The organism is Arthrobacter sp. FW306-07-I (genome assembly GCF_021800405.1).
GTDB lineage: Bacteria > Actinomycetota > Actinomycetes > Actinomycetales > Micrococcaceae > Arthrobacter.
This window is the reverse complement of sequence record NZ_CP084550.1, coordinates 1,189,846-1,302,634: the sequence shown is the minus strand read 5'-3', so window position 1 is coordinate 1,302,634 and position 112,789 is coordinate 1,189,846. Positions and strand designations below refer to the sequence as shown.

The window sequence follows — 112,789 nt, the reverse complement described above, 5'->3', positions numbered from 1 at the left end:
TGACCAAGGACACCAAGGTGCAGGCGGAGGACAAGCTGCGCGCGCTCATCGCCGAGCACGACATCGAGCTGACCGTCCTGGCCCGCTACATGCAGATCCTGTCCGATGAACTCTGCGCCGACCTCACGGGCAAGGCCATCAACATCCACCACTCGTTCCTACCGTCCTTCAAGGGCGCCAAGCCCTACCACCAGGCGCACGCGCGCGGCGTGAAACTGATCGGCGCCACGGCCCACTACGTCACCGCAGCCCTGGACGAGGGGCCCATCATCGAGCAGGAAGTCATCCGGGTGGACCATGCCCGCACCGCCGAGCAGTTCGTCCAGATGGGCCGCGACGTGGAGGGCCGCACGCTGGTCCAGGCCGTGCAATGGCACGCCGAGCACCGGGTGCTGCTGGACGGCAACCGCACGGTGGTCTTCAACTAGGCCACTCCCCCTCAGCTACCCAACTGGCTGGCATTAGTTGTCGTTTTCGACCCGCAAAACGACAACTAATGCGAGTCAGTTGGGTGGCGGGGGTGGCTTAGGGTGAAGCCATGGCTCCTCTTTACCCTTTCGCCGGCAACGCCCCGGCCATCCATGAAACAGCGTTCGTGGCCCCGTCGGCCTCCATCATCGGCAACGCCACCCTGGGCCCGGACTCCAGCGCCTTCTACGGCGTCTCCGTCCGTGCCGACACCGCCCCCATTTCGGTAGGCGCGGGGAGCAACCTGCAGGACAACGTGGTGCTGCACGCCGACCCTGGCTTCCCCTGCACGGTGGGCGAACGCGTCAGCGTGGGGCACGCCGCCGTCGTCCATGGCTGCACCGTGGAGGACGACTGCCTGATCGGGATGGGCGCCACGGTCCTCAACGGCGCAGTGATCGGCGCCGGCTCGCTGGTGGCGGCCGGCGCCGTGGTGCTCGAAGGAACGGTGGTTCCACCCCGCTCGCTGGTGGCGGGCGTGCCCGCCAAGGTGCGCCGCGAACTCACCGATGAGGAGTTCGACGGCGTCCGCGCCAATGCGACGCGTTACGTGGAGCTCGCGGCGCAACACCGCGAGCTCTCCCCACCCACTCCCTAACCTCGCAAGCTCGGCCAGGGAACCCGGCGGGCGTGGGCCCACGCTAGTCCAGGCTGATCGGTTAATCCAGGCTGATCGGACCGAACTCGTCCAGCAGGTCGCCCGGACCCGGGTTGCCCTGCGCGGATGACCCGCCCAGGTGCTTCACCACGCCCCACACGGCGTTCAATCCGGTGGTCACGGCACCTTCAGCCCAGCCGGCGGTGAAGGAGACGTCGTCGCCGGCAAGGAAGATGCCGCGCTGGGATTCGGGCAGCTTGTCCTGCTTGAAGTGCGTGAACAGCCGCTGCTGGTAGCGGTAGTGCCCGGGCAGGTTGGCCTTGAAGGCGCCCATGAAGTTGGGGTCCGCCTCCCAGGACACGGTGATCGGCTGGCCCACGATGTGCCCGGCGATGTCCACGCCCGGATAGATCTGCTCGAGGGAGTGCAGCATCAGCTCCACGCGTTCGTCCGCGTCCAGGGCCAGCCACTTCAGGGCGTCGTCGTTCCACGTGTAGGACAGCAGGATCACGGCCGGCTGGTCCGGACCGTTGTCCAGCAGGTACGTGGCGCGGTTCAGCCGGTCGGTCAGGGTCATGGACAGGACCTCATTGCCGGTTTCGGGGTCGGTGTCCTTCCAGAACGGCCGGTCCACCATCACAAACGTCTTCGAGGACTGCATGTAGTGCGATTTCTCCATGGCGGTCCACAGTTCGGCCGGGAACAGTGCCTCCTCGGTGTGGATCCGGGTGGACAGCAGCCATGACTGGCAGGTGGTGACCACAGCCGGGTAGCTGGCCTCGCGGCCCCACCGTTCGCGGACGCGCAGATTGCCGTCCGGGTCCCGGCTGATCTTCCCCACGGCGCCGCGGGGCGAACCGGAGTGCAGCGAGGCCAAGGAGGTGCCGGCGGGCCAGTGCACCAGGTCCGACGGCGCGTGCTGCCACAGTGCCTCGGGGAGCCGTTGCGCTCCCCCGCGGATGAGCCGGTGCTGGTCGTCCGCGTCCGTGTACACCACGCGGAGGATCTCGAGGATGGAGTTGGGGAAGTCGGTGTCCCAGCCGCCGGTGCCGAAACCCACCTGGCCGAAGGCTTCCCGGTGTGCGAACCCTGCCTTCTTAAAGGATTCACTGGCGGCGATGAAGCCGTAGAAGGTCTGCTCGTCCATGAGCGGGAGCAGTTCGTTCCACAGTTCCTTGATGCGGGCCATGTCGCGCGCCTTGATGGCCTCCTGCATCTCCACGAACTTGGCGCCGTCGTTGACCGCGGCCTTCCAGGCGTCGGCCACCTCGCGGAAGAAAGGTGGCAGGTCGCCGGACTTTTCCGCGTAGTACTTTTTGCCGGCCAGCTCGATCACGGTGCTGGAGGTGGCCTCGGCAAGGGGGTTGGGGAAGTCCTGGGTCTCCAGGCCCAGCAGGTCCACGTAGTGGTAGAAGGCCCTGCCAGAGACCGGGAACCGCATGCCGCCCAGGTCCGCCACCACTCCGGGCGCTGCCGGGAAAGCCGCTGTGCGGAGCCTTCCGCCGATCTGGTCCGCTTCATAGACCACGGGCCGCAGGCCGAGTTTCATGAGTTCATAGGCGGTCACCAGCCCGGAGAGGCCGGCGCCGATGACGGCCACCTCCGTGCCGTCCAGCTCCCGCGGAACCGAGCCCAGCCCGTCCGGGTGGGCCAGGTAGTGGTCGTAGCTGAACGGGAAATCGGGGTTCAGCATGGTGATGGGCGCTGCCTGTCCCGCAGCGCCGCGTCCGGCTGCATCCGCCGGCGGCGTGGATGTGCTGGAGGGGTCGAAGGCGGGCAGTTCGGTGGCGATGGTCATGAGTGTGCTGCTTTCACAGGTTCCTGGCTGGGGGCCTTGGCGGTCAGTTCACGGTAGTCGAGCTCGCTGAGAGCCGCTACCTTCGAGTTCCGGCGTCCATAGCCGAAGTAGATGGCAATGCCCACGAGCATCCAGGCACCGAAGACCAGCCAGGTCTCGGCACCGAGGTTGGCCATGAGGTAGGCGCACATCAGCGTGCCCAGCACGGGGGTCATGGGGTAGAGCGGCACCCGGAAGCTGCGCTTCAGGTCAGGGCGGTGGCGGCGCAGGTAGATGACGGCCACGTTGACCAGCGCGAATGCGAACAGGGTGCCGATGCTGGTGGCGTCCGCCAGGGCGCCGAGCGGCACCAGCCCTGCGGTGAGCGCAACGGCGGTGCCCACGATGAGGGTGCCGGCGGCCGGGGTGCCGGTGCGGGGAGAGACGCGTCCGAAGATCTTGGGCACCAGCCCGTCCCGCGACATGGACAACAGGATGCGGGTCTGCCCGTAGAGGACGGTGAGCACGATGCTGGCGATGGCCAGGACGGCACCGACGGAAAAGAGCAGGGCGATCCAGGGCTGGTTGGTGGTCTCCTCCAGGATCTGGACCAGGGCGGCCTCGGTGCCGTCGAACCAGCCCCAGGGCCGGGCACCGATGGCGGCGACGGCCACCAGGACGTAGATGCTGGTGACGATCACCATGGACAGCAGGATGGCGCGGGGAAGGTCGCGTTTGGGGTTCCTGGCTTCTTCACCGGCGGTGGAGGCCGCATCAAAGCCAATGTAGGAAAAGAACACCCGCGAAGCTGCGGCTGAGACGCCGGCGGCACCCATGGGCATCAGCGGCTCGAAGTTTCCGGCGTTGAACGCGGTGAAGGCAACGGCGCAGAAGAACAGCAGGATGCCCACCTTGATGATGACGATGGCGGTGTTGATCCAGGCGCTTTCCCGTGCACCGCGCACCAGCAGGACCATGGCCAGCACTACGATGGCCACCGCGGGAATGTTCACCACCCCGCCGTCACCCGGGGGCTGGGACATGGCATCGGGAAGGACCTGCCCGAAGGCGGCCAGCGCCTCGCTAACATACTGCCCGGCGCCCACAGCTACTGCTGCCACGGAGACGGCGTATTCAAGGACGAGGCACCAGCCACAGATCCACGCCATGCCCTCGCCCATGGTGGCGTAGGAGTAGGAGTAGCTTGAGCCGGCCACCGGAACCAGCCCGGCCATTTCAGCGTAGGAGACGGCGGAGAGCAGGGCGGCCAGGCCCGCGATGACGAAGGAGATCCAGATGGCCGGGCCGGCCAGCGGCACGGATTCCCCGAGGATCACCAGGATGCCGGTCCCCAGGGTGGCACCTACGCTGATCATGGTGAGCTGGAGGACGCCGAAGCTGCGCACCAGCCCGCCGCCGCCCCCGCCGCTTCCGGCTTCGCTGATCATCTGGCCGATCGGTTTACGGCGCAGCAGTTGGGCCCGGAGGCCGGGCCGTCCGACGCGCGGCGCAAAGGTTTTTTCGGTGGTTACAGGCACAGTCACCGTTGACGTCCCTTCAGAGTAGTTTTCGGTTTCCCCTCCCCAAGGTTGGCATGTGAGGCAACTCTCAACCCGGTGCAAAATGACTTATAGTGATCCACCATGAGACTTAATGCACACACCGAACAGTCCGCGCCGGCGGTGCTGTCCGGGCAGGTCAACGTCGACCTGTCCGCCATTTCAGACAATGTCCGGGTCTTGAGAGAACGCAGCGCGGCACCCTTTTTCATGGCTGTGGTCAAGGGGAACGGCTACGGCCACGGCCTGGTTGAAGTGGCCAAGGCCGCGGTCGCGGCCGGCGCAGACTGGCTGGGCACGGCACAGCTCGCTGAAGCCATCACACTCCGCAGGGCGGGCATCACCGCGCCGATCCTTTCCTGGCTCTATCTGGCATCCCAGACGAGTGAGGCCATCACCGAGGCCCTCGAAAACGACGTCGATCTGTCCCTTGGCAGCGTCTCCCAACTGGAGGTGCTGGCAGCCGCCGCACAGCGGCTGGGACGCCCCGGCGTCGTACATCTTGAACTCGACAGCGGACTTAGCCGGGGTGGCGCCCGCATGGAGGACTGGGCCGGGCTGGTTGCCCGGGCCCGCCGGGCCGAACTCGACGGTGCCCTGCGGGTGCGCGGCATCTGGACCCACCTGGCGTGGGCGGATGTCCCAGCCCATCCCGGGAACAGTGCCGCAGTAGCGGAATTCGAGGAAGCAGTCCGGCTGGCGAAAGTCGCCGGACTTGACCCTGAACTCCGGCACGTGTCCAGTTCGGCCAACATCCTTGACCGCCCCGGATTCCATTTCGACATGGTGCGCGCCGGGCTGGCCATCTACGGCCTGGCCCCTGCCGACTACCTGGCTCCCGCGGACTTCGGGTTGCGTCCCGCGCTCAGCGTGACCGCTCCGCTGGTGATGATCAAGAAGGTTCCGGCCGGCACCGGGATCAGTTACGAACACCAGGCCATCACGCATGAGGCGCGCTACCTGGGCCTGATTCCCCTGGGTTACGCGGACGGTATTCCAAAAGGCATCAGCGGCCGCCCGGTGGTGAGCGTCGGGGGCCGCCGGGTGCCCGTGATCGGCAAGGTGTGCATGGACCAGTTCATGGTGGACCTGGGGCCGGACCGCACCGGCTTTGAGGTGGGTGATACCGCTGTATTGTTTGGCGACCCCGCGTCCGGTGCCGCCAGCGCCGACGACTGGGGTGCCGCCATTGGCAGCCATGGGGACGAAATCATCAACCGGATCGCACCGCGCCTGCCGCGCTCCTATGCGGGGGCGGCCGCCCACGAGTGCCCCGACTACCAGGAGCCGGATCCCGCCGGCGTCGGCCATGCCGGCTGAGCCCGCCGCAACCGGGCGGCTGAGCTTCGTCACCCTCCAGCAGTTCCTTGACCAGCTGCCGCCGGTACTGAAGACGCTTCACGACGGCGGCAGTGGCGGGCAGCTGCTGCGGTGGGTGGAGCCCAGCGAGCTGGAGGACCCCACGCCCTACCTTCCCGAGGGCGAGTTCCTGCTCACCGCCGGCCTGCCCTTCCTCGGCGAGGGTGGCTCCCCCGCGAAGGTGGATGCCTACGTCCGGCGGCTGGTGGAGGCAAAGGTGGCCGCCCTCGGCTTCGGCATCAGGCCCTACTTCGACGCCGCCCCCGACGTGGTGGTGGACGCCTGCCGCAGGCACAACCTCACCTTGTTCGAGGTGCCGGAGTCGCTGCCGTTCGCTGCCATCGGCCTCGAATTCTCGCAGCTCCTGGAAACTGACAATGCCAGGGTTTTCCGGCAGCTGGCAGAGACCAACCGGCAGCTCATGCGGGCCGTCCTCTCCCCCAAGCCCGAACACGAACTGCTGGCCGCCTTGGTCCAGCGGGTGCCCGTGTGGGCGGTCATGGTGGGGGCGGACGGCAGGGTCCGGGCCCGCGGCACCGGCGCCGGCGGCAGCACCGCCGTCGACCTTTCCCTGTTGGAACCGATGCTGGAACGGCTGCTGTCCGGCCGCGGCCCGCGGGTGGAAATGGACGGATTCGACCAGCCGGGCTCTGCCCTGGTGGTGGGCCACCCCCTCCGCAGCACCAAGGACGCCAACCTGGGCGCACTGATCCTCGGCTCCGACGTTCCGCTGACGCCCGCGCAGAACAACGTGGTCCAGTCCGCCGTCGGACTGCTCGAGCTGCTGGTACGGCAGCGCACCAGCGGGTCGCTGGCTCCCAGCCAGCTGGCCACCGCCGTCCTGCTGCATCCCGAAAGCCTCACCACGGGCGGCACCAAGCACCTGAACGGACTCAAGGACCTGCTGGCCCAAAGCCTGTCCTCCACGCGCTCCGCACCGATGCGCGTGGTGCAGGGCATCAAGGTGGAAGCGCCCGAATGGCCGGCCGGCGACAGTCCCGTGCGGGAACTCCTGCAGTGGCGGCGGATGTTCGACACCAAGCTGGTGGAGATCACGGACTACGGATTTGCGGCCGTGACCCGGCTCAAGGTTGATGATGCATTGCTTGCGGATGTGGAGAAGCTCGGGTGGCGCCTGGTGATCGGCGAACCCACTGAGCTCACCGCCCTACCGGCGGCGTACCAGCGCGCCACCTCGCTGCGCAGCCAGGTCCAGAGAAGCGGGACCAGTGTACGCGCCGATGAAGTGTCCTGGTCCGTTACCGGGCTGCTGGGCCGTGACGCAGGGACCCTGCTGGCCGAAAGGCTGCTGCGGCCGGTCCTGGCGCTGGAACCGGACCGGCGGGACCCGCTGCTGGCCGTCTTGCAGGGGTGGCTCAGCGAAAACGGCAGCTGGGACGGGTCGGCCAAGCGGCTGGGGCTGCACCGGAACAGCGTGCGGCGCCAGATCGGCCTCCTTGGTGAGCTGCTGCAGATGGACCTGAACCAGGCACAGGTGCGGGCCGAGCTGTGGATTGCGCTGCAGTACGCGGACGCCTTGACCGCTGACGCTGTCTAACGGCTTAGGCACCGTCCGCGGTATCGGCACCCTCGGCCAGGCGCCCCTCCCACTCCCGGTACAGCTCAGGCCGGCGCTCCCTCATGTATGGCACCTCTTCCCGTGCTGCGTGTACGGTCTCGGTGCCCACCTGGGCAAACAGCAGTTCCGGGCCGCCGCCACCGGAGGCGAGGACCGCGCCGTCGGGGCCGGCCACGACGCTTCCGCCCCCGAACGAGTAGGCGTCCTCGATTCCGCAGTGGTTGGCATAGGCCACGTTCAGCTGGCTTTCCAAGGCGCGGGCACGGATCAGCACCTGCGGCACGGCGTCGAAGCCTATGGACAGGGCGGTGGGCACCAGGAGCAGTTCGGCGCCCCGGGCAGCTGCCGCCCTGGCGGCCTCCGGGAATTCAATGTCGTAGCAGATCAGCAGGGAGGTGCGCACGCCCTTGAAGGTGACGACGGCGGGGGGTTCAGCGGCTGCCACGAAGGCCTTGCGCTCCTCGCCGCCGAAGAGGTGCACCTTGGCGTAGGACAGGAGCTCGGTGCCGGTAGCGTCGACCAAGGTTGCGGAAATGTGCCAGTCGCGGCCTTGGGCGGAGGCGCCGGCTTCGCCGCCGGCGACGGAGGGCAGGCTGTAGACGAGCGCAATTCCGTTCCGGCGGGCGATGTCGGCCAGCTGCGCACGGATGGCGGGAAGGCTTGCCGGGTCCAGTTCGGATCGCAGCCTGAGCGGGGCGTAGCCCACCGGAAACAACTCCGGCGTGAGCAGCAGGTCCGCCCCAGCTGTGGCAGCCCGGCGTGCGGCATCATCCACCGTCCGGAGATTGGCCTCGACGTCCAGGACCGCGGCATTCGCCTGCAGGACGGACAGCAGCATCGTTACCACCTTCTGTATGCCTCTCCGCGGGGAATGGCTGTTCGTAAGTGTTCTGCCTTCCAGCCTAGACAGCCCTTCCGGGAGTCCGCCGGGTCGTTTGGACCCGCCAGCCTGGCGTCCGGGACAGAATGCACGGGGGCCCCGCTTGCCTTGGGCCGGGTGCTTGTCCACTACTGCACAGGCGGCCATGCGTTAACTTCTTGACTACAAGCGCAGCAATAGGGCAATGTTCTTAGCATGTCCGCACCCCCGCGCTCAACGAAGAGCAAGCCCAAGAATCCCGGGTCCCAGTCCGCGCTGCGGCAGCTGAACCAGCAGCGGATTATCGAGACTCTGATGGGCGGCCCCTCCACGCAGGCGGAGCTCGCCCGGCAAACTGGGCTGTCCACCGCCACCGTCTCGAACATTGTCAAAATCATGCTCGACTCCGGCCTGGCATCCACTGAACCCATCACCAGTTCGGGCCGGCGTGCTCTGAACGTGCGGCTGAACAGCAACGGCGCCGTCGCCGTCGGAATCGACTTCGGCCGGCGCCACCTAAGGGTGGTCCTGGCCTCGCTCAGCTACCACGTCATCGCCGAGGAATCGGTGATGCTCCCGCTGGGCCACCAAGCGGATGACGGCATCCAGGCGGCCGTGGCCCTGCTGGAGAAACTCCTGCGCGAAAGCGGCGTGGACCGGTCCTCTGTGGTGGGTGCCGGCGTCGGTATTCCCGGCCCTATCGACCGCCGGACCGGGACGGTGGCGCAGGGGGCCATCCTTCCCGAATGGGTGGGCATCAACATCCTTCAGCATCTTGAGGAAACCTTGAGAATCCCCGTCTTTGTTGACAATGACGCCAATCTGGGCGCGTGGTCCGAGGTGACCTGGGGGCAGCATTCCGGGGTCAGTAACCTGCTGTTCCTGAAGATCGGATCCGGCATCGGCGCGGGCCTGATCCTCAACGGGGCCCCCTATTACGGCAACGTGGGGATCACCGGCGAAATCGGCCATGCCACCATTCATGAGCAGGGCCTGGTGTGCCGCTGCGGCAACCGCGGCTGCCTGGAAACCATTGCATCCACCACCACCATGATCGAGCTCCTCAGCCGCGGCGACGACCCTCCCCTGACGCCCGCTGACATCGTCCGCAAGGCCCTGAACCGGGACTCCGCCACCCTCCGCGTGGTCGACGATGCGGGCCTGGCCGTGGGCCGCGCGCTGGGCAATGTGGCCAACCTAATCAACCCCGAGGTCATCGTGGTGGGCGGTCCCCTGGCCGGCCTCGGGGACCTCCTGTTGGACCCTATCCGGAGGGGCCTGATCCGGCATGCAGTGCCCGTGATCGGCGAAACCACCACCCTGACCATGTCCTCGCTCGGCGACCGCGCGGAGGCCCTCGGGGCAGCAGCGCTGGTCTTCCAGCATGCGGGGATCCGGAAGTCCTAGACCATTTCGTTATCCGGCAATTGCGTTAAAGACTTGACGACAATGGCTGTGATCCAGTTTACTTTTGGTTCAGACGGCCCTGCGCTTTGCCGGCCGGACAAAGAAGTCATTGCATTGGAGGGTTAGGGCTCATGACGTCCCAGACCACGCACACGGACCCGGTCATCCTCGAGATGCGGTCCATCACCAAGGAATTCCCCGGCGTTAAAGCCTTGTCGGACGTAAGCCTTCGGGTAAAGGCCGGCGAGGTCCACGCTATTTGCGGCGAAAACGGGGCCGGCAAGTCCACCCTCATGAAGGTCCTGTCCGGTGTGTACCCGTACGGAAGCTACGACGGCGACATCGTCTATCAGGGGCAGGTCCAGCAGTTCCGGGACATCCGGGCCAGCGAGCACGCCGGCATCGTGATCATCCACCAGGAACTGGCGCTGATCCCCGAGCTGTCCATCATGGAAAACATCTTCCTGGGCAATGAACCCACCAAGCGGGGCGTCATCAACTGGGCCGAGGCCCGCCTGCGGTCGCTGGACCTCCTGGCACGCGTCGGCCTGCGGGAAGACCCCGACACCCCCATCAAGGAAATCGGCGTCGGCAAGCAGCAGCTGGTGGAAATTGCCAAGGCGCTGAACAAGTCCGTGAAGATCCTCATCCTGGACGAGCCCACGGCCGCGCTGAACGAATCTGATTCGCAGCACCTGCTGGACCTCATCCTTGGGCTCAAGGCAAAGGGCATCACCTCGATCATCATTTCGCACAAGCTCAACGAGATCGAGCAAATTGCCGATTCCATCACGATCATCCGTGACGGCAAGTCGATCGAGACGCTGGATGTGAAGAAGGATGGCGTAGACGAGGACCGCATCATCAAGGGCATGGTCGGCCGCACCCTGGAATCCCGCTTCCCGGAACACACCCCCAAGATCGGGGAAGTGTTCTTCGAGGTCAAGAACTGGACCGTTGGCCACCCCGCAGTCCAGGACAGGTTGGTCTGCAAGAACTCCAGCTTCTACGTCCGCCGCGGGGAAATCGTGGGCTTCGCAGGGCTCATGGGCGCCGGCCGCACCGAGCTGGCCCGTTCCGTCTTCGGCCGCTCCTATGGACGCTTCATCGACGGCCACATCTACAAGGACGGCAAGGAGATCGTCCTTAAGAACGTCCGCCAGGCCATCGACGCCGGACTGGGATACGTCACCGAGGACCGCAAGTCGCTGGGTTTGAACCTCCTTGATGACATCAAGACCACCACCGTGTCAGCCGCCCTGAAGAAGATCAGCCACAACTCGGTAGTGGACCCCAACCAGGAGTTCACCGTGGCCGAGCAGTACCGCAAGTCGCTGCGTACCAAGACGCCGTCCGTGGAGGAAGGCGTGGCCAAGCTGTCCGGCGGCAACCAGCAGAAGGTTGTGCTGGCCAAGTGGATGTTCACCGACCCGGACCTGCTGATCCTCGACGAACCCACCCGCGGCATTGACGTCGGGGCCAAGTACGAGATCTACGGGATCATCCAGCAACTGGCAAACCAGGGCAAGGGAGTCATCGTCATCTCCTCCGAGCTGCCCGAACTCCTGGGCCTGTCCGACCGCATCTACACCATCTTCGAAGGCGCCATCACCGGTGTCCTGACCAAAGAAGAGGCCAGCCAGGAAAGCCTGATGAAGCTGATGACCTCCGCCACCCGAAAAGCCGCCTGACCCTCTGGCCCATCCAGAACCTTCCGGACACAAGGACTGACACCATGAACGCCCTCAAAAAGCTGTTTGGCGGAAACACCCGCCAATTCGGCATGATCTTCGCCCTCGTGGCCCTGATCATCTTCTTCCAGTTCGCCACCGAAGGCCGGACCCTGACTCCCGGCAACGTCATCAACCTCTTCAACGGCAACTCCTACATCCTGATCCTGGCCATCGGCATGGTGCTGGTGATCATCGCCGGCCATATCGACCTCTCCGTCGGCTCGGTCGCCGCATTCGTCGGCGTCACCGTCGCCCTGGCCCTCCGCGACTGGGGAATCCCCTGGTGGGCCGGGATCCTCCTGGGCCTGGTCCTCGGTGCCGTCATCGGCGCCTGGCAAGGCTGGTGGACAGCTTATGTTGGCATCCCGGCCTTCATCGTGACCCTGGCCGGCATGCTCCTCTTCCGCGGCTTCAACCAGTTCGTGGGCAAGTCCAACACCATCCCGGTACCCACCGACTTCCAGTACATCGGTTCCGGCTACCTTCCAGAGGTGGGACCCGACACCGGGTTCAACAACCTGACACTCCTGCTGGGCATCGCCGCCGTAGTCTTCGTGGTGTGGGGCGAACTGCGCTCCCGTGCCCGGGCCAAAGCGCTGGGCGCCGAAGTACCCGAGATGTGGGTGACCGTGCTGAAGCTGGTGCTCATCTGCGCCGCCATCCTCTACGCCACGTACCTGTTCGCCACCGGCCGTCCGGGCACATCCTTCCCCATCCCCGGCTTGATCCTGGCCGTCCTGGTGCTGATTTACGGCTTCATCTCGTCCCGCACCATCCTGGGCCGCCACGTTTACGCCGTCGGTGGCAACCGCCACGCAGCCGAACTCTCCGGTGTCCAGTCCAAGAAGGTCAACTTCCTGGTCATGATGAACATGTCCATCCTGGCCGGCCTGGCCGGCATGATCTTCGTGGGCCGCTCCACCGCCTCGGGCCCGTTCGACGGCGTCGGCTGGGAACTGGACGCCATCGCGGCAGTCTTCATCGGCGGCGCGGCCGTGACCGGCGGCGTGGGCACCGTGGTCGGCTCCATCATCGGTGGCCTGGTCATGGCAGTGCTCAACAACGGCCTGCAGCTCCTGGGCGTCGGTGCCGACCTCACCCAGATCATCAAGGGCCTGGTGCTCCTGATCGCCGTAGCCTTCGACGTCTACAACAAGACCCAGGGCAAGCGGTCCATCATCGGCATGCTGACCCGGAACATGAACCGCCCCACTTCCGGGCCCAGCAACCCCATCCAGCCCGACGAAACCACCTCCACCAAGGAAGCGATCGCCAGGGAAGCCTGAAGTTTGCAGCCTGAATACCGTTCCATCACACAAAGAAAGAGAACCAACAATGCAAATGTTTGGTAAAGCAGGAAAGGCCGCAGCGGTTGCTGCCATCGCAGCACTGGCGCTGACGGGCTGCGGCCGCTCGGAGCCCAGCGGCGGCTCCAGCGGCAGCGCCGCAGGATTCGACCAGAATTCCTCCATCGGTGTCGCCCTTCCGCAGAAGACCAGTGAAAACTGGGTCCTGGCCGAGAAGCTGTTCAACGACGGCCTCAGTGGCGCCGGGTTCAAGGCTGACGTCCAGTTCGCCAACGGCGGCGTTTCGGAGCAGCAGAACCAGATCAGCGCCATGGTCACCAAGGGTGCCAAGGTCATCATCGTGGGCGCCATCGACGGCTCCCAGCTGGGCACCCAGCTCAAGCAGGCCAAGGACTCCGGCGCCACCGTGATCGCCTACGACCGCCTCCTGCTGAACACCGACAACGTGGACTACTACGTGGCCTACGACAACTACAAGGTCGGTGTGCTCCAGGGCCAGGCACTGCTGGATGGAATGAAGGCAAAGAAGCCCACCGGTCCGTACAACATCGAACTGTTCGCCGGTTCGCCTGACGATGCCAACGCCAAGGTGTTCTTCAACGGCGCCATGAGCGTGCTGAAGCCCAAGATCGACGACGGCACCCTCAAGGTTGTCTCCGGACAGACCAGCTTCGAGCAGGCCGTTACCCAGGGCTGGAAGGCAGAGAACGCCCAGCGCCGCATGGACACCCTGCTCAGCGGCAGCTACACCACCGCTAACGTGGACGGCGTCCTGTCCCCCAACGACACCCTGGCCCGTGCGATCCTGACCTCCGTCAAGGCCGCCGGCAAGCCGATCCCGGTAGTCACCGGCCAGGACTCCGAGGTTGAGTCGGTCAAGTCCATCCTGGCAGGCGAGCAGTACTCCACCATCAACAAGGACACCCGCAAGCTCGTTGAGCACGCGATCACCATGGTCAAGGACCTGCAGGCAGGCAAGAAGCCTGAGGTCAACGACGACAAGTCCTACAACAACGGCAACAAGGTGGTTCCCGCCTACCTGCTGGAGCCGGTTATCGTGACCTCCGCCAACGTCAAGACGGCCTACAAGGACGATCCCGTACTCGGCCCGATCACCAAGTAACACAGCGTTGAAAACCGCCGGGTAAAGCCGGCAAACAGGAAGGCCCGGTCCCATTGAACTGCTCCCCGAAAGTTGGACTGAGAAATCAGTTCTGACTTTCGGGGAGCAGTTTTATGCATGGGAGAAGTTCGTTGTCCGTGGAGCAGCGCGAGGCCGCGGTAGCGTTGTTTGAAACGGGTTGGGGTGCTTGGGCGGTAGCGACCCGACTCGGGGTAGGTAGGGGTGCTATCAAACGTTTGTATGGTCGATGGCGGACGCGCGGAGGTACGACGCTGGTGGCGAAGCCGACACGACCGGTGTTCTCGTTTGAGTTCAAACTCGATGCTGTGCAGCGATACCGCGCGGGTGAGCCCAAAGTCGCCCTGGCGAAAGAGCTTGGGCTGTCCTCTCCACTGTTGCTCGAGAAGTGGGCGCGTCAGTACCGGACCGAAGGCGAGGACGGGCTGCGGCCCAAGCCGAAGGGCCGTCCGAAGACGAATCCTGGGACGGCAAGGAAACCTGAGTCTGAGGTAGAGCGGCTGCGCCGTGAGAACGAACGCCTGCGGGCAGAGGTTGCCTTTCTGGGAAAAGTAAACGCCTTGAGGGACGGGGAACAGCGCTAAAGGTCCGCGCTGTCATCGCTCTCAGGGCTGAACACCGCTTGGAAGTTCTCCTGGACGTAGCCGGGTTAGCCCGGTCCACGTTCTTCTACCACCAGTCCCGCCTCCAAGGCCCAGATCCACGGGCTTCTCTGAAGACCGCTGTCACGGAGATTTTCGAGAAGAACCATGGCCGGTACGGACACCGCCGGATCCATATTGAACTGCTCAAGCAAGGGTGGACGGTCGCTAAGAAGACCGTATTGAAGCTGATGCGTTCCCTGCGGCTGGTCTGCAAGGTCCGGAGCAGGAAGCGGTACAACTCGTACCAGGGCGAGCAGGGCGCTGTGGCCCCGAACCTGCTGAATCGCCAGTTCGAAGCGGATGCCCCAAACCAGAAGTGGGTGACCGATGTGACCGAGTTCAGCGTGGGTGACCGGAAGCTCTACCTCTCACCGATCATGGACCTATTTGACCGGCAGATCATCTCCTATGCCATCGGGAGGTCCCCCAATTTGGAGCTGACCAACGCCTCGCTGCGCAGCGCCTTGGCCACGCTAGCGGACGGGCGGAAACCCCTCGTTCACTCCGACCAGGGATTCCAGGGCGTATTCAACCGGTCGAAGCAACACCTGGTCACGGAGGTGTTGGATGTCGGTTCGCAATCGTCAGAAGCAGGTACGGGCGTATAGGGGGCAGATCCCTTCGCCGGGTCGGCCGTCGGTGGCTTGGCGCGAGGACAGGGTGCGGTTCTGGGTCGCGATCGCCTCTGGTGCGAAGACCCGGGACGCCGGCGTTGCGGCAGGCGTGTCAGAACCGGTGGCGCATCGCTGGTTCCTGCACGCTGGCGGTGTGAATCCTCAGCTGGCCCCGACACTGTCCGGGCGGTATCTGTCCTCGAACGACCGTGAGGACATCGCACTGTGGCGTGCGCAAGACTGCGGGGTGCGGGAGATCGCTCGCCGGCTGGGGCGAAGCCCCTCTACGATCTCGCGGGAGCTGCGTCGGAACGCGTCGACGAGAACGTACCGCTTGGACTACAAGGCCTCGACGGCGCAGTGGCATGCCGAACGACGAGCCCGCCGTCCAAAGACCGCGAAGCTGATCACGAACGAGGGCCTCCGCGATTACGTCAACGACAAGCTCAGCGGACACGTCAGAGCCGGCGGAGGAGAACGTTTGGGGCCGGTCGGCCCGGTCTGGGACGGGAAGAACAAACCGCATAGGGAGGACCGCGAATGGGTGAGGGGGTGGAGCCCTCAGCAGATCGCGAAACGTCTGCCGGTCGAGTTCCCGGATGATCCAACGATGCGGATCTCGCACGAAGCGATCTACCAAGCCCTTTACGTTCCGGGCCGGGGCGGACTGACCAGGCAGCAGGCGTGGCACCTGCGCCGGGGGCGCACGAAACGCACACCAAGAGCGCGAACACGTCAGCAAGCCTGGGCGCATGTCACCGACGCCACAACCTTGAAGAAGAGACCCGCCGAAGCCGACGAGCGGAAAGTCGCAGGCCACTGGGAAGGAGATCTCATCATCGGTCTCAACCGGTCAGCGATCGCGACTCTGATCGACCGCACGACGCGTTTCGCCATGCTCGTTCATCTGCCTCGGCAGAAGGGTTACGGCCTGGTCAAGCCGACAAAGAATGGGCCTGCATTGGCTGGCTACGGGGCGGTCACGATGAAGAACGCACTCGTCCGGACCTTCGAGGTGCTGCCGGCGGATCTGCGCCGCTCCCTGACGTGGGACCGTGGGAAGGAGATGTCCGCGCACGCCCTTCTGACGCAGGAAATCGGGTTGCCGGTCTATTTTGCCGATGCGAAGAGCCCGTGGCAGCGCGGGAGCAATGAACATCTCAACGGGCTACTTCGGCAGTACTTCCCGAAAGGCACCGACATCTCTCGCTGGAGCACTCCAGAGATCCAAGCTGTCGCCGACATCATCAACAACCGGCCGCGCGGCGTCTTAGGATGGCGCACTCCAGCGGAAGCCTTCGCGGACCAGCTAAGCTCAGTCCCAATAGCAACTGTTGCTTCGACCGGTTGAATACGCCCAGTATCAGCACAACTCTTGGCGCACGCTCTTGGCGGAGGCCGGTGCGGTGCAGTCGATGTCCCGCAAAGCCAACTGCTTCGACAACGCCGTGATGGAAAACTTCTTTGGGCACCTCAAGGAAGAACTCTTCCATCACGTCCGCTTCCTCAACACCGAGGCCCTAACAGCGGCCTTGCACGAGTACATCCACTGGTACAACACCGAAAGAATTTCCACCAAGCTCAAGGGTTTGAGCCCGCTACAGTATCGTGCTCAGACGCTTGCGGCATAGGTCCCTCATAGCGAACCTTCACCGGGACTTTGGGGGCTGAAACTCAATCCCATTTACAGGCACCCTCGCGTGGTTCATAGTCGGGGTATGAGAGGGGCTGGAATTCTCCCCGCAGACGCTCCCGACCCGCGGGCTGGATGGGCCGAGCGCCTGAAACTCATGCCCATTCCCGTGATGGGGCTCATCCCCCAACCGTCATTGGAGGACACCGACAGCGTTGGTGTGACCTATGGCCAAGATGATCGTGGGTACAACGAGATGACGGCGAGCATCACCTATACGCTCTGGCGAAACCCGGATGACCGCTCAGACCCGGTAAACCTCGCAGACCTCAACGAGAAGACACGCAGATCGATCGAGGAAGTTCCGCCATGGCCGCGGCCCCCTTGGCTGATCGAGTACGTGGAGCGCCTGCGTTACCCGCAAGTTGAGGAGGCCGTGCGAACCACCTGGCACCGCGATCCATCCGAGCGCTCTTCGGTTCGAAGCCTGTTGGCTGACCATGTCAACCACATCCTCATGAACCAATACCGGCAAGAGCTCTGGCCGGGCAGCAACCCGTGGGACCAGCACGCACCCTCAGTAACCGCCCGGATGGTCAACAGCCAGGCCAGGACCGTTATCAACGGAGTCGACATGCCCGGCGCAGAGATTGATACAGACCCGTTCGTCTACGGTATCGGAGCCCAGCTGTCCGGCGGCGGCGTGGTGACCGCTGTGCTTCCGCGCACGGAGCTCAAGCACGTCCAAGTCCAATTCACCACCCGGAGCTAATACATCTACACACAGCGACAACGCGAGGGGTCTACAAATGGCAGAAAATTTGGGTACTCGCCTCTGAAGCAGCCAGTCTGGAACTTCGGCCACCGAAGCATGGGACGGAAAAGGCTCCGACCAGGAAGGGACGGAGCCTTTAGCAAAGGGCCAACCGCTTACCGCTAGAGTTGGACTCGCACATTTGCGAGTCCAACTTTCGGGGACCGGTTCACATTGGGACCGGGCCTTCCTGCGTCCTGCCCAGGCGGCAACGACCCTCACAGCCCAAACACAGCTTCGGCCGGATGCCTGCACAGGATGCCCGGCGAGGGTTGATGCGAAGCCGGCCTTCCGCGCCGGCACCTGAGTCATAGGAGTAACGTGAGCGTCCTTGCCCGAAGCGTAGGCAATGCCTTCAGAAACAAGGTCCGCACCGCAGCCGTTGTTGCAGTGCTGGCCGTCGCCATTGGCCTGGCCCTGGCCATGCTGGTGGCCAACCAGGCGGTCGGAGCGAAAGTCCAGGAGCTCAATGCCTCCGTCGGCACCGTCCTGACCGTCAACCCTGCCGGCGGGCAGGGTTTCGAGGGCGGTGGCGAGCCGCTCACCGCCGCCCAGGCAACCACCGCGGCCGGCGTTACCAACGTCAGTGCCGTCGTCGGAGCCTCCTCACTGCGTTTGCGGAACGCGGCCGCTGCTGCTGCGCAGTCAGCCAGTCAGACGGGACAAACTGGCCAGGCCGGTCAAGGAGGACAGGCCGGCCAGGGCGGCCCCGGCGGGCAGTCAGCCGCCACCCTCACGACCAGCCTCACAGCCGCAGTCGATGCAGGCACCCTGGGCAGCCGGAACCAGCAGGCCAACGCAACCACGGGATCCACCGGGACCACCCAGCAGCCCAGGTCGCTGCCGATCACCGCCACCAGCATCGGCGCCGAGGTGGACACCACGGGCAAGGCACTGAACATCACCCAGGGCTCCGGTCTTGGTGACTATGCGGCATCATCCACGGGCGCGCTGCTCGGCACCTCGCTGGCAGAGAAGAACCATCTCACCGTCGGGTCCACCTTCACTATCAACGACCAGACCTACACGGTTTCCGGTTTGTTCGACGCCGGCACCGCCTTTGGCAATAACGCTGTGTACGTGACCCTACCCACCGCCCAGACCCTTGCGGGCACGCCCGGTGAACTCTCCAGCATGATCGTCACGGTCAACTCCATGGACAACGTCGCCTCCACCAAGACGGCGCTGCAGGCCGCCCTGGGCACCGACAAGGCTGACGTCACCCAGGGCCAGAACCTGCAGACCGCCGTCAGCTCCCTGGACAGCGTCAAGAACATCTCCTTCATCGCCTTCATCGCCGCCCTGGGCACCGCCGGCCTGATCATCCTGCTCATCATGGTGATGCTGGTCCGCGAGCGCCGCCGCGAAATCGGTGTGCTGAAGGCCATCGGGGCGCCGAACCGGACCATCGGGCTGCAATTCGTCCTCGAAGCCCTGGTCCTGGCGGCCCTGGGCAGCGCAGTGGGCGCAGCGATGGCCTCCTTCGCCAGTGGCGGCATCGCCTCCGCCCTGATCAGCAGCAACAGCACCACGGCTTCTGCCACCGCCGGCCGCGGCTTCCCGGGCGAGGCCGCCGGTGCAGGGGGCTTTCGCGGCGGACAGGGTGGGCCCTTCGGCGGCGCTTCCCAGCTGCTGAACTCCGTGACCGCCAGCGCGTCGCCCGGTGTCATCGCCGGCGGCATCGCGGCCGTGTTTGCCGTCGCCATCATCGGCGCCCTGGTGCCCGCGCTGCTCACGGCGCGAATCCGTCCCATCGAAGTCCTGCGAGGAGAATAGCCATGATTGAAGTAAAGAACCTGGTCCGCACCTTTAACTCCGGGGACCGCACCATCAAGCCGGTGAATGATGTCAGCTTCGTCCTGGAGCAAGGAACGCTCGCCTCGATCGTGGGCAAGAGCGGCAGCGGCAAAAGCACCCTGTTGTCCCTCCTGGGCGCGCTGGACAAGCCCACCAGCGGAGACGTCGTCGTCAACGGCGTCAGCCTGGCCAGCCTGCCGGACAGCAAGCTGACCGAGTACCGCCGCCGGGACATCGGATTCGTGTTCCAGCAGTTCAACCTGATCCCCAACCTCTCCGCCGTGGACAACGTTATGCTCCCCATGGAGTTTGCCGGGGTCCGGAAGGGTGCCAGGCTCCAGCGGGCGCAGGAACTGCTGGAGCAGGTGCAGCTGGATCCGTCCAAGCACGAACGGCGCATCAACCGGCTCTCAGGCGGCGAGCAGCAGCGCGTGGCCATCGCCCGTGCCCTGGCCAACGAGCCCCAGCTGATCCTCGCCGACGAGCCCACGGGCAACCTGGACGAGCAGACCGGCGATCACATCATCGAGCTCCTCAGTTCCCTGAGCCGCGACCACAACACCACCATCCTGGTAGTCACCCACGACAGGGCCCTGGCCAACAAGACCGACCGCCGCTTCCGCCTGCAGCAGGGCAAGCTGACGGAAGAGCCGGTGCGGGGCCGGGCGGTGGCCGCCACCGCCTGACGCGATCGAAGGGGCCAGAGGGGTGCACGCGCTGCATCTTTGGCCCCTTTTTCGTTTCCTTCTCCGGGCGGCCGGAACTTCCCCATTCCTTCCACGCCCCTGTGACAGGATGGCAGCTATGACTGCTCCCATCGCCACGCCGTGGCTGTCCAGCCAGCCCAACCAGGATCCGCGCTCCGCAACCGGGGCTCCGCTGCGCTGGGGAATCATTGCAACCGGCAGCATCGCCCGCGCGGTCTCACAGGATCTGGCACTGCTGGAAGATGCCGAGCTGTACGCGGTCAGTTCCAGGACCCAGGACACGGCCGACGCTTTCGCCGTGGCCTACGACTTCGCCAAGGCGTACGGGGACGACGGCGGTGTGCCCGGCTACCAGCGGCTGCTGGCTGATGACGCCGTGGATGTGGTGTACGTTGCCACGCCGCACGCACAGCACCATGAGATAGTCCTCGCCGCCCTCAACGCCGGCAAGCATGTGCTCTGCGAGAAGGCTTTCACCATCAATGCGCGCGAAGCAGCCGAGCTCATCGACGTTGCGCGCAGCAGGAAGCTGTTCCTGATGGAGGCGGTCTGGAGCCGGTTCCTGCCGTCGATGCAACGGGCTTTCCAGATCGCCGCCTCTGGAGAACTCGGCGAGATCCACTGGGTCACGGCAGACCTCGGCTTTCCGGCTCCGTACTCCCCCACTGCCAGGCTGTGGGCCCGCAAGGACGGCGGCGGGGCCCTGCTGGATCTGTCCGTGTACCCGCTCTTGTGGGCGCTCGGCACGCTCGGCTTCCCGCAAACCGTCAGCGCCACGGGTGTGGTCAATGACGACGGCGTGGACGCGCAGAACGTCATGACGCTCGGCTACGACCACGCCGCCCAGGTCCAGCTCACCTCCTCGCTCCTGGCCCACGGCCCGCGCACGGCTACCGTGGCGGGAAGCCTTGGCTTCCTGCAGAGCGTGGGCTCCATCAACAATCCGGGCGAGCTCCTCATCGCCAAGGGCTGGGAGGACCGCCGGACGGAAACCTTCGACGTTGTGGGAAAGGGGTACGCCTACGAGCTGCGCGAGGTGATGAGGTGCGTCCAGCAGGGATTGACCGAGAGCCCGGTAATGCCCCTTGAGGACACGCTGAACACCATGCGCCTTTTCGACGGTGTGCGCGCTCAGCTTGGAGTCACCTACCCCAATGACAGGCATTAGAGAGCTTCAGAAGAGGACGTACGACGTCGGTGTTGCAGCTTGCGGAGTCCGTGTCAGCTACGTGACCGGTTGTCTTGTCTCTTGACGCCTTTCGAGCGTGTGCCCTCCATTTGTAAAGTCCCTTTAGGCTTTCTCTGGACTTCCGCCAATAAGCAGTCTTAGTATTTAGGGGCATCGATTGCACCGGTCACTGGGGGGTGGTACGCATGGCTCATATGAGTTCGCCATGGCGTGCCCTGCGCCCGGCGCTTCTTGCCGGAGCCGCCGCAGTGACCTGGCTGACGCTTTCTTCCACGGCTGCTTCCGCTGACGCCGGCCCCGACTCTTCGTCCCTTATCGGCGGGGTCACCAGCTCGGTTTCATCCTTGACCCATGATCTGGCGGACGCCGCTTCACCGGCTCCTTTGAGTTCCCCGGCCGGCCCGGCGGCAACCCCCGGGCTGTTGCAGCCCATGGTGACCCAGGTTTCCGGACTTGCGGACAACCTCATCGCCTCCGTTCCGGCGGTGGACCAAGTGCTTCCTGCGGGAACCGTCTCCACTGTTTCGGCTCCCCTTGTTGACGTCGCCGACGGCGTGACGTCCGGCGTCGTGCAGGTTGTCGTAGAGCCTGCAGCCGAGGCTGTTCCTGCGCTCGAACCGGTACTCCAGCCCGTTTCCGATCTTCTGACCGGCGCCGCTCCGCTGCCCGTTCCGCTTCCCCAACAGGGGGTTGAGCTCCAGCAGCCACTTGAAGCGGTCCAGGCAGGGCCTCCGGCTACGGAAACTCCTGCTCCTGCTGCGGCGGAAGCATCAGCTGGCGCCCTGCAGGCAGCAACCGACGTTGATCAGGACGCTCTGGCGTTGGCCGATGCATCGTCAGCAGCCAGCGGCGCAATCCCGGAAGCCCGGGGGGCTGCTGGACTCGCTGGAACGTCCGTTCTGCAATCGGAAATAGCGGGACTTGGTGACTCCGTCGCGGATGAGCCTCTTCCCGTTGGCCCGGCACCGCTGACTGCAAACGTTCCTGCCGCCCCGGGATCCGGCACGGGCAGCGGTACGTCGTCAGGCGGCCCGTCCAGTGCCGCCGCATGGCTGAGCACCTTCGACGTCGATTTCATACTTCCCTGCGCGGTCCTTGCCGGGGATACCTCTGAGCACCTTCCTGCGCCGGTGTCCTTCGACCCCGGTTCTTCTCCTGACTAGTTGATGCCCCCTGCCCGTTCATGGGCAGCACGTGGCTATGCCGGCAGCTGACCAGCGCCGGACAACATCAACTTTCAGGAGTAAGCATCATGAACTGCACCCTTCGCAGGGGGCTGCTTAGCACCCTCTTTGCCGGCGGTCTTCTGGCCCTCGGCTGCGCTGCGGCAGAGGCCGCGGACACCACCACCAGCGGAACGGACTTGTCCGCTTCCGCCCTCATCTCGGCGGCGGCACCCGCTGACTCGTCGTCGTTGGGCCTGCTGGGTGACCCAACGCCGGCCGGTCCAACCGGTGTCGCCGCCGCAGTGGACGTCAACCTCGGCCTCGGCGGCATCACCGATCCCGGCACCAGTACAGGGGCGACGGACGGCACCACGGCGAATCTCGCCGTCGACGCAGCCGTGAACCTCGGCCTCGGCGGGCTCACCACGGACCCGGCAACCACCGATGTGGCAGCCGCAGCCGACATCAACCTCGGTCTGGGCGGCCTCACCAACGACGGCACCACCGCGGGCACCGCCGATGTGGCAGCCGCAGCCGACGTCAACCTTGGCCTCGGCGGCCTCACCGATCCCGCATCCACCGGCACCACTGACGTGGCAGCCGCAGCCGACATCAACCTCGGCCTCGGCGGCATCACCGATCCCGGCACCGGAACCACCGAAGGCACCACCGCCGACCTCGCCGTCGACGCAGCCGTGAACCTCGGCCTCGGCGGGCTCACCACGGACCCGGCAACCACCGACGTGGCAGCCGCAGCCGACATCAACCTCGGCCTCGGCGGCCTCACCAACGACGGCACCACCGCGGGCACCGCCGATGTGGCAGCCGCAGCCGACGTCAACCTTGGCCTCGGCGGCCTCACCGATCCCGCATCCACCGGCACCGCCGATGTGGCAGCCGCAGCCGACATCAACCTCGGCCTCGGCGGCCTCACCAACGACGGCACCACCGCGGGCACCGCCGATGTGGCAGCCGCAGCCGACATCAACCTCGGCCTCGGCGGCCTCACCAACGACGGCACCACCGCGGGCACCGCCGATGTGGCAGCCGCAGCCGACATCAACCTCGGCCTCGGCGGCCTCACTACCGGTGACACGGCAGCCGGAGTTGACGCGGTTGTAGACCTTGGCGCTGATTCGGGCACCGGAACCGTTGGCAACGGCGGGTTGGACGCTGTAATCGACCTCGGCATTGGCCTGGGACTCGGGGGCGACACCAGCACAGGCACTCCCGGCACCACCGACCCTGGTACCACCACCCCGGGTGACGGCACCACCGGTGACACCGGGACGCTTGATCCCGGAACCGCAGATCCCGGTGCCAGCACCCCGGGTTCGGACAACACCGCAGACAACGGTGGAACGGCCACGGGTGATGATTCCACCGGCATGAATGGCGGCACCGGTAACGGCGGCTTCTCGGCGGCACCGGCAGGCTCCACGGCAGTCAGCGGCACCATCGCCACTGTTACGGCTCCCCGCAGCACCCCGGCGAACGGCAATTCCGCCCTTGCCACCACGGGCATGGGCCACACCGGCCTCGCCAACACGGGCTGGGACGGAACTCTGGTTCCCCTGGCGCTGCTGCTCCTGGCCGGGGGATTCCTGATGCTCCGCAGGCGGAAGGTGTCGTAAAGCGCTTCAAAGACAGCACAGAAACGCCCGCACCCGTGCGCTTGAAGTGGCAGCACTCCGCGGGCTGACGGAAGGAGGACAACGACCCGGAAACGTAGGAACAGTACAAAACACGTCTTCAGCACACGTGTCCTTGTAGCCAATGGTCCGGTGGCGGAAGTGATTCAAACCGCCGCCGGACCGTCGGCGTGTCGCAACGTGAAAGCCTAGGTCAATCGCTGGTTCGACGGTCCCGCCAGTATAATTTGAGGTACATCAGTGCCGCAGCGCACCGGGAGGAACGGTCATGGTGGCGGAATCGCCTAGCTCCATCAAGAATGAAGTTGTCGGCGGTCGCTATCGTTTGGGTGACGTAATAGGCCGTGGGGGGATGTCCTCGGTTTACTCTGCCCGGGATGAAAACCTGGGCCGCGACGTCGCGCTGAAGCTATTCGCGCCGCAGGCTCCGGATGCGGACGAACTGAAGCGGCAGGAAGCGGAGATCCAACTCCTGGCCACCCTGAACCACCCCGGCCTGGTGACGCTCTTCGACGCCGGCATCGATGACCGCCTTCCGGATGAACCCCGTCCCTTCCTCACCATGGAACTCGTGGAGGGCCAGGACCTGCGCAGCCGTATTCGCCACAGCCGCGTGCCCTATGAAGAGCTGTCAGTGATCGGTGCAGGGATCGCCGACGCCCTGGCTTACGTCCATGGCCTCGGCATCATCCACCGCGACATCAAGCCGGGGAACATCCTCCTGGTGCAGATCCGGCCGGGCGAGCCGCTGCGGCCCAAACTCACGGACTTCGGCATCGCCAGGATCGTCGATTCCACCCGGCTCACGGCCACGGGCACCATGGTGGGCACGGCCGCCTACCTCAGCCCCGAGCAGGCCCTCGGCAAACCCCTCTCATCGGCCACGGACATCTATTCCCTTGGCCTGGTGCTGCTGGAGTGCATCAAGGGCACGGTGGAGTACCCGGGCAGTGCCGTGGAATCAGCTGTTGCCCGGCTTCACCGCGCTCCGGAGATCCCCGACGACGTCCCCGCCGAATGGGCGGACCTCATCCGTTCCATGACGGCCATCGAGCCGCTGGAGCGGCCGACGGCTGCGGACATTGAGACGGCGCTGCGCCAGGCCCTGGTTTCCCCGGCGTCAACGCCCGGAGAACTGGCCCCCGAAACCACCCGGGTGCTTCCCGCGATGCCCTTCCACCCGCCCACCATCACTGCCGAAGAATCAGTGGACGAAGTGCGGGATGCGGCAGGGGCCACCGGGGCTATTTCTCCCCTGTCATCCTCACAGCCGTTTGAGCGAACCCCCGCCCCGCAAGCCACGACACCGTCTGCTTCCGGTGCGGCGGCAACCAGCCCAGCCGCCGCCAAGACCTCCAGGAAGCCGCGCTTGTCCCGGACGCAGCGCATCTGGCTGGCCGTCGTACTCGGTATCCTGGTGATCGCCGCGGCCGCCGCAGCGGTGATGATGAGCATTTCCGCCCGACCGACCGACGTCGTGCCCTACCCCACGGTGACCGGCGTTCTGGGTGACCATCTCCAGGAACTTCAAAAGAGCGTGGAACCGTGACCCTGCTGCAGGCACCTCCGAACCGGCTGTTGCTGGCGTGCTCAGCGGCACTGATCGCGGCGGGCTTCCTTAGCGCGTGCGCGGCTCCCGGGAACGGTCTGCAGCGCGAAGCCGCCACCCAACTCCAGGCTCGGGTCCTGGAAGTGACCCAGGCGTCGTCGCAAAACGATCCGGAATCGGCGCTGCAGGCACTCGCCGGTCTTGAGGCGGACCTCTCGGCGGCCCAGGCAAAGGGCCAGGTTTCCGAGGAGCGGCGCCGCAGCATCACCACGGTGGCTACCGCTGTCCGCGCAGACCTCAACGACATCCTCGCGGCCCAGAAAGCGGCGGCTGCGAAGGCATCCGAAGATGCTCGCATCGCTGCTGAACAGGCAGCGCAAAGCGCCGCGCCCGCCCCAGTCCAGCCGGCTCCTGCGCCGGCACCAGCCCAAGGCAGTTCGGGCAGCAACGGCCCGGCCTCCGGCAAAAACAACAACGACAAAGGCAAAGGCAAGAACTGAGCCTGCGCTCAACGTACCGATATACAAAAAAGCGGGGCTCCGGAAGATTATCCGGAGCCCCGCTTCTTTCTCACCACAGCTGCTGCAGCAGCCCGCCGCTAGCTCAGGCTGGCGATGACCTTGTTAAGGGTGGCGGAAGGACGCATCACTGCGGAAGCCTTGGCGTCCTCCGGGTGGTAGTAGCCCCCGATGTCCACGGGTGAGCCCTGGACCTCGGCCAGCTCGCCCACGATGGTTTCTTCCTTGGAGGAAAGCTCATTGGCGACCGTGCTGAACGCGGCGGCCAGCTCGGCGTCGTCCGTCTGCTTGGCCAGCTCTTCAGCCCAGTAGCGGGCCAGGAAGTAGTGGCTGCCTCGGTTGTCCAGCTCCCCCGCGCGGCGGCTCGGGGACTTGTTCTCCAGCAGGAACGTGCCGGTGGCGCGGTCCAGGGTGTCGGCCAGGACCTGGGCGCGGGCGTTGCCCGTGGTGGTGGCCAGGTGCTCGAAGCTGACGGCCAGGGCCAGGAACTCGCCCAGGCTGTCCCAGCGGAGGTGGTTTTCCTTCAGCAGCTGCTGGACGTGCTTGGGGGCGGAGCCGCCTGCACCGGTCTCGAACAGCCCGCCGCCGTTCATCAGCGGAACAACGGAGAGCATCTTGGCGCTGGTGCCCAATTCCAGGATGGGGAACAGGTCCGTGAGGTAGTCGCGGAGCACGTTGCCCGTGACGGAGATGGTGTCCTCGCCCTTCCGGATACGCTCCAGGGTGAAGGCGATGGCCTTGACGGGGGCCATGATCTGGATGTCCAGGCCCTCGGTGTCGTGCTCCTTCAGGTACTCGTTGACCTTGGTGATGAGGTTGGCGTCGTGGGCGCGGTCCTCGTCCAGCCAGAACACGGCGGGGGTCTGGGAGGCGCGTGCCCGGGTGACGGCCAGCTTCACCCAGTCGCGGATGGGGAGGTCCTTGGTCTGGCAGGCGCGCCAGATGTCGCCCTCGGAAACTTCGTGTTCGATCAGGACGTTGCCGGAGCCGTCCACCACCTGCACCTTGCCGGCTTCCTGGATTTCGAAGGTCTTGTCGTGGCTGCCGTATTCCTCGGCTGCCTGCGCCATGAGGCCAACGTTGGGCACCGTGCCCATCGTGGTGGGATCGTAGGCGCCGTTGGCGCGGCAGTCGTCGATAACCACCTGGTAGATGCCGGCGTAGGAGCTGTCCGGCAGGACAGCCAGGGTGTCGGCTTCCTTGCCGTCCGGGCCCCACATGTGGCCGGAGCTGCGGATCATGGCAGGCATGGAGGCGTCCACGATGACGTCGCTGGGGACGTTCAGGGTGGTGATGCCCTTGTCCGAGTCCACCATGGCCAGGGCGGGGCCGTCTTCGAGGCCCTTCTTGATCAGGTTCTGGACGCCTTCGCGGACATCCGCGGGCAGGTCCTCGAGGCTGCTCAGGATGGCGGCAAGGCCGTTGTTGGGGCTGATGCCGGCGGCGGAGAGCTGCTTGCCGTAGGTCGCGAACAGTTCGGAGAAGTAGGCCTTCACCACGTGGCCGAAGATGATGGGGTCGGAGACCTTCATCATGGTGGCCTTCAGGTGGGCTGAGAACAGCACGCCTTCTTCCTTGGCGCGGGCCACCTGGGCCTTCAGGAACTCGTCCAGGGCGGCAGCGCGCATGACCGTGCCGTCGATGACCTCGCCGGCCAGGACCGGGAAGGCCTTCTTCAGGACCTTGACGGAGCCGTCCTCGCGGACCAGCTGGATGGAGATGGTGCCCTCATTCTCGATGACTACGGACTTCTCGTTGGAGCGGAAGTCGTCCTGGCCCATCGTGGCCACGTTGGTCTTGGAGTCCGGGGTCCAGGCACCCATGGAGTGCGGGTTCTGGCGGGCGTAGTTCTTGACGGACAGCGGTGCACGGCGGTCCGAGTTGCCTTCACGCAGGACCGGGTTCACGGCGGAGCCCTTGATCTTGTCGTAGCGCGAGCGGATGGCAGTTTCCTCATCCGAAGACGGGTTGTCCGGGTAGTCCGGCAGTGCGTAGCCCTGGCCCTGCAGCTCTGCAATGGCGGCCTTCAGCTGCGGGATGGAGGCGCTGATGTTGGGCAGCTTGATGATGTTGGCTTCCGGCGTCTTCGCCAGCTCACCGAGTTCAGCAAGGGCGTCACCGATCTGCTGCTCGGGGGTCAGGTAGTCACCGAAGACGGCGATGATGCGGCCGGCGAGCGAAATGTCGCGGGTCTCCACCTCCACACCTGCAGTCGAAGCGAATGCCTCGATGATGGGCAGGAACGAATAGGTAGCCAGCATCGGCGCTTCGTCGGTGTGGGTGTAGATAATCTTGGACATGCGCGGGCGTCTCCCTGTGGGTCGGCTTGGTTGTGAAAAATTCGGTCTATTTCACCATGTACAACTTACCCGAGGACGCCACTTCAAACCTTAACAGGGCCCCGCATTACCCCGGTGAGAGCAGGATTACAGCGATGGAGAACGCACGACGGCGGGCTGGGCACCCGGGTGCCCAGCCCGCCGTCGGCCCTTCCCACCATCAGGAGCCGCTGGAAGGGCCCTAAGTCGCTTTTCTGATATCTCACTACTGTGTACAAAATTGTCTGGTAACGATAAGTTCGCTGAGTCACTCCCGATCCCGGGCCCAACCCCGTTCAGACAGGACACCAATGACACGCACCCGGTCTCTGGCCTCCGGCCTCCTCACTCTCTCGGCGGCCGCCGTACTGGCTCTCGCTTCCGCCGGCGGGGCCACGGCCGCACCGGCCCCCTCCGACGGGAAGGCAAACCCGTCCGTCGCCAGCGTCACTGTCGACGCTGGGGGCTCTGCAGACTACTGGACTCCCGAGCGCATGCGGAGTGCCGTCACCGGCGACACGCTGGCCGGCAAGGCACTTGAACGAGGCAACCGCTCCAGCGCGCTCCTCGTGGAAAAGGGCAAGCCCGCCACCACCAAGGGAACCAAGGGCAAGCCCACGATCGCCAAGAGCGAGGACCCCGTCTCGCACATCGGCAAGGTGTTCTTCACCCTGGGGGGCGCCAACTACGTGTGCTCCGGCAACGCCGTTACGTCAGCGAACAGAAGTACAGTGGCCACCGCCGGGCACTGCGTCAACGAAGGCCCTGGGGCTTACGCCACCAACTTCATCTTCGTCCCCGAATACGAGAACGGCAACGCGCCGTATGGCAAGTGGGCCGCCAAGGCCCTGTACGCCCCCACCCAGTGGGTCAACAACGGCGACATGACCTATGACACGGGCTTCGCCGTCGTAGCCCCGGACAGCAACGGCGACCTGCTGACCGACGTCGTCGGCGGCTCGGGCACCGCCTTCAACCAGGCCCGCGGCCTCACCTACACGTCCTACGGCTACCCCGCCGCCGCACCCTTCAACGGCGAAACGCTGTGGAGCTGCACCGGCAAGGCCACGGCTGACCCCAACAACCCGCAGTTCGCCACCCAGGGGATCCCCTGCGACATGACCGGCGGTTCTTCGGGCGGCCCGTGGTTCATCGGCGTCGACTCCGATGGCGTCCAGAACTCCATCAACAGCTACGGCTACAACGGCTCCCCCGTGATGTACGGCCCCTACTGGGGCTCGGTTATCCAGGACACCTTCAAACGTGCAGCAAAATCCTAGGACGCCGGACGCGGACAAGGATCCCGTCAGCCACGTCGACCTGACCCAGTCGCCTGAGGAAGTCCTCGAGTACTGGACCAAGGAGCGGATGGCGGAAGCCAAGCCCCGGGAGATCCGCCTTCCCAAGCCCGCCCCACGCCCGGCTGACCAGGACTAAGCAGCAACAACCAAGACGACGGCGCCCGTCCCCTTCTGAAGGGGGCGGGCGCCGTCGTCTGTTTAACCACCATCCACTGCTCCGTAGTTGTCGTTTTCACGACGGAAAACGACAACTACTCAGCAACCGATGGGTGGGTGGGTGGGCCCACGCCGCCCGGGTTCCCTGGCCGAGCGCCAGCGAGGCTAGGGCGGCGGTGGGGATTAGTGGAAGAAGTGGCGCGCCCCGGTGAAGTACATGGTGATGCCGGCCGCGTTCGCTGCCGCGATCACCTCTTCGTCGCGGACTGATCCGCCGGGCTGGACCACGGCCCGGACGCCGGCGTCGATCAGGATCTGCAGGCCGTCAGCGAACGGGAAGAACGCGTCGGAGGCCGCCACGGCACCGCGTGCCCGCTCCGGTGCGCCGCTACCGCTTGCGTTGGAGGCACCGCCCGCACCTTCGACGTCGGACTCCACGGTGACGCCCAGGGTGTTGGCCCGCTCCACGGCCAGGCGGCAGGAGTCCAGGCGGTTGACCTGGCCCATACCGATGCCCACCGCGGCCCCGTCCTCGGCAAGGAGGATGGCGTTGGACTTCGCGGCCCGGCAGGCGGTCCAGGCGAAGGCGAGGTCCGCGAGCGTCTTCTCGTCCGCGGCTTCACCCGCGGCGAGGGTCCAGTTGGCGGGGTTGTCGCCGTCGGCGTCCACCTTGTCGGTGACCTGGACCAGCATGCCGCCGGAGACCTGGCGGAACTCCGTGGGGTAGCGGCCGTAGCCCTCGGGCAGGGCGAGCAGGCGGATGTTCTTCTTCTTGGAGAGGATCTCCACGGCCTCGGGCTCGAAGCCGGGGGCGATGACCACCTCGGTGAAGATGTCCTTGACGGTGTTGGCCATGCCCGCGGTCACGGTGCGGTTGGCTGCGATGACGCCACCGAATGCGGAGACGGGATCGCAGGCGTGGGCCTTGGCGTGCGCGTCGGCGATGGGGTCCGCAGCATCGGCGGAACCGACGGCCACGCCGCAGGGGTTGGCGTGCTTGATGATGGCGACGGCGGGCTCGGCAAAGTCGTAGGCGGCGCGCAGGGCGGCGTCGGCGTCAACGAAGTTGTTGTAGCTCATGGCCTTGCCGTGCAGCTGGTCCGCCTGGGCGATGCCCATCGGCGCAGCCTTGTCCACGTACAGTGCGGCCTGCTGGTGCGGGTTCTCGCCGTAGCGCAGCACCTCTGAGCGTTCCAGCGACAGCCCGGCGTAGGCGGGCCAGTCGATGACGCCGTCGCCGTCCTCGTCCAGGAACTGGCTGGCGGTCCAGGTGGCCACCGCGTTGTCGTATGCGGCGGTGTGCGCGAATGCCTTGGCGGCGAGGCGGCGGCGGGTCTTCAGGTCGAAGCCGCCGGCGGCGGCGGCCTCCACGACCTGGCCGTAGAAGGAGGGGTCGACCACAATGGCGACGGCGGCATGGTTCTTGGCTGCCGAGCGCACCATGGCGGGGCCTCCGATGTCGATCTGCTCCACCACGTCGTCCTGGGCGGCGCCGGACTTGACCGTCTCGACGAACGGGTAGAGGTTCACCACCACCAGGTCGAAGGCCTCGATGTCCATGCTGGCGAGGGTTTCCATGTGGGCCGGGACGCGGCGGTCTGCCAGGATACCGCCGTGGACGCGCGGGTGCAGCGTCTTGACGCGGCCGTCCAGCATTTCGGGTGAACCGGTGACCTCCTCCACCTCCTGCACGGGGATGCCCGCGGCGGCGATCTTCTTGGCCGTGGAGCCGGTGGAGACGAGCTTTACACCGGCAGCGTGCAGGCCCTTGGCGAGCTCCTCCAGACCGGTTTTGTCGTAGACCGAGATCAGGGCCCGGCGGATGGGTACACGGTCAATGGATACGCGTTCATGCTGCGTGAAGCTCACAAATGTCTCCGTCTTATCTCGCGGAACAAGGCCGCGGTTGGTGGGGATAGGGCCAGTTTATCGCGATGGGCGCGCTTGCCCCGCGTGTCAGCCGGAGTGTGAACGCGCTGGGGCCGGGCTAAAGTTTTCAGCAGGAGGCGGCGATGAATACTTACACCACTGTGCCCAGCGGCGAACAGGTGGTCCAGGAACTGCCCTGGCGATGGAAAGTCCAGGGCAGAATCTTCCTTGTGGGCGGCCTCGGCTTCATGTTCGATGCCTGGGATGTGACCCTGAACGGCATCCTGATTCCGTTGCTTTCGAAGCACTGGTCCCTCTCCGCCGGCGAGGCCGCATGGGTGGGCACGTCCAACCTGATCGGCATGGCCCTGGGCGCGTTCATCTGGGGAACCATCGCGGACACGGTGGGGCGGAAGAAGGCCTTCACGGCCACGCTGCTGCTGTTCTCGGTGTTTACGGTGCTGGGCGCGTTCGCCCCCGACTTCATCTGGTTCTGCGTCTTCCGGTTCATGGCAGGCTTTGGCCTGGGCGGTTGCATTCCAGTGGATTACGCCCTGGTGGGTGAGTTCACCCCGCGGAAGCAGCGCGGGAAGGTGCTGACCGCAATGGATGGCTGGTGGCCGGTAGGTGCTGCCCTGGCCGGCTTCGTCTCGGCAGGGCTGGTGGCCCTCTCCGGCGACTGGCGCCTGACCATGCTGGTGATGGTCCTGCCTGCACTCCTGGTGTTCTGGGTCCGGAGGAGTGTGCCGGAGTCCCCGCTGTTCCTCATCCGGAAAGGCCGCCGGGAGGAAGCGGCCCGGATCATCGACGGGCTGGTGGAAGCCACCGGCGCCGAACCCCGGGCGTACAGCCTCCCCGATGCCAAAGACGTGCCACGGCTCTCCGCCGGCAGCGCCTGGACCCAACTGCGCTCCGTGTGGCAGTTCAACTGGAAGATCACCACGGCCGCCTGGGCCCTGTTCTTCAGCATCCTGCTGGTCTACTACCTGTCCCTGACGTGGATGCCCCGGATTCTGATCGGCGCCGGCTTCGCCGAGTACAAGGCCTTCGTCACCACTGCCTCCATCGCCGCCGTCGGATTCCTGGGCGTGGTGGTGGCCGCCCTCCTGGTGGAGCGGGTGGGCCGCAAATGGATTCTTGCCATCACGGGTCCCCTGTCGGCGCTGACCCTGGTGATCGTGGCGTTCGTGGTGGACATCCCCACCGCCGCGGTGTTCTGGCTGCTGGTGTTCGGGTTCGTGGTGCAGGTGGCCATCCCGGTCCTGTACGCGTACGTCTCTGAGCTCTACCCCACCGAACTGCGGGGCACCGGCTTCGGCTGGGCCTCCACGTTCTCCCGGCTGGGCGCAGGCTTTGGGCCGCTGATTTTCGCCAACTACTTTTGGCCCGAACTCGGGTTGGCCACGTCCTTTGCGCTGGCAGGGGCCCTGGTCCTGGCAGCAGTGCTGTGGATGGCGTTCTTCTCCCCCGAAACCCGCCAGCGCCGCCTGCAGTAGCGGCTTCCCTTCCCAACTGACTCGCACTTGTTGTCGTTTAGGACCCCGAAAACGACAACAAATGCGAGCTACTTGGTCAACTGTCCTGGAGCTAGTCGGGCGACCAGCCTCTGCTGAGAAGCGCGCGGCGTACTTTCGAGACGGCCGCCCTGCCCGCGTCTCCCATATGCCGTTTGGAGATCCTGACTAGGAGCCAGCCCGCCCGCAGGAAGTCCTCCTCACGGGCGATGTCACGGACGACCTGTTCCGGGGAAGAATGCACTTCGCCGTCATACTCCACAGCAACGCGGTGACGCGGGTAGCCCAGGTCAGGCTGGCGCACGACGCCGCCGCCCAGCTCTGTGAGCACGTTCAGTTGCGGTTCGGGAAGGCCTGCGAATTCCAACGCCAGCCTTAAGCGCGTCTCAGGTGCAGAGTCGGCGCCAACCCGCGCCTGCTCACCCCCGCTACGCACACGATCTCGTCGTCGAAGAACTGTCCCATGTGCCCCACGCCCCCCCCCTGCGCCGGGGAATAGCCATCGTGTCCGGACGGGAAATGTGGACGAGCGGGTCCCTTTGACCGGGTAGAAAACCCGGAAAATCCCAGAAGCTGAAGGCTGTGGCATGGGAAGCAGCCGAGAACGCAGTAATCGTCGTAAACGGCCTCAAAGCCTCAGGCCCGAGTGTTTCCATTGGCCCGGGCGAGGAGCCGCAATGCGGCACCCTGATTCCGCGGCTGGGTGAGTCCAGCGCTGCGTGACGGAGGCGCCTAAGGGTTACTCCGGCGCCGACCGCTTCCTGAAACGTAAAGGGTGTCCGGGCAATCTCGGCGGGAAGGGGACGAGGCGTCTTCACGCGACCATAATCGCAAACCCTTTCGCGTGCCGCCGCGGTTATCCACAGGCAGCAACACCGAAGACCAAGTGGCTGGCAGTTGTTGTCGTTTTGAGTGCTCAAAACGACAACAACTGCGAGCTAGTTGGGAGAGGACGCGGAGTAGGCGGGGTCTGCGGCGAGCGCGGCCAGGGTGGAGACCAGGAGCCGGCGCTCCACCACCTTGATGCGCTCGTGCAGGGTCTCCTCGGTGTCGGAGTCCTCGATAGCCACCGCTTCCTGGGCGATGATAGGGCCCGTGTCCACGCCGGCGTCGGCCCAGTGCACGGTGCAGCCGGTGACTTTCACCCCGTACGCCATCGCGTCGCGCACGCCGTGGGCCCCGGGAAATGCCGGGAGCAGTGCGGGGTGGGTGTTGAGGTACCTGCCGTTGAAGGCGTCGATGAAGCTTGGGCTGACGATCCGCATGAACCCGGAGGAGACCACGACGTCCGGCTTGTACGCGGCCACGGCGTCGGTGAGCGCCGCGTTCCAGTCGGCGCGTTCCGGGTAGGCCTTGAAGTCCACCACAAAGGTGGGGATGCCGGCGGCAGCAGAGCGTTCGACGCCGAACGTCCCCTCACGGTCAGCGCCCACCGCTGTGATTTCCACATCGAGCTCCCCCGCCTTGACGGCGTCAATGACGGCCTGGAGGTTGGACCCGGTTCCGGAAACGAGGACGACGATACGCATTGGTCCAGCTTAGGTGCACGCTCGCGTACGCTGGAAAACATGAACAGCGAACCGGGCCGGGGCGGGCAGCAGGTCAAACCCCCGCTCAGCGAGGCAGCCAAGGCCTCCCTCGCCAAGACCCGCACCCTGTTCCGGATGTTTGTCGTCTCGGTCCTGGGCGCCTTCTTCGTATACCAGTTGGATGTCGGCTACCTATGGCTGACAACAGTGCTCACCGCCGTTGGCCTGGTCCTGGGCGTTGTCCTGCTGGTGCGGGCCATCCGGTTGAGGGAATCCAAGTTGGTCCTCTTTGGGACCATTTCCGGCCTGGTGGTTGCAGCTGTCATGGTGCTGCTGATTGTCACCACCTTGGTCCTGTACGACCAGGTGCGCGAATGCCAGGCCTGCCTTGGCCGGGCGCTGACGGACCGGGCTACCCATGCCTGCATGGTCCAGTTCCAGGACGTCCTGCCGACAAAGATGCGCTAGCGGGGCCAGGGTCCTAGTGGACCAACTCCGCGTCCCGTTCCGCGGTGCTGCCCTTCTCCCGCTCCAGCCACGGTCCGGCCGCATAGCCAATAACGACGCCGATGCCCACCTCGGCGGCCACCCAAAGTCCCGTCCACAGCGGGTCGGGCCCGATGGCGGTCAGCCGGCCGAGGCCGGCTGAGCCCCTGGCGATCCACGCCAAGCCCGCGGTCAGCACTCCGGCGCCCAGCCCGGCCAGGACTGCGAGCACCAGGGTGGAAGCGCTGGCTGTGAACCAGCGGGCGTGGATCTTGATGGCGAGCCATTCGTCGAAGTGGTTTTCGCCCTCCCGCAGGAACCACCATCCGGCCATGACTCCTGCCAGCACCGGAACCACCAGGGCCACCAAAGCGTAGTCCAGGGGTCCTGAGGGGATGGCGGCCAGGACGGGGATGGAAGGGAGCGGTCCGACGGCGGTGGCCAGCGGACCCACCTGGGAGCCGGCTCCCATGGCGAAACCGGCGCCGGACGTCCAGGCGAGGGCAAAGACGACGAGGTTGGGCAGGAAGCCAAGCTGTGCGACGGTGAGGGCCGCGCCTCCCACCGGGCCGGCGTCGAGCGCTTCGTAGACGGAGACCACGAGGTTCCAGTGGATGAACAGGTCGATTGCCAGGAGCGCGGCCGCCAGGGTGAGGGCGGACATCACAGCCACGAATCCGGCTTTCGCCACAGATGCGAAGTACGAGCCGGCCCAGCGGGAATGCTGGCTGGTGCGCGAAATCCAGTCCACGGCATCGACGCCGATGAGCCGGCTCCACGAACCCGCTTCCCGCCGCGCTCCGATCACCATGCCCACTGCGTACGGAATCAGGGGAATCAGCAGGGCGTACCAAAGATTGATGATGACGTCGGCAGTGCGGCAAACAAACCCGGTGGCCGCGCCGAAGGCGGCATAGACCAACCATGACCCCAGCAGCGCCTGCCACAGCTGGTCCGTGTAGGAGGCGCGGGCCAGCCTGCGGCCGGCGCGCCAGGCCAGCAGGAACGGGATAAGGGTCAGGCCCAGGGGAATCAGGCTCAGCGTGCCGGACCCGCCGTGGGTGGCTGCCTCGGGACCGGCGCCGGCAAGCCCCAACGGCACGCCATGGACCAGGAGCCAGGACTGGCCGGCAAGCCTGGCCAAGACCTCGAACTGTCCGTTCTGGAAGCCGGCGGTGGCCCACACGGCAACGATGGGCGCCACCACCACCAGCGCGGAGATTATCGCCGCCTGCGCCGTTTCAAGGGCACCTTGCAGCCACAACGGCATGGGAAGGCCACGGTTTCCGGTCTGATCAGCGCGCAGTTTCATCGTGTTCCATGGTGTCACGGAGGGCGTGCCGTGCCGGCGAACGACAGGCTCGCCGGCAGCACTGATCATCCGGCAAATGCGACAAGGGGCGGCGCTTTTTAGGGGGCACGGCCGTAAAATTGGTAGAAACCAACACCTGCCGCCCTGCCGAGGGGGTACTGCGATTTCTGCTGGCCGCCGCGCTTGGTAGTGCCGGCAATGGACCCGGATTGTCGTAAGCCGGGAAAACAGGAGCCGCGAATGAGAGATGAACCGTAAGTTCTGAAGATATTCGTCCTACTGGCTGGTGCAGTCAACGCTAGCAGCGCGGCTGCACCAGCACCTTAAAACGATACGGCGCCGGGAGCCTCCAAGTAGGCTCCCGGCGCCGTTCACCGTGTCAGGGCTGCTGCTCAATGAGCCTGCCCAGGGGAACAAGGGACCAGGTCCCCCGCTTTTATCAGCGGCGGTTGTCGCCGTCGGTGTCGATGTGTTCCTTGCGGACTTCCTCGTTCACCGTGACGTCGTCGCGGACGGTTTCCTTGTCCAGCCGGACGCGCTCCACGGGGACGGCTTCCTTCTCCACCACCGGGCGCTCCTCGTGGAGGACCACTTCGTGCTCTTCTTCGCTGATGGCAGGGCCGTCGAGGGCGGCACCCCGGTTGGCGTCCGTGATGGGCTCACGCTCGATCCGGACCTCTTCGCGCTCCACCGGGATGGTCTTGGTGACGTTCTCGGTGGTGACGTACTTCCGCAGCCGTGCCCGGCCCGTGGCTTCACGTTCCGTGCCCACGTGCAGCTGTTCCTCGGACCGCGTCATGGCGTCGTCCGTTGTGGGGCCCGAGGTGTCGTGGCCAACGGCTCCGCGGGACTCGGTATCGCGCTCGGAGCGGATGCCTGCCGTGGGGGTGCCTGCGTTCAGGTCGGCATCGCCCTGCAGGTCGGCGTCGGTCCTGGTTCCGGAGCTGGCAACGTCGGAAGCCGAGTAACCGGAGGTTGCCTCGGTGTAGGTCCGTGCACCGTTGCGGTCGTAGTAGGTGTAGAGCCGGTCCTCTTCCTCGGGGCTGAGGTGGCCGTCGGCGTCCACGCGGGGAGCATCCTTGACGTGTTCCTTGCTGTAGGGAACCACCAGGTCCTCACCCTGTTCGTGTGCGCCCTCAACCGGCACGAAGGACTCGGACGTGCCGAAAAGGCCCGTCTTCACAGTGACCCATGTGGGCTCACCCGTGTCGTCATCTGCGTACAGCTGGCCGAGCGATCCGATTTTCGAACCGTCGGAACCGACGACGTTGCCGCCCTTAGTGAGCAGGTTTTCAAGGTTTTCCCTGTTAAGCATGACGTCTCCTTGGATTGTCGTTGCACTGGGTCTGCCAGCAGTGGATATCCCGGACCGGGGCAATCTCCCGACGTCCGGCTTCCGGCCCCGGCTGCTTGAGGCTCTGCGCTGACTGCCCCACTACCGTAAGCATGCTTAGCATCAAATGCCAAGCCTACTTAGTAATTTTTTTAGGACCCGGGTGCATCTGTTCACCCGTCCTTCTCCTCCGGGTCATGCTTTCTCCCCCGTCATTTCAAGGGAGGAGCCCACGGTTGAGGGGTGAGGATCGCAATCGTCGCCGAATCATTTTTGCCGTTGATGAACGGTGTCACGCACTCAATTTTGCGGGTCCTGGACCATCTGCAGGAGCGGGGTGACGATGTCCTGGTCATCGCCCCGTCCGCCCATGACGGTGGGGCAGCCAGCCATGTCAATGGTGCTGAGGTGCACAGGCTTCCGGCGGTTCCGCTGGCCGGCTACACGAATGTCAGGGTGGCGTTGGGTGGTGTGTACCGGGTCAAGCGAATCCTTGCCGAGTACGCGCCTGACGTTGTGCATCTTGCCTCTCCCTTCGTGCTGGGATGGCGTGCGGCACAGGCTGCGAGCCAGTTGGGGATTCCCACTGTGGCCGTGTACCAGACAGAGGTCCCCGGCTACGCCGCGCGCTACGGCGTCCCCTTCCTCGAGAACTGGGCCTGGGCCAGGGTGGAGCACATCCACCTGCTGGCCACGCGCACCCTGGCGCCCTCCACGTTCGCGCTGAACCAGTTGCGCGGGCGGGGCATCCCGCGGGTGCGGATGTGGCGCCGTGGTGTGGATACCGCGCGGTTCTCGCCCGAAAAGCGCGACGACGGCTGGCGGGCTTCGGTGGCCCCCAACGGTGAACGGATCATCGGGTACGTGGGCAGGCTTGCCGCCGAAAAGCAGGTGGAAGACCTCGCGGCCCTCGCCGGCATGTCCAATACACGGCTGGTGATTGTAGGGGACGGACCCCAGCGCAACGCTCTTGAAGCGGCACTGCCCGACGCACTGTTCACCGGCTTCCTGGGCGGTGAGGAACTGGCCAGGGCGGTGGCATCCTTCGATCTGTTCGTCCATCCGGGCGAGTTTGAGACCTTCTGCCAGACCATCCAGGAGGCCATGGCATCGGGCGTGCCGGTGGTGGCCACGGGCCGGGGCGGCCCGCTGGACCTGGTGGAAAATTCCCGCACCGGGTGGCTCTATGAACCGGGTGACCTCTCAGCCATGCGCGTCCGGGTGCAGGACCTGGTGGGCGACGACGCCAAGCGCCGGGCCTTCGCGACAGCCGCGCACGCCTCGGTGCAGGACAGGACCTGGCGGGCCCTGTGCTCAGAACTGATCCACCACTACGAAGAGGCCATCGCTGCCGTTCCAATGGCGGCAAGCTCGATCAACTCCAAGGGAGCCAAGTGGTGAAGATATCTGTGATCGGCTGCGGCTACCTGGGCGCGGTCCACGCGGCAACACTGGCATCCATGGGCCACACTGTGGTGGGCATCGACGTGGATCCCGGCAAAGTGCGGCAGCTGGCGCAGGGCAGCGCGCCGTTCCACGAGCCCGGGCTGGACGAACTCCTCGAGGACGGCCGCACCACCGGGAGGCTGCGGTTCTCCACCGACCCGGCGGACGCCAAGGATGCACAGGTGCACTTCCTCTGCGTGGGGACGCCGCAGGAAAAGACGTCCGACGCCGCCGACCTCACCTTCCTGGTCTCCGCAACGGAAGCACTGCTGCCGCACCTGGCCGCGGGCGCCGTCGTCGTGGGCAAATCCACTGTCCCCGTTGGCACGGTGGACCTGCTGGGCGCCATCCTGGCGCCGCGGCCGGACGTGCTGCTCGGGTGGAACCCTGAATTCCTGCGGCAGGGCACGGCCGTGAAGGACTCGTTGGTGCCGGACCGGCTGGTGTACGGCGTCGAGGGCGGCCGGTCCGGCGCCTTCAATCCCGCCACCGGTAGCCCGATGGGGGTGACGGCTGTACTGGATGCCGTCTACGAACCGCTGCTGGCCGCCGGAATCCCCCGCCTGGTGTGCAGTTCCGCCACGGCCGAACTCATCAAGTCCGCCGCCAACGCGTACCTGGCCACCAAAGTCAGCTTCATCAACGCGGTGGCGGAACTGTGCGATGCCGTCGGCGCGGACGTGGGCGAACTCAGCGCAGCTATGGGGCTGGACCCCAGGATCGGGGGCCGGTACCTGCATGCCGGCCTGGGCTTCGGCGGTGGCTGCCTGCCCAAGGACATCCGCAGCTTCCGCACACAGGCGGCAACGCTGGGCGTATCCGCCGTGGAGGAGTGGATGCGCCTGGTGGACAACGTGAACCTTGGCCAGCGGGAGCGGACGGTCAGGCTCGCGGCGGAGCTGTGCGGCGGAGCGTTATCTGGCCGCTCAGTCACCGTCCTGGGCGCCTCCTTCAAGCCCGACACCGATGACATCCGCGACTCCCCCGCCCTGGACGTGGCGGACCGGCTGGCCGCTGCCGGGGCCCACGTGACGGTCACGGACCCCAAAGCGGTGAACCTTGCATGGCGGCGCTACCCGCGCCTCCGTTTCGAGGCCTCCACCGAGAAGGCGCTCCAGGACGCCGAGTTGGTGCTGCTGCTCACCGAATGGGACGAATACCGGCGGCTGAGCCCCGCCCTCGCCGGGCAGCTGGTACGACGGCGGGTGGTCCTGGACGCGCGGAACGTGCTGGATGCAGGGGCCTGGCAGGAGGAGGGCTGGATGGTGCGCGGCCTGGGCACCTCCGTTGGAGCCCTGGGCACTGTGGCCACGGGCGCCCTGGGCGCGGGCACTGTGGGCACCGGTACGTTGAACTCCGCGCCCGGGGGACGCTGAGGGCTAGCCCAGGAGCCCCAACTCCGCGAAGGCCAGCGCCACACCGTTGCCGGCAGGCGGCGCGGTGACCCTGTCCGCCACTGCCAGAACGGCCGGGTGGCCGCCCTCCACGGCAATGCCCACGCCCGCGTATTCCAGCATTTCGATGTCGTTGGCGCTGTCGCCGATGGCAACGATGTCCGCTCGGTCCAACCTGAGCCGGGCCTGCACTACCTGGATGCCTACGGCCTTGTGCGTGCCGGCCATGAAGATCTCCCCCGCCCGCTCGCCCAGTGCCGATAGGGAGCTGGGAATCAGCCCCACTTCCGGGCCAAAGGTTTCCAGCAGGCGGGTCAGCGGGACCGGTGAGTCGAAGCACGAAATTTTGGCGTAGGACGTGGCCCGGAGATCGTCGCTGTACCGCATCGGGCCCAAGATGTCCTCAAGTGGATCCACGTCGGTACTGAGGACCCCGTCGTGCTGTGGACGTCCGGCGAAGATGGGGCCGAGCACCTCCCGCAGCCGCCGGTCCACTCCCGTGCGGCCGTGCAGGGCCTCTGGAGCTTCCAGGATGTACGCGGCGTTGTGGGAGTCCAGAATTTCCACAATGCGCGCGGCGAGATCCGGCTCGAACCGCGCGTCCTTGAGGACTTCACCGTTGACCTCCACCCTGGCGCCGGCACCAGTGATGGTGCCGTCAAAGCCGGCATCCAGGATGTGGCCCGGGACCATCGACAAGGGGCGCCCGGTGCAGACAAAGACCAGATGGCCCAGTTTCCGCGCCGCCCGCACGGCGTCCACATGCGCTTCCGGCGCGAGACCGTGGTCTGCATAGGTGCCGTCGATGTCGAGGAAAATGGCACGGGGCCTGGCGGTGGGGCTGGACATGCCTGCGCTCCTTGGTCTGTTGCGGGACTTGCCATCTTATCGGCGGCTACAGAGCAGGCAGCACGTCCCACCATCGCCGGACGGCAACGGAAATGTGCGTCTCATGGGCCTCGGCGGCAGACCCGGGGAGTGCAGGAGCAGGACCTGCACGGGCGTCTCCGCAGGTAAGGTGCGCATTTCCGCCGGAAACTGACAGCCATCCTGTGATATTCAAAGCCTTGCAGAATAGTAAGCCTGCTGATTGAATGTTCACACCGGAAATGGGGGCCCGGCACAATTCACTGACAAGGAGTGGCAACATGGGCATTATCGGTTTTCTCATTTTGGGCCTGATTGCTGGAGCCATTGCAAAGGCCATCCTGCCGGGCCGCCAAGGTGGCGGCTGGCTTGTGACCATGGTCCTGGGCGTTGTCGGGGCCATCCTGGGCGGCTGGATCGGCTCGCTGATCTTTGGCGGCGGCCTGGCGGAATTCTTCGACATCAGGACCTGGCTGCTGGCCATTCTCGGCTCGATCATCGTGCTGCTGATCTACGGCGCCGTCACCAACCGCAGCGGCCGCCGGGCGTAGCCGCTTCACCAGAATCCATTAGAAAAGAAGCGCCGGACTCCTAAAGGGAGGCCGGCGCTTCTCACGTCCCCCGCCGGGCCGGGTGCAGAACCAATTTTGCGCAGCGCCAATTTGCAGTCCCGCTTTCACGCCTCATTTCCGCCTTGGCCTTTATGATGGCGAAGGGGTGGTGTAATGGCCGGTTTTCCAAACCGTGGCAACAATGTGGCATTACAAACTTTCGGCGTGGTCATGGACGCGAGTCCGGACGCGCTGCTGGCTTTGAGCGCGGACGGCACTGTCCTGGCGGCCAACGTTGCGGCAGCAAGGCTGTTTGGCCTTCAGCAGGAATCCTTCACGGGCCTGGACCACCGGATGCTTTTCGCGGCCGGCTCCCGGGACCAGGTTGCCCACCTTTTGCACCAGATCCTCACACAGCCAGGGGAACAAGCACCGCCCAGGGAAATCGCCGGGCTGCGCGGAGACGGGACAGAATTTCCCCTGGAACTGGCCGCGGCACTCCTTCCCGGACAGGAAACGACTGCCGCCGATGCCAACCCAGGCGGGGCAGATGCCGGACGGGCGCAGTCCACACGACTCCTGCTGTCAGCACGCGGAACAGCACACCGCAAAGCAGCGGATGCAAACCTGCGCGATGCGATGTCGCTGCTGACCGCCACCCTTGAGTCAACCGCCGACGGCATCCTGGTTATGGGCATCGACGGGCGGGTGGCCGGCTTCAACGAGCAGTTCCTGTCCATGTGGAGCCTTCCGCCGGAAATTATGGAAGCGGACAGCGAGGCGCCTGCGCTGCGGCTGGTCATGGAGCAGGTGGCAGATCCCGTGCCGTTCACCGCGCGGCTGGGCGAACTCCAGGACAATCCGGCCGCTGAGAGCCACGACGTGGTGGAACTGCGTAACGAGCGTACCTTCGAACGCTATTCCCGCCCTCAGCGGGTGGGCGAAAAGATCGTGGGCCGGGTGTGGAGCTTCCGCGATGTGACGCCTCGCCGGAAAGCGCAGGAGCAGGCACACCGGGCCATGATGGACCTCGCAGTCCAGGCCGAGAAGCTCCGGGCCATGGCGTTCCAGGATCCGCTGACGGGGCTCGCGAACAGGGCTGTGTTCAACGACGCCCTGGCCGAGGCGCTGCAGGAACCCCGGTTGAAAACAGTGGATGTCCTGCTCCTTGACCTGGACGATTTCAAGGAAGTCAATGACATCCTTGGCCACCAGGCCGGGGACGACATGCTTATCGAAGTGGCCCGCCGGCTCCGCGGCTGCGTCCCCACAGCGGATGTGGTGGCCAGGCTGGGCGGCGACGAATTCGTGGTGCTCCTGACCGCCTGTCCCGATGCGGATGCGATCGCCGCCTGCATCGTGCGCTGCCTGCATGTCCCCGTTACGATCGGCGGCACCGTCCTCCGGCCCAGCCTCAGTTTGGGGATCGCCTCGCTGGGGCAGGACAGCGTGGGGCCCTCTGAACTGCTGCGGCACGCCGACATTGCCATGTACGCGGCCAAAGCTGCAGGCAAGAACCGGTTCCTGCGCTTCCATCCGGACATGATGCAGGCGCTGGTGCAGCGCACGCACATGGAGAGCGGGCTGCAGCTCGCCGTGCCGCGCGGCGAGATCACTGTGGACTTCCAGCCGATCGTTTCCCCTCGCATGGGGCAGGTGGTCCAGCTGGAGGCCCTGGCCAGGTGGGACCGCGGCGGCGAGCGGGTGCCGCCGTCGATCTTCATTCCACTGGCCGAGCGCGCCGGGCTGATCGGGGAGATCGGGGCCGAAGTGATGGCAACCGGCATGGTGCAACTGGCACGGTGGCTCAGCGAAGATCCCTCGCGCTCCCTTGCCGTCAACGTATCAGGCGTCCAGTTGCAGGAACAGGACTTCGCCGAAACTGTGCTGCGGCTGGCGGAGGCGAGCGGCGTGGCGCCGTACCAGCTGGTCATGGAAGTCACCGAGAGTGTCTTTTTCGACGCCGACTGCAACCTGATCCAGCAGCTGAGCACCCTGCGGGACGCCGGCGCCCGGGTGGCGCTGGACGATTTCGGCACCGGCTATTCCTCCCTGGGCCGGCTGCAGGACCTGCCCGTGGACACGGTCAAGATCGACAAGACGTTCGTGTCCATGGTCCGGACGGGCAACGAACGGCTGCCCATCCTCAGCTCCATGATCAACATGGCGCACAGCCTGGGCTTGACCGTCACCGCCGAAGGAATAGAGACGCCGGTGCAGGCTGACTACCTGACGGCGCTGGAATGCGATTCGCTGCAGGGCTACCTGTTTTCCCTACCGGAACCGGGCGAACGGCTGGGCCAGGCGCTCCATCATGCCGAAGAGGCCCTCAACGCCCTGAAGGGGCGGTAAAGCAGGACTGCTCCGGGGACTGCTGGGGAGTTAGGCTGCTTCCTTGCGGCCGGGCCGCCGCTTGGTGGGCGCAGGTGCGGAAGCCTTGGGCTGTGCCGGTTCAACGGGTTCGGGAGCACCGGAAGTGACAGGGTCCGATGGCAGCGCGTCGTCAAGGTGGTCCGCGGCAGGTTCGGTGCTGCCTGCCGCATAAGCCACGGGCACCGTGGCGGCGGCGCGGTTCCGGCGCCAGCGGCGGATGAGGTCGGCGGCGGCGAACAGCCCCGCGAGAGGGGTCAGCACGGCGGACGCGTAGACGAAGAGCATCCAGGTCAGCGTGGTCAGCGGCGGCTGGTTGTTGTTGAGCAGGGACAGTCCGCCAAGCAGACCGACGATCCAGAACAGCAGGACCGCTGTCAGTACGGCACCGGCGGGGAAATACTGGTTGGTCACGACTTTTTTCAGGGTTTCCATGCACTTCCTCCTGCCTGGCCGGGGGGATCGGCAAAAGCCGCTCAAAAACAAGTATGGGGCCCAGCCGGCGCGAAACCGGGTAAGACGACACGGCGAGTGATGAACCTAACGCAGCCACCCGCCGTCGTCCTGATCCCTGGTCCGAAAAGGCGGGCCGGAACCCCTTCCCCGGGACGAAACCGCCGAATACCGTAATGCCTGTCAACTCAATTTTTGGAGGCTTCATGCGCAATGTCACTGCCGGCCTGTTCCACTCAGTGGACGGTGTGGTGTCCGAACCGTTCAAGTTCCAGTTCGACAGCTTCGATGACGAGCTGGGCGAAGGATTGACCCGGATGATGAACAACGTGGACACCGTGGTGCTGGGCCGCGTCAGCTACCAGGAGTGGGCCGAGTACTGGCCGAACGCCTCAGTGGACCAGGACTTTGCGGCGTTCATCAACCCCGTGGAGAAGTTCGTTGCGTCGCGCACCCTAACGGAACCGCTGGAGTGGCAGAACTCCCGGCTGATGGATGCTCCGCTTGAGGAGTTCGTGGCTGGTTTGAAGGAGCGCGACGGCGGGGAAATCGCCGTGTGCGGAAGCATCTCCGTGGTGCGGCAGCTGCTGTTCGCCGGGCTGTTGGACTCGCTGCAGCTAATGACCCACCCGGTCATCGCCGGCAGCGGCCGCCGGCTTTTCGAGGACGGCGACCCGCTCACCCGCCTGGTGCTGCAGGACCAGAAGACCACCAGCAAGGGCAACGTGCTCAGCACCTACGGCGTACGCGGCGACTAGCCGGGCAGGCCTAGGTGTATTGACCTGAGAGGTTGGTGACGCGGCTGGCCGGTGGCTGACCGTTGAGTGAGGTGTGGCCTCGATGATGATTGTAATGATGGAGCCAGTCGGCGAAAGCGGCAACACGCTCGGCCTCGGAGGCGTAGGGACGGGCGTAGGCCCATTCGTCGAGCATGGTGCGGTTGTAGCGCTCGACTTTGCCGTTTGTCTGAGGCCTGTAGGGGCGGGTGCGTTTGTGCTTGATGTCCGGGCCCAGAGCGTCTTTGAATGCGTAGGAGCGGTAGCAGGATCCGTTATCGGTCAGGACCCGTTTGACAGTGATCCCGTGGGACTCGAAGTAGGCATTGGCGCGTTCCCAGAATCCGGCCGCAGTGTCCTTTTTCTCATCGGTCAGGATCTCCGTGTAGGCGAGCCTGGAGTGATCATCGACGGCGTTGTGCAAGAAGGCGTGACCCGGTCTCCGGTTCGCCGCGGTACCGGTCTTGTTCCGGTTTCCGGCGGCCCTGCCGACACTGCGGTGTCCGCCGCCGTCAGGGATCCGTCCAAGTTTCTTGATGTCGACGTGGACCAGGTCCCCGGGGCTGTGGTGCTCGTACCGGCGAATCACCCGGCCCGTGGCCCGGTCCATCCACGCCAGCCTCGCCAGCCCAAACCGGGACAGCACCCGGTGCACCGTGGAGGGGTGAATGCCCAGCAGATAGCCGATCCGTGCCGGGCCCCAGCGCCGGTTGACTCTGATCGCGACGATCCGCCGCTCCCGCCGCGTGGAGGTCCGACGCGGGGAGTTGATGGGCCGGCTGGAACGATCACCCGTCCCGTGCTCCCCGTGCTCCCGGTAACGGGCCGCCCACCGCGCTGCGGTCGTCACCGACACCTGGAACCGCTCAGCAGCACGGCGCAGCGGCCACCCGTCATCGACGATGCACCGGGCCAGCCGGAGCCGTCCCTTCGGCGTCAGAAGCGCGTTAGCATGGGACATTGAAGACCTCCTTGTGGATCGGACTCTTAGACAAGCCCCACTCCACTTGGAGGTCTTCTTTTTGTCACCTAACCACGCCGCATGTTCCTAACCTCCGTGGTCAATACACCTAGGCGGCCAGCGGCGACCCGAACAGTTCCTCGGCGAGCCGGGCCAGGTGCTCCGGGATGTCCGCTTCCGCCCCGTGTTCGCCACGGCCAAGGAAGACGGCGGTGCCGCGGATCCCGTCAAGGTCCAGGCCACATTCATGCATCAATTGCCCGGCGCGGAAGTTGACCGGCAGGAGCATGGTGACGCTTTCGGCGTTCAGGTAAACGTGCCAGTCGCCGCGGATCACCGACTCCAGCGGTCCGCCCACCAGGGCTTCCAGGGCCTGCAGGTCCGCTGCCACCTGCTCGATGCGCATGGGTTCTGAATTGCCGGCCGGTACTACAAGTGCTGTGTAAGTTCTGTTGTCCATCGTTCTGTCTCCAATGGGTTTAACACTTGACGGGACGGCAGTGTTCCCGGACGGTCCGGCACCCCTCAGTAAGGTACGACGACGGCGCTCCCCCGGCACCGTCGTCGTACCTTCCCCGTGGGGCGCGTAAAATGGACCAGTCATGCACTGTTCCTACTTTGATGCCGGTACCTGCCGCTCCTGCACCCAGATGGGCAGGCCCTACGGCGAACAGCTGGCCGGCAAGCAGCTGCACTCCCAAACCCTCCTCTCCGACCACACCGGACTTGAATGGCTCCCGCCCGTCGCCAGCCAGGAGTCAGGCTTCCGCAACAAGGCCAAGATGGTGATCGGCGGGACCGCGCAGAACCCCACCATCGGGATCCTGGACGCCGACGGGCACGGCGTGGACCTGCGCAAATGCGGCGTCTGCTCCCCCGGCCTGCGGGCCGTGTTCCCGGTCCTTGCCGGCTTCATCCGCCGGCTGCGCGTCACCCCTTATGACGTTCCGAAGCGCATCGGCGAGCTCAAGCACGTCATCCTCACCGAATCCCCGGACGGCGGGGTCATGCTCCGGCTGGTGCTGCGCTCCGAACAGGTGGTGCCACGGATCCGGAAGCACCTCCCGGAGCTGCTGGAAGCCCTGCCACAGGTGAAGGTGGTCTCGGTCAACCTGCTCCCCGAGCACAAGGCAGTCCTGGAGGGCGAACGCGAAATCCTGCTGACGGAGCAGTCCACCCTGAACATGCGGGTCAACGACATCAACCTGCACCTGCGCCCACAAAGCTTCTTCCAGACCAACACGGAGATGGCCGGAGCGCTGTACCGGCAGGGGCGTGAATGGGTCAACCAACTGGCACCAGCCTCGGTATGGGACCTCTACTGCGGCGTGGGCGGTTTCGCCCTGCACAGCGCCGCGCCGTCCCGTACGGTCACCGGGATTGAGGCCAGCAGCGAGGCGATAGTTTCCGCCCGGCTCAGCAGCGGTGAAGCCGGGCTGGAGGGAATGGAGTTCCAGGCCGGCGATGCCACCGCGTTCGCCCTCGCGGCGGAGCAGTCGCCGGAGCTGGTAATCGTGAACCCGCCCCGGCGCGGCATCGGCAAGGAGCTGTGCGGCTGGCTGGAATCATCGGACGTGCAGCACGTGGTGTACTCCAGCTGCAACGCCCAGTCCCTGGCCCGCGACCTGGCCGCCCTCCCTTCCTTTACCGCCCGGCGGGCCCGGGTGCTGGACATGTTCCCGCAGACCACGCACTACGAGGTGATGGTGCTGCTGGAACGGACAGCTTAGGCAGCGTCAGGGTCACCGGCCGGCTCAGGGGCGGACGCGTTCGACGGCCGCCGCGCTGGCTTCCCGCCCGGCGGCACGGAGCCCGGCCGCCACCCCTTCAGCGTCGGCGGCCGAGCGGTTTTGGCTCAATTTCTCCTTCGCGTCGATCCGGGTAATCACCAGCTCCACGCCCACAATGGCCCGCAGCTGCCCGGCGATGTACTTCTCAGGGGCATCGTCCACAGCCCACGGATCCTCCCGCCCGCCCTCATGCAGCCCGGTCAGGTGCCGGACATGCCGTCCCAGCCAGGCGGCGTCGTCATGGACCACCAGTTCGCCGTACACGTGCGCGGTGCTGTAGTTCCAGGTGGGCACCACCCGGCCGTGCCCGGCCTTCGAGGCGTACCAGGACGGCGAGATGTAGTCGTCCGCCCCCTGAAGGATGGCGAGCGCCTCGCCCACTGGCGCGAGGGACCATTGCGGGTTGTTCCGCGCCATGTGGGCCTGCAGCGCCCCGTACTTCCCTACCGCGGGGTTGAAGGCGAAGGGCAGCAGCGTTGCGAGCAGGCCCTGGTCCGTCATGGTCACCAAGTTGGCTGCGCCGGGACTTGCCAGGAGATTCTGGACGGTTTGCGGGCTTGCGGCAAAGTGGGCAGGAATGTACACGTCTAAGTCCTTTCGGTGGTCAGGAGATCGGTTTGAGCCGGACGCGGACGGCTGCGGCCGCGCAGAGGATGACGGCAACGGCGCCGATGATAGTGGTCCAGGTAAGGGCCTCGCCCAGCAGGAGGGCCGCCCAGCAGATGCTCATCACGGGCTGGAGCAGCTGGATCTGGCTCACCTGCGCCATGGGGCCGATGGCCAGTCCGCGGTACCACGCGAAGAAGCCCAGGAACATGCTCACCACGGCCAGATAGCCGAAGGCGGCCCACTGCACGGGAGTGGCCGATGGCGGTTGGTCCAGGGCCGAGACCACGGCCAGCACGATCATGGCTGGCGCGGCGAGGACCAGCGCCCACGCGATGGTCTGCCATGATCCCAGTTCGCGGGCCAGCAAGCCGCCTTCCGCATACCCCAGCGACGCACAGGCCACGGCGCCGAGCAGCAGGAGATCGGCCCAGTGCAGGTGCCCCACACCGCCGGACTGCAGGAACGCGAAGGACACCGCTGCCAGCGAGCCGAGCAGCATCACCGCCCAGAAGGCCGGTCGCGGCCGCTCACCGGTGCGCAGGATGGCCGCCGTTGCAGTGGCGGCCGGCAGGAGGGCGATGACCACCGCCCCGTGACCTGCAGGGACGGCGGTAAGTGCATAGGAGGTGAGCAGCGGGAAGCCGACGACGACGCCCGCGGCCACGAGCGCGAGGCGCAGCCAGGTGCGGGGTTGCGGCAGCCGTTGGCGGGTGATGGCCAGGGCTGCGGCGGCGAGGATTGCGGCCACCACGGCACGGCCGGAACCGATGAACAGCGGCGGGATTCCGGCGACCGCTACCCGTGTGAAGGGAATGGTGAAGGAGAAGGCCGCAACACCCAGGAGGCCCCACCAGATTCCGGGGGCTCTGCGGACTGCAGCGGAACTGTTGAGTCCACCGCTGTCGAGCGGCAGTACCACTGGGTCATTCAGGGTAGTAGCGCTACTATGTTCTTTCATGAATAACGATAGCAGCTCGCGGATCGTTGCGGCACTCCGTGGCTGGATCTCGAACGCCGCCCCGGGAGCCCGGCTGCCGTCCACGCGGCAACTGGTGGCCGAGTACCAGGTCAGCCCCGTAACGGTGCAAAAGGCGCTCCAAGCGCTGACCACGCAGGGGCTGATCGACAGTCGGCCGGGGGTGGGAACGTTCGTCCGGGCCGTGCGCACCGCAAGGCCGTCGGACTATGGCTGGCAAACCGCTGCGCTGCGGCCGCCGTCGGCCCCGCTGCCGTCGTCGTCAAGCACCATGCGCAACGTTCCCGGCGAGGCCATCTGGTTCCACTCCGGCTACCCGGACCGCGAACTGCTGCCGGAACGGCTGGTCCGCTCCGCCCTGGCCCGGGCCGCGCGCGGCGACGCTGCCCTGTCCAGGCCGCCTGCCGCCGGCATGCCCGAACTGCAGCAATGGTTCGCCCAGGAACTGGGATCGGCAACCCCGGTGGGCATCACTCCCCCGACACCGAATGACGTCATTGTGCTGCCGGGAAGCCAAAGCGGGCTCAGTTCCATCTTCCGCGCGCTGGTGGGTGCCGGCCAGCCGCTGCTCATCGAGTCACCGTCCTACTGGGGTGCCATCCTGGCTGCGGCCCAGACCGGGGTGCGGCTGGTTCCGGTGCCCAGCGGACCGGAGGGGCCGGACCCGGCGGACGTGGAGCGCGCCTTTGCCGAGACCGGAGCGCGGGCCTTCTACGTGCAGCCCAACTATTCGAATCCCGCCGGTACCCAGTGGTCCCGGGGCCGTGGCGACGAGGTGCTGGAGGTGGCACGCCGGCACGGCGCGTTCCTGGTGGAGGACGACTGGGCGCACGACTTCGGCATTACCTCGGACCCGATGCCGCTGGCCATCAGGGATGATGCCGGCCATGTGGTGTACATCCGGTCCCTGACCAAGAGCGTTTCCCCGGCCATCCGCGTTGCTGCGGTGATCGCGCGCGGACCGGCCCGGGAACGGATCCTGGGCCACCGGGCCGCAGAGTCAATGTACGTGAGCGGGTTGCTGCAGGCGGCGGCGTTGGATGTGGTGACCCAGCCCGGCTGGCAAACACACCTGCGCAGCCTCCGCCAGCAGCTCCAGTCGCGCCGGGACCTGCTGGCCACCAGCCTCCGCGAGCACGTGCCGCAGGCCCACATCGACAACCTGCCCAAGGGTGGGCTCAATTTGTGGGTGCGCCTGCCGGACGGCACGGATCTTCCCCGGCTGGTGCGGGACTGCGACGACGCGGGGGTGATTATCGCCGCCGGCACTGAGTGGTTCCCTGCCGAACCGGCGGGAGCCTTCATCCGGCTCAACTACTCTGGCCCGAACCCTGGCGCCTACCCGGAGGGAGCCCGGATCATCGGCGAGGCACTGGCACGGCAGGGCTGAGTTGGTGCGTTTCGGCCCGGTGCATCCATGGCCGGTGCATCCATGGCGGAAGGGACTACTGTCTTTGGTAAAGGTACCCGGGGGAAGGCGTGCGGCTCCAGCCTCTCTTAGGAAGACAGCGGCCAACACATGCGGCAGCCCCGCTACCGGGAACAGCAAAGGTGACTGACGATGGACAACTCCCAACCGCTGGCCAGTGAGCTGGCCAGATTAACTGGGCAGGCGGCCGGCGGCTTTCTCACTGAGGAGAATGCGTCCAAGGCCGTACAGTCCCTGTCCTACGTGCTCCGGGACTCCATCCCGAGCGCTGCTGGAGCCGGTGCTTCCATCATCAACGCGCGCGGGCGGAGGGAAAGCGCCGGGGCCACCGATCCCGTGGTGCTCCGGGCCGACAGGCTGCAGTACGAGCTGGGCCAGGGTCCGTGCCTGAGCGCATGGGCCGAACAGCGCGCCATCATCATCCAGGACACCAGGCAGGAGACCCGCTGGCCCAAATGGATAGCAGCCATCGCGGACCTCCCGCTGCGGTCGGTCCTCAGCGCCCCGCTGACGACAGAGGGAAGGCGCATCGGCGCCATCAAGGTGTATTCGCCGTCGCCGCTGGTGTTCGACGACCATTCGGTTTTCCTGATCGAACGGCTCGCAAACCCGGCCGCCGTCCTGCTCGGAAATGTGCGTGACCGTGAAGCAACGCAGCGGCTGGGTTTGCAGCTCGGCGAGGCCCTGGCGAACAGGGACGTGATCTCCCAAGCACAGGGAATCCTGATCGAACGGATGCACCTGGGCTCCCGCGCAGCCCTGGACGTGATGCTGGCTTCGTCCCGCGAAGAGGGCAAGCCGTTGCAGGAGGTAGCACGCGGCATCGTTAACGGGCTGGCCGACGGGTAGGAGCCTTTTGTGGACGAATTCGCTCAGCCCCTGGAACAGGCGCAGGCGACCCGGGAAGCAATGAAAGAAGCCGGGATTACGCTCAGTGCCGTGTGGATGCGCTACTTCAGCTTCACCGGTGCCGCCGGTGAGTACGAGATTGACGCCTACCTGAATGGTTCACTCGAACTGCCGACCCACGAACGGGACCTCGTGTCACACGCGGTCAACGAGCTCATCAAAGAGCTCCTTCCGCGGCGAATGGCCCCCTACAGCCCCAACGGCAAGAGCCGCGGGTCTGTCCCGAACCCGAGGCATGACGGCGCGCGCGGCGGGTCGCAGGACGGCAAGTGACCTTGACGCCCCTCCCCTAGGGTTGCCCAAGGAATAAATCAAGATTTGCGCTTAACCCGTTCTCCCGCGGCGGACGAGGCTACGCTGGCCGTGCCAACGCATCCAGCACACGCATTTGGGGGACAACTATGCCCGGCTTCCACAACTTTTCCCTGCCATATTCCCGCCGTCACCCACACCCATTCGTAGCCGGCTCCTCGCTGCGGAAGGTCCCCAACAAGGCGCTGGGCGCCGGGGCTGCTGCCGCCGTCGTGCTTCTCCTGGCTGGCTGCGGCGCACCCCAGGCCTCGCTGACTTCCGCTGCCGGGCCGGCCAGCGACGCTGCCTCCGCAACTCCCACGGCAACACCCACCCATACCCCCGTTGCCAATACACCGTGCACGGCTGTCAATGCCCAGCAGGTCAGTGCAAGCACCAGCTATGTGTGCACAAGGGATGAGACCGGCGTGCTCGTGTGGCTTGAGGCCGCGGAGTCGAAGCGCATCACCGACAAAATCGCCGCTGCGGAGGCGGCGAAGAAGGCCGCTGCGGAGAAGGCCGCGGCAGACAAAGCGGCCGCCGACAAAGCTGCCGCTGATAAAGCCGCGGCGGACAAGGCCGCTGCCGACGCCGCAGCTGCAGCAGCCCAGCAGGCCGCCGAGGCGAAGGCGGCCCAGGAGGCGGCAGCAAAGGCAGCCGCGGAGGCGGCTGCGAAGGCCGCCGCCCCTCCGGCTCCCGTGGCACCAGCCGTTCCGGGGACCAATCCGGGCTGCGACCCGAACTATTCAGGTTGCGTCCCCATTGCCTCGGACGTGGACTGCGCCGGCGGAAGCGGCAACGGACCAGCCTACGTCCGCGGTCCGGTCCAGGTCATCGGCCAGGATATCTACGGGCTGGACAGGGACCACGACGGTGTGGGCTGCGAATAAAAGCCTGCTCAGGCGAACGCCTTGACCAGTTCCTCGCTCTTCTCCCACAGCCCGCGCGCCAGCACGGCGTCGTACGCCTGGGGGTTGGCCTTGGCCAGGGCACGCTTGGCGTAGTAGGCGCCGGAGATCCAGTCGGTTCCGGCGGTGCCGTTGATGAGCCACAGCATCGTGTCGGCACCCTGGTCAGGGCTGAGCATGAAGCGGTTCAGGAGCGTGGTGTACACGTGCCGGAAGGGGCTTGAAGACTCCGCCGCGAAGTTGGTGCGGACCACGCCGGGGTGGAACGCCGCCGTCGTTATCCCCTCTTCGTGGAAGCGGCGGTGCAGCTCGGAGGTGAACAGGATGTTGGCCAGCTTGCCGGTGCCGTAGGCCCGGTTGGTGCTGTAGCCGTGTTCGGCCGTGAGGTCGAAGAGGTCCAGCTTACCGAAGTTGTTGGCGGCGCTGGAGGTGTTGATCACCTTCGCGTTGCTGGCAGTGAGCGTGTCCATGAGGAGGCTGGTGAGCAGGAACGGCGCCAGGTGGTTGACCTGGAACGTGGACTCGTTGCCGTCCACGGTGAGGGTCCGCTTGCCCATGATGCCGCCGGCGTTGTTGGCCAGGACGTCGATGCGCGGGTAGTTGGCCTTCAGCTTCTCCGCGAGGTCGCGCACCTGTGCGAGGTCGGAAAAGTCGGCCAGGTAATGGTCCGCGCCGATGTCTCCGGCCAGGGCCCGGGTCTTCTCTGCGGAACGGCCCACGACGACCACTTGTTCCCCTGCCTTGGCCAGCGTCCGTGCGGCTGCCGCTCCGATGCCGTCGCTGGCGCCGGTGATCACGATGGTGCGAGGAGTCAAGGGGTGTCCTTTGGTCGGCGTGCGGCGCACCGGCGTGGCGCACCAACGGGCATAACGACGGCGGGGCGGCCGGTGTTCCCACCAGCCGCCCCGCCGTCGCTTTGCTTTGTCGGGGTCAGCCCGCCGCGCCGGCCACCAGGAAGATGACTGCGGCAACCGCGAAGCCCATCACGCCGATCAGGGTTTCCATCACGGTCCAGGTCTTCAGGGTGGTCTTGACGTCCATGCCGAAGAAGCGGCCCACGAGCCAGAAGCCGGAGTCGTTGACGTGGGACACCACCACGGAGCCGGCGGCCACGGCGATGACCATGGCGGCGACCTGCATTCCGTTCAGGCCACCGGCAGCAACCGCCGGGGCAATCAGGCCGGCAGTGGTGGTCAGTGCGACGGTTGCCGAGCCCTGGGCGATGCGCAGGATGGCGGAGATCAGGAAGCCGGCCAGGATCAGCGGGATGCCCACGTTGCCCAGCACGTCCGCCAGGGCCTTGCCGATGCCCGAGGTGCGCAGGACGCCGCCGAACATGCCGCCGGCGCCGGTGATCAGGATGACGGAGCAGACCGGGCCCAAAGAGGATTCGAGCAGCTTCTCCATGCTGGCGGCGTCGCGGCCGCGGCGCGTGCCCAGCACCACCAGCGCAGCGAGCACTGCGATCAGCAGCGCCACCGGGGTCTCGCCAAGGGTCCGCAGGACCTGGAACCACTGTTGCTTCTTGACGGACTCGTCCAGGACACCGGAGGAAGCAAGGGTGTTCAGGCCGGTGTTGAGGAAGATCAGCACCAGCGGCAGGAGCAGCAGGCCGATGATGGTGCGGAACTTCGGCGGGTGGGCCTCGGCCTCGGCACTGGCGTGGCCCAGGATCTCAGGGACCGGAAGGACCAGCTTCCTGCCGGTGTACAGGCCGTAGAGATAGGCGGTGACGTACCAGGTGGGGATGGCGGTGATGAGGCCGGCGATGAGGACCAGGCCGATGTTGGCGTCGAAGAAGGCAGCGGCGGAGACCGGGCCCGGATGTGGCGGCAGGAAGATGTGCATCACCGAGAAGGCGCCGGCGGCGGGCAGGCCGTACCGCAGCACTCCCCCGCCCAGGCGGTGGGCGACGGCGAAGACCACGGGCAGCATGACCACCAGGCCGGCGTCGAAGAAGATGGGGAAGCCGAAGATCAGCGAGGCCAGGCCCAGTGCGAACGGTGCACGCTTTTCGCCGAAGACGCCGATCAGGTAATCCGCCAGGACCTTGGCGCCGCCGCTGGTCTCCACGATCCGGCCGAGCATCGCGCCCAGGCCCACCAGCAGCGCCACCGTCCCCAGGGTGGTGCCGAAGCCGTCCACCAGCACCGGGACCACCTTGTTGGCGGGGATCCCGGTGGCGAAGGCCGTGGCGAGGCTGATGAGGATCAGGGCGATCAAGGCGTGCATCCGCAGCCGGATGATCAGGAACAGCAGCACAAGAATCGCTGCCGCGGCGATGAGCAGCAGCGGACCTGCGCCCAGCGTCTGGGTCCATCCTTCGATGGTCATGGTTCTCCTTTGAAACAGGGTTGGGGATTGGGGGGGTCAGGACGCCTGGGGCGCCTGGCCGGAAGGGAGATTGAGGGCGTTGACGACGACGGCGACCAGCTCTTCGGGTGAGCGTGCGATGTCGAGGCGGAGGCTGCCTGACTCGAGCTCTTCCTGGGTGAGCGGCTCAAGGGTGGCCAGCTGGCTGGGCAGGAGCGTCGGCGGCATGAAGTGCCCTTCCCTGCCCTGCATGCGCTGGCTGATCAGGTCGGCACCGCCGTCGAGGTGGAGGAAGACAACGCGGCCTGCGGCCTGGGACAGCAGGTGCCGGTAGCTCCGTTTGAGGGCGGAGCAAGTGAGGACCGTGCTCGTGCCGGCGGCAGCCTGGGCGGACATCCAGTCGCGGATCTCCTGCAGCCAGGGCCAGCGGTCCTCGTCCTGGAGGGGAATGCCCTGCGTCATTTTGGCGATGTTCGATTCCGGGTGGAACTCGTCCGCTTCGGCGCAGGCCCAGCCCAACTGCTGGGACAGCGCTGCCGCCAGGGTGGATTTGCCGGATCCGGCAACGCCCATGACCACAAGATGCGTGGCTGGATACTGCATGTCATACCTCCAGAGAAGACGTCTTTGGCTTTCGAAGAAGCTCGCTGCTGGCCTGCTTTGAACAAGGCCAAGCGATAAGGTATCACCTTTTCTTCCGATAGATAGTATCTATTCGTGTCACAAGTCATACCTTTGCTCCTTCGGCGGGTACTCTTGGAGGGCGCAGTGGCGCGTGACGAGAGCGGGGAAGAATGTCGACGGCGACAATCCGGGACGGCGATGGGATGCACGACGGCGGGCCCTTGCCTGCCGCGCAGGGCCGGGTTATCGAGGCAGTCGGTGTGGCCATCGCCTCCGGGGACCTTGCCCCCGGCAGCCGGCTTACCCTTGAGGGGCTGCAGCAGGAGTACGGGATCTCCCGGACTGTTGCACGCGACACGATGAAGGTTCTGGAATCGATAAACCTGGTCTACTCGCGGCGGCGCGTGGGCATCGTGGTGCAGGAGCCGTCGCTGTGGAATGTGTTCGATCCCAAGCTGGTCCGGTGGCGCCTGGCTTCGGACCGGCGGGACCTGCAGTACAGCAGCCTGACGGAGCTGCGCATCGCCGTCGAACCCATCGCCGCCGCCGGGGCGGCGCGCCGGGCCAGCGCGGCCGAGCGCGCCCAGCTGGTATCACTGGCGGCCGACCTCCGCCGACGGGGTGAAGCCGGCGACCTGCAGTCCTTCCTGGCCGCCGACATCGCCTTTCATCAACTGCTGCTGCGCAGCTGTGGCAACGAGATGTTCCGCGCGCTCGAGGGCATGGTGGCCGAGGTACTGACCAGCCGTACCAAGCAGGGCCTCATGCCGTTCAAGCCACGGAGCGAAGCACTGAAGGCCCACGAGGATGTTGCCGCGGCCGTGGCAGGCGGGGACACTGCGGCGGCGGAACAGGCCATGCACCACATCCTCGACGAGGTCCGCGAGGCGATGGGGCTGCGCTGACGCGCCACTACTCCCTGGCCAAACAAATCCCTGGCTAAACAAAAAATGGCCCGCCCAGGACAACCGCCCGGGCGGGCCGCAGTAATACCAGGCGTCAGTCGACGACTTTCACCTTGCCCACCATGCCCATGTAGTCATGGAGTGCGCAGATGTACTTAAAGGTGCCCTTCGCCTGGAACTTCACGGTGAATTCACCACCGGGCGGGATGATCCCGGAGTTCAGGTCCCCACCCGTGAAATTCGCCGGGGTTCCTGAAGGCGCAAAAACATTCGCCGGTTCAGTGCCAAAGGTCACGGTATGGGGAGCTCCCATTCCTGTATTGGCGAACACGACCGTATCGCCAACGTGCACCGTCACGATGGGCCGAACAAAGCGCATGACCATGGCCACGCCGTCGTCACTGCCTGCCAGCACGCGATGGTTGCTGGCTTGGTCCGCCAGCTCCTGGTCGAGTTCGTGTCCGTCCCGGAGGATGGACCGCGCCTCCGCCCGTGAAGAGCGGTTGTAGTCAGCCTGGCTGTACGGGTACTCCGTGCCCTGTTCACGGACGTGGACGGTCCCCTTCATCACGTCGCCGTGGACCAGGCAGTAGTAGGTGAAGTCGCCTTCACGCGGGAACGCCAAGCTGTAGCTGGTGGCGTCAGGGAAGCCGGGCACGTCCACATTGGCCAGGATGCCGGAGTTGTAGTAGGAATGCCCGTCGTAGCTGTCGCCTCCGCGCTTCAGCAGCTCATTTTCGTCGAACGGGTTAAATGGTTCCAGCGGCTGTCCCGACGCAAGGAATGTCACCGTGTGGATTTCTGCGGCGTTAGCCTCCCATTTGATGGTGTCCCCCTCATTGATGAAGATCTCGGAGGGAAGGAAAGCCATGCCCTGGATCTCCTGGTCATGGGACTCAGAGCCCACCAGGACCTCCCAGGTTCTGTGCCCCCATCCGCTGGCAGACGCCGGGCCTGCGGCAGCCATCGATGCCAGCAGGGCAACGGCGAACGCGACAATAAACGCCAGTTTCTTGAATCTCGGATTGTTTCCCCGAATGTGCTTCATAGCGACGCTCTCTTGAACGGCAATCAGCCAAAGGCCGATGTGCAAGTGCAGCCGATCCAATCCATCGCATGACTGGCCGAACCGGCCACTGATTGTGAAGTGAAGGTGCCGGGTGCCAACGCCGGGGAGCGCGGGCAGCCGGTGCCGGCCGACTTTCGTGCCGGACATGCACCACCCCAACTGGTGCCGCGCAGGTTGGATTTTTCTCCGGACGCCGCGGGCGTGGGTTTGGCACGCTGCAAACGTACGCACTTACAAGATTGCTCCTTCAACTGAATTATGTCGAGAGCGTCGAAAGGGGCACCGCCTTGCCATAAGCGGCCGTCGACCGCACAACCGTTGTTGCCCAGCGCCGCTTATGCGGTCACGGGCCGGTCAGGCAGTACTGGACCGGGCAGAACTGCCACACGTGGGTTAACAAAAAGCAGGGCCTGCCGATGAACGGCAAGCCCTGCTCGGAAACCTAACGGTCCCGGATCCCTAGGAAATTAGAGAGCCTGGATGTTGGTGGCCTGGGGACCCTTGGGGCCCTGCTCGGTGTCGAAGGAAACCTTCTGGTTCTCTTCGAGGGAGCGGAAGCCGGAGGAGTTGATCGCGGAGTAGTGCGCGAACACGTCCTGCGAGGAGTCGTCCGGGGAGATGAAGCCGAAGCCCTTTTCAGCGTTAAACCATTTGACGGTACCAGTAGCCATTTATTTTGTCCTTCGTGAAGGTGGAGGGAAAGTCCCGACTTTCGGGCCCTCCGGCGTGGGGTGTTCAAAAACCGCTACTTCAGAAGAACACGGACTTTCGACCGCGCGTACTGCCTGAACTACCAACTGCATAAACACAACAACAGGTTCAACACTACAGGAATTTGGGCCCATACCTAATCGCTCCCCTGTTCAGGCCCGGATTACGCCTGCTCGCCGCCCTCCAGGGCAGTGCTGTAACGGGTGAACCCCGGACGGAGGCGGACGGAGCGGGCGCCCACCATGGCGATGTCCTCCCACAGCACCAGGAACGATCCGCGGTGCCGCCACCGAAGGATCCGGGCAATGGTGCGCGGCTGGGTGAGGCCGTTGCGTTCGTACCCCAGGAAGGAAGCCGCGCTGTGCGGGCCGACCACCAGCCCCAGCAGCCGCGGTTCGGCCATCAGCTGGTGCGGCGTCCCGTCCAGCACGAACCGGACGTCGGCCACCCGGCCCAGCCGCCCGCCGTCGGCGTCCAGGACGGGCGTGCCCAGCAGGTCACCGAGGATCATGGCGGCCTCCCGGGATGCGCGCGATGATCTTGTCCCGCACCCACCGTTCCACCCAGCTGGCGTCCAGCGGCTCACCCTTGACGCCAAGCCGCACCACCACGCCGACTTCAGCCACGTCCTTCCACGGGATGCGGACCAGGCGGGACGACGGCGGCCTGCCGCCAAAGATGCGCGTCCCCAGCACCGACCCCGTCAGCAGCGCAGTGATGACCGGCGCCGGGGTCCCCGCCGGGATGTCCTCGTCCAAAGCAGGCCCGCTCACCTCGAGGTCATCGACGGTGGTGACCGGGACGCCGTCGTAGTCCAGCACCTGCCGGTCCATGAGGTGCAGCTGGGCATCCAGGATGCGCCCGGCGACCTGGGGGGCGGGAGTCAGCGGGCCGGGAGTGGATGTCATGAGCCGGCTCCTGTGGCGATCATGAGGGGAATGGCGGCAATGGAGGCGACCAGGATAATCACCAGGTAGACCATGCCCAGCGCGTTCACCACCCGCCCGTTCACATGCTCGTGCATGTACTGGGGGTCATTGGCCACGATGAGGATGGGCAGGTACGTCAGGGGCAGGGCAATCGCGGAGAACACCACCGAGTATTCGGTCACCAGCACGGGGTCCACGCCGGTGGCCAGCACGGCCATCCCCACCAGCAGGCACACAATCATGGCCAGGTGGAAGCGGGCGGCCTCGGCCGGGCGGCGGAACTTGCCCCAGGACCAGCCGAAGAACTGCGCCAGTGTGTACCCACTGGAAAGGGTGGTTTCCAGGGCGGCACCGAAGGTTGCCGCGACGATCCCCACCAGGACGAACGCCAGTCCAAGCTTCCCGGCCCCTTCGGCGACGGGCAGGATGACCTGGGACAGCGACGTCACCGAGATGCCGGCCGGAAGGAGGACCACAGTGGCGCACGCGGCGATGGCCACGGACAGCAAACCACCCAGCGGGAACCCCACCAGGACGTTGATCCGCTCCTGCATCAGATCCTTAACCGTCCATCCTTCCTCCACGGCACCGGAGGAGAAGAAAAAGACCTCGTACGGGGTCATGGCCGCACCGAAGAGGGCGATGGCGTAGTAGCTGTACGTCCACACCGTTTCCTGCTGCGGCACGGCCGGCGCCAGCTGCCCGGCAAGGGACGCCCAGTCGGGCTTGAGCAGGAACAGTGCCACCGCGAACACCATCAGGGTCAGCCCCAGCAGGCCTGTGACGTTTTCCATGATGGAGAACCGGACCCGCCAGATCACCAGCCACACCGCCACGGCGGCCACGGGAATCCACAGCAGGTAGTAGACGCTGCTGGCCAGCTGCAGGGCCAGGGCCACGCCGCCGATCTCCGCGGTGACGGTCATCAGGTTGATCAGGAACGACGCCGAGAGATTGGCCAGCCCGGCCCGTGGCCCCAGCCGCTCGCGGATCACCTCGAAGGTGGCCCGGCCTGACACCGCTGCAACCCTGCCGGACATGTTCGCGAACAGGATGATTCCCACGACGCCCACAGCCACCACCCACACCAGGGACAGGCCAAAGCGGGAACCGACGACGGCGTTGGTCACCAGGTCCCCGATGTCCACGAACCCGCCAATGGCGGTCAGGATCCCGAGCGCGACGCCGAGCAGCCGTTTCACTTGTCCCCCACCTTGCCTTCGAGCTGCTTGAGGGCGTCCTGCGCGTCCGCAAGCGCCTTGTCACCGTCGGGGAGGGAGGGGGTGCCGCCGTCGTTTGCTGCCAATGCGGCGCGGGCGGTGGCGAACCCCGCCGCGCACTTGTCCAGCACCTCCAATGCCTGCTTCTGCGTTTCGCGGTCTCCCTGGGTGGCCGGGGAGAGCTTCAGGATTGCGCTCCGGCTGGTCTGGATCTCCTTGAGCTCATCGTCAAGGGTGGTCGATGCTGCTGCGCGGGTCAGTTTGCCGTCCATGTCCTGCCGCAGGGCGATCCCGGCGGTGGCAACGGCGGAGGAGCTGTCCTTCACTGCGCCGGAGACCGTCTGGCTGGTGCCGCCGCTGCAGCCGGCGACGAAAGCGAGGCTGAGGACGGCGAGCGCGGCGAGGGCCAGGAGCCCAGGCTTTTCGCCGCGCCGGACCGGAATGTCTGCGGCCGGGGCCCGGGCCGGCGTGTTCAGCACTCTTGCCTCCAGCCCCCCGGGGACGTCCCGGATCCTAGCCAATCCGCCCTGCGCAGGCAGCCAAAAGATTTAGTTGCCTACGGTCAGGTATAGCACTCGCTGGGGAAGTTTGACCTGCTCAAAGGCCGATCAATTACCGACTGCGCCCTGGCACCGGCCGACCCTATCCCCCGCCGGCAAACAGGCATATCCTGCATCGAGATCCTGCGGAACAGACCCCTGCCACCGGAAGGTGAAGCCATGGAAATGCCCAAGGCAACAGAGGAAGAGAAAGAGCGGTTCCGGCGCGTGGTCCCCGACCACCCGGGCGTGGTGGTGAAGCCGATGTTCGGCAACCTGGGGGCGTTCGTCAACGGCAACATGTTCGCCGGGCTGTTCGGCGCCACCATCGGGGTCAAGCTCTCCCGGGAGGACAAGGAGCTGCTGGAGTCCTCTGAGCGGACCGTGCCGTTCGGCCCTGCGGACCGGCCGATGGGCGGGTACACCGGGCTGCCGGAAGTGTGGAATGAAGAGGGCGACGGCGACGAGACCCGGGCGCGGGCATGGGCTGAGAAGGCACTGGCCTACGTCGCGTCCCTGCCGCCAAAAGAGCCCAAGGAGCCCAGGGGGCGCAAGGTCCTGCCGTGACGCCATTCCGCGTGATCCTGCTACCGGGTGGCATTACCCGCGCAAGGACCTTCTCCTCTTTTTCCGCACCTGCCCCCGGGACTGGACTGGAAGGCAGGGCAGGACCCAGGCTCCTGCCGGATAAGGAGACAGGACATGACCAGGAACGTTATTCGGAGCACCAGGATCAACGCCCCGGTGGACAGGGTGTTCTCATTTCTCAGTGACCCTACGAACTGGATGAAGGCTTTCCCCGGGGACAGCGACGTCACCCAACTGGACCTCAAACCCGGGGGCGAAGGCACCTCCGCGCGCTGGTCGCCAAGACATGGGGCATTCCCATGCACGTGACCCACCAGTACCGGGAAGTGGTTCCCAACAAGCGCATTGTTTCCGGCACATCGGTAGGGCCCACGCTCACCTTCACGCTGGAGCCGGTGGAGGCCGGGACCGAGTTGACCGTCGAGGAAACCCTGGACATCCCCGCACCCCTGGTCCGGGTACCCGCTCAGGCCCTGTTCGCACGGTGGGCGGAAACGGATATCCAAGGCATGGTTGCCAACGTCAAGAGCCTGGTGGAGGCCGGGATGAAGGCGTCACCCGAAAGCGAAGCGAAGTTTACGCAGAACCTGACATGGTCCGGCTCCGTCACCATCGACGCCCCGCTGCCGCAGGTCTTCGACCTGGTCAGGGATCCCCGCGTCTGGCTGGGCCCGGACGTGCAGATCTCGGAGTTGAAGACCACCCCCGAAGGTGTGGGCACCACCTTTCAGGCCGCGTGGAAAGTCCTGGGGATCCCGCTGAAGACAACGCACGAGTACACCGAGTTCACCCGAAATGAGCGCTTCACCTCCAAGGCGGCCCTTGGCCCGGTGTTCACGGTGGAAGTGGCACCGGCGAACGGCTGGACCAGGCTGAGCATGCGCTCGGACGTCGTACCCCGGAACATGGCAGAGGCCGCGGTTGACGCGCTGGTCATGAAAATCTCCGAGCGCAGCCAGACCGAGCTCCTGGCCAGCATCAAGGCGACAGCGGAGGCACAGGCCCGCTGAGGGCCCGCTCGCGAGAGGGCATGTGAGGGCAATGCCCCACCGGCGAACTGCCGGGAAGTGCCATCTCGCGGCGGTGGTTCGGAGTGCCGGTCCTAAGCTTGGTCCATGGACACCGCCAGCCACGCCCGGCATTCCTTCGGCTCACGGGCCCTGGAGGCGGTGCGGACGCTCACCCCTGGCTACTTCGCCATCACCATGGCCAGCGGCATCATCTCCGTGGGGCTTGAGCTGGAAGGATTCCATGCACTGTCGCTGGCCCTGCTGGTGGTGTGTGCGCTCTCCTACCTGGTGATCCTTGGGCTCAGCCTGCTCCGCCTGGCCAGATTCGCCGCCGACATCCGGGGCGACTTCCTGGATCCCGCCCGGGCCTTCGGTTTCTTCACGTTCATCGCCGGAACCAACGTGCTGGGCACCCGCCTTGGGATGGCCGGGTGGCAAGGCACGACGGCGGCACTCCTGGCGGTTGCGGTGCTCGCCTGGGTGGTGCTCGGCTACGTCGTGCCATGGACGGCAGTGCTGGGCAGGTCCGAGCGGCCGGTGGTCAAGGATGCCAACGGCTCGTGGTTCATCTGGTGCGTTGCCAGCCAGTCCGTGGCAGTAGCTGCGGCCTCGATCGAGCCCCTCGCCGCACCGGACTGGCGCGCCGCCCTGGCACTCGTCGCCGTCGTGGCCTGGTCGGTGGGGCTCATCCTGTATGCCGCAGTGGGAATCTTCGTCTCACTCCGGCTGATGACCTACCCCATCCGGCCGCAGGACCTGCGCCCACAGTACTTCGTTGCCATGGGCGCCATGGCCATCAGCGTCCTGGCGGGGGCCCGGATCGTTGAGATGGCCGGCGCACCGATGGTGGATGCAACCCGCGGGCTGGTGGCCGGAGCCTCCGTGGTGTTCTGGTCCTTCGCCTCATGGCTCTTCCCCGTGCTGCTCGCCGCCGGCTGGTGGCGGCACGTGGTCCACCGGGTGCCGCTGTCCTACGAGCCGGGCCTGTGGAGCGTCATCTTTCCGCTTGGCATGTATGCCGTGGCCGGGATCTACCTTGGCCGCGCCGACGGGCTGCCGCTGGTGGCCGCGATTGGCCGGGCCGAACTGTGGCTGGCGTTTGCGGCGTTCCTGGCCACGCTCGCCGGCATGCTCTGGCACTTGTGGGCGACGCTGCTCGCTCCATCTGGGCCGCGAACTGGCACTTAACGGCAATACCTCCGCCGGGCATTGCCGTTATCTGCCACTTCGCGGGAGGTGAGGGCTAGCCTGCCCGGGGTCCGGGCCCGTGCGTCTTTTGCCGCCCGTCGCGGTGGGCGAGGTAGGCGTACACCACCAGGGCCGCGCCAGCGACGATCATCACGGCCGGGAAGGCGAAGTCCGCCGGGATCAGGAGGGCCGTGGCCTGGAGAACGAAGATCAGTCCCATCACGGTCAGGATCGCGGCCGGGATTAAGGGCCACTTCATCCGTTCCGTGTGGTCGCTGGCCTCATCGATGCGGACGGGGATCAGGGATAGCACCCCAAAGGTGGCCGCCAGGCCCAGGAAGAGGATGGCAGCGGTGGGCGTGCCCTGAAGCTCCGGCGGGAGGGCGACGATGACCGTCAGGGTGAACATGACACCGGACGGGATCAGGGCCCACCAGTTACCCGGCTCCCGCAGGTAGACAGCGGCAAATCCAGCGCCCATGAAGAGGAACAGGAAGGCTGCCCCCCAGGCGCCGCCCGTGAGCTGCGTGGTAGTGATGACTGCCGCCAGGCCCAGGAACACGGACCCGGGGATGGCCGCCCACCAGTTCTCCCGGCGCCGGACATAAAGGGACAGGAACAAAACCCCGACGGCCGCGAAGATCAGCGGCGCCACGAAGGCCGCAGTATCCATGACGCCAAGTCTGTCCAGCAGCAACAGCACGCCCAACGCAATGAGGACGATGCCTGCGGTGATGCTAGCGTTTGCCGATTTCACCCTGTGCCTCCCGGGTCCGGCACGCGGCCGTACGCCGCGCTCTCCTGTTCAGGCTAGGACGGGGGTCCGGACCGGAAACAGGGCCCAAAGCCCCCGCCTCTCCATAGGCTACGCAGGGCCTGGTTCGAGGACAGGACTTTCAGCCCTATAGCCGGCCCCGGGGCGCTTGGCATTCTGTTAAAGGCGCCGTCCGGGTCCTCACATTGCGAGGCCGGAGCGGCATTCCCCATGAACCCAGTGACATTGCGCCGGAGGCACCGTCAAGGATGCCGCCGGCGTGCAGGCGCACCCTGCAGACTGGCTGGATTTTGAAAGGACCGGCATGTCCGCTGATATCCTCACGCTTCGCCCCGCCCAAGTATCGCAGGCGGAAGCGGCGCGCCGAAGGGCGATGCTGCTTCATCCTTCCAACTTCACCCCGACACCGTCAGCCGCGGGTGAAACGGATGAAACAGCGAAAAAAGTCGAAGAGCTTGCGAACCGGTTTGGCTGCCTCCAGAAGGAACTCATGGAGGGCGGAATGCCTGCCGACCAGGCACGGACCGAGGTGGCGCGGTCGGCGGCCCGGGACATTTGGGACGGGTTCGCGTCCCAGCTCCGCCGGCACCGGGCCGCCGGGCAGCAGATGGATGCCAACGTCCTGGCAGTCGCGCTGGCCTCGATCCAGTGCATGACCCAGGCCCTGCCCCGGCATCCGGGTGACCTGGGCTACGCCTTCCGCACGGTCAGCACCGCCCGGCGCCGCCTCCAGTACAACGGCGGGCTGCTGCACCGCCTGCACCCGCACCGCAATCCGGCCTTCCACGACGCCGTCGTCACCCTTCAGTCCCTGGAGCTCTTCCTCACCGGCCCGCAGCAGAAGGCTGCCTGAACGGGCGGGGAGATGACGACCATGGCCACAGCCGATGAGTACAAGGCAGTACACGGCGGTGATGAGCCGCCGGGCTGGCAGGACAGGGATCACGAGCTGGGGGACGGCGGGTGCAATGTCATCTCGAAGGACAAAGGCGGGGTGGTCGGCCGCTGGAGTTCGTGGGAAACTGCCAGCGTGGCGCTGAACCGGCTGCAGGAGCTTGGCGGGCGGTATGAGTACCGGCTGGAAGAGTCCCACCAGTGGGTGAAGGGACCGGACCACAGCACCACGTGTTCGGTTTGCGGCATTACGCGGGATCTTCCCGCTTCGGCCGGCACGGCGCTTGGAATCGAGTGGCCGTGAGTGCCGGATGGCTCACTGACGTTCCTTTCGGAGGGGCGGTTGCGCGAAGAGTGCAGCCGGGGAGGACATCGGTCCTACGAGAGCGTCTTGATGGATACACCAGCAGCACCCCATGAGCATGCCCAGTCCCCTGCGCCAATTCGGGTTTTCATCCTGAATGACCACAGGATGGTCCGGCAGGGACTTGGCGACATGCTCGAACATCTCGGCTTCGAAGTGGTCGGCGACAGCGGATCAGCAGCAGAGGCCATCCGGCTCATCCACATCCTGCAGCCGGACATCGCGGTCCTGGACGACAGGCTTCCGGACGGCACGGGCATTGAGGTTTGCCGTGACCTCCGCTCCGCCGCCCCCGGGGTGAAATGCCTGATCCTCACCAGCTGGGATGAACAGCATGCTGTTCGCGCAACGGTCCTGGCGGGCGCGTCAGGGTATGTCCTCAAGCGGATCGGCGACCACGACGCCCTGGTCAACAGCATCCGCGGCACTGCCGCAGGCACCCCGGTTATCCGGCCGGCTGTCAGGGAACGGGTGGCCGAAAGCCTTTACGCCACGGCATCCGCTCCCTGGCTGACAGGCATGACGGAAACGGAGCGGAACGTACTTGCCCTCATGGCCCGGGGACTGACAAACCGGCAGATCGGGCAGGACTTGATGCTGCCCGATGCCACCGTCGCCGGCCATGTGTCGTCGGTACTCCAGAAGCTGGGTTTCAGGCGGCGCGGCCAGCTGATCCCGGCGCCAATTCCCCGCGCGTGGGATCTCATGCCGCGTGGGATCTAACACACTGACACCTCGCCTCCCGAACGCCATGCCATACGCCGCCGTGGCGCACTGCACGGCCGGCCCTCACCCGGCGGCCGGCGCCGTCCACGTCACGCTGGTGCCCTCTCCGGGTGCGCTGTCGATGACGAAACTGCCGCCCAAACGCTCAGCGCGCCTTTTCATATTGTTCAATCCGCTGACCCGTTCGGGATCCTTGAAGCCGCGGCCGTGGTCGCGCACTGTGAGGACCACTTCATCCTCCTGAGCGGCAAGCAGGATGGAGATGTCCTCCGACCCCGAGTGCCGCACCGCGTTGCTGACACTTTCATGAAGTACGCGCAGGAGCTGTTCTGCAACGTCATCGCCCACAACGTCATCAACCGGCCCCGAGAGCTGGATCCTGGGGAGGAAGCCGGCAGCGTTGGCGGCTTCCTGGACTGCGCGCAGCACCCGGCCGCTGAGGAGTTCCTTGTCTGACTCCCGTGCCTGCAGGGAGTAGATGGTGTCACGAAGCTGGTGGATGCAGTCGTCCAGCTCCGCGGTGATACCGGCGATGCGGCGCTCATGCGCAGCCGGGTCGGAGGTGTAGCGGCGCAGGCCCTGGATGCTCAGCCCTGCTGCAAAGAGCCGTTGGATCACCAGGTCGTGCAGGTCCGCGGCAATGCGTTCCCGGTCAATGAACAACGCATGCTCTTCACGCAGTTGGTTTGCCTTGAGAAGGTCCAGCGTCAGGCCGATGCGTGACGCGAACACCGCGCTTTGTTCAACATCAACATCCGCGTACCGGGCTCCCCCAGGCCCCCTGGCCAGGATCAACACGCTGTCCCGGTGACCGTCACTGTTGCTGCCCAGGGCGGCCACCAGCACCGGCCCGAGCTTCTCTGCCGACGCCGGATCGAACACCTGGAGCGGATCGCCCAAGGCCTTGGACTCACCTGACTCCAGCACTTCGGACAGGACGGCGGCCGCGGGCAGGTCCTGTCCGCCCGGGACTGACTGGGCGCCCACCGAGGTGCGGCACTTGATGGTTCCATCCGGACCGACCGAAGCGATCACCCCCAGCACCGAGGAGGAGGCATTCAGCGCCCGCTCCGCGATCATGTCCAGGTTCTCGGTATCGGACCGCGGCTGGTCCTTGAGTCGGTCGCTGACTTCCATTCCCGCTTCAAGCCACCGCTGGCGGCGCCTGCTGTCATCGAACAGTTTCGCGTTTTGGATGGCCACACCGGCGGCGGCGGCCAGGGCAACAGCCAGGTCTTCGTCCTCCCCGGTGAATTCCTGGCCGCTGTTCTTTTCCGTCAGGTACAGGTTTCCAAAGACCTCGTTCCGCACCCGCACCGGGACGCCCAGGAAGGTGCCCATGGGCGGGTGGTTGGGAGGAAAGCCCACCGCGATGGGATGTTCGCCCAGGTCATGGAGCCGCAGCGGTTTGGGTTCGCGGATCAGCTCGCCAAGCACGCCGTGACCTGTGGGCAGATCGCCGATCACCCGTGCGCCGTCTTCATCAATGCCCACCGTGATGAAGTGGCTGAGCTGCTGATCGTCTCCAATGACGCCCAGGGCCCCGTAGCGGGCCCCCACAAGTTCGCATGCAGACTGGACCAAGCGGTCCAGAACTGCTTCCAGGCTCAGGTCCTCGGTCATGGAGACCACCGCGCCGAGCAGGCCCTCGATGTGTTCCTGGGCCCGTACTAAATCATCCGCCCGCTCCACGAATTCCCGCAGGAGTTCCCGGGTACGCCGCCTGATGGGTTCACGCCACATGAAAAACGCTCCAAACTGAACGCATTCACGGCGGACTGCATCACCTTCGAATACATAAAGACGAGCCCCAGCGTCTCTTCCACCATGCTAACAACCCAGAGCCCTGCATGGGCTAAAGATTACGGAGGGGCCACCTCCGCCGGACTCTCCGCCCGGTGGCGGGCGCCCTGAGCGGAGGCACCCTGACGGGAATGCTGAACCGGAACGCCCGCCGGGAGATGTGGTGGGTGGCGCGCCGGCGCTGCACGGGCGGCGGCGGGGCGGGCAGCTGCTGCGCGCCGCGGGAGAAGAACCACTGCTTGGCGAATTCCACCAGCACCAGGTACACCACCACCATGCCCAGCAGGGCCAGGAAGAACGGCACCGGCAACGGGTCGAAGCCAAGAACCCCCGCCAGGGGTGACAGCGGCAGGAACACACCAAGGGCCACCACACCCAGGGACGCGGCGATCAGCCCGTTGGACGGCCGGCTGCGCAGGAACGGAACGCGCCGGGTGCGGATGGCAAAAATGATTAGGGTCTGGGTGGCGATGGATTCGATGAACCAACCGGCCCGGAACTCTCCCGGCGCTGCGTCGAAGACGAACAACATCAGGGCGAACGTGGCGAAGTCGAACAGCGAGCTGATGGGCCCAAAGAGCAGCATGAACCGCCGGATGAACGCGATGTTCCAATGGGAGGGCGCGCGCAGCTGCTCCTTGTCCACGCGGTCGCCGGGGATGGCCAGCTGGCCCGAGTCGTAGAGCAGGTTGTTCAGCAGGATCTGGCCGGGCAGCATGGGCAGGAAACTCAGCACCACGGAGGCCACGGCGGCGCTGAACATGTTGCCGAAGTTACTGGACGTGCCCATCAGCACGTACTTGATGGTGTTGGCGAAGATCCGCCGGCCCTCCATGACGCCGTCCGCCAGGACGCCCAGATCCTTGTCCAGGAGGACGACGTCGGCCGCGTCCTTGGCAACGTCCGTTGCGGTGTCGACGGAAATGCCGATGTCCGCCTTGTGCAGTGCCAGGGCATCGTTGACGCCGTCTCCCATGAAGCCCACCGCGCCGCCGCTTTGCCGCAGGAGGGTGATGATGCGCGCCTTCTGCTCCGGCGAGACGCGGGCGAAGATGGTGGCCGTGCGCGCGGCGGCGGCAAGGTCGGCGTCGAACATCCCCTCCACCTGGGCGCCCGTAAGCGTGCCGCCGGAAATGACGTCCAGGTCCGCGCAAACCTTCTCCGCCACCTTGGCGTTGTCCCCGGTGGCCAGCTTCACTGAGATGCCCAGGGCCTCCAGCCGGTCCAGCGACTGGCGGGCGTTGGCCTTGGGACGGTCCAGAAACACCAGGAAGCCGGCCAGGGTGAGGCCGGTTTCGTCGGCCGGGGTGAGCTTTGCCAGCCCCGCGGCAGGTCGGGTGGCCACCGCCACCACCCGGGCGCCGGCGTCGAACTGTTCATCCAGCATGGCCCGCACGGCCGCCGTCGTGGGGCCGCACAGGGCCAGCACATCCTCCGGCGCACCCTTGGTCACGAGCTGCGCGGGGCCGTCCGCCTCACGGACCAGCACTGTGGTGCGGCGGCGCTGGTGGTCGAAACCGATCAGGTCCAGGCGCTCGAACCGCCCCGGCTGGAACGCGGCTGCGCCTGGGCTCTCCCACAGCGCCGCGTCCAGCGGGTTCTGGCCCGCGGAGGAAACCCGGGCGCCGGCGTAGTCCGCCTCGGTGGCCAGCAGGCCCAAAGTGAGCAGGCCGGCGTCAGACGTTCCAGCACTGGCGGGAAGCGCGTGCGTGAAGCTGATCTTCCCTTCGGTGAGGGTGCCGGTCTTGTCCGTGACCAGAATGTCCATGTCCCCCAGGTCCTCGATGCACACCAGCCGCTTGACCAGCACCTTCCGCTTTGCCAGCTGGCGGGTGCCGGTGGCCAGGCTGGTGCTGACGACGGCGGGAAGCAGCTGGGGCGTGATGCCCACCGCGATGGCCAGGGAAAACAGCAGCGATTCCAGCAGCGGGCGGTCCAGCAGCAGGTTGGCCACGAAAATCAGCGAGGTCAGGACCACGGCAACCTGCAGCAGGAGGAAGGAGAACCGCTTAAGGCCCAACTGGAACTCGGTCTGCGGCTGCCGTTCACCCAGGCCCAGCGCGATGCGGCCGAACTCCGCGCGGCCGCCGGTGGCAACCACCACGCCACTGCAGCCGCCGGACTGGACCACTGTGCCCATGAACACGCAGGAGGCGAGGTCCGCCAGGGAGGCACCGCCCGGAACCGGTGCGGGGTCCTTGGCCGCCGGCTGGGACTCGCCCGTGAGGATGCTTTCGTCGCAGTGCAGGTTGTTGGTGGTGAGGAGGCGGAGGTCCGCCGGAATAATGGCGCCCAGGGAGAGGTGCACGACGTCGCCCGGCACCAGGGCGGTCACGTCCACTTCCCGGGTGGTTCCGCCGCGCTGGACGGCAGCCTTGTGGGTGACGCGGGAGTGCAGCGCCTCGGAGGCGCGCTCGGCCCGGTATTCGTTGGCGAAGCCCAGCCCCACACTGGCCAGCAGGATTACCCCGATAACGATGGAGTTGGTGGCATCACCCAGAAACAGGGACAGGCCGGCGGTGACGATCAGGAGGATAAGGATGGGGCTGGCGAACTGCCGGCCCAGGACCGCCCAGGCATTGGCGCGGTGCGTACGGACGGCGTTGGGGCCCAGCTGCTCCAACCGGGCGGCCGCTTCCTCCTCGGTGAGGCCGCCCGGCCCGGAGCCCAGGCGTGCCAGCGCCTCTTCCGCGGTCAAGCCCGCGGCCTCGGTGATGGGCAGCTGGAGGGGGCTGCGCTCCCGGACGTTCAGGTCTGTCATGCCGGATCCGCTTTATTCCCGGGCGGCCCGGGGCTGTAGGCCGTTCCCAGGATGTGGGCCAGGGGCGGGTTGAACCGCCCTACAGCGAAGCCGAAGCGCTGGTTGTCGCGGACGCTGAACCCAGCCGCGGTGATAGCGGCGAGGGTGTCCCGGTTGAGGTGGCAGCCGCCCATGAACCGGCCCCACAGCGGGGTCAGCGCATCTTCGGCCCTGGCCAGGAACGGGTGCTCTGAGCGGACGTGCTCGTAGTAGGCCAGCGTCCCGCCGGGCTTCAGGACGCGCTGGATCTCCGCGAGCACGGTGGCCTGGTCCTTGACGCTGCAGAGAACCAGGCTGGCCACCACTGCGTCGGCGCTGCCGGTCTCCGCGGGGATGTGCTCGGCGGCCGCAGCGACCACGGTCACCGGAACGCTGGCGTCGGCTGCCGCCTGCTGCGCCACCCGGCGCAGATAGTCATCAGGTTCCAGGGCCAGGACGTGGGTGACGCTGGAGGGGTAGAGCGGGAAGGACGATCCCGCCCCCGCTCCAATCTCGATCACGGATCCGTGCAGCCCGGCGAGGATGCGGCGGCGGTGCTCCCCTGCCCCGCGGCGGTCCAGGCCGGCCACGGCGCGGGCGAACGCGCGGGCGAACAGCGGGTGTTGCAAGCGTTCCCGCCCGTCGTTGCTCGTCACCCTGCCCCGCCAAGCCCGCCGGAAAAAAACTGCCGTCACTGCTGAAGGCTGCTTGCAGCGACTTCGAATTCCTCCACCGACACAATCTCCGTCCTGTCCGCCTCACTGCTTTCTTCGCGGATCCTCGTGGCGTCCTGCCTGCTGGCCACCATCGCTTCTTCCGTGTCCCACAAGGTGATGGAGAGGGCTTTGTCCGTGCCTGTCCCGTTCAAGTAGTAGACACCTTTGCAACCCGGGATTTGCAGCACCCTGTCCACCACATTCCCCGTGTTGTCGGGCCGCGTTTCCGGTCCGGTCCTGTAAGTGCTGATTCTGGCGAACATGGCGGCTTCCTTCCTGGTTGCTGAATCGGTTTCATTTCAGGCTGAGCACCTCGTCAATCGGCCGGCCGTTGACGTACACCTGGGCGCTGGTGGCTCCGGACGCGGCCATGGCGGTGTACTCGAGCTGCGCCTTGGCCCGCGGGATGTCGCAGACGCCGCCGAGCATGAAGTTCCCGGAGAGCCAGATGCTGATGGTGCTGCCGTTAAGCTCCCCGCCCAGATACGTCAGGTTGGACTGGTACAGCACGTTGATCAGTCCGGACATACCCACATCGCGCTTCTTGTTGGCCAGCAGGGTCTCCACGCTTGGCCGCACCTGATCCGTGAACCTAACCGGGCCCGTGGTGGTGGCCACCAGGCTGTCACCGCAGCCTATCCGTGGGCCTGACACTCCGTTGTCATCCACCGCCACGTAGTAAATCGTCAGAGGGGCGGTTTGTTCGGGCAGGCCGGTGGGTTGGGGTTCCTGGGTGGGTTGGGGCTGGGGAGCAGGCGGCGGACCGGCGGGAGCGGACGACGGCGGCGGGGCAGCCGGGCTGGTGGGCGCGGCTGACGTGCTGGGCGGGGACGTCGGGCTCGCCGTCGTGCTGCCACCCGCCGTCGTGCTTGGACTGGTGCTGGGGCTCGCGCTGCCGGTGGGGCTCGCCGATGGGGCCGCGGAGCTGCTGGTCGGGGACGGGCTGGGCGGGCCGAAGCAGCCTGTGAGGAGCATCAGGCCGCTGAGTCCGAGAACGCTGAGTGCGGTAAGCCTGGGCTTTGTCATGGTGCCCCCCCCTTGAATGTGGGCCCCGCGGTTGCGGGACCCACATTCAAGCTACGCCTGAGGGTTACGGGGAAACAGGGACTTAAGTCCGAGCACCGCCGGCTAGGGATGCACCAGCACCTTCACCGCGGTGTCCTTGTGGTTGATCAGGGTGTCAAAGCCCTGTTCCACCAGGTCCTCCAGCGCGATGCGGCCGGTAATGAACGGTTTGAGGTCCACCTTGCCCTCCTGCACCATCTTGATCACGGCCGGGTGGTCGCGGACGTAGGCGATGGTGCCGCGCAGGTCGATCTCCTTGAGCACGATCTTCTGCATGTCCACGGTGGCCGGGGCGCCCCAGATGGACACGTTGACCACCACGGCGCCGGGCCGGACGGCATCGAGCATGGTGTCCAGGACCGCGTTCACCCCGGCGCATTCGAACGCGACGTCGGCCCCCGTCCCGCCGGTCAATTCGCGCACCCGCGCCGGAACGTCCTCCTGGCTGGGATCCAGGACGTGGTCGGCCACGCCGCTGGAGGTGGCCTTCTCCTTCCGGGCCTGGGTGAGTTCGCTGATGATGGTGGTCACGCCCATGCCCTTCAGGACGGCAGCGGTCAGCAGCCCGATGGGCCCGGACCCGCCCACCAGGGCAACATCGCCTTCCTTGACGCCGCTGCGGGCCACCGCGTGGTGGGCCACGGACAGCGGCTCGATCAGGGCGGCCTCATCCAGCGGGATGCCCCCAATCGGATGTACCCAGCGCTGGTCCACCACGATCTTTTCACTCAGCCCTCCCCCGCCGCCGGAAAGCCCGATGAACCCCATCTGCCGGCACAGGTGGTAGCTGCCGGCCTGGCACATGTCGCAGTCCCCGTCCACAAAGTAGGGTTCGACGACGACGTTGTCACCCACTGCCAGCCCATTCACACCTTCGCCGATCCCAGAGACGGTCCCGGAGAACTCGTGCCCCAGGGTCACCGGGGATTCCTCGTGGGACAGCGGGTGCGGATGCCCCGGCGCCGGACAGAAGATGGGCCCCTCCAGGTACTCGTGCAGGTCTGTTCCGCAGATGCCGCACCAGGCGACGTCGATCTTCACTGCCCCCGCCCGCAGCTCCGGCTCCGGGATGTCCTCGATCCGGATGTCCTTGCGGGCGTGGAATCGTGCTGCCTTCATGATGGTCCTCCAATTGGGTTTCGACGGGCACAACCACCGGCTCAGCGGGTGTGGTGGCTGGGCTGCAGTTCGTAGACGGGTGTTTCCAGTCCTTCCATCCGTGCCTTGAGCTGCAGCGCGAGGTAGGCGGAGTAGTGCCGGCTCTGGTGCAGGTTGCCGCCGTGGATCCAGAGGTTGGGCACGTTGGTGGGCTTCCACATATTGCGCAGTTCCCCTTCCCACGGACCAGGGTCTTTTGGCGTGTCTGACCCGTATCCCCAGCACTTGCCCACCTGATCGGCGACTTCGGGCGAGACCAGGTCGGCCAGCCATCCGTTCATGGAACCGTAGCCGGTGGCATAGACAATCAGGTCCGCCTCCAGCTCGGTGCCGTCGTCCATGACCACGGCGTTGCCCGTGATCTTGGCGACCTGCCCGGACTTGAGCTTCACCCGGCCGTCGATGATCAGCTGGGAGGCGCCTACGTCGATGTAGTAGCCGGAGCCCCGCCGCAGGTACTTCACAAACAGGCCGGATCCGTCCACGCCGAAGTCCAGGTCGAACCCTGATGCTTCCAACTGGGAGTAAAACTCCGCATCCCGCGACGCCATCTCCTGGTACACCGGCACCTGCGCCTCGGGCAGGATGCGCATGGGCAGCGAGGCGAACAGCAGGTCCGCCTTCTCCGTGGTGACGCCGGCCGCGAGCGCCCGCTCCGAGTACAGGTCCCCCAGCGCCAGGTCCATGAGGGATTCACTGCGGGCGATGTGGGTGGAGGAGCGCTGGACCATGGTGACGTCGGCGCCGTGCTCCCACAGGTCGGCGCAGATATCGTGGGCCGAATTGTTGGAGCCGATCACCACGGCCTTCTTCCCGGTCCAGTCCCCGCCGCCGGGGTGCTGGGAGGAGTGCCGCTGCTCGCCCAGGAAGGTCTCCGCGCCGTCGAACGTGGGGATGTTCGGGTAACCGGAGACGCCCAGGGCGAAGATGAGCTGCTTGGGCCGGAGCGTCACCGGTTCGCCGTTGCGAAGGACGCTGACCTCCCATTCCTGCGTGCCGTCGTCATACGCTGCCTTGACGCACTCGGTGCCGGACCAGTAGTTCAGCTCCATGATGCGGGTGTAGTGCTCCAGCCAGTCGCCGATCTTGTCCTTGGCGGCGAAGACGGGCCAGTCATCCGGGAACTTCAGGTAGGGCAGGTGGTCGTACCAGACGGGGTCGTGCAGGTGCAGGGACTTGTAGCGGTTGCGCCAGGAGTCGCCGGGGTTCTGGTTCTTCTCGATGATGATGGTGGGCACCCCCAGCCGCTTCAGCCGGGCAGCAAGCCCAATCCCGCCCTGGCCGCCGCCGATGATTACGCAGTACGGCTGCTCCTCGTAGCCCAGCCGGGCCTCCTGCTCCTCCTTGAGCTCTTTCCAGGATTTGCGCCCGCGGACGATCTGGTGCGCCACGCCCTGCTCGCGCCGAGGGCCCTTCTTCTCCTCGAAGCCCTTGAGCTCCTGCATGGTGGTCAGCAGGGTCCAGCACCTGCCGTTCCGGAGCCGGAGGTGGCCGTAGCCGCGGGCCGCGCCCGTCTCGAACGTGATCCAGGCTTCCACGTTCTCCGCGTCACCCGTGGCGTCCTCTGAGAGCGCCCAGTTGGACGGCTGGACCCGGTATAGCGTGGCCTCGAGCATCCGGCGGATGTCCGCCTTGCCTTCCAGGGTTTTCAGGTTCCACGTGAATGCCACGAAGTCCCGCCAGTAGGTGTCGTCCTCGAAGAGTTCCAGCGCGGCGTCCACGTCGCGCCGCTGCAGCGCGTCATCCAGGCCGGATAGCCATGCCTGCGCGGCAGCGGTGGGTGTTTGGGTCATCTCCACTCCTTTGTGCTGTTCCTTGGGCTCCGCCTGCCCTGCGATATGCTGGACCGGGCGTGAGCTGCATCACTAGTGGAACTCGGCGGGGGTAACAGCGGCGTTACACGGATCCGGCAAGGGCGCCGGCTGTGAGGAGGAAACAGTGGACCACGGCCTGAGGTTTTCGGACCCGGCAACGTATGCACGGACGCTGCGCCGCGCGCATGAGCTGGTCATTTCCGGCGTCCCGCGGCCGGAGATTCCCACCAGCCTGGTCGATTCCTGGCACCGGTCCATGGCCTTGGGCATCAGCCCGGACCAGCACAGTCCGCGGCACCTGCATGAGGTGGCCGAGGTGTTGGAGCTGCGCCGGGAGCACCGGCTGCAACAGGTGATGCCCGCGCTGCACGACCTGCTGGCCGATGATTCCCGCACCGGCCGCCACCTCCTGGTGCTCACCGATGCCAGCGGCGAGATCCTCTGGCGTGTGGGCAGCCCAACCGTCCTCCGCCGGGCCGACCACCTGGAATTCCTTGAGGGCGCCGACTGGTCCGAGGCCGGTATCGGCACCAACGCCATCAGCGAGGCCTTGGTCACCGGCGGTCCGGTGCAGCTGTTCTCCGCCGAACACCTGGTCCGGACGCACCACGAGTGGGCCTGCACTGCCGCGCCCATCACGGACCCGGGCACGGGGCGGGTCCTGGGGGTACTGGACGTGTCCGGACCCTTGGACACCCTCAGCGCGGACACGCTGCGGATGGTGCGGTGCGCCGTGCGCGTGGCGGAGGCTTTGCTGGGAACGTCCGACGCCGGCACCTCCTTGGGAGCCTCGTCTTCCGTCCGTGCGCCTCGGCGGGCTGCGGCCCCCATTGTCCGGCCGGCTGCCGCCGTCGAGTCGCTGGAACTGCTCGGTGACAAGCCGGCGGCGGTGTTTGCCGATGGGAGCCGGAGTCCCCTGACGCTGCGCCGGGCGGAGATCCTGGCGCTGCTGGACTCCCGGTCGCACGGCTGGTCAGCGGAGGAGCTGGCCTACGAGCTCTATGGCGACGCCGGAACGCCCCAAGCCATCCGGACCGAAATTTTCCGGGTGCGCTCGATGCTCGGCGGGGCCGTGGAGTCGAACCCCTACCGGCTGGCTCCCGGGCTGGCCGGACGTTCCGATGCGGGGCAGGTGCTGCGGCTGCTGCGCGAAGGCCGGGTTGCCGAGGCGCTGGCGCAGTACCGCGCTCCCCTGCTCAGCCGCTCCGTCGCCCTCGCTGTCCAGCTGCTCCGGGACCAGCTGGACATGGCGGTGGGATCTGCGGTGCGGGCCAGCCAGGACGCCGGGCTGGTGGTGCGCTGGCTGTCCACGGACATGGGTTCAGCCGATCCGCTGGCCGTCGAGGCACTGGGCCGGCTGGTGGGCCGCAGCGATCCCCGGTACCTGACGTTCCACGCCCGGGCCGCGTGTTAAGCCCAGTCTTACTGCCGCCCCGGCTTGGTGGCGGCCGCGCTACTTCTTCTTGGTGACCTTGATATCGATGCTCAAGCCGTGGTTCCAACTGATGTGGATCGAAACGCTCGTGGTGCGCGCGATGGCCTGGTCCGTAAACTGCCCTTCGTCCGGCCCCGGCCCCACTTCCACGGCCAGGTCGGTGTGCACTTCCCGGAGGGCGGCCCGCACCAGCTCATTGTTCTGCGTGTGGATGCCTTCGGCGAATTTGGCAGCCGCGGCGGGATTTGCCGCAAGGGATGACATGGCGCTGATCATGGGCAGCAGGATGCGGCGGGCATCCTCGGCTCCGGCCAGTTCCTTCGCCGAAACGTGCGCTGCCCCGGTCGATGCCGCCGGCGTTTGGTGCCCTGCTTCTTCGGATTCCATGGCTTTCTTCCTTTGAACACAGCCTCCGCCACCGTGGCGGATGGTGGGTGCATTCTGGACCCGGCCCCTGCCCGGACTCAACAATCACTTATTGCAGACGGCCGATTCAGCACGACAGTTCTTGTCATGCCATTAACGCGTTGTTCATATCCTCCTCAAAGCCTGTACAGAAGCTGGAAATAGCTTGGGAGCCATGGACAACATCTCCCGTAGAACCCTCATCTCCGCCGGCCTCGGCGCCGGCCTGGTCGCCGCACTGCCGGGTGCCGCCGTCGCCGTTTCCACCGCTGACGACGCCGGCCTCCGCGCCGATCCCTTCATGCTCGGCATCGCGTCCGGCGAGCCGTGGCCGGACGGCTTCGTGCTGTGGACCCGCCTGGCCCTGAACCCGGTGGCGGAGGACGGGCTGGGCGGCATGCCGGCCCGGCCCGTGGCCGTGCAGTGGGAGGTGGCCGAGGACCAGGGCATGCGGAAGGTGGTGGCCCGCGGCGTTGAGCAGGCGCGTCCCGAGTCCGCACACTCGGTGCACGTGGAGCTGCGCGGATTGAAGGCGGGCCGCGAGTACTTCTACCGGTTCCGCGCCGGCAAGCACCTCAGCGCGGTGGGCCGCACCCTGACCAGCCCGGCACTCCATGAGACGCCCGCGGCCCTGGCCATGGCGTTCGCCAGCTGCGCGCAGTACGAGCACGGCTACTTCACCGCGTACCGGCGCCTGGCCGAGGACCACCCTGACCTGGTGCTGCATCTGGGCGACTACCTGTACGAATACAAGAAGGACAGCTACGTGATCGGCGGCGGCAACCCGCGCGACCACGAGGGCCCGGAGACCGTCACGCTGGAGACCTACCGGCAGCGGCACGCCCAGTACAAGGCCGACGCCGACCTGCAGGCTGCGCACGCAATGGCACCCTGGGCAGTGGTGTGGGATGACCACGAGGTGGACAACAACTGGGCGGACGACGTCCCGGAGAACCAGGACGCCGGCCAGCTCAACGACAGCGTGGAGCACTTCCGGCAGCGCCGCGCGGCCGCGTTCCAGGCGTACTACGAGAACATGCCGCTGCGACCTTCATCCCTGCCCGCCGGCCCGGACATGAAGATCTACCGGAAGATCCAGTGGGGCCAGCTGGCCAACTTCCACATGATGGATACGCGGCAATACCGGGACGACCAGTTGGCCGGCGACGGCTGGAAGAAGAACGTCACCGAACGGCTCGCGGAGGACCGGACCATCACCGGCACGGAGCAGGAAAAGTGGCTGCTGGATGGCTTCAGGAACTCCACCCAGCGCTGGGACATCCTGGGCCAGCAGGTCTTCTTCGCCGAGCGGGACCGGAACAAGGCGCCGGAGATCGACGACGTCTCCATGGACGGCTGGGACGGCTACGCGGCCTCCCGCCGCCGCATCACCCAGGGCTGGGTGGACGCAAACGTCCGCAACGCCGTCGTGCTCACCGGTGATGTGCACCGCCACTGGGCCAACGACGTCAAGGTGGATTACAAGGACCCGGCCGCCCCAGTGGTCGGCGCGGAGCTGGTCTGCACCTCCATCACCTCCACGGGTGACGGCAGCGGCTCCACCACGGACGCCACCATGGCCTGGAACCCGCACCTGAAGTTCTACAACGACAACCGCGGCTACGTGAACACCCGCATTACCCGCGACGCGATGACGGCCGACTTCCGGGTGCTGGACCACGTCACGACGCCGGGCGCCGCGGTTTCGACCAAGGCCTCCTTCGAGATCCGCGACGGCGTTCCCGGGCTTCAGGCGCGCGCCTGACCTTTCGCGAGTCCCGGCGGGACCTTCGGCACTTTTGGTGCCGGGGGTCCCGTGGCATTTTGGCGGCTATGGCTGGACGGCTACTTTCCAGGCGGGCAGGCCGCGGAACGGGGCGCCAGAGGCGGTGGCAGTTCCTGGCGGTATCGCTCTGCGCCCAGATGATGGCTTATCTCCTGTGGCGCCCGGCCATGCTGCGCTGGGGAACCGAGGGGACGGAAGCGGTGGAGCCCCTGCCCGGCGACAACCTCCAGCCCCGCCCTGCATTCCAGAGCACCCGTGCCATCAGCATCGACGCACCGCCGGAACGCGTGTGGCCCTGGATCGTGCAGATGGGAATTTACCGGGCGGGGTTCTACACGCATGACCGGGTTGAGCGGGCCCTGTTCCACGCCCGGTACGTCGAGGGGAAGCATTCGGCGACGCGGATCCACCCGGAGCTGCAGGACCTTAAAGTGGGCGACAAGGTCCCGTACGGCGCCGGCGTCTACTCCACCGTCTCCGAGCTTGAACCCAACAAACATCTGGTGGCGGGAGAGCAGTTCATCCTGCGGCCGCTGCCGGGTGACCGCACCCGCTTCATCATCCGGTACCGCGGCCCGGGATACCTCAGTGCCGCAGTCCGCGGCGCCGGTCCGGATGCTCCTGCGGTGACCCGGGCCCTGGCGTTCGCCCTCGAAAAGGTGCCCGGCGCGATGCTGCTGGCCCGCGCCGTCGACCTTTTCATCGGTGACCCCCTGCACCACTACATGGAGGTCGGCGTGCTCCGCGGGGTCAAGCAGCGGGCGGAGTCCTGAGGAACTCCAGGGCCTTGCCGGCCAGGACGTCGGGCCGGGGGTCGGCGATGAAGTGCCCCTCCCGCGCACCTGATCTACTACTTAGGCGGTGGCGACGTCTGCACTACTGCACCGCCTTTTGCGCGTTCACCCGGCCATAGGCCCAATACGTTCCGGTGCCTGCAACCTTGTCCGCCGTGGTTTCCAGGTCTGCCCTGATGGAGGTGTTCGAGGCCCCGGGATGCGAGCTCCACGCGAGCGCCGCCGCTCCTGAGACGATGGCCGAGGACATCGAGCTTCCGTTGCCCACGTCGTAACCCTGGGACCGGTTGTTCTGCGTGCCCAGCACGAAGGGATGGTTGGGGAAGGTGGAGTAGACATTGACGCCGGGAGCGGCGATATCCACCCAGCTGGCGCCGTACGTGGAGAACGACGCTTTGGCGTCGTTGTTGTCAGTGGCTCCCACCGCGATGACATGGGTGTACGCGCCCGGGTAGATCTTGGTCTGGTTCCCGCCGTTGCCGGCGGCCGCCACCAGCACCGCGCCCTTGTTCCAGGCGTTGTTGACCGCGGTTTCCAGTGTCCGTGATGCCCGCACACCCAGGCTCATGTTGATCACCTTGGCGCCGTTGCTGACCGCCCAGTTGATGCCGTTCGCCAGGCCGGAGCTGGAGCCGACCCCGTTGTCGTCCAGGACCTTGCCGGCCAGGATGGTGCAGCCCGGGCAGACCCCGGCCACGCCGATGGTGTTGTTGACAGTGGCCGCGACGTTGCCGGCCACGTGCGTGCCGTGCCCGTAGTAGTCCTCGGCCACGGGGTCCCCCGCTTTTGTGGCCGAGCCGCTGAAGTTGGCGCGGGCCACCACTTTGGGGGCGATGTCCGGGTTGTCGCTGGCCACCCCGGAATCCAGCACCGCGACCTTGATGCCGGTGCCGGTGGTCACGTTCCACGCTTCGACGGCGTCCACGTCCGCGTCCGGTGTGCCGGCGGGGATGGTGATGTCGCCTGCAGTGTTGGTGAATGACTGCCCGGTGTTCTGCAGCGCGTACTGGCGCGGGAAGTACTGGTCGGAGGTGAAGGCGGCCACCGGCTGGTCCGCTTCGGCGTACTCGACGGCGGGATCCCGGCTGAGCGCGTCGATGAGCCGGCCTTCGCTGCCGGCAGGCACACTGACCAGCCTGGCGCCCGTACTGCCGACGTCCGCGCCGGCCTCCAGGCCGCGCCGGTGCAGGGCGCCGGCGGCAGCACCGTCGTCGTGGAACTTTACGAGGATGTGCCCGGGCTGAGTGGACGTGCCTCCCGCAGCATTGGCGGGAAGGGCAAACGGGACGGGGCCAAGCATCATCAGTGCTGCCGTGAGGCCGGCGGTGAAGAGTTTTCTCATGCGGGCCATCTTGGCCCCACATGCTCGAACCCGGTAGGGGCGGGAGCCTCGAAAGTGCTCCGTTTCCTGCCAATGACGGCTCTGGCCCACGGTCCCGGCCGAACCTACACTGGCGGGATGGAAGCGGTGGTGAGGGGTGTGCCCGTCCATTTCGTTGAACACGGCAGCGGAACGCCCGTCCTTGCGCTGCACGGCGCCGGCGTGGACCACCGGGAGATTGCCGGCGGCCTGGAACCGATGTTCGGCAACATCCCCGGGTTCCGGCGCCTGTATCCGGACCTCCCGGGGATGGGCCGTACCCCGGCTCACCGCTCGCTCAACAGCAACGACGATGTGCTGGACCTCCTGCTGCACTTCATCGACAGCACGATCGGTGATGAACCGTTCCTCATCATTGGCCAGTCGTACGGCGGGTACCTGGCGCGCGCGGTTGCCCATTTGCGGCCCCAGGCGGCCGGGCTTGCCCTGATCTGCCCGGTCGGCGCGCATGCCGGCAGCGTGCCCAAGCACCAGGTCCTGGTGTCGTCGGCCCATCCCGCCGGCCTCGACGCGGAGATCGAAGCCTCTTTCCGCAGCTATTAAGTGGTCCAGACGGACGGGACCCTGAACCGGTTCCGGCAGCTTGTGGCTCCTGCGGCATCGCTCGTCGACGAGCCGGGGTTGGCCCGTATCTTCTCGCGCTGGGAGTTGCGGGATCGTCCGGAGTCGGCAGCGCGGTATCCGCATCCCGTGCTGGTTCTGGTGGGGCGGCAGGACGCCACCGCCGGATACGCCGATGGGTGGGCACTGGCGCGGGACTACCCGCGGGGCACCTTTGCCGTGCTGGACCGCGCCGGCCACGCCCTGCTGCACGAGCAGCCCGCGCTCGTCCAGGCCTTCCTCGCCGAATGGATTGAGCGGGTGCGCGAAGACGAGGCCGTGGTGCAGGGCGTCGCCCGTTTCCCCTGGCCAGGACGACGTCGGGCACCTCGGTGAGTGCCGCCGTCGTACTTACGCAAAGCCGTTGTGCGCCGTGGTGGCCGGGGCTACGATGCTCGCGGGGAGAGGTCCTTCGTCTCAGTGACAGACAAAAATAGGGGCCCACAATGACTGACTTCTTCACCATGCAACCAGGCGAGACCGCGCCTCCGCTCCCATCAGGACCTGTCCTGTGCGCAGGGACGGCCGGGATGCGGCGCATCCACCGCTTTTTCCTCTGGGCCTACGGTGAGGCCCCGGGGCTGGTGAGTTCCGTCCGTGCCGGTGACACTGCCCGGGCCGCCTATGTGGGGGAAGTGCTGGGGAACTTCGACAAGGTGCTCCACATCCACCACGAAGGCGAGGACCTGCTCATGTATCCGCAGCTGAAGGAGCGGGCGCCGGCCTGTGCGCTGCATGTGGGGCAGATGCTGGAGCAGCATCGGCAGGTGACGCAGCGGCTTGGGGCGATTGAGCCGGTGCGGCTGCGCTGGATGGACCGGGCGGATGAGGAGTCAGCGTCGGAGCTGGCCGCGCTGTATGAGGACCTGTCCCGTGTCCTCAACGTGCATCGGCGCCGCGAGGTAACTGAGATGATGCCCGTGGCGGACCGGGTGATGACCGAGAAGGAAATGAACGAGACGGGGCAGCACGGCATCCGGCAACTCGACAAGAAATTCCTGGTGGGCTACCTCGGGATGGTGCTGGCCACGAACCCGCCGGCGGACCGGAAGGAGCTGTTCAAGGAGATCCCTCCCCCGGTCCGGCTCGGCTACAAGCTGGTGGGGCGCCGGATGTACCGGAAGCAGTACGCCACCCTGTTCCCGGGGCGGCCGGTGCCGGAGACGCTTTAGCCGAGGAATATTACTCCGCTTGATGCCCATGCAGCCAGAGCAACACGGATCTAGTAAAATCTTTGGGTGCCTTCTCCAAGAAACCTCCCCTTTGGGCGCCGGCGCTTTTTGGAGTGGATAGGGGCAGCGGCCGTAACTGCCGGCCTGCCCAGCATGATTGCCCGTGCAACTGATCCGTTCCCCGCCGCCGCACCTGCCCCCGAGCCTTCCCCTGCCTACGCGAACTCCCGCTTCGTGAGCAGCAGCGGTAATGACGCCAGCCCGGGCACCCAGGACGCGCCCTGGCAATCGCTCGCGCGCGTTCGGTCGGCGCTTGAGGCCGGCGAAGTGGGCCGCGGCGACGCGGTCCTGCTCCGGCGCGGCGACGTGTTCCCGGGCTCGCTCCAAATGCCTGCCGTGAAAGGTCCCGCCGGGGTCTTCACGCTCAGCTCCTACGGCCCCGGGGCGCTGCCGCAGATCAACGGCTACAAGGTGAGCAGCGACGCCTGGACGCTGCACAGCCCCCAGGTGTGGAAGCTCAACCTGCGGCCAGGGTCCGGGCAGTTCAGCGGCAACACTGACGGAGCCTCCACCAACGTCGGCTTCCTGAAGGCCGGCGGTGAGATCCGCGGCTGGAAACGGTGGAGCCTGTCCGGGTTGGTGCAGGACTGGGACTTCTACAGCGACGACACCTTCGTGTACGTGAAGCTGCCGGCATCTCCGGGTGCCGGGGTGGAGATCGCTGTCAAGCAGGAGGGGCTGCGGCCGGCCTCCAACACCGTCACCTCCGGGGTGCACATCCTTGGCCACGGCGGCCACGGCGTCAGGACTTACGGCATCCAGGACGCAGAGATCAGCGGCTGCCTGATTGAGGAAATCGGCGGGTCGCGGCTCAAGGACACAACGCGTTACGGGAATGGCGTTGAGGTCTGGATTGGCTGCTCGAACGTGCTGGTCCAGGGCAACACCATCCGGCAGACATACGACACGGCCACCACGATGCAGGGCAATATCGAGGGGCCCAGGGTTGCCTGGACGGACTGCCGGTTTGTGGGCAACACCATTGAGAACTGCAACCAGAGCTTTGAGATCTGGTCCCACGGAACGCCGGCGGCGGGCACCGGACACATCCGGTGCGCCTTCACCGATAACCAGTGCCGCGACGCCGGGTACTCCTGGGCCGCCAATATCCGTCCGGACCAGGCGGGGATGGGCACCCACCTGTTGACCTACGACGTGCAGCTGCCCTGCGACGTCGAGATCGCCCGGAACCAGTTCATCGGCGCCAAGGACAACTTCGTGCGCTCCAGCGGCAGCGGCCGGCAGATCCCGGCGGGCATCAGGATTCACGGCAACACCATTGCGCTGGCCAGCGGCCAGAAGATTGCGTACCAGAACCCTGAAACCATCGAGCAGCTCGATGCGTGGCGCTCGCGCACCGGCAACAGCCAGTCCTGACACCCGCCGGTACCCATTGAAGACGCGGCAGGCTCAGGGCGCTGTGCACCCCACTGCCTTGCAGGCGTTCACCCGGCCGTGGGCCCAGTAGGAACCGGTGCCCGAGATGGGATCGGCCGTGGATTCCACCTTGGTGCGGACGGATGCATTGGACGTGCCCGACGGCGTACTCCACACGAGTGCGGCAGTGGCGGCAACGATGGGCGAGGCCATGGAAGTGCCGCTGAGGATGTCATAGCCGGGTGACAGGTTGTTCTGCGTGCCCAGGACCGACGCATAGTTCGGCAGGGTGGAGTAGACCCTGACCCCCGGGGCGGCGACATCCACCCACCTGCCGTAGGTGGAGAAGGATGCCTTGGTGTCGTTGTTGTCAGTTGCTGCCACGGCTATGACGTTCGGATATGCACCTGGGTAGACCTGCGCCTGGGTATCGGCGTTGCCCGCCGCGGCGACGATTACCACGCCTTGGTTCCAGGCGTTGTTGACGGCAGCTTCGAGGGTTCGTGATGACACCTTCTGTCCAAGGCTCATGTTGATGACCTTGGCGCCCTTGCCGACAGCCCAGTCGATGCCCTTGGCAATGCCAGAGGAGGAGCCGGAGCCGCTGCTGTTCAGGACCTTGGCATCGAGGATGGAGCAGTCGGGGCATACACCTGCCACCCCAAGGGAGTTGTCCGCGGTGGCGGCCACGATGCCGGCGACGTGGGTGCCATGGCCGTACTGGTCGTAGTCCTCCGGGGTGAGGATTTGGGTGTCGCTGAAGTTTGCCCGGTCCACCACCTTGGACGAGATGTCCTCGTGGTTGATGGCCACGCCTGAATCGACGATGGCAACCCTGACACCGGCCCCCTTGGTGACGCCCCATGCTTCAACCGCATCCACATCCGCATCGTTCTTGCCAGCGGGCACCGTTACCGTGCCGGCGGTGTTCGTAAAGGACTGCCCCACGTTCTGGAGCGCGTACTGGCGGTCAAAGTACGGGTCTGCTGTAGTGGCGGTGACCAATTCGTCCGGTTCGGCGTATTCGACGGCGGGGTTGCGGCTTAGTACGGCGACGAGTTGGAGTTCCCTGCCGGTCGGGACCTTGATGAGGTGCGCGCCGGTGCTGCCGATCGGCGGGCCGTCGCTCAGCCCATGCTGGCCGAGCACCCCGGCCGCCGCGCTGTTGTCCCGGAATTTGACCATGATTTGTCCTGCTATGGGCGAGGACGGCACGGACACGTTGCCGGGAACGGCAGCGTTGCCCGGAACGGCGATCGTGATGGCGCTGAGCACCATCACGATCGCTGCGAGACCGGCTATGAGTACTTTTTTCATGCCGTCATCATGCGCCCCATGCGTAACAGCTGCATAGGGGGCAGCCCAAGACGACTACTGCTGCGCCTTAGAGGCAGACGGGCTGGTAGGCCGGGTCCGCCGGGCCGGACGGCTGGGCCAGGGCGTTGCCCACGAGCTGGTGCACCACGGGATCGTTGGGCGTCTGGTCGTGCTCGATCACGTCCGCCGGGCACTTGTCCTGGATGGTGATGTTGGTGACCTGCCGCGTGGAGCCGTTCAGGAACTGGCTGTTGTACGGGATCACCACCTCATCGTGGATGGTGGAGATGACGGTGTAGGCGGGGCCGGCGACCGTATCGCCGATGGAGTTCAGCTCCTGCATGAACGGCGATCCCGCCTGCTGGTCTGCACAAGCGGCACAGCCGGCGGCGGTGTAGTCCGGCGTGGGCACCAGATCCGGAGGCGGAAGGATCACGCCCTCAGTGCCGTGGTTGGATGGGGCGATGCCGACGAGTTGATGGACGTACTTCGCCCCGCCCAGGAAGCCCATGTAGTACCGGGGCATCATGCCGCCCTGGCTGTGGCCCACCAGGTCCACCTGCTTGGCACCCGTGGCGGAGCGGACGGCGTCCACGAACGGTGCAAGTTCCTGGGCGGAATCTTTGACGGGAGCCGTGGCGTAGACGCCGTTGGTCTGGCCATAGTTCAGGGCGAAGACGCAGTACCCCTGGCTCTTGAGGTACGGCGACATGGTGGACCAGTTCTTCTCCATGCTCTCGAACGTGCCCGGCACCAGGACCACGGGATACGGATGTGCTGCTGACGGTTTACAGGACCAGTCGTTGGCTCCCGGCGGCGAGACGTCAACGGCATGGGCGGGAGCGGTTACCAGGGACGTGGCGAGGAGTGTACCGGCCGCGATGGAAAGGGCCCGGGTAAGGAGTGACATGGAAACCTCTTTGTTCGTCTGTCTTCGGGGACGGCCGGAGCTGATGGTTTTGGGGGTGTCCATCAGTTCCGGCCCGGGTTTTCCATGCTGGCAGCGCTGCGGCTCCTCTGCAGCGGAAGTGCACGAACGTGCGGCGGAAAAGGTCTGGTGCTGCAGCGGCTGTCACGACTCGTTTGTGACTCGGAACACAGCGTTGTTACTGGTGAGTAGGTAGTTTGGGTAAGGCCCTGCGTTGGTCACCCTCCCACAGGCGCTTTGCACAAACGTGCACTCCGTGGCCGGCCGGACGATACCTCAACCGCGAGGCAGGAGAGCTTGGCACCGGCGAAGTCGCCGGATCGGTGCCAATCCGCCGGAACCTTCCGGCGAGCCGGTACCGTTCCGGCGATTCGAGTCCCGGCGAAGCCACCTTGAGGTGTGAGAATCAAGCCGTAGTTTCCGCGGCGTGACCATCCGACGGCGCTGCTGGCGTTGCGGGTGGTGGGTCCTTTTCCTTGAACCGGCTCAGGTAGCCGGACCTGGACCCGTGGACGTGGGCTGCCATCTCCTGTTCAGCGGCCTCCGCGTTGCCGGCATCGATCGCTGCCATGATGCCCCGGTGCTCGGCCCAGGACCGGATGCCGCGGGAGTCCACATCGGAGGCGTAGAGCCACTCGATCTTGCCCGAAATCTGGCGGAGCAGCGCCGTGAGGGACGCGCTGCGGCTCAGTTCAGCGACCCCCAGATGAAAACGGATGTTCAGCTCGGGCAGCAGCTCAACCTGCCCGTTTGCCACCGCTTGATCGCCCTCGTCCAGGATCGCGGCCAGTGCGCGCCGCGTCTCCCACCATTGGGTATCCGGGCCGCCCGCGGAGAACTGGGCGGCCGCCCGCCGGGCCGCCCGCCGGGCGGTGGCAGCTTCCAGGGCCTCGCGCACCGCGAAGAGGTCGTCGGCGTCGTCCACCGGTATCTCTGACACCGTGGACCCGGCGAAGGGCTTCGACTCAACGAAGCCCTCCACCTCAAGGGCCCGCAGCGCTTCCCGCACCGGAACCCGGGAGATCCCGTATTTCGCGGCCAGGGAGGACTCGGTGATCCGTGTCCCGGCGGGGAGCTTCCCGAAAATGATGTCCCGCCGGATTTCATCCTGGACGCGGGCCCGTGGGGTGGGATCACCGCTAGCTAGCGAAGGCTGCACCGGGTATCGCTCCAAGTAGTTCCCTGGTGTAGTCGGCCGAGGGTGCCATGAAGACCTGCTCCACGCTGCCGGTTTCCACCACTTTTCCTGTTTTCATGACCACCACGTTGTGCGCGATCTGGCGGACAACGGCCAGGTCGTGCGTGATGAAGAGGTAAGTCAGGCCCAGCCTATCCTGCAGGTCCCCCAGCAAAGTGAGAATCTGCTCCTGGACCAGCACATCCAGGGCTGAGACGGCCTCGTCCAGGATCAGCAGTTCCGGTTCCAGCGCCAGGGCCCGGGCGATGGCCACCCGCTGGCGCTGCCCGCCCGAAAGTTCGTGGGGCCGGCGCTGGGCCACAATCCGCGGCAGCGCCACCTGGTCCAGGAGTTCGGCCACGCGTTCACGCCTGCTCTCACGCGTCCCTATCTTGAAAATCCGCAGGGGCTCATCGATCAGCCGCTCAATGCTGAAGGTCGGGTCCAGGGATCCGTACGGGTCCTGGAAGACGGGCTGCGCGATGCGGCGCAGGGCACGGCGCGTTTGGGGATTGCTGGTGGCGATGCTCTCACCCTTGATCAACGCCGAGCCGGAAGTGGGTGTCTCCAGGCCCAGGATGATCCGGGCAACCGTTGACTTCCCGGATCCGGATTCACCGACCACCGCCGTGGTGGTTCCCCTGTGCACGTCGAACGAGACGTCGTCCACGGCCTGGATCCTGCGCCCGCCCTGGCCACGCAGCTTGAATTCCTTGGCCAGGTTCCTGACCGACAGCACGGGAGCCGGCCGGTCCTCTTCAGCAACTATTGGACCGGAAACCGCGTCCGCGGAAAGGCTGGCCGACGGCGCCGCGGCCACCAGGCGCCGCGTGTAGTCCTCCTGCGGATTCAGCAGCACCTCCCATGGCGTGCCGGTCTCCACAATCCGCCCCTCGGCCATGACGATGATCCGGTCCGTGCGGTCCCCCGCGAGCCCCAGGTCATGGGTGACGAACAGCAGCGAGGTGCCCCGCGCATCCACCAGCGTCTGCAGGTGGTTCAGGATCTGCCGCTGGACAGTGACATCCAGGGCCGACGTCGGCTCATCCGCGATCAGCAGGTCCGGCTCCCCCGCAAGGGAGATGGCGATCAGGACGCGCTGCCGCATGCCGCCGGAGAACTCGTGCGGGTACTGGTTGTACCGGCGTTCGGCGTCCCGAATGCCGGCTTCCGTCATGAGCTCCACGGCGCGCTGCTTGATGGCATCCCGGCCACGCATGCCGTTGCTGGCCAGCGCGTCGGCAATCTGCGCGCCCACCTTCATGGAAGGATTGAGGTTGGACATGGGATCCTGCGGGACCAGGCCGATCTTCTTGCCCCTGATGCCACGCAGCTCTTTTTGGCTGGCATCCGCCAGGTCTGCCCCGTCGAGCAGGATGGATCCGTGGGTGATCCGGCCGGAGCCGGACAGCAGGCCCAGGATGGCGCCCACCACGGTGGACTTGCCCGATCCCGACTGGCCCACGATCGCCACCCGCTCGCCCTTCTTCAAGTCGAACGAGACTTTGTCCAGGACCGGGGTGCCGCCGTAGCTGACCTCAAGTTCGCGGACCGACAGCAGAATGTTTCCGTCGTTCCTAGCGTCCTGCTGCATAGCCCTGCGCTCCCCTCGGGTTGGCGGCGGCCTTGAGGACACCGGTTTCGGGGTCACTGACCACCGATGACAGGCGGCCGAGCGCCCAGTCCCCGGCCCGGGTCACCACGTGGCCTCGCTCTTCCAGTTCAGCGATCACGTCCTCGCCCAGGCGGTCTTCAACAACCGCGCCGCCCGGCGTCCAGGTGCGGGGCCAGAAGGATCCGGGAATGGAGGTGGTGTGGAGCGAGGGTGCGTCAACGGCCTGCTGGGGCTCGTAGCCGCCCACGATGGTGCGCAGCAGGTACAGCAGTTGCCATTGGTCCTGCTGGTCGCCGCCCGGGGAACCGAGGGCGGTCACCGCTTTGCCGTCCTTCAGCACCAGGGTGGGCGTCAAGGTGGTCCGGGGGCGCTTGCCGGGGGTGAGCGTGGACGGCGCGCCGTCCTCCAGCCAGGTCATCTGCAGTCTGGAACCCAGGCAGAAGCCGAGTTCGGGAATGGCCGGGGAGGACTGGAGCCAGCCGCCGGAGGGCGTTGCGGAAACCATGTTTCCCCATTGGTCCACGACGTCGATGTGGCAGGTATCCCCCCGGGTTTCCCCCGTGGGCATGACGGTGGGTTCGCCCACGCCGGCGAAGGCAAGCTGGCCGTTTTCCGCGAGCGACGGCGGGAGGTACTCCGTGCGCAGCGGCGGAACGAAGGGGTCGTGGCCGGGGACGTTGCCGGGCCGGAACTCGTGCGAGGCCTTTTCGCCGATCAGCTTCCGCCGCTCCGCTGCGTACTCGGGGCTGAGCAGGTAATCCATCGGCACCTCGGCGTCGCCGTAGTAGGCCTCGCGGTCCGCGATGGCCAGCTTCTGCGCCTCAAGGATGGTGTGCGCGCCGATGGCCGTGGACGGGTCCAGCCGCTCGTCGTCGAACCCGTCAAGGATGGCGAGGGTCTGCAGCAGCGCCGGCCCCTGCCCCCACGGCCCGGTCTTGGCGATGGTGTGGCCGCGGAACTCGATGGTGGTGGCGGGTTCATAACCGGCGGAGAATCCGGCGAAGTCAGATTCGGTCATGACGCCAGCATGATCGGCGCCGGACGAGTGGCGGTGGGGAGTCGCGAGGAATTTGACCGCTGCCTTGGCCACAGACCCCTCGCCCCATTCCCGGCGGGCGGCGTCGATGCGTGCTTCCCGCGACGCTGCCGCGTCCGTTTCTCCGGCGGCAACGAGCCGGTCCAGGACGCTCGCGTACGCCGGGTTCTTGATGATGTCTCCGGCGGCGGGAATCTTCCCGTCCGGCATCCACAGGGCGGCCGACGTCGGCCAGTGCTCGGTGAAGAGGTCGGCGACGGTTTCGATGGTGTTCCCCACGCGGCCCACAATCGGGTGCCCGTTGCGGGCATAGCCGATGGCGAAGGCCAGCACGTCCGCCAGATCCCAGGTGCCGTGGTCACGGAGGAGCAGCAGCCAGGCGTCGACGGCGGCCGGCACCGCGGCGGCGAGCGCGCCGGCGCCGGGCACCAGTTCCAGCCCTTCGGCCAGGTAGTGCTCGCGGGTCGCGGCGGCGGGGGCTGGGCCCTGTCCCATCAGTACGACCGGTTCGGACGGGTTCTCCGCCGTGACGAACACGCCGGTCATGTCCCCGCCGGGGCCGTTCAGGTGGGGTTCGACGACGTGCAGGACGAAGGCGCCGGCGACGGCGGCGTCGAAGGCGTTGCCGCCGCGTTCCAGCACCGCCTGGGCTGAGGCGGTGGCGAGCCAGTGGGTGGAGGCGGTCATGCCGAAGGTGCCCTGGAGGGTGGGGCGGGTGGTGAAGCTGTCTGCGGGGGTGTAAGTCATGGCTATTTCTTTCGGCTGGTGGCGGCGGGGTCCAGGGCGTCGCGCAGGGCGTCGCCGAACAGGTTGAAGGCCAGGCAGATCGCGGCGATGCCCAGGCCGGGGACGATGGCCGCTGTGGGTGAGCGGAAGAGGTACTGCTGGGCGTCGGAGAGCATGATGCCCAGGCTGGGTGCGGGCGGTTGGATGCCCAGGCCCAGGAAGGACAGCACCGCTTCGCCGATGACGGCCGCGGGCATGATCACCGTGGCCTGCACGATGAGGGAGGAGGCGGTGTTGGGCAGGATGTGCTGGAAGATGATCCGCCCGCCGGAGGCATCCATGGTCTTGGCGCCAATGACGAAGTCGCTTTCCTTGATCCGCAGGGTTTCGCCGCGGATGATCCGGATCATGGCGGGGATGTGTGCGATGCCGATGGCCACTGCGGCGTTGCCCAGGCTGGGGCCGGTGATGGCCACGAGGCCCACCGCGATGATCAGGAAGGGGAAGGCCAGGGTCACGTCGTTGAGCCGCGAAATGATGGCGTCCAGCCAACGCCAGTAGCCGGCGAGCAGCCCCAGCGGGGTTCCGATGACCACCGAGAGCAGGACCGCGAGCACCCCGACCTCGAGGGAGGAACGGATACCGAAGACCAGCCGGGAGAAGATGTCCCGGCCCAGGTCGTCGGTGCCCAGCAGGAAGCCCACCGTGCCGGGCTTCTGGAACGGGGTGGCGAAGTGGACCTGCGCCGGATCGTACGGCGCCAGGAGCGGTGCCAGCAGTGCGACCAGGACCACGAGGGCCAGCAGGATACCGCCGGCCAGGCCCAGGGGGTTTCGCCGGAGCGACTTCCAGATGCGTCCGCGGTCGGAGCCCAGGCTGGTTGCGCCCGGGGCTGCAGGGCGGATGTCGGTGACGGCCATCAGTTGCTTCCTACTCGGATTCGCGGGTTGATCACGGAGTACAGGATGTCCACCGCAAGGTTAATGAGGATGTACCCAACGGTGATGACCAGCACCACGGCCTGGATCACGGGGTAGTCGCGGGTGAAGACGGAGTCCAGGGTGAGCTTGCCGAAGCCGGGCAGGGCGAAGATGCGCTCCGTGACCACGGCGCCGGAGATCAGTCCGCCCAGCTGCAGGCCCACGATGGTGACCACCACGATCAGGGAGTTCCGGAGCCCGTAGCGGAACAGGATCCGGCCGCCGCCCAGGCCCTTGGCGCGGGCGGTTCGGACGTAGTCCGTGCTCATGGTTTCGATCATGGAGGCCCGCGTCTGGCGCAGGATGACGGCGGCGAGGCCGGTGCCCAGGATCACCGCCGGCAGCGTCAGGTAGTACAGGCCGCGCACGGGGTTCGTAGCGACGTCGACATAGCCTGACGCGGGGAACCAGCCAAGGTTGACGGCCAGGTAGAGGATGGCCAGCAGGCCAAGCCAGAAGCTGGGGACGGACAGGCCGATGAGGGCAAAGCCGTTGGAGAGCCATTCCGGCCAGCGGCCGCGGTACCGCTCGGCCACCACGCCGAGCAGGACGCCGACGACGACGGCCACCACGATTGCGTAGGCGGCAAGCCACAGCGTCACGGGCAGGGTGCCGGCGAGCAGGTCCGTGACGGGTGTTCCGGTGCGGGTGGACTTTCCCAGGTCTCCCTGCAGCAGCCGGCCAATGAAGGAGAAGTACTGGACGGGGAGGGGCTGGTCCAGGCCGAGCTGGGAGCGGATGGCGTCCAGCTGTTCAGGACTGGCCTCCTCCCCCGCCATGGCAATGGCCGGGTCACCGGGGAGTTGGCGGATGCCAATAAAGATGACCACGGAGGCGAGCACCAGGGTGATGGCTGAGTGCCAGAGACGGGTCGAGAGGTATCGGATCATGGTGGAGTCCTTATTTCTTCACGAAGGCCGCGTTGCTGAGGTGGACCACACCGTCCGCGAACGTTTCCACTCCGGCCACTTTGTTGGAGTAGGCCGTGAGGCTGTGGATCCGGTAGAGGTAGATGATCGGGTCGTCGGCCTGCACCTGCTGGACGGCTTTCCCGTAGAGGGCCGCGCGGGCTGCCTGGTCTGTGGTGGTGGAGGCGTCGGTGAGGAGCTTGTCCACGGCAGGGTTGCTGTAGCCGGAGTAGTTGTTGCCGCCGCCGGTGGCCAGGAAGTTGTACATGTTCCCGTGCGGGTCCACGCGTCCGGACCAGCCGAGCAGCAGGGCTTCGAAGCTGCCGTGGCTCTGGACGTCCAGGAGCGTGGAGTACTCAACGGGCGCGATGGTCAGCGCGAATCCGCCGTCCGCCGCGGACGCCTGGAGCGCCTGCGCATACCGCAGCGAGTCCGGCGAGTTGGTGACCTGGACCTTGATGGGGAAGGGCACCGGAACCCCGGCGTCCTTCAGCATCTGCTTGGCCTTCGCCGGATCGTAGGCCGGGCAGCCTTGGGCGGCGTCCGAAGAGAAGGGGCTGGAGGGTGCCACGGGGGAACAGGCAGGCTCGTACCAGTTGTTGAAGAGCGTGCTCACCAGGGCTTTGCGGTCGATCGACATGGACAGCGCCTGGCGGATGGTGGCGTTCTTGGCCAGTGGCGTGTTGAGGTCCCCCACCGGTTTGCCCACGCCGTTGGTGTTGCCCAGGTTGATGGTCAGGCCCTGGTAGCCCAGGGATCCCACCTGGAGCACGCCGACGCCGCGTTCCTTGGCGAGCGCGTCCACGTCCTGGGGTGCGATGGAGTCCGCCACCTGGACGTCGCCGGAGCGCAGGTTGGCGGTCCTGATATTGGAGTCCGTCATGATCCGGTACGTCACCGTGTCCAGGTGGACGTTTTTGGCGTCGTAGTAGAGCGGGTCCCGTTCCACCTGGATGGAGGTTTGCGGGATGCGCTGCTTGAACTTGAACGGTCCCACGCACACGGGGTGGTCTCCAAAGGAATCCCCTGCCGCAGCAACCGCCGTGGGCGAGAGGATCATGCCGGCCCGGTCCGCGAGCGCTGCGGTGAGGGGAGCGAACGGCTTCTTGTAGCTGATCTGGACGGTAGTGGGGTTCAGGGCCGTGATGCCGCTGATCGGGCCAAGTTCGCTCTTGCGGGCGGAACCTTTCATGGTCAGGTCCCTGTCCAGGGTGGCGCGGACGGCCTCGGCGTCGAACTTGGTGCCGTCGGCAAACACGGCGTCGTCCCGCACCTGGATGGTCACCGTCTGCCCGTTGTTGCTCACCTCGGGAAGCTTGGTGGCAAGCTGCGGAACGATCTTGCCCTCGGCGTTGATGTCGTACAGCTTCTGGCACATCGTCTGCATGACGTACCGGGTGTAGAGGGACGACGACGTTGTGGGGTCCAGGCGGTCGGGTTCAGCCGAGAGGGCCATCACCAGGTCGCCGCCTTCCACCACTTTCTGGTTGCCGATGGGGGCGGAGGTCACGTCGTTATGCACTACCGCCTCGGGCAGGGGCTGGATGGGTGCGCAGGCGGTCATCGCCAGTGCCAAGGCGGCCACGCCGCCGCCCAAGGCAGCGCTTCTCGCCCTGAATGGAGTGCCGTCCGGAAGGGCCCGGGGGCGGAACGGGAGTCTCATACAAGTCCTATGATCGAGCAGGGAATGTGAGATTGAATACAATCGCTGAACGAACATATCCTTGGTATACGTTTAGATTCAAGGGTGTATTGGAGAATTTACGGTGAGGAAACATTTTTTCGGCTCAGCTGAGCGGCTGCATCTGGTGCTGATGCTGGCCCTGACGTTTTCCACCGGCGTGGTGGACGCGATGGGATACCTTGGCCTGGACCGCGTGTTCACCGGGAACATGACCGGCAACGTGGTGCTGCTGGGCATGGCCATGGCGGGCGGAACAAGCCTCCCCGTGCTGCGGCCGGCGTTGGCGCTGGCCTTCTTCATGCTTGGCGCGGCCCTGGCAGGGCGGCTTCTTCGGCGCAATGGCGAAGGCTGGTCGCCGCAGACCTCCGCGGCCCTGCTCGCGGTGTCGCTGGGCCTGTGGGCACTGACGGTCTTCGTGCTCCTGGCCCCCGTGCAGGCGGACCCCACGCTTGGCAGCATCGTCACCAGCGCACTCGCCCTGCTCATGGGCACCCAGGCCGCGACGGCGAAACGCCTGAAGGTCGCGGAGATCACCACCGTGGTGGTCACCTCCACCATCACCGGCCTCGCGTCGGATTCGCGGCTGGCCGGCGGCAAGGGAACGTTCTGGCAGCGGCGCGCCCTGGCCATCGCCCTGATCATGCTGGGAGCCCTGGCCGGAGCGGCTGCGCTGCATGTGCACCTGGCGCTTGCACTGTCCATGGCTGCGGTGATCGCTACGGCAGTCACGGTGACAGGGCACGCCGCACATCGCCGCGCTGCCGCAGAGGCAAAGGCAGACTCAGAGAGTCCCTCGCTGGCCCGGGACTGAGGCGGCGCTGACCGGGGACTAAACCGGTCAGTGGGGCGGGACGGCGGGCACGTCTGTAACGGCCGCCGTCGGAGGGCTGCGCGATTCGCGCATTGAGCCTTGCGCTAATCGCGCAACAGTAGCTATGATCTACATCATGCTTCGGGCCTGCAGCCCGACCTCCCTCTCCCCCACACAACAATGAGGTTGCACATGTCTGTCCCCATCAAGGCCACCATGGAAAAGGTTCCTGGCGGCATGATGCTGATCCCCCTGCTCATCGGCGCCGTGCTCGGCACCTTCGCCCCGGATTCCGCGAAGTTCTTCGGGTCCTTCACCGGCGCCCTCTTCACCGGCGGCACCACCATCCTCGCGGTGTTCTACGTCTGCATGGGCGCCAGCATCGACATCAAGGCCACCCCGTATATTCTGAAAAAGGGCGGCGTCCTCTTCGGCAGCAAGGTCCTGTTCGCCATCATCATCGGCGTCATCGCAGGCCGGTTCATGGGTGAACTTCCCATCGACGGCGGCCTGCTGTCCGGCCTCTCCGTGCTGGCGATCCTGGCCGCCCTCAATGACACCAACGGCGGCATGTACATGGCCCTCATGGGCCAGTACGGCAAGCCCAAGGACGTGGCGGCCTACTCCGTGATGACGCTGGAATCCGGCCCCTTCCTGACCATGGTGACCCTCGGCGTCGCGGGTCTTTCGGCCTTCCCGTGGCAGGCCCTGGTGGGTGCCATCATTCCCCTGCTCCTCGGCGCCATCCTGGGCGCCCTGGACCCGGCCATGCGCAAGTTCCTGTCCTCCGCGGCACCTGTCCTGATCCCGTTCTTTGCCCTGGCACTGGGCTTCGGCCTGAACCTGGGCCAGGTCCTGAACGCCGGGCTGCTCGGCGTTGCCCTGGGCCTGTTCGTGCTCATTGCCGGCGGCGCCGTGCTCTTCTTCGCGGACAAGCTCACCGGCGGCTCGGGCATCGCCGGCCTCGCGGCAGCCACCACCGCAGGCAACGCAGCAACCGTTCCCATGCTGGTGGCCGCGGCCAACCCGGCATATGCCCCGGCAGCGGGCCCGGCAACCGTGCTGGTGGCCGCGTCCGTAGTGGTGACCGCCATCGGCTGCCCGCTCATGGTCGCTTGGTACGCTAAGCGCCTGAAAGCCAAGCAGCCCGTGGAAACCCCCGAGGTGGCCCCAGCAGTATGAGCACCCCCGCAGCCAAGCGCTGGGCAATCATCGCCGACGACCTGACGGGAGCGGCCGATGCCGCCGCAGCCCACGGACCCACCCACAGCAGCTCCGTCATCCTGGACCTGGACTCCACGTGGCCCGAAGCGGACATCCTGTCGGTCAACACCGAGAGCCGCTACCTTTCAGCGGAAGATGCAGCGGCTGCCGTCACCGCGGCTGTGGCACGCGCCCTGGAACAGGACCGGCAGGTTTTCAAGAAGATCGACTCGCTGCTTCGCGGCAACGTCGGTGCCGAGGTTGCCGCAGCGCTGGGCCGCGTCAGTGAAGGCCGCAGCAGGGGCCTGGCCCTTGTGGCCCCCGCCTTCCCGGCTACGGGAAGGACCACCGTACGCGGGTTGGTCCACGTCAACGGTGCGCACAACGCGCAGGGAAGCTTCGACGGCGACGTCGCGGCGGCGCTTGCCGCCGGCGGTCTTTCGACTGAACTCGTGGAGCGGGAAACGCACCCCACCCCGGAGGAACTGGCCGCGCACCTGCGCAACGTGCAGGAACGCGGGCGTGACGCCGTCGTACTTGACGCTGTTTCCGACGACGACCTGAAACGCGTGGCTGCCGCGGCAGCCCTGCTGGACTTCCCCGCACTCCTGGTGGGCTCCGGCGGACTGGCCGGGCACGTTGCCCCTCGTGGAGAAGGGCAGGATGTTCTTCAGGAGCACGCGAGGTGCGTGACACGGACGCTGACCGTGATTGGCAGCTATTCCGGCCTCGCCCGGCAGCAGACGGACGCGCTGGTCGCCGCAGGTGCCCGGCACATCACGCTGGACCACCAGACGCTCGAGGATCCGGCAGTCGCGCGCGAAGTTGCGGCGGCGATGCTGCGGACGGACGTGGTGTTGACGCCGGATCCCATGGGCGCCGTGGATAAATCGCAGGCGCTGGTGGTGGCGGAGGCGCTGGCACGGGCCACTGCGGCCGGCGTCGAGCACTGCGAGGCGCTGGTCCTGACGGGCGGGGAAACCGCCACGGCCGTCCTAAAGGCCCTCGGCGCCGGCAGCTTCACCGTCATCGGGGAGATTGAGCCCGGAGTGGTCGTGAGCCTGCTTCCGGAGCCCCTCCCCCTGCTGGTCACCAAGGCCGGTGCATTCGGGGACGCCGGCACGCTGGCCAGGACCAAACAGTTTTTCACTAGCACTACGACTGAAATGAGTAGCAAATAATGGGACGCCCGATTGTAGCCATCACCATGGGCGACGCGGCCGGCATTGGCCCGGAGATCATCGTCAAGGCCCTGGCGGACAGCGAACTCCGGTCCAAGGCGCGGATGCTGGTCATCGGCGATCTGCGCCGGATGCAGCTCGCCGCGGACATCGTGTCCAGCCCGCTGACCCTGCGCAAGGTCACCGAACCGTCGGAGGCATTGTTCCAGGAAGGCACCATCGATGTGCTGGACATCGACTGCATTCCGGAGGACCTGGCCTGGGGCGAGCTGTCCGCCGCCGCCGGACACGGTTCGTACCTCTTCATCGAGAAAGCCGTGCAGCTGGCAATGGATCGCCAGGTGGATGCCATCTGCACTGGACCGCTCAACAAGGCGGCCCTGCACGCGGCCGGACACAAGTTCCCGGGCCACACGGAACTCCTCGCCGAACTGACCGGCACCGAGGAAGTGTCCATGATGCTGACCGCGCCCAAGATGCGCGTCATCCACGTGACCACGCACATCGGCCTCATCGACGCCATCGCCAAGATCAACGGCGACCTGGTCTACCGGACCATCAAGCGCGGGTATGAGCTGCTGCGCACCTCCGGGATCGAGAACCCGCGGATTGCCGTGTGCGCCATTAACCCGCACGCGGGCGAGAACGGTCTGTTCGGCTACGGCGAAGAGGCGGAGAAGATCCAGCCGGGCATCGAGAAGGCCCAGGCGGACGGCATCAACGCGTTCGGCCCGCTCCCGGCGGACACCCTGTTCTTCCTGGCCGGCCGCGGCGACTTCGACCTGGTGGTGGCCCAGTACCACGACCAGGGCCACGGACCCGTCAAGGTCCTGGGCCTGGAGAACGGCGTCAACATCACCGTGGGCCTCCCCGTGGTGCGGACGTCAGTTGACCATGGCACGGCCTTCGACATCGCCGGCAAGAACATTGCCGACCACGAGTCGCTGCTCGAGGCGCTGCGGCAGGCAGTGGACCTGGCACCAGCGCGCGACGAGGCCTGAACGCTTCAGTAGTGAAACGGCCGGTCAGCGTAGAATTGCTGGCCGGCCGTTGCCGTCCCTGATTCGTTAGAGCCGGAACTAGCATGGGTAGCACTGCCACTGCCATACCCACGGGAAGGAGACCGGGAATGCTCAGCGCAAACGCGCGGCGCGAGGAGATCTACCACCTTGCCGTGACCACCGGCCTTGCCTCCGTGGAGGAGCTCTCCGCCAAGTTCGAGGTGACCGCGTCCACCATCCGCCGCGACCTGGCGCTGCTGAATTCGCAGGGCCGGCTGGCCCGTACGTACGGCGGGGCGATGGCGCTGGGCGCGCATCCGGAGGCGTCGCTGCGGCAGCGCACGGGTGAGGCGTTCGAGCAAAAGCATGCCATAGCCCGGTGGGCGGCGTCGGTGATCCAGCCCGGGGAAAACATCCTGCTCGACGCCGGCTCCACGGCGGGTGCACTGGCACACGAACTGCGCGGGTTTGATCGGCTGTCCGTGACGACGCCTGGCCTGAATACTTTGCAGGAGCTGGCCGATTCCGAGGGCATAGAGGTGGACTGCCTGGGCGGCCGGCTCCGGGGCGTCTCGCAGAGTTTCGTGGGGCCGTTGGCCGAGGCGGCGCTGGAGCGGATGAGCTTCGACCGGGTGTTCCTGGGCGCGGACGCCGTCACCGCCGAGGACGGCATCTGCGAAGCCGACCACGCCCAGACCCGCCTCAAGGAGCTGATGGCCCGGCGGGGGCGTTTGGTTTATGTTTTGGCCGACTCCTCCAAACTCGGGCTGCGGCCGTTCCACGCCTGGGCGCGGCTGGCACTCCCGTGGACCCTGGTGACGGACGACGGCGCCGACCCCGCCCAGGTGCAGAAGTTCCGCGACGCGGGGGTACAGGTTGAGGTGGCCTCCGTTTCCGGGTAAGTCCCGGTGGGTAGGCTATTTCTACAACGAACGAAACCCCTGAACGATATGGAGACGCGCATGCACGCCGTGCTGGAATACACCTACGCAGACGACTACCTCGAAAGCCGCGAACAGTACCGCGCAGACCACCTCCGGGCGGGGTGGGAGGCAGTCGAACGCGGCGAGCTCCTGCTGGGCGGCGCCGTTGGCGAAGTCCCCTTCAAAGGCTTGTTGATCTTCACCGGCGAAAACGCAGTGGAAGCCGCCAAAGCTTTTGCAGCCGCCGACCCCTACGTCCTCAACGGCGTGGTCACGGAGTGGACCGCCAACCCGTGGACAACGGTGCTCGGAAACGAAGCGGCCACACCAGTCCGCCCCTAAGCCGCGTAGACCCTGCCTTACTGCACGGATGGCGCACATGCGCCTACGTCGAAGTTCCCAACGCGCCGGACTCCTCAAGCACCTGCTGTAGCCCGGTGACGGGAATGTCGGGAAACTCGGCGCGCGCCAGGCCAAACTCAAAAGCAGCCGTCCCCGATTCCTCCCAGATACCGGCCCCTGCCACCCTGGCCAGGAACGGTGAAAACGGCTTGGCCGCCACCGACAGCACCCGCAGGGCGGCCGCCGGAACGCGCTGAACCTTTCCATGGCCTGCCCGGGCAAGCACAGCCTCCGCAAGCTGGTTGCCGGTCAGCGTGTGCGAGCCCCACTCGATGACGCGGTCCCGAAGCGCCGGGTCGCGGAGGGCACGGACCACGACGGCGGCGGCGTCCCGGACCGAGGTATAGGTCACGGGGGCGGATCCCGAGCCGAACACCGGCACCTTGCCCTTCGATTCAAGCGGGGCCGTCATGGTCTCAAGCCGCTGTTCCAGGAGGGCCCCGATCCGGACAATCGTCCAGTGCACGCCGGACGAGCGCACCGCATCCTCGGCCGCAGCCTTGCAGCGCAGGAAGTCGATAGGCCCGTCGGCGGCAGCACCATGCATGGACATCATCACCACATGTTTCACTTCGGCCGCGGCCGCCGCGCGGACCAGCCGGATGGCGCCGTCGCGGTCCACCGTCCGCGGGTTCGAGTCCTTGACCCCGAATCCTGAAGCCGCGAACACCAGCCCATCGCAGCCAGCCACCGCTTGCTGGCAGTCCGCGTCTGAGCCGAGGTCCCCGCGGAGGAGCTCGACGCCGTCGCTCATCTTTCGGGGGAAGGGCTGGGACTTGCCCCGGGCCATGATGCGGACCTGCTGCCCGGCGGCAAGGAGCAGGGAAACCACGGCGCGGCCGAGGCGGCCGGTGCCGCCGACCACCAGGATCATGACCGGTCACCTCCAACTGCCCCATGGACTGCCTCGCTGATGGCCACGTTCACGTCGCCGGAATCCTGGTCCACGGGTTCAAGGTAAAACTGGGCTGCGGCGATTTTGTCGCCGCGGACGGTGAGGATGGAGACCCCGGCAGCACGCTGTACGGACCCGTCCGGCCGGGTGCCGCGGTTGCTCCATTCCATCCAGACTTTGCCATCCGGCCCTGTGGCCACGTCGTGGACGGTGAGGGTGAGATCCGGCAGACCGGCAAAGAGCGCCGTCCAGTTCTTCCGGACCTGCGCGGAGCCGGTAAAGCTGCGGGCGGGGTGGACGGGGGTGGTGTTCCTGTAGTCCTCCGCGAATTCAGGAACCATGGCCTCAAGGTCATGGCGGTTGGCCGCGGCCAGCATACGCCGCACTGGGCCTTCGGGGACGCGCTCGATTCCTGAAGCGTCCATGATCTGCTCCTTAGTTTCCGTCGCGGGAGGCGGAGAGGCTGGATCGCTGAATTTGATACAGTTAGCTGTATCTAACTGATACAAGGAGCATAAGCCCGATGGGACCCGCAGTCAACGGTGCGCCGCCCCGCCCCCGCAGCTACGATGCCCGCCGCCGGCAGGAGGCGGCCGAGGAGTCCAGGAAGCGGGTGCTGGCCCAATCGCGCGAGCTGTTCCTGGCCCACGGGTACGGCCGGACCACTATCGCGGCCATCGCCCACGCCGCCGGCGTCTCCAAGGAATCCGTGTACAAGGGGTTCGGCGGAAAGCCGGGGCTTGTCCGGGCCATCTACGCACAGAGTCTGCTGGGAGCAGGCGGTCCCCCGGCCGAGGAACGGTCGGACCGCGCCCAGGCCACGGTCACCGATCCCCGCGAACTCATGGAGCAGTTCGGCCGGTTCATCGCCGAGGTCAGCCCGTTGGGCTCCCCCCTCTACCTGCTTATCAGAGACGCCGCGGCGAGCGGGGACCAGGATATGGCCGCACTCCTGCGCGACGTGGACGACGAGCGGTACCAGCGCATGCTGCACAACGCGCACCAGGTGCTCGGAAGGGGGTTCCTGCGCCCGGGCCTGACCGCGGAGGAGGTGGCCGACGTCTTCTTCATGAGCACCTCGGCTGAGCTCTACGAGACCCTGGTCCTCAAGCGCGGCTGGACCGCGGAGCGCTTCGGGGTGTTCATGGCCAGGACCCTGGGGGCCAACCTCCTGCCGGACGGGAACGCTGCGTCTGCCAAAGACCGAAACCCCTAAACGACATGGGCAGACACGCGTGCACGCAGCGTGGGCGAACGGCCGCCACTGCCCTGAGGCAGTCCGTCGATCGGGCTTGCGATCAGGCTGGCTTAACCTTCGCAAGCGTGAATATCCCGTAGCGCATCGTGCCGGTGCGGTAGGCCAGGATCATGCGGGGAATGCTCCAAAAGGAGTCACGGTTCCGGGCGCCAAGGGCGAGTCGACGGATCTTCGGATCGACGAGCAAGGCCTTCATCAGCCGGGCGGCACAGATTACCCAGGTGCGGGCAACGCGGCGGCTGACATCCTCGTAGTCCCTGACCGCAAAGCCCGCCGCCAATGCCATCGCCTCGTACTCCTCGCGCGTGCCCATCGAGGGCAGGCGCCCTTCCCGGCAGATCGGCGCAAGCAGGTGCCGGACCTTCCAGCCCCTGGCATCGGTCCCAGCGAGCCAGGCACAAACGACCAACCGGCCGCCGGGCGCCAGCACTCGGTGCGCTTCTGCGAAGAAGCCGGGCTTATCGACCATGTGCTCGCTTGACTCAATCGCCCATGCCGCACCGGCCGAGGCATCGGGCAGCCCGTTGAAGAGCCAGTCACGCACCTGGATGTCCACACCCGGCGCGGGATGGGCGGCGGCATAGGTGCCCTGCTCAGCGGACAGCGTGAAGCCGGTAACGCGGACCTTGCGGGTCATGGCGAGCCGCCGTGCGGTGGCACCGTAGCCGCAGCCGATATCCACGCTCTCCTGGCCCGGCTCCAGGTTCAGCCGGTCGGCGACGGCGTCGACCAGCGCCTCGACGGCCTCTTCGGCTGTCTCGCGGCCCGTCGCCCACAACCCGTGATGAACATGGTCCCCCCACACCTGGCGGTAAATGGGATCGAGCTCGTCGTAGTGGTCCGCGACCGCCGCGGCATCCTGGGACGTATCTGGGACGATCACGGCACGACACTACAACGGCGCTCCACAGCGAAGGAAGGGGAAGGACGACGGCGGCACTTACGTCCCGCCGTCGTCCTCCCCCACGTTGGCGGGTATCAGACCAGGGGCGTAATCGGAGATACGGAGAAGGGTACGGCCAGCAGGGACTGCACCCCGTCCACGAAGTCCTTAACATGGACTTCCTCGTTGTGGGCTTCCAGGTCCCCGCGGCGGGCCCATCCCTCAATGAGGAAGTACGTACCTGGCCTTTGATCGTCTGCGAAGACCGTATATTCCAGGCAGCCGGTGTCCTTTCGGCTCAGCGACTGCAGTCCGAGGAGTGCTTCCTGCAGCGTGGCTTCGTGCCCTGCTTTTGCGGTGAACACCGGCATTAACCAGACTTGCGTTTCGTCGTGGCTGACTGTTGTGTGTGGCATTTTTCGTCCTCGGGTGGTCCTGGGCTTGCGGGAGGGGCGGATTCGTCGCCGCCCCTCCCCTTACGTCATGCGTTGATCTGCGGAACGTCGACCCAGGATTCTTTTGCCGCCGACTCGACAATTGCATCGTCGATGAGGGCTACCTGATATCCGTCGGCAAAGTTCGGGCTTACGCTGCCGCCTTCCGCGATGGCCTTGAAGAAGTCGTAGGCCTCGATGATCTTGGTTTCGCCGTATCCAATGCCGAGCGCAGGGATGGGCCAGAGTGCATCTCCGTGGGGGTGTGCGGGCCCGGTGTAGACGGTGCGGAATCCGCGGCGGTCGGCCTGGTCGGACGCGAAGCAGACCTGCAGTTCGTCGCGCCGCTCATAGTTGAAGACGATGCTGCCCTCGGTTCCGTGGATTTCGAAGGTGATGTAGTTGTTCCTGCCGTGGGCGTTGCGGGTTGCTTCCACGGAACCCACGGCACCGTTGGCAAACCGGATCATGGTCATGACTTCGTCGTCCACGTCAACCTGGCCACGGGGGCCTTCTCCGCCCCGTACGGTGCCGAGCGCGTCAGCACCTCCGGCTTGGAGCGGCCGCTCGGGGATCCAGGTGGACAGGAGGGCGTTGACGGCGCTGAACTCGCCGACAAGGTAGCGGGCCATGTCAATGACGTGCGTTGCAATGTCGCCAAGGGCGCCGGAGCCTGCGATGGATTTCTGGAAACGCCAGGAGAGCGGGGAGTTGGGGTCGGCGCTCCAGTCCTGCAGGTAGGTGCCCCGGAAGTTGAGGATTTGTCCGATGGCCCCTTCCTCGATGTATTTCTTTGCCAGTGCAACGGCCGGAGTCCGCCGGTAGTTGAAGGCGACCATATGGACGAGGTTCTTGTCTTTCACTGCGTCGTACATGGCCTTGGATTCTTCGCCGGTACGCGCCAAGGGCTTTTCGCAGATGATGTGCTTGCCTGCTTCGGCAGCGGCGATGGCAATCTCGGCGTGGAGGTGGTTTGGCGTAGCAATGTCGACGACGTGGATGTCCGGATCATCGATGATGCTGCGCCAGTCTGAGGTGGAGTTCTCGAAGCCGAAGCGGCGGGCAGCTTCCGAAGCAAGGTCTTCGGTGGCTTCGGCAATGACTTTTCGGACCGGCATGGCTGGTGCGGGCCAGAAAAACATGGGCATGGCGGCGTAAGCCAGCGAGTGGGCCTTGCCCATGAAGCCGCCTCCGATGAGGCCGACGTTGAGGTTCTGCATGTGAATCGTGTTCCTTCCGGAAGGCAGGGCAGTTGCCGTCTGTGGCAGTCCCCGCGGTTGAAAAATTAGTGAGAGAGGAGCTTTTCGAGGTACTTCTTGCTGAGGGCCGCGGCTTCCCGGGGGTCACCGTCGTAGTTATCGAGTTCGACCATGAGCCAGCTGTCATAGCCGCTCTCGCGGATGGCTGCGATGATGTCGGGGAAGTCGAGCTCACCCTGTCCAAGCGGCAGGAAATTGAAAGGGTCCTTCTGGAAGTCCTTGAGGTGGACGTGCCGGATCCTGTCGGGGTACTTCCGGATGACTGCGGCCGGGTCCGCTCCTCCGGCTGCAAGGTGTGCGGTGTCCGGGCAGAAGCCGATCCGGGTGAGCGGCATGAGCCTGTCCAGTTCTTCCGGGCTTTCGACAATGGTGCTCAGGTGCGGGTGATAGCTTGCCGACAGGCCGAAGCTTTCCGCGATGTCCGTCACGCTGTCCAGGGCTTCGCCGAGGCGGTGGTAGTCCTCGTCAGTGGTTCCGGCGGCGCGGCGTGCCCCGCCTCCCACTACCAGCCGTTCTGCTCCAAAGTTGGCGGCCAGTTCGGCGGCACGGTGGATCCGGTGCAGCTCGTCGGGAAGGATGTCAGCGTAGATGAAGTTCGCGCCGGTATAGACACTGGTTAGCTCGATGTTGTTGCTGCTGAGGATCTCTTTAAGTTCTTCGGGCTTGTCGGCGTATTCGGCCAGGTTGCCGTCGAACATCTCCACGCCCTGATAGCCAACGGAGGCGATGTCCTGGACCGCTTGCTGCATGGACCCGTGGGTCATGTAGAAAAGGTCCTTCACGCTCGTCACACCTTGCGGGTGGCCGACGACGCCGCCCCAGGTGATGGAACAGTAACCGAGTTTCATTGCTTCTGCCTTTCAGCTGCGGGGGAAGAGGTAAGTGATCCGGTGAGGTTGTCCGTTTGCGGAACCTCGACCCAGGTCTGGTGCGCGGCCGAGGTTACGACTGCATCCGTAAGGAGGGCTGCCCGTAGGCCGTCCCGGAAGGTGGGCATGCCGTCCGGTTCCTGGCCGTGGACGGCCGCATACACGTCCGCGACGAACGCGTTGAAGCTGTCCTGGTAACCCTGGGGGTGGCCCGGGGGAAGTTTGGCGTAGCGCCGGCCGCCCGGCGTCGTGAGTGTTTGCGGGCCGACCGGGATCTCGGAACTTGAGTCGCTGCGGCCGACGTGCAGGGTGTCGGGCCGTTCCTGGTTGAAGCTGAATGACGCTTCGGTTCCGTCGAAGGAGAACCAGAGTCGGTTCTTCCTGCCGGGACTGACTTGGCTGACCACCACGGAGCCGGTGGCACCCTTGTCCGTCTCGAACAGGAGCGTGGCGCCGTCCTCGGTAGCGACGGAGGACAACCGGCCGCCGGTTTCGCGTTCGTCGTATGCCCTGCTGGTCTGGGCCACAAGCCTGGTGATTCTGTGTCCGGTGGTGAACTCCATCAGGTCACACCAGTGGACGCCGATGTCGCCGAACGCCCTGGACGCTCCGCCGATCGTTGAATCGACCCGCCAGTTCGTGGCTTCCGCGCCGGCCAGCCAGTCCTGCAGGTAGGAGCCGTGCAGGAGCCAAAGCCGGCCGGCGTCGCCGCGCTGGATGCGGTCGCGGGCCTCGCGGACGGCCGGATAGAACCGGTAGACGAAGGGCACGCCGGTGACGACCCCGGCCTGCGCCGCCAGGGTTGTCAGTTCCAACGCGTCCCCAACGTTCGTGGCCAGTGGCTTTTCGCAGATGACTGCTTTTCCTGCCGCAATGGCCTTGCGGGCAAGGTCGGCGTGGGTGGCGTTCGGGGTGCAGATATGGATGACATCTACATCTGCCCGTGCGATCAGTGCTTCAGGCGATTCGGCTGCGGTTCGGGCGCCGAGAGCGGGTGCTGCGGCTTCGGCGGAAGCCTGGCTGCTCCCGGCGACTGCGACAACCTCACCGCCTGCTGCGCGGACCGCATGGGCGTGGACAGAGCCCATGAATCCTGTTCCGATGATTCCGGCCCGTAGCTGGGAAGTCACGGGTGCTACTTCTTCCGGGCGAGGGCGACGGCCAGGATGATGATCGCGCCGCGGACCACCTGCTGCTGGCTGCTGTCGAGTCCGGCGAGGATCAGCCCGTTGTTGATCAGGCCGATCAGCAGGGCGCCGAAGAGTGTGCCGATGATGGAGCCGAACCCGCCGAAGAGGCTGGTTCCGCCCAGGATGACGGCGGCGATGGCGGAGAGTTCGTCTCCTGCTCCCCACTGGAACCGTCCGGACTGCAGCCGGCCCGCGTAGAGCATGCCGGCGACGCTTGCCACCATGCCCGAGATGAGGAGCACCTGGAACTTAATGCGCTTGGTATTGATGCCGGTGAACTCCGCGGCGTTGCGGTTGCCTCCTGTGGCCAGGACCTGGCGGCCGAACCTGGTGCGGTTCAGCACGACGGCGCCGATGGCCACGAAGATGGCGCTCCAAACCACCAGGCCCGGAACAGGACCGAAGTTGCCGGATCCAAACACGATGTTGAACGTGTCGTTGAGGATGGGCTGGGGCGCCGACGCCGTGATCCACTGGGCAACGCCGACGGCTATGCCCAGCATGCCGAGTGTCACCAGGAAGGACGGGATGCCCAGGAGGCTGACCAGGGCGCCGTTGATCGATCCGACGACGAGACCGACAGCGAGGCCGGCGAGGATGCCGGGCACCAGGCCCCACTGGGAGAGCGCCATCGCAGTGCACACACTGGACAGGCCCGCCACGGATCCGACGCTCAGGTCGATTTCTGCGCACGCGATCACGTACGTCATACCGACGGCGATGACGGTGATGGTGGCGGTCTGCCGGAAGATGTTCAGCAGGTTGTTCGGCGACAGGAAGCCCTGGTCGCGGAGCAGAACGGCGAAGAAGAGGAAGACAACGACGAAGCCGATGTAGATGACGTAGCGCCGCCAGTCCAGTTCCTTGAGGATAGTGCCGAAATTACGGGGTGCCGCGGTATCCCGCGGCGCGATGGTGTTTGCCTTGCTCACTTTTCAGACTCCCTGCACTGCAAGTTGGAGATACTCCTCGTCAGCAATCTCGCTGCGGGGGATATCGCGGATGATGGAGCCGTCCTTAAGGACGAGGACGCGGTCGCTGACCGCGAGTAGTTCGGGGTACTCGGAGGAGATGACAATGACGGCCGTGCCGGCACTTGCCAGCTCACGGATCATGTCGAGGATTTCGCTTTTGGTGCCGATGTCGACGCCGGCCGTTGGCTCGTCAAGGATCAGGATGTCCGGATCGGTGCCCAGCCACTTGGCGATGACCACTTTCTGCTGGTTGCCGCCCGAGAGAAGCCGCACCGGGCGGTGGGGATGGGCTACCTTCACTGCGAACCTCTTGATCAGTGACGAGGACAGTTCCTTCCCCTTCGCGCCGTCCAGGAGGGGTCCCCGCTGGATCTGGCCGAGGAGGGGAAGCAGCAGGTTGTCCTGGACGGAGTGCTCCAACACCAGGCCCTGGGCCCTGCGGTCTTCCGGGATAAGGGCAACTCCAGCGTTGATGGCCTGCTGCGGAGACCCAAGGTTGACCTTTTTGCCCCGCAGGAGGACTTCACCGCTGTCCAGCTTGTCAATGCCAAAGAGAGCACGGGCGAGCTCGGTTCGTCCGCTGCCCATCAGCCCTGCCAGGCCGAGGATTTCGCCAGGCCGGAGCGCGAACGAAACGTCCCGCACCCGCTGCCCCGCGTTAAGCCCCCGGACTTCCAGCAGCGGCGCCCCGTCGTGGGCCACATGGTCACGCGCACGATAGGAAAGCTGGCCCTCGATCTTCTTGCCGACGATGCCTTCCACGATCTGTTCGGGGGTGACGTCCGTCAGCGGCGCGGTAAGGAGGTGGCGGCCGTCGCGGAGGATGGTGATCCGATCCGCGAGCCTGTACACCTCGTCCATGCGGTGGGAAATGTAGATGATTGAGATGCCACGCTCTTTGAGGCGGTCGATCAGTTCGAAGAGCGCTTCGGACTCATGCCGGGCAAGGCTGGCGGTGGGCTCATCCATAATGAGCACCTGGGCATTCTGGGCGAGTGCCTTGGCGATCTCCGTCAGTTGCCAGTATGCGGTGCCTAAGCGTGCGACCCCGGCGCGCGGGTCGACGTCGACTTCCATCTCACTGAAAACTTCCTTGGCACGGCGCACCGCAGCACGATCGTCGATGAGCCCGCCCTTGCCGAGCGGTTCGGCGGCGAGGAAAATGTTCTGCGCAACGGTCAGGCTCGGTACCAGGCTGAACTCCTGGAAGACCATTCCGATCCCGGCGGCCTTCGCGTCCTGGATCGAGTTGATGGCGGTCGGCTTGCCTCCAATAAGGATTGTGCCGGCGTCTGCCTGGTACACGCCCTGGAGGATCTTCATGAGCGTGGACTTCCCGGCGCCGTTGCCGCCCGCCAGCGCGTGGACCTCACCCTTGCGGACATCGAAACTGACGTCTTTCAATACGGGAACGCCGTTGAAGCTCTTTGATATTGAGCGCATCTCGACGACATTGTCTGCGGTATTCATCGTTGCCCTTTCGGCGCGGTGCGGGGGCGGACCCCCGCACCGCCGGTTCTTGCCTACTTCTTGTAGGAGTCCTGGATGTCCTTCGGGGCGTCTTCGTGGTAGACCTGCTTCCACGCATCCAGGACGTTGGAGTGGTCAACCGGAAGGGCGCTCAGCGCCACATAAGCGGGTGCTTTCTTGCCGATGAGCGCTCCGGCGGCCAGCCGCGCTTCCGTGACACCCTGATCGAACGGAACCTGCGCTCCAAGGCCGACGACGAGTTCGTCCTTGGCAAGGGCAATGGCCACGTTCTTGCCAAGGTCTTCCGTGGCAATCTTCAGGTCAGGCCGGCCGGCGGCCCGGGCGGCAGCCATGACACCTTCTGCAGGAACGTCCCAGACCGCCCAGATTCCGGAAAGGTCGGCGTACTTGCTGAGCATGGCGTTCGCGGCTGCCTGGGCATCTCCAGCGAAGTCAGGGCCGGCGATTCCCTTTTCCTCGACAATCTTGATGTCCGGGTATTCCTTCGTAATCGTTTCCTTGAATCCCTGGTAGCGCTGCTTGGTCACGAAGAAATCGGCCTGGTGGAAGACAAGCCCGATCTTCCCCTTGCCACCGAGCGCTTTAGCCATCTGGTGGGCGGAGACGACGCCGTTGCCGTAGTTGTCGGCAGAAACAACAGAGACATAGTCCTGGCCGGCGGTCAATCCCTGGGGGACGTTGTCCATGAAGACGAGCTTGGTGCCGGCAGCCGCGGCTTTCTTGTAGGCGGAGGCCGTAGCCACGGGATCCGTGGGGATCGAGACGATGACGTTCGGGTTCTGCGACATGACCGTCTCGATGTCCGAGACCTGCTTGTCCGGCTTGAAGTTCGCGTCGGTGGTGGCGATGACTTTGATGCCGAGCTTTTCAAACTCGGACTTTAGGCCGTTGATCTGGGCGTTGGCCCAGTCGTTGCCGCCGTAGTGCATCACAATGGCTGCCTTGGCGTTGAGCGCCTTGACCTTTTGGATCTCGTCCGGAGTGAGGTCTGCTGCGGACGCCGGCGAGGGCGTCTCGCCGTTGGGCCCCTTGCTCAGGACCTGTCCCTTGATCTGGTCAAGGGCCTGCTGGGCCTTGCTGGACACACCGGCGTCGGGAGCATTGGACGTGGCCGTGGTCGAACTGCTGCAGGACGCGACCGAAAGGGACAGGACTGCGGCAAGGGCCACGAGGGGAAGCCTGCGGATCATCATTGTTCTCCAGTGCTTGGGGTGGGTGGGGGTGGATGCCTGGGATGGTTCAGGCGAGGGCTATAGCCAGGGCCGGCGGAACCGGGGACAGGACGAGCCCGCCGGAGGCCGAGGCTGTGCGGACGGCAGTGGCCTTGTCTGAAGCTGCCAGCAGCGCCTCTGCGTGTATTTTGTCGACGAAGAAGCCCAGGGAACACGGTCCGTGGTGGGCTTGAACCCACTTCACCGCTTCGTTGGCCGCCTTCGTCATGTCTTCGCCCGCTTCCCGGACCGGGCCGGGGATGGTGGACGCGGACGCGGGTTTGCCCGAATTGTCGACGGAGACCACCAGGCTTGCCCAGAGGCGATCCTCATCGAAGACTCCGACGACTGCCGAAGAGCCGGCAGAGACAAAGGTGCGGACAGCAGCTGCCAGATCGCCGGGCGCCGCATCTTTCAGGAGCACTTCGAGATTTGCCCACTGGGTTTGGTCGGCATCCCGAAGTCCGGCGTTCGGATCGAGCGCGAGTGCGTGGACGATCGTGTCGGGCATCGCGCTCCCTTTCTTCATTGAAATGTGTGGCTGCGTAAACGTTCACGAAGCGTTCGTAAACGTTTACGGACATCATCGTAAACGTTTACGGTGTTACGTGTCAA

At 66.1% G+C, this 112,789-nt stretch carries 109 protein-coding genes (1 of these 109 cut by a window edge); 56 read left to right on the top strand and 53 right to left on the bottom strand.

Annotation, left to right across the window (positions count from 1 at the left end):
* Both purU and LFT46_RS06055 read left to right on the top strand, forming a co-directional pair.
* Positions 1-428: the end of a formyltetrahydrofolate deformylase gene (gene purU / locus LFT46_RS06060; protein WP_236801514.1), read on the top strand. 433 nt of this gene lie to the left of the window's left edge; only the last 428 of its 861 coding nucleotides appear in the window; the start codon falls outside the window, past its left edge; its stop codon occupies positions 426-428.
* 110 nt (positions 429-538) lie between these two features.
* Positions 539-1,066: a gamma carbonic anhydrase family protein gene (locus LFT46_RS06055; protein ID WP_236801513.1), complete on the top strand. Its 528-nt coding sequence runs from the start codon at positions 539-541 to the stop codon at positions 1,064-1,066.
* Positions 1,067-1,127: 61 nt separating this feature from the next.
* On the opposite strand, the gene LFT46_RS06050 is transcribed toward LFT46_RS06055, so the two are convergent.
* Both LFT46_RS06050 and LFT46_RS06045 read right to left on the bottom strand, forming a co-directional pair.
* A complete protein-coding gene (locus tag LFT46_RS06050) occupies positions 1,128-2,864 on the bottom strand; it encodes a flavin monoamine oxidase family protein (protein WP_236801512.1) in 1,737 nt (578 codons plus the stop codon).
* Entirely contained in the window at positions 2,861-4,387 is a 1,527-nt protein-coding gene (locus LFT46_RS06045; RefSeq protein WP_442863676.1) for an amino acid permease, read from the bottom strand. The genes LFT46_RS06050 and LFT46_RS06045 overlap by 4 nt, the downstream gene beginning before the upstream one ends.
* Positions 4,388-4,486: 99 nt before the next feature.
* On the opposite strand from LFT46_RS06045, the gene alr reads away from it, so the two are divergent.
* Both alr and LFT46_RS06035 read left to right on the top strand, forming a co-directional pair.
* On the top strand, positions 4,487-5,722 hold the full coding sequence (alr, locus tag LFT46_RS06040; RefSeq protein ID WP_236801511.1) for an alanine racemase: 1,236 nt from the start codon (positions 4,487-4,489) through the stop codon (positions 5,720-5,722).
* On the top strand, positions 5,712-7,319 hold the full coding sequence (locus LFT46_RS06035; RefSeq protein WP_236821582.1) for a PucR family transcriptional regulator: 1,608 nt from the start codon (positions 5,712-5,714) through the stop codon (positions 7,317-7,319). Before alr ends, LFT46_RS06035 begins: the two co-directional genes overlap by 11 nt.
* 4 nt (positions 7,320-7,323) lie before the next feature.
* Here LFT46_RS06035 and LFT46_RS06030 read toward each other — a convergent pair whose 3' ends face one another.
* Positions 7,324-8,178 (bottom strand): nitrilase-related carbon-nitrogen hydrolase, encoded by an 855-nt coding sequence (locus LFT46_RS06030; RefSeq protein WP_236821581.1) that lies wholly within the window; start codon positions 8,176-8,178, stop codon positions 7,324-7,326.
* 237 nt (positions 8,179-8,415) lie between these two features.
* On the opposite strand from LFT46_RS06030, the gene LFT46_RS06025 reads away from it, so the two are divergent.
* The 16 genes from LFT46_RS06025 to LFT46_RS05950 all read left to right on the top strand — a co-directional run bounded on the left by LFT46_RS06025 (position 8,416) and on the right by LFT46_RS05950 (position 26,052).
* The gene (locus tag LFT46_RS06025; RefSeq protein WP_142130729.1) at positions 8,416-9,606 is read left to right on the top strand and encodes an ROK family transcriptional regulator; all 1,191 of its coding nucleotides are present in this window, start codon (positions 8,416-8,418) and stop codon (positions 9,604-9,606) included.
* Positions 9,607-9,737: 131 nt separating this feature from the next.
* Positions 9,738-11,297 (top strand): multiple monosaccharide ABC transporter ATP-binding protein, encoded by a 1,560-nt coding sequence (gene mmsA / locus LFT46_RS06020; protein ID WP_236801506.1) that lies wholly within the window; start codon positions 9,738-9,740, stop codon positions 11,295-11,297.
* Between the two features lie 44 nt (positions 11,298-11,341).
* Complete coding sequence (gene mmsB, locus LFT46_RS06015) at positions 11,342-12,625, top strand: multiple monosaccharide ABC transporter permease (RefSeq protein ID WP_236821580.1); 1,284 nt, start codon at positions 11,342-11,344, stop codon at positions 12,623-12,625.
* 49 nt (positions 12,626-12,674) lie between these two features.
* Positions 12,675-13,769 (top strand): substrate-binding domain-containing protein, encoded by a 1,095-nt coding sequence (locus tag LFT46_RS06010; protein WP_236801504.1) that lies wholly within the window; start codon positions 12,675-12,677, stop codon positions 13,767-13,769.
* A gap of 275 nt (positions 13,770-14,044) precedes the next feature.
* Positions 14,045-14,371, top strand: a complete 327-nt coding sequence (locus LFT46_RS06005) for a helix-turn-helix domain-containing protein (protein ID WP_208324301.1) — start codon at positions 14,045-14,047, stop codon at positions 14,369-14,371.
* Positions 14,372-14,409: 38 nt separating this feature from the next.
* Entirely contained in the window at positions 14,410-15,039 is a 630-nt protein-coding gene (locus LFT46_RS06000) for an IS3 family transposase (protein WP_236821579.1), read from the top strand.
* Entirely contained in the window at positions 14,999-16,396 is a 1,398-nt protein-coding gene (locus LFT46_RS05995; protein ID WP_168225705.1) for an IS30 family transposase, read from the top strand. Before LFT46_RS06000 ends, LFT46_RS05995 begins: the two co-directional genes overlap by 41 nt.
* A gap of 37 nt (positions 16,397-16,433) precedes the next feature.
* A complete protein-coding gene (locus LFT46_RS05990) occupies positions 16,434-16,676 on the top strand; it encodes a transposase (protein ID WP_442863675.1) in 243 nt (80 codons plus the stop codon).
* Positions 16,677-16,763: 87 nt separating this feature from the next.
* Positions 16,764-17,450, top strand: a complete 687-nt coding sequence (locus LFT46_RS05985) for a hypothetical protein (protein ID WP_134166000.1) — start codon at positions 16,764-16,766, stop codon at positions 17,448-17,450.
* 363 nt (positions 17,451-17,813) lie between these two features.
* The gene (locus LFT46_RS05980; RefSeq protein WP_236821578.1) at positions 17,814-19,268 is read left to right on the top strand and encodes an ABC transporter permease; all 1,455 of its coding nucleotides are present in this window, start codon (positions 17,814-17,816) and stop codon (positions 19,266-19,268) included.
* A gap of 2 nt (positions 19,269-19,270) precedes the next feature.
* Positions 19,271-19,975, top strand: a complete 705-nt coding sequence (locus LFT46_RS05975) for an ABC transporter ATP-binding protein (protein WP_236821576.1) — start codon at positions 19,271-19,273, stop codon at positions 19,973-19,975.
* A gap of 118 nt (positions 19,976-20,093) precedes the next feature.
* Positions 20,094-21,164 (top strand): Gfo/Idh/MocA family protein, encoded by a 1,071-nt coding sequence (locus tag LFT46_RS05970; protein WP_236801500.1) that lies wholly within the window; start codon positions 20,094-20,096, stop codon positions 21,162-21,164.
* A gap of 206 nt (positions 21,165-21,370) precedes the next feature.
* A complete protein-coding gene (locus tag LFT46_RS05965) occupies positions 21,371-22,348 on the top strand; it encodes a hypothetical protein (RefSeq protein WP_236821575.1) in 978 nt (325 codons plus the stop codon).
* Positions 22,349-22,437: 89 nt separating this feature from the next.
* Positions 22,438-23,985, top strand: coding sequence for a hypothetical protein (locus tag LFT46_RS05960; RefSeq protein ID WP_236821574.1), 1,548 nt, complete (start codon positions 22,438-22,440; stop codon positions 23,983-23,985).
* Positions 23,986-24,271: 286 nt separating this feature from the next.
* Complete coding sequence (locus tag LFT46_RS05955; protein ID WP_236821573.1) at positions 24,272-25,552, top strand: serine/threonine-protein kinase; 1,281 nt, start codon at positions 24,272-24,274, stop codon at positions 25,550-25,552.
* Positions 25,549-26,052, top strand: a complete 504-nt coding sequence (locus tag LFT46_RS05950; protein WP_236821572.1) for a hypothetical protein — start codon at positions 25,549-25,551, stop codon at positions 26,050-26,052. Before LFT46_RS05955 ends, LFT46_RS05950 begins: the two co-directional genes overlap by 4 nt.
* A gap of 98 nt (positions 26,053-26,150) precedes the next feature.
* On the opposite strand, the gene LFT46_RS05945 is transcribed toward LFT46_RS05950, so the two are convergent.
* A complete protein-coding gene (locus tag LFT46_RS05945) occupies positions 26,151-28,370 on the bottom strand; it encodes an NADP-dependent isocitrate dehydrogenase (RefSeq protein ID WP_236821571.1) in 2,220 nt (739 codons plus the stop codon).
* 329 nt (positions 28,371-28,699) lie between these two features.
* Between LFT46_RS05945 and LFT46_RS05940 the strand changes: the two genes are divergently transcribed.
* Both LFT46_RS05940 and LFT46_RS05935 read left to right on the top strand, forming a co-directional pair.
* A complete protein-coding gene (locus LFT46_RS05940) occupies positions 28,700-29,668 on the top strand; it encodes a trypsin-like serine peptidase (protein ID WP_236821570.1) in 969 nt (322 codons plus the stop codon).
* Positions 29,652-29,825: a hypothetical protein gene (locus tag LFT46_RS05935; RefSeq protein ID WP_236801491.1), complete on the top strand. Its 174-nt coding sequence runs from the start codon at positions 29,652-29,654 to the stop codon at positions 29,823-29,825. Before LFT46_RS05940 ends, LFT46_RS05935 begins: the two co-directional genes overlap by 17 nt.
* Before the next feature lie 203 nt (positions 29,826-30,028).
* Here the strand turns inward: LFT46_RS05935 and purH are convergent, their stop codons facing one another.
* Entirely contained in the window at positions 30,029-31,714 is a 1,686-nt protein-coding gene (gene purH, locus LFT46_RS05930; RefSeq protein WP_236821569.1) for a bifunctional phosphoribosylaminoimidazolecarboxamide formyltransferase/IMP cyclohydrolase, read from the bottom strand.
* A 143-nt stretch (positions 31,715-31,857) separates the two neighbouring features.
* Between purH and LFT46_RS05925 the strand changes: the two genes are divergently transcribed.
* Complete coding sequence (locus LFT46_RS05925) at positions 31,858-33,210, top strand: MFS transporter (protein WP_236821568.1); 1,353 nt, start codon at positions 31,858-31,860, stop codon at positions 33,208-33,210.
* A 91-nt stretch (positions 33,211-33,301) separates the two neighbouring features.
* On the opposite strand, the gene LFT46_RS05920 is transcribed toward LFT46_RS05925, so the two are convergent.
* On the bottom strand, positions 33,302-33,595 hold the full coding sequence (locus LFT46_RS05920) for a hypothetical protein (RefSeq protein WP_236821567.1): 294 nt from the start codon (positions 33,593-33,595) through the stop codon (positions 33,302-33,304).
* A gap of 215 nt (positions 33,596-33,810) precedes the next feature.
* Here LFT46_RS05920 and LFT46_RS05915 point away from each other — a divergent pair, with 215 nt between their 5' ends.
* Entirely contained in the window at positions 33,811-33,951 is a 141-nt protein-coding gene (locus tag LFT46_RS05915; protein ID WP_236801487.1) for a hypothetical protein, read from the top strand.
* Between the two features lie 215 nt (positions 33,952-34,166).
* Here the strand turns inward: LFT46_RS05915 and purN are convergent, their stop codons facing one another.
* Positions 34,167-34,757 (bottom strand): phosphoribosylglycinamide formyltransferase, encoded by a 591-nt coding sequence (gene purN / locus LFT46_RS05910; RefSeq protein ID WP_236821566.1) that lies wholly within the window; start codon positions 34,755-34,757, stop codon positions 34,167-34,169.
* Between the two features lie 39 nt (positions 34,758-34,796).
* Between purN and LFT46_RS05905 the strand changes: the two genes are divergently transcribed.
* The gene (locus LFT46_RS05905) at positions 34,797-35,225 is read left to right on the top strand and encodes a hypothetical protein (protein WP_236821565.1); all 429 of its coding nucleotides are present in this window, start codon (positions 34,797-34,799) and stop codon (positions 35,223-35,225) included.
* A 13-nt stretch (positions 35,226-35,238) separates the two neighbouring features.
* Here the strand turns inward: LFT46_RS05905 and LFT46_RS05900 are convergent, their stop codons facing one another.
* Together LFT46_RS05900 and LFT46_RS05895 are read right to left on the bottom strand one after the other, a co-directional pair.
* Entirely contained in the window at positions 35,239-36,555 is a 1,317-nt protein-coding gene (locus tag LFT46_RS05900) for a cell division protein PerM (RefSeq protein WP_236821564.1), read from the bottom strand.
* Positions 36,556-36,994: 439 nt separating this feature from the next.
* Positions 36,995-37,870 (bottom strand): YsnF/AvaK domain-containing protein, encoded by an 876-nt coding sequence (locus LFT46_RS05895; RefSeq protein ID WP_236801483.1) that lies wholly within the window; start codon positions 37,868-37,870, stop codon positions 36,995-36,997.
* Between the two features lie 261 nt (positions 37,871-38,131).
* On the opposite strand from LFT46_RS05895, the gene LFT46_RS05890 reads away from it, so the two are divergent.
* Both LFT46_RS05890 and LFT46_RS05885 read left to right on the top strand, forming a co-directional pair.
* The gene (locus LFT46_RS05890; protein WP_236821563.1) at positions 38,132-39,289 is read left to right on the top strand and encodes a glycosyltransferase family 4 protein; all 1,158 of its coding nucleotides are present in this window, start codon (positions 38,132-38,134) and stop codon (positions 39,287-39,289) included.
* The gene (locus LFT46_RS05885) at positions 39,286-40,710 is read left to right on the top strand and encodes a UDP-glucose dehydrogenase family protein (protein WP_236821562.1); all 1,425 of its coding nucleotides are present in this window, start codon (positions 39,286-39,288) and stop codon (positions 40,708-40,710) included. Before LFT46_RS05890 ends, LFT46_RS05885 begins: the two co-directional genes overlap by 4 nt.
* Positions 40,711-40,713: 3 nt before the next feature.
* Here LFT46_RS05885 and LFT46_RS05880 read toward each other — a convergent pair whose 3' ends face one another.
* A complete protein-coding gene (locus LFT46_RS05880) occupies positions 40,714-41,577 on the bottom strand; it encodes an HAD hydrolase family protein (protein ID WP_236801478.1) in 864 nt (287 codons plus the stop codon).
* Positions 41,578-41,876: 299 nt separating this feature from the next.
* Between LFT46_RS05880 and LFT46_RS05875 the strand changes: the two genes are divergently transcribed.
* Entirely contained in the window at positions 41,877-42,146 is a 270-nt protein-coding gene (locus LFT46_RS05875) for a GlsB/YeaQ/YmgE family stress response membrane protein (RefSeq protein ID WP_236801477.1), read from the top strand.
* A 231-nt stretch (positions 42,147-42,377) separates the two neighbouring features.
* On the top strand, positions 42,378-44,498 hold the full coding sequence (locus tag LFT46_RS05870) for a putative bifunctional diguanylate cyclase/phosphodiesterase (RefSeq protein WP_236821561.1): 2,121 nt from the start codon (positions 42,378-42,380) through the stop codon (positions 44,496-44,498).
* Positions 44,499-44,528: 30 nt separating this feature from the next.
* Here the strand turns inward: LFT46_RS05870 and LFT46_RS05865 are convergent, their stop codons facing one another.
* Positions 44,529-44,951 carry a hypothetical protein gene (locus tag LFT46_RS05865; protein WP_236801475.1) on the bottom strand — a complete coding sequence of 141 codons (423 nt, stop codon included), beginning with the start codon at positions 44,949-44,951 and terminating at the stop codon, positions 44,529-44,531.
* 224 nt (positions 44,952-45,175) lie between these two features.
* On the opposite strand from LFT46_RS05865, the gene LFT46_RS05860 reads away from it, so the two are divergent.
* Positions 45,176-45,727, top strand: coding sequence for a dihydrofolate reductase family protein (locus LFT46_RS05860; protein ID WP_236801473.1), 552 nt, complete (start codon positions 45,176-45,178; stop codon positions 45,725-45,727).
* A gap of 10 nt (positions 45,728-45,737) precedes the next feature.
* Here LFT46_RS05860 and LFT46_RS05855 read toward each other — a convergent pair whose 3' ends face one another.
* Both LFT46_RS05855 and LFT46_RS05850 read right to left on the bottom strand, forming a co-directional pair.
* Positions 45,738-46,706, bottom strand: coding sequence for an IS481 family transposase (locus LFT46_RS05855; protein WP_236799412.1), 969 nt, complete (start codon positions 46,704-46,706; stop codon positions 45,738-45,740).
* Between the two features lie 109 nt (positions 46,707-46,815).
* Entirely contained in the window at positions 46,816-47,166 is a 351-nt protein-coding gene (locus tag LFT46_RS05850) for a DUF3846 domain-containing protein (RefSeq protein WP_236821560.1), read from the bottom strand.
* Positions 47,167-47,308: 142 nt separating this feature from the next.
* Here LFT46_RS05850 and rlmC point away from each other — a divergent pair, with 142 nt between their 5' ends.
* The gene (rlmC, locus tag LFT46_RS05845; protein ID WP_236821559.1) at positions 47,309-48,436 is read left to right on the top strand and encodes a 23S rRNA (uracil(747)-C(5))-methyltransferase RlmC; all 1,128 of its coding nucleotides are present in this window, start codon (positions 47,309-47,311) and stop codon (positions 48,434-48,436) included.
* A 24-nt stretch (positions 48,437-48,460) separates the two neighbouring features.
* On the opposite strand, the gene LFT46_RS05840 is transcribed toward rlmC, so the two are convergent.
* Together LFT46_RS05840 and LFT46_RS05835 are read right to left on the bottom strand one after the other, a co-directional pair.
* On the bottom strand, positions 48,461-49,081 hold the full coding sequence (locus LFT46_RS05840; RefSeq protein WP_236821558.1) for an FMN-binding negative transcriptional regulator: 621 nt from the start codon (positions 49,079-49,081) through the stop codon (positions 48,461-48,463).
* 19 nt (positions 49,082-49,100) lie between these two features.
* The gene (locus tag LFT46_RS05835) at positions 49,101-50,063 is read right to left on the bottom strand and encodes a DMT family transporter (RefSeq protein ID WP_236821557.1); all 963 of its coding nucleotides are present in this window, start codon (positions 50,061-50,063) and stop codon (positions 49,101-49,103) included.
* Here LFT46_RS05835 and LFT46_RS05830 point away from each other — a divergent pair.
* The 4 genes from LFT46_RS05830 (at position 50,062) to LFT46_RS05815 (ending at position 53,600) form a co-directional block, all read left to right on the top strand.
* Positions 50,062-51,471: an aminotransferase-like domain-containing protein gene (locus tag LFT46_RS05830; protein ID WP_236821556.1), complete on the top strand. Its 1,410-nt coding sequence runs from the start codon at positions 50,062-50,064 to the stop codon at positions 51,469-51,471. The two genes, LFT46_RS05835 and LFT46_RS05830, sit on opposite strands and share 2 nt — an antisense overlap.
* Before the next feature lie 171 nt (positions 51,472-51,642).
* Entirely contained in the window at positions 51,643-52,359 is a 717-nt protein-coding gene (locus LFT46_RS05825; protein ID WP_236821555.1) for a GAF and ANTAR domain-containing protein, read from the top strand.
* A 9-nt stretch (positions 52,360-52,368) separates the two neighbouring features.
* Positions 52,369-52,692 carry a hypothetical protein gene (locus LFT46_RS05820; protein WP_236821554.1) on the top strand — a complete coding sequence of 108 codons (324 nt, stop codon included), beginning with the start codon at positions 52,369-52,371 and terminating at the stop codon, positions 52,690-52,692.
* 128 nt (positions 52,693-52,820) lie between these two features.
* On the top strand, positions 52,821-53,600 hold the full coding sequence (locus tag LFT46_RS05815) for a hypothetical protein (RefSeq protein WP_236821553.1): 780 nt from the start codon (positions 52,821-52,823) through the stop codon (positions 53,598-53,600).
* An 8-nt stretch (positions 53,601-53,608) separates the two neighbouring features.
* On the opposite strand, the gene LFT46_RS05810 is transcribed toward LFT46_RS05815, so the two are convergent.
* The 3 genes from LFT46_RS05810 to LFT46_RS05800 all read right to left on the bottom strand — a co-directional run bounded on the left by LFT46_RS05810 (position 53,609) and on the right by LFT46_RS05800 (position 56,534).
* Entirely contained in the window at positions 53,609-54,433 is an 825-nt protein-coding gene (locus LFT46_RS05810) for an SDR family NAD(P)-dependent oxidoreductase (RefSeq protein ID WP_236801459.1), read from the bottom strand.
* Positions 54,434-54,548: 115 nt separating this feature from the next.
* Positions 54,549-55,952, bottom strand: a complete 1,404-nt coding sequence (locus LFT46_RS05805) for a GntP family permease (RefSeq protein WP_236821552.1) — start codon at positions 55,950-55,952, stop codon at positions 54,549-54,551.
* 36 nt (positions 55,953-55,988) lie between these two features.
* Complete coding sequence (locus LFT46_RS05800; protein WP_236821551.1) at positions 55,989-56,534, bottom strand: gluconokinase; 546 nt, start codon at positions 56,532-56,534, stop codon at positions 55,989-55,991.
* Positions 56,535-56,725: 191 nt separating this feature from the next.
* Here LFT46_RS05800 and LFT46_RS05795 point away from each other — a divergent pair, with 191 nt between their 5' ends.
* On the top strand, positions 56,726-57,460 hold the full coding sequence (locus tag LFT46_RS05795) for a FadR/GntR family transcriptional regulator (RefSeq protein WP_236821550.1): 735 nt from the start codon (positions 56,726-56,728) through the stop codon (positions 57,458-57,460).
* Positions 57,461-57,554: 94 nt separating this feature from the next.
* Here LFT46_RS05795 and LFT46_RS05790 read toward each other — a convergent pair whose 3' ends face one another.
* The 6 genes from LFT46_RS05790 to LFT46_RS05765 form a co-directional block, all read right to left on the bottom strand.
* A complete protein-coding gene (locus LFT46_RS05790) occupies positions 57,555-58,508 on the bottom strand; it encodes a plastocyanin/azurin family copper-binding protein (RefSeq protein WP_236801455.1) in 954 nt (317 codons plus the stop codon).
* A 488-nt stretch (positions 58,509-58,996) separates the two neighbouring features.
* Positions 58,997-59,200, bottom strand: a complete 204-nt coding sequence (locus LFT46_RS05785) for a cold-shock protein (RefSeq protein WP_015936345.1) — start codon at positions 59,198-59,200, stop codon at positions 58,997-58,999.
* 203 nt (positions 59,201-59,403) lie between these two features.
* A complete protein-coding gene (locus LFT46_RS05780; RefSeq protein WP_236801452.1) occupies positions 59,404-59,751 on the bottom strand; it encodes a PRC-barrel domain-containing protein in 348 nt (115 codons plus the stop codon).
* Positions 59,738-60,148: a hypothetical protein gene (locus LFT46_RS05775; RefSeq protein WP_236801450.1), complete on the bottom strand. Its 411-nt coding sequence runs from the start codon at positions 60,146-60,148 to the stop codon at positions 59,738-59,740. Before LFT46_RS05775 ends, LFT46_RS05780 begins: the two co-directional genes overlap by 14 nt.
* Positions 60,145-61,371 carry an Nramp family divalent metal transporter gene (locus LFT46_RS05770; RefSeq protein WP_236801449.1) on the bottom strand — a complete coding sequence of 409 codons (1,227 nt, stop codon included), beginning with the start codon at positions 61,369-61,371 and terminating at the stop codon, positions 60,145-60,147. Before LFT46_RS05770 ends, LFT46_RS05775 begins: the two co-directional genes overlap by 4 nt.
* Positions 61,368-61,868 (bottom strand): hypothetical protein, encoded by a 501-nt coding sequence (locus LFT46_RS05765; RefSeq protein WP_236801448.1) that lies wholly within the window; start codon positions 61,866-61,868, stop codon positions 61,368-61,370. Before LFT46_RS05765 ends, LFT46_RS05770 begins: the two co-directional genes overlap by 4 nt.
* A 240-nt stretch (positions 61,869-62,108) precedes the next feature.
* Between LFT46_RS05765 and LFT46_RS05760 the strand changes: the two genes are divergently transcribed.
* The 3 genes from LFT46_RS05760 to LFT46_RS05750 all read left to right on the top strand — a co-directional run bounded on the left by LFT46_RS05760 (position 62,109) and on the right by LFT46_RS05750 (position 64,714).
* The gene (locus LFT46_RS05760; protein WP_236801447.1) at positions 62,109-62,495 is read left to right on the top strand and encodes a TfoX/Sxy family protein; all 387 of its coding nucleotides are present in this window, start codon (positions 62,109-62,111) and stop codon (positions 62,493-62,495) included.
* Between the two features lie 320 nt (positions 62,496-62,815).
* A complete protein-coding gene (locus LFT46_RS05755; RefSeq protein WP_236801446.1) occupies positions 62,816-63,526 on the top strand; it encodes an SRPBCC family protein in 711 nt (236 codons plus the stop codon).
* Between the two features lie 105 nt (positions 63,527-63,631).
* Positions 63,632-64,714, top strand: coding sequence for a tellurite resistance/C4-dicarboxylate transporter family protein (locus LFT46_RS05750; RefSeq protein ID WP_236801444.1), 1,083 nt, complete (start codon positions 63,632-63,634; stop codon positions 64,712-64,714).
* A 55-nt stretch (positions 64,715-64,769) separates the two neighbouring features.
* Here LFT46_RS05750 and LFT46_RS05745 read toward each other — a convergent pair whose 3' ends face one another.
* Positions 64,770-65,471 (bottom strand): hypothetical protein, encoded by a 702-nt coding sequence (locus tag LFT46_RS05745; RefSeq protein ID WP_236801442.1) that lies wholly within the window; start codon positions 65,469-65,471, stop codon positions 64,770-64,772.
* A gap of 322 nt (positions 65,472-65,793) precedes the next feature.
* On the opposite strand from LFT46_RS05745, the gene LFT46_RS05740 reads away from it, so the two are divergent.
* From LFT46_RS05740 to LFT46_RS05730, 3 genes are all read left to right on the top strand, one after another.
* Positions 65,794-66,342: a hypothetical protein gene (locus LFT46_RS05740; RefSeq protein ID WP_236801441.1), complete on the top strand. Its 549-nt coding sequence runs from the start codon at positions 65,794-65,796 to the stop codon at positions 66,340-66,342.
* 21 nt (positions 66,343-66,363) lie between these two features.
* Complete coding sequence (locus tag LFT46_RS05735) at positions 66,364-66,687, top strand: hypothetical protein (RefSeq protein WP_236801440.1); 324 nt, start codon at positions 66,364-66,366, stop codon at positions 66,685-66,687.
* Between the two features lie 90 nt (positions 66,688-66,777).
* Positions 66,778-67,470 carry a response regulator gene (locus LFT46_RS05730; protein ID WP_236801439.1) on the top strand — a complete coding sequence of 231 codons (693 nt, stop codon included), beginning with the start codon at positions 66,778-66,780 and terminating at the stop codon, positions 67,468-67,470.
* A 66-nt stretch (positions 67,471-67,536) separates the two neighbouring features.
* Here LFT46_RS05730 and LFT46_RS05725 read toward each other — a convergent pair whose 3' ends face one another.
* The 7 genes from LFT46_RS05725 to LFT46_RS05695 all read right to left on the bottom strand — a co-directional run bounded on the left by LFT46_RS05725 (position 67,537) and on the right by LFT46_RS05695 (position 76,787).
* Positions 67,537-69,216 carry a GAF domain-containing sensor histidine kinase gene (locus tag LFT46_RS05725; protein WP_236801437.1) on the bottom strand — a complete coding sequence of 560 codons (1,680 nt, stop codon included), beginning with the start codon at positions 69,214-69,216 and terminating at the stop codon, positions 67,537-67,539.
* 112 nt (positions 69,217-69,328) lie between these two features.
* The gene (gene mgtA / locus LFT46_RS05720; protein ID WP_236821549.1) at positions 69,329-72,037 is read right to left on the bottom strand and encodes a magnesium-translocating P-type ATPase; all 2,709 of its coding nucleotides are present in this window, start codon (positions 72,035-72,037) and stop codon (positions 69,329-69,331) included.
* Positions 72,034-72,750, bottom strand: a complete 717-nt coding sequence (locus LFT46_RS05715) for a class I SAM-dependent methyltransferase (protein ID WP_236801435.1) — start codon at positions 72,748-72,750, stop codon at positions 72,034-72,036. Before LFT46_RS05715 ends, mgtA begins: the two co-directional genes overlap by 4 nt.
* Positions 72,747-73,034 carry a hypothetical protein gene (locus LFT46_RS05710; protein WP_236801434.1) on the bottom strand — a complete coding sequence of 96 codons (288 nt, stop codon included), beginning with the start codon at positions 73,032-73,034 and terminating at the stop codon, positions 72,747-72,749. The genes LFT46_RS05715 and LFT46_RS05710 overlap by 4 nt, the downstream gene beginning before the upstream one ends.
* Positions 73,035-73,065: 31 nt before the next feature.
* Positions 73,066-73,797: a GerMN domain-containing protein gene (locus LFT46_RS05705; RefSeq protein WP_236821548.1), complete on the bottom strand. Its 732-nt coding sequence runs from the start codon at positions 73,795-73,797 to the stop codon at positions 73,066-73,068.
* Between the two features lie 102 nt (positions 73,798-73,899).
* Entirely contained in the window at positions 73,900-74,955 is a 1,056-nt protein-coding gene (locus LFT46_RS05700) for a 2,3-butanediol dehydrogenase (protein ID WP_236821547.1), read from the bottom strand.
* Positions 74,956-74,996: 41 nt separating this feature from the next.
* Positions 74,997-76,787, bottom strand: a complete 1,791-nt coding sequence (locus tag LFT46_RS05695) for an NAD(P)/FAD-dependent oxidoreductase (protein WP_236821546.1) — start codon at positions 76,785-76,787, stop codon at positions 74,997-74,999.
* 145 nt (positions 76,788-76,932) lie between these two features.
* Here LFT46_RS05695 and LFT46_RS05690 point away from each other — a divergent pair, with 145 nt between their 5' ends.
* A complete protein-coding gene (locus LFT46_RS05690) occupies positions 76,933-78,222 on the top strand; it encodes a GAF domain-containing protein (RefSeq protein WP_236801428.1) in 1,290 nt (429 codons plus the stop codon).
* Between the two features lie 39 nt (positions 78,223-78,261).
* Here LFT46_RS05690 and LFT46_RS05685 read toward each other — a convergent pair whose 3' ends face one another.
* The gene (locus LFT46_RS05685; protein ID WP_236821545.1) at positions 78,262-78,630 is read right to left on the bottom strand and encodes a hypothetical protein; all 369 of its coding nucleotides are present in this window, start codon (positions 78,628-78,630) and stop codon (positions 78,262-78,264) included.
* 193 nt (positions 78,631-78,823) lie between these two features.
* Between LFT46_RS05685 and LFT46_RS05680 the strand changes: the two genes are divergently transcribed.
* Both LFT46_RS05680 and LFT46_RS05675 read left to right on the top strand, forming a co-directional pair.
* Entirely contained in the window at positions 78,824-80,413 is a 1,590-nt protein-coding gene (locus LFT46_RS05680; protein ID WP_236821544.1) for an alkaline phosphatase D family protein, read from the top strand.
* Positions 80,414-80,481: 68 nt separating this feature from the next.
* Positions 80,482-81,207, top strand: coding sequence for a hypothetical protein (locus LFT46_RS05675; RefSeq protein WP_236821543.1), 726 nt, complete (start codon positions 80,482-80,484; stop codon positions 81,205-81,207).
* Between the two features lie 103 nt (positions 81,208-81,310).
* Here the strand turns inward: LFT46_RS05675 and LFT46_RS05670 are convergent, their stop codons facing one another.
* On the bottom strand, positions 81,311-82,570 hold the full coding sequence (locus LFT46_RS05670) for a S8 family peptidase (RefSeq protein ID WP_236801422.1): 1,260 nt from the start codon (positions 82,568-82,570) through the stop codon (positions 81,311-81,313).
* A gap of 117 nt (positions 82,571-82,687) precedes the next feature.
* Here LFT46_RS05670 and LFT46_RS05665 point away from each other — a divergent pair, with 117 nt between their 5' ends.
* The 4 genes from LFT46_RS05665 to LFT46_RS05650 all read left to right on the top strand — a co-directional run bounded on the left by LFT46_RS05665 (position 82,688) and on the right by LFT46_RS05650 (position 85,818).
* Positions 82,688-83,152: an alpha/beta fold hydrolase gene (locus LFT46_RS05665; RefSeq protein ID WP_236801421.1), complete on the top strand. Its 465-nt coding sequence runs from the start codon at positions 82,688-82,690 to the stop codon at positions 83,150-83,152.
* Positions 83,153-83,545 carry an alpha/beta fold hydrolase gene (locus LFT46_RS05660; protein ID WP_236801420.1) on the top strand — a complete coding sequence of 131 codons (393 nt, stop codon included), beginning with the start codon at positions 83,153-83,155 and terminating at the stop codon, positions 83,543-83,545. It abuts the gene before it with no gap.
* A 110-nt stretch (positions 83,546-83,655) separates the two neighbouring features.
* Positions 83,656-84,381 (top strand): hemerythrin domain-containing protein, encoded by a 726-nt coding sequence (locus LFT46_RS05655; RefSeq protein WP_236821542.1) that lies wholly within the window; start codon positions 83,656-83,658, stop codon positions 84,379-84,381.
* A gap of 66 nt (positions 84,382-84,447) precedes the next feature.
* Entirely contained in the window at positions 84,448-85,818 is a 1,371-nt protein-coding gene (locus LFT46_RS05650) for a right-handed parallel beta-helix repeat-containing protein (protein ID WP_236821541.1), read from the top strand.
* Between the two features lie 33 nt (positions 85,819-85,851).
* On the opposite strand, the gene LFT46_RS05645 is transcribed toward LFT46_RS05650, so the two are convergent.
* The 8 genes from LFT46_RS05645 to LFT46_RS05610 all read right to left on the bottom strand — a co-directional run bounded on the left by LFT46_RS05645 (position 85,852) and on the right by LFT46_RS05610 (position 96,168).
* Positions 85,852-87,135: a S8 family serine peptidase gene (locus LFT46_RS05645; RefSeq protein ID WP_236821540.1), complete on the bottom strand. Its 1,284-nt coding sequence runs from the start codon at positions 87,133-87,135 to the stop codon at positions 85,852-85,854.
* A 67-nt stretch (positions 87,136-87,202) separates the two neighbouring features.
* Entirely contained in the window at positions 87,203-88,045 is an 843-nt protein-coding gene (locus LFT46_RS05640) for an esterase/lipase family protein (protein ID WP_236821539.1), read from the bottom strand.
* 424 nt (positions 88,046-88,469) lie between these two features.
* Complete coding sequence (locus LFT46_RS05635; RefSeq protein ID WP_236821538.1) at positions 88,470-89,222, bottom strand: GntR family transcriptional regulator; 753 nt, start codon at positions 89,220-89,222, stop codon at positions 88,470-88,472.
* Complete coding sequence (locus tag LFT46_RS05630; protein WP_236821537.1) at positions 89,203-90,834, bottom strand: dipeptide ABC transporter ATP-binding protein; 1,632 nt, start codon at positions 90,832-90,834, stop codon at positions 89,203-89,205. Before LFT46_RS05630 ends, LFT46_RS05635 begins: the two co-directional genes overlap by 20 nt.
* Complete coding sequence (locus tag LFT46_RS05625) at positions 90,818-92,638, bottom strand: gamma-glutamyltransferase family protein (RefSeq protein ID WP_236821536.1); 1,821 nt, start codon at positions 92,636-92,638, stop codon at positions 90,818-90,820. The genes LFT46_RS05630 and LFT46_RS05625 overlap by 17 nt, the downstream gene beginning before the upstream one ends.
* Positions 92,639-92,640: 2 nt before the next feature.
* Positions 92,641-93,537 (bottom strand): ABC transporter permease, encoded by an 897-nt coding sequence (locus LFT46_RS05620; RefSeq protein WP_236801411.1) that lies wholly within the window; start codon positions 93,535-93,537, stop codon positions 92,641-92,643.
* Positions 93,537-94,487 (bottom strand): ABC transporter permease, encoded by a 951-nt coding sequence (locus tag LFT46_RS05615; RefSeq protein ID WP_236821535.1) that lies wholly within the window; start codon positions 94,485-94,487, stop codon positions 93,537-93,539. The genes LFT46_RS05620 and LFT46_RS05615 overlap by 1 nt, the downstream gene beginning before the upstream one ends.
* Before the next feature lie 10 nt (positions 94,488-94,497).
* Positions 94,498-96,168, bottom strand: coding sequence for an ABC transporter substrate-binding protein (locus LFT46_RS05610; RefSeq protein WP_236821534.1), 1,671 nt, complete (start codon positions 96,166-96,168; stop codon positions 94,498-94,500).
* A gap of 103 nt (positions 96,169-96,271) precedes the next feature.
* On the opposite strand from LFT46_RS05610, the gene LFT46_RS05605 reads away from it, so the two are divergent.
* The 6 genes from LFT46_RS05605 to LFT46_RS05580 all read left to right on the top strand — a co-directional run bounded on the left by LFT46_RS05605 (position 96,272) and on the right by LFT46_RS05580 (position 101,650).
* Positions 96,272-97,000 carry a YoaK family protein gene (locus LFT46_RS05605; RefSeq protein ID WP_236801407.1) on the top strand — a complete coding sequence of 243 codons (729 nt, stop codon included), beginning with the start codon at positions 96,272-96,274 and terminating at the stop codon, positions 96,998-97,000.
* 192 nt (positions 97,001-97,192) lie between these two features.
* Entirely contained in the window at positions 97,193-98,182 is a 990-nt protein-coding gene (locus LFT46_RS05600) for a 2-keto-3-deoxygluconate permease (RefSeq protein WP_236821533.1), read from the top strand.
* Complete coding sequence (locus LFT46_RS05595) at positions 98,179-99,384, top strand: four-carbon acid sugar kinase family protein (RefSeq protein ID WP_236821532.1); 1,206 nt, start codon at positions 98,179-98,181, stop codon at positions 99,382-99,384. The genes LFT46_RS05600 and LFT46_RS05595 overlap by 4 nt, the downstream gene beginning before the upstream one ends.
* Positions 99,384-100,385 (top strand): 4-hydroxythreonine-4-phosphate dehydrogenase PdxA, encoded by a 1,002-nt coding sequence (gene pdxA, locus LFT46_RS05590; RefSeq protein WP_236801404.1) that lies wholly within the window; start codon positions 99,384-99,386, stop codon positions 100,383-100,385. The genes LFT46_RS05595 and pdxA overlap by 1 nt, the downstream gene beginning before the upstream one ends.
* A gap of 128 nt (positions 100,386-100,513) precedes the next feature.
* Entirely contained in the window at positions 100,514-101,287 is a 774-nt protein-coding gene (locus LFT46_RS05585; RefSeq protein WP_236821531.1) for a DeoR/GlpR family DNA-binding transcription regulator, read from the top strand.
* 60 nt (positions 101,288-101,347) lie between these two features.
* Positions 101,348-101,650: a YciI-like protein gene (locus LFT46_RS05580; RefSeq protein ID WP_236821530.1), complete on the top strand. Its 303-nt coding sequence runs from the start codon at positions 101,348-101,350 to the stop codon at positions 101,648-101,650.
* A gap of 43 nt (positions 101,651-101,693) precedes the next feature.
* Here the strand turns inward: LFT46_RS05580 and LFT46_RS05575 are convergent, their stop codons facing one another.
* Together LFT46_RS05575 and LFT46_RS05570 are read right to left on the bottom strand one after the other, a co-directional pair.
* Positions 101,694-102,584, bottom strand: a complete 891-nt coding sequence (locus tag LFT46_RS05575; RefSeq protein WP_236821529.1) for an SDR family oxidoreductase — start codon at positions 102,582-102,584, stop codon at positions 101,694-101,696.
* Positions 102,581-103,030 (bottom strand): nuclear transport factor 2 family protein, encoded by a 450-nt coding sequence (locus LFT46_RS05570; protein WP_236821528.1) that lies wholly within the window; start codon positions 103,028-103,030, stop codon positions 102,581-102,583. The genes LFT46_RS05575 and LFT46_RS05570 overlap by 4 nt, the downstream gene beginning before the upstream one ends.
* A gap of 98 nt (positions 103,031-103,128) precedes the next feature.
* Here LFT46_RS05570 and LFT46_RS05565 point away from each other — a divergent pair, with 98 nt between their 5' ends.
* On the top strand, positions 103,129-103,821 hold the full coding sequence (locus LFT46_RS05565) for a TetR/AcrR family transcriptional regulator (protein WP_236821527.1): 693 nt from the start codon (positions 103,129-103,131) through the stop codon (positions 103,819-103,821).
* Between the two features lie 82 nt (positions 103,822-103,903).
* On the opposite strand, the gene LFT46_RS05560 is transcribed toward LFT46_RS05565, so the two are convergent.
* The 9 genes from LFT46_RS05560 to LFT46_RS05520 form a co-directional block, all read right to left on the bottom strand.
* Positions 103,904-104,746, bottom strand: coding sequence for a class I SAM-dependent methyltransferase (locus LFT46_RS05560; RefSeq protein WP_236821526.1), 843 nt, complete (start codon positions 104,744-104,746; stop codon positions 103,904-103,906).
* Positions 104,747-104,841: 95 nt separating this feature from the next.
* Positions 104,842-105,162, bottom strand: a complete 321-nt coding sequence (locus LFT46_RS05555; protein WP_236821525.1) for a putative quinol monooxygenase — start codon at positions 105,160-105,162, stop codon at positions 104,842-104,844.
* Between the two features lie 65 nt (positions 105,163-105,227).
* A complete protein-coding gene (locus tag LFT46_RS05550) occupies positions 105,228-106,400 on the bottom strand; it encodes a Gfo/Idh/MocA family protein (RefSeq protein ID WP_236801395.1) in 1,173 nt (390 codons plus the stop codon).
* 65 nt (positions 106,401-106,465) lie between these two features.
* Entirely contained in the window at positions 106,466-107,287 is an 822-nt protein-coding gene (locus tag LFT46_RS05545) for a sugar phosphate isomerase/epimerase family protein (protein WP_236801394.1), read from the bottom strand.
* Positions 107,284-108,438, bottom strand: a complete 1,155-nt coding sequence (locus LFT46_RS05540) for a Gfo/Idh/MocA family protein (protein WP_236821524.1) — start codon at positions 108,436-108,438, stop codon at positions 107,284-107,286. Before LFT46_RS05540 ends, LFT46_RS05545 begins: the two co-directional genes overlap by 4 nt.
* 5 nt (positions 108,439-108,443) lie before the next feature.
* Positions 108,444-109,430, bottom strand: a complete 987-nt coding sequence (locus LFT46_RS05535) for an ABC transporter permease (protein WP_236801391.1) — start codon at positions 109,428-109,430, stop codon at positions 108,444-108,446.
* Between the two features lie 3 nt (positions 109,431-109,433).
* A complete protein-coding gene (locus tag LFT46_RS05530) occupies positions 109,434-110,942 on the bottom strand; it encodes a sugar ABC transporter ATP-binding protein (protein WP_236821523.1) in 1,509 nt (502 codons plus the stop codon).
* Positions 110,943-110,995: 53 nt separating this feature from the next.
* Positions 110,996-112,156, bottom strand: a complete 1,161-nt coding sequence (locus tag LFT46_RS05525; protein ID WP_236801389.1) for a substrate-binding domain-containing protein — start codon at positions 112,154-112,156, stop codon at positions 110,996-110,998.
* Positions 112,157-112,202: 46 nt separating this feature from the next.
* Positions 112,203-112,685 (bottom strand): hypothetical protein, encoded by a 483-nt coding sequence (locus LFT46_RS05520; protein ID WP_236801388.1) that lies wholly within the window; start codon positions 112,683-112,685, stop codon positions 112,203-112,205.
* Between the last annotated feature and the right edge of the window lie 104 nt (positions 112,686-112,789).

Coding starts and splice junctions, on each gene's coding strand:
- LFT46_RS05670 (WP_236801422.1), bottom strand. CDS start 82,570: ATGAGAAAACTCTTCACCGCCGGCCTCACGGCAGCACTGATGATGCTT.
- LFT46_RS05625 (WP_236821536.1), bottom strand. CDS start 92,638: ATGACTTACACCCCCGCAGACAGCTTCACCACCCGCCCCACCCTCCAG.
- LFT46_RS05895 (WP_236801483.1), bottom strand. CDS start 37,870: ATGCTTAACAGGGAAAACCTTGAAAACCTGCTCACTAAGGGCGGCAAC.
- LFT46_RS05675 (WP_236821543.1), top strand. CDS start 80,482: ATGGCTGGACGGCTACTTTCCAGGCGGGCAGGCCGCGGAACGGGGCGC.
- LFT46_RS05620 (WP_236801411.1), bottom strand. CDS start 93,537: ATGGCCGTCACCGACATCCGCCCTGCAGCCCCGGGCGCAACCAGCCTG.
- LFT46_RS05615 (WP_236821535.1), bottom strand. CDS start 94,487: ATGATCCGATACCTCTCGACCCGTCTCTGGCACTCAGCCATCACCCTG.
- LFT46_RS05705 (WP_236821548.1), bottom strand. CDS start 73,797: ATGACAAAGCCCAGGCTTACCGCACTCAGCGTTCTCGGACTCAGCGGC.
- LFT46_RS05760 (WP_236801447.1), top strand. CDS start 62,109: ATGGAAATGCCCAAGGCAACAGAGGAAGAGAAAGAGCGGTTCCGGCGC.
- LFT46_RS05965 (WP_236821575.1), top strand. CDS start 21,371: ATGGCTCATATGAGTTCGCCATGGCGTGCCCTGCGCCCGGCGCTTCTT.
- LFT46_RS05860 (WP_236801473.1), top strand. CDS start 45,176: ATGCGCAATGTCACTGCCGGCCTGTTCCACTCAGTGGACGGTGTGGTG.
- pdxA (WP_236801404.1), top strand. CDS start 99,384: ATGGGACGCCCGATTGTAGCCATCACCATGGGCGACGCGGCCGGCATT.
- LFT46_RS06010 (WP_236801504.1), top strand. CDS start 12,675: ATGCAAATGTTTGGTAAAGCAGGAAAGGCCGCAGCGGTTGCTGCCATC.
- LFT46_RS05600 (WP_236821533.1), top strand. CDS start 97,193: ATGTCTGTCCCCATCAAGGCCACCATGGAAAAGGTTCCTGGCGGCATG.
- LFT46_RS05750 (WP_236801444.1), top strand. CDS start 63,632: ATGGACACCGCCAGCCACGCCCGGCATTCCTTCGGCTCACGGGCCCTG.
- LFT46_RS05855 (WP_236799412.1), bottom strand. CDS start 46,706: ATGTCCCATGCTAACGCGCTTCTGACGCCGAAGGGACGGCTCCGGCTG.
- LFT46_RS05645 (WP_236821540.1), bottom strand. CDS start 87,135: ATGAAAAAAGTACTCATAGCCGGTCTCGCAGCGATCGTGATGGTGCTC.
- LFT46_RS05800 (WP_236821551.1), bottom strand. CDS start 56,534: ATGCAGTATCCAGCCACGCATCTTGTGGTCATGGGCGTTGCCGGATCC.
- LFT46_RS05790 (WP_236801455.1), bottom strand. CDS start 58,508: ATGAAGCACATTCGGGGAAACAATCCGAGATTCAAGAAACTGGCGTTT.
- LFT46_RS05870 (WP_236821561.1), top strand. CDS start 42,378: ATGGACGCGAGTCCGGACGCGCTGCTGGCTTTGAGCGCGGACGGCACT.
- LFT46_RS05565 (WP_236821527.1), top strand. CDS start 103,129: ATGGGACCCGCAGTCAACGGTGCGCCGCCCCGCCCCCGCAGCTACGAT.
- mgtA (WP_236821549.1), bottom strand. CDS start 72,037: ATGACAGACCTGAACGTCCGGGAGCGCAGCCCCCTCCAGCTGCCCATC.
- LFT46_RS05740 (WP_236801441.1), top strand. CDS start 65,794: ATGTCCGCTGATATCCTCACGCTTCGCCCCGCCCAAGTATCGCAGGCG.
- LFT46_RS05710 (WP_236801434.1), bottom strand. CDS start 73,034: ATGTTCGCCAGAATCAGCACTTACAGGACCGGACCGGAAACGCGGCCC.
- LFT46_RS05880 (WP_236801478.1), bottom strand. CDS start 41,577: ATGTCCAGCCCCACCGCCAGGCCCCGTGCCATTTTCCTCGACATCGAC.
- LFT46_RS05830 (WP_236821556.1), top strand. CDS start 50,062: ATGAATAACGATAGCAGCTCGCGGATCGTTGCGGCACTCCGTGGCTGG.
- LFT46_RS05700 (WP_236821547.1), bottom strand. CDS start 74,955: ATGAAGGCAGCACGATTCCACGCCCGCAAGGACATCCGGATCGAGGAC.
- LFT46_RS05900 (WP_236821564.1), bottom strand. CDS start 36,555: ATGAAACTGCGCGCTGATCAGACCGGAAACCGTGGCCTTCCCATGCCG.
- LFT46_RS05850 (WP_236821560.1), bottom strand. CDS start 47,166: ATGGACAACAGAACTTACACAGCACTTGTAGTACCGGCCGGCAATTCA.
- LFT46_RS06035 (WP_236821582.1), top strand. CDS start 5,712: ATGCCGGCTGAGCCCGCCGCAACCGGGCGGCTGAGCTTCGTCACCCTC.
- LFT46_RS05695 (WP_236821546.1), bottom strand. CDS start 76,787: ATGACCCAAACACCCACCGCTGCCGCGCAGGCATGGCTATCCGGCCTG.
- mmsA (WP_236801506.1), top strand. CDS start 9,738: ATGACGTCCCAGACCACGCACACGGACCCGGTCATCCTCGAGATGCGG.
- LFT46_RS05945 (WP_236821571.1), bottom strand. CDS start 28,370: ATGTCCAAGATTATCTACACCCACACCGACGAAGCGCCGATGCTGGCT.
- LFT46_RS05865 (WP_236801475.1), bottom strand. CDS start 44,951: ATGGAAACCCTGAAAAAAGTCGTGACCAACCAGTATTTCCCCGCCGGT.
- LFT46_RS05755 (WP_236801446.1), top strand. CDS start 62,816: ATGCACGTGACCCACCAGTACCGGGAAGTGGTTCCCAACAAGCGCATT.
- LFT46_RS05940 (WP_236821570.1), top strand. CDS start 28,700: ATGACACGCACCCGGTCTCTGGCCTCCGGCCTCCTCACTCTCTCGGCG.
- LFT46_RS05815 (WP_236821553.1), top strand. CDS start 52,821: ATGCCCGGCTTCCACAACTTTTCCCTGCCATATTCCCGCCGTCACCCA.
- LFT46_RS05520 (WP_236801388.1), bottom strand. CDS start 112,685: ATGCCCGACACGATCGTCCACGCACTCGCGCTCGATCCGAACGCCGGA.
- LFT46_RS05585 (WP_236821531.1), top strand. CDS start 100,514: ATGCTCAGCGCAAACGCGCGGCGCGAGGAGATCTACCACCTTGCCGTG.
- LFT46_RS05835 (WP_236821557.1), bottom strand. CDS start 50,063: ATGAAAGAACATAGTAGCGCTACTACCCTGAATGACCCAGTGGTACTG.
- LFT46_RS05630 (WP_236821537.1), bottom strand. CDS start 90,834: ATGCAGCAGGACGCTAGGAACGACGGAAACATTCTGCTGTCGGTCCGC.
- purN (WP_236821566.1), bottom strand. CDS start 34,757: ATGCGTATCGTCGTCCTCGTTTCCGGAACCGGGTCCAACCTCCAGGCC.
- LFT46_RS05640 (WP_236821539.1), bottom strand. CDS start 88,045: ATGTCACTCCTTACCCGGGCCCTTTCCATCGCGGCCGGTACACTCCTC.
- LFT46_RS05655 (WP_236821542.1), top strand. CDS start 83,656: ATGACTGACTTCTTCACCATGCAACCAGGCGAGACCGCGCCTCCGCTC.
- LFT46_RS06025 (WP_142130729.1), top strand. CDS start 8,416: ATGTCCGCACCCCCGCGCTCAACGAAGAGCAAGCCCAAGAATCCCGGG.
- LFT46_RS05665 (WP_236801421.1), top strand. CDS start 82,688: ATGGAAGCGGTGGTGAGGGGTGTGCCCGTCCATTTCGTTGAACACGGC.
- LFT46_RS05825 (WP_236821555.1), top strand. CDS start 51,643: ATGGACAACTCCCAACCGCTGGCCAGTGAGCTGGCCAGATTAACTGGG.
- LFT46_RS05805 (WP_236821552.1), bottom strand. CDS start 55,952: ATGACCATCGAAGGATGGACCCAGACGCTGGGCGCAGGTCCGCTGCTG.
- LFT46_RS05595 (WP_236821532.1), top strand. CDS start 98,179: ATGAGCACCCCCGCAGCCAAGCGCTGGGCAATCATCGCCGACGACCTG.
- LFT46_RS06030 (WP_236821581.1), bottom strand. CDS start 8,178: ATGCTGCTGTCCGTCCTGCAGGCGAATGCCGCGGTCCTGGACGTCGAG.
- LFT46_RS05905 (WP_236821565.1), top strand. CDS start 34,797: ATGAACAGCGAACCGGGCCGGGGCGGGCAGCAGGTCAAACCCCCGCTC.
- LFT46_RS06055 (WP_236801513.1), top strand. CDS start 539: ATGGCTCCTCTTTACCCTTTCGCCGGCAACGCCCCGGCCATCCATGAA.
- LFT46_RS05730 (WP_236801439.1), top strand. CDS start 66,778: ATGGATACACCAGCAGCACCCCATGAGCATGCCCAGTCCCCTGCGCCA.
- LFT46_RS05610 (WP_236821534.1), bottom strand. CDS start 96,168: ATGAGACTCCCGTTCCGCCCCCGGGCCCTTCCGGACGGCACTCCATTC.
- rlmC (WP_236821559.1), top strand. CDS start 47,309: ATGCACTGTTCCTACTTTGATGCCGGTACCTGCCGCTCCTGCACCCAG.
- LFT46_RS05525 (WP_236801389.1), bottom strand. CDS start 112,156: ATGATGATCCGCAGGCTTCCCCTCGTGGCCCTTGCCGCAGTCCTGTCC.
- LFT46_RS05530 (WP_236821523.1), bottom strand. CDS start 110,942: ATGAATACCGCAGACAATGTCGTCGAGATGCGCTCAATATCAAAGAGC.
- LFT46_RS05960 (WP_236821574.1), top strand. CDS start 22,438: ATGAACTGCACCCTTCGCAGGGGGCTGCTTAGCACCCTCTTTGCCGGC.
- LFT46_RS05555 (WP_236821525.1), bottom strand. CDS start 105,162: ATGCCACACACAACAGTCAGCCACGACGAAACGCAAGTCTGGTTAATG.
- LFT46_RS05995 (WP_168225705.1), top strand. CDS start 14,999: ATGTCGGTTCGCAATCGTCAGAAGCAGGTACGGGCGTATAGGGGGCAG.
- LFT46_RS05985 (WP_134166000.1), top strand. CDS start 16,764: ATGAGAGGGGCTGGAATTCTCCCCGCAGACGCTCCCGACCCGCGGGCT.
- LFT46_RS05570 (WP_236821528.1), bottom strand. CDS start 103,030: ATGGACGCTTCAGGAATCGAGCGCGTCCCCGAAGGCCCAGTGCGGCGT.
- LFT46_RS05725 (WP_236801437.1), bottom strand. CDS start 69,216: ATGTGGCGTGAACCCATCAGGCGGCGTACCCGGGAACTCCTGCGGGAA.
- LFT46_RS05875 (WP_236801477.1), top strand. CDS start 41,877: ATGGGCATTATCGGTTTTCTCATTTTGGGCCTGATTGCTGGAGCCATT.
- LFT46_RS05735 (WP_236801440.1), top strand. CDS start 66,364: ATGGCCACAGCCGATGAGTACAAGGCAGTACACGGCGGTGATGAGCCG.
- LFT46_RS06050 (WP_236801512.1), bottom strand. CDS start 2,864: ATGACCATCGCCACCGAACTGCCCGCCTTCGACCCCTCCAGCACATCC.
- LFT46_RS05795 (WP_236821550.1), top strand. CDS start 56,726: ATGTCGACGGCGACAATCCGGGACGGCGATGGGATGCACGACGGCGGG.
- LFT46_RS05975 (WP_236821576.1), top strand. CDS start 19,271: ATGATTGAAGTAAAGAACCTGGTCCGCACCTTTAACTCCGGGGACCGC.
- LFT46_RS05925 (WP_236821568.1), top strand. CDS start 31,858: ATGAATACTTACACCACTGTGCCCAGCGGCGAACAGGTGGTCCAGGAA.
- LFT46_RS05955 (WP_236821573.1), top strand. CDS start 24,272: ATGGTGGCGGAATCGCCTAGCTCCATCAAGAATGAAGTTGTCGGCGGT.
- LFT46_RS05680 (WP_236821544.1), top strand. CDS start 78,824: ATGGACAACATCTCCCGTAGAACCCTCATCTCCGCCGGCCTCGGCGCC.
- LFT46_RS05780 (WP_236801452.1), bottom strand. CDS start 59,751: ATGATCCTCGGTGACCTGCTGGGCACGCCCGTCCTGGACGCCGACGGC.
- LFT46_RS05785 (WP_015936345.1), bottom strand. CDS start 59,200: ATGGCTACTGGTACCGTCAAATGGTTTAACGCTGAAAAGGGCTTCGGC.
- LFT46_RS05575 (WP_236821529.1), bottom strand. CDS start 102,584: ATGATCCTGGTGGTCGGCGGCACCGGCCGCCTCGGCCGCGCCGTGGTT.
- LFT46_RS05580 (WP_236821530.1), top strand. CDS start 101,348: ATGCACGCCGTGCTGGAATACACCTACGCAGACGACTACCTCGAAAGC.
- LFT46_RS05685 (WP_236821545.1), bottom strand. CDS start 78,630: ATGGAATCCGAAGAAGCAGGGCACCAAACGCCGGCGGCATCGACCGGG.
- LFT46_RS05970 (WP_236801500.1), top strand. CDS start 20,094: ATGACTGCTCCCATCGCCACGCCGTGGCTGTCCAGCCAGCCCAACCAG.
- LFT46_RS05545 (WP_236801394.1), bottom strand. CDS start 107,287: ATGAAACTCGGTTACTGTTCCATCACCTGGGGCGGCGTCGTCGGCCAC.
- alr (WP_236801511.1), top strand. CDS start 4,487: ATGAGACTTAATGCACACACCGAACAGTCCGCGCCGGCGGTGCTGTCC.
- mmsB (WP_236821580.1), top strand. CDS start 11,342: ATGAACGCCCTCAAAAAGCTGTTTGGCGGAAACACCCGCCAATTCGGC.
- LFT46_RS05775 (WP_236801450.1), bottom strand. CDS start 60,148: ATGACATCCACTCCCGGCCCGCTGACTCCCGCCCCCCAGGTCGCCGGG.
- LFT46_RS05550 (WP_236801395.1), bottom strand. CDS start 106,400: ATGCAGAACCTCAACGTCGGCCTCATCGGAGGCGGCTTCATGGGCAAG.